This window comes from Wolbachia endosymbiont of Drosophila pseudotakahashii (genome assembly GCF_026015925.1).
Classification (GTDB): Bacteria; Pseudomonadota; Alphaproteobacteria; order Rickettsiales; family Anaplasmataceae; genus Wolbachia; species Wolbachia pipientis.
In genome coordinates this window covers 574,703-690,045 of record NZ_CP110359.1, presented here as the reverse complement: position 1 = coordinate 690,045, position 115,343 = coordinate 574,703, and the positions used below count along the sequence as shown (strand labels likewise).

92 protein-coding genes and 20 pseudogenes (1 of these 112 cut by a window edge) are annotated in these 115,343 nt (G+C 34.7%); 52 read left to right on the top strand and 60 right to left on the bottom strand.

Annotation, left to right across the window (positions count from 1 at the left end):
- Positions 1-1,479, top strand: partial view of a hydantoinase/oxoprolinase family protein gene (locus ONI09_RS03610; RefSeq protein WP_265013701.1) — the 3' portion only. 66 nt of this gene lie to the left of the window's left edge; the window shows 1,479 of its 1,545 coding nt (coding positions 67-1,545); its start codon lies off the left edge, out of view; it ends in the stop codon at positions 1,477-1,479.
- 14 nt (positions 1,480-1,493) lie between these two features.
- Here the strand turns inward: ONI09_RS03610 and ONI09_RS03605 are convergent, their stop codons facing one another.
- Both ONI09_RS03605 and ONI09_RS03600 read right to left on the bottom strand, forming a co-directional pair.
- Entirely contained in the window at positions 1,494-2,039 is a 546-nt protein-coding gene (locus ONI09_RS03605; protein ID WP_007549769.1) for a pyrimidine dimer DNA glycosylase/endonuclease V, read from the bottom strand.
- Positions 2,040-2,059: 20 nt separating this feature from the next.
- Positions 2,060-3,004, bottom strand: a complete 945-nt coding sequence (locus ONI09_RS03600) for an Rpn family recombination-promoting nuclease/putative transposase (protein WP_265013700.1) — start codon at positions 3,002-3,004, stop codon at positions 2,060-2,062.
- 449 nt (positions 3,005-3,453) lie between these two features.
- Here ONI09_RS03600 and ONI09_RS03595 point away from each other — a divergent pair, with 449 nt between their 5' ends.
- Entirely contained in the window at positions 3,454-3,927 is a 474-nt protein-coding gene (locus ONI09_RS03595) for a JAB domain-containing protein (protein ID WP_007549019.1), read from the top strand.
- Positions 3,867-4,112, top strand: coding sequence for a JAB domain-containing protein (locus tag ONI09_RS03590; protein WP_265013699.1), 246 nt, complete (start codon positions 3,867-3,869; stop codon positions 4,110-4,112). The genes ONI09_RS03595 and ONI09_RS03590 overlap by 61 nt, the downstream gene beginning before the upstream one ends.
- 154 nt (positions 4,113-4,266) lie before the next feature.
- On the opposite strand, the pseudogene ONI09_RS03585 reads toward ONI09_RS03590, so the two are convergent.
- The 4 genes and pseudogenes from ONI09_RS03585 to ligA form a co-directional block, all read right to left on the bottom strand.
- Positions 4,267-4,404 (bottom strand): annotated as a pseudogene (locus ONI09_RS03585) (BRCT domain-containing protein); the annotation flags it as partial.
- A gap of 16 nt (positions 4,405-4,420) precedes the next feature.
- Positions 4,421-6,250, bottom strand: coding sequence for a group II intron reverse transcriptase/maturase (ltrA, locus tag ONI09_RS03580; RefSeq protein WP_265013697.1), 1,830 nt, complete (start codon positions 6,248-6,250; stop codon positions 4,421-4,423).
- Positions 6,251-6,672: 422 nt separating this feature from the next.
- The gene (locus tag ONI09_RS03575; RefSeq protein WP_265014422.1) at positions 6,673-6,753 is read right to left on the bottom strand and encodes a hypothetical protein; all 81 of its coding nucleotides are present in this window, start codon (positions 6,751-6,753) and stop codon (positions 6,673-6,675) included.
- Positions 6,754-6,790: 37 nt separating this feature from the next.
- Positions 6,791-8,485, bottom strand: coding sequence for an NAD-dependent DNA ligase LigA (ligA, locus tag ONI09_RS03570; RefSeq protein WP_265013696.1), 1,695 nt, complete (start codon positions 8,483-8,485; stop codon positions 6,791-6,793).
- A gap of 250 nt (positions 8,486-8,735) precedes the next feature.
- Between ligA and ONI09_RS03565 the strand changes: the two genes are divergently transcribed.
- The gene (locus ONI09_RS03565; RefSeq protein WP_265013695.1) at positions 8,736-9,479 is read left to right on the top strand and encodes a helix-turn-helix domain-containing protein; all 744 of its coding nucleotides are present in this window, start codon (positions 8,736-8,738) and stop codon (positions 9,477-9,479) included.
- A gap of 81 nt (positions 9,480-9,560) precedes the next feature.
- Positions 9,561-9,935, top strand: a complete 375-nt coding sequence (locus ONI09_RS03560) for an ankyrin repeat domain-containing protein (protein WP_265013694.1) — start codon at positions 9,561-9,563, stop codon at positions 9,933-9,935.
- A gap of 57 nt (positions 9,936-9,992) precedes the next feature.
- On the opposite strand, the gene ONI09_RS03555 is transcribed toward ONI09_RS03560, so the two are convergent.
- From ONI09_RS03555 to ONI09_RS03545, 3 genes are all read right to left on the bottom strand, one after another.
- A complete protein-coding gene (locus tag ONI09_RS03555) occupies positions 9,993-10,799 on the bottom strand; it encodes an ankyrin repeat domain-containing protein (protein WP_265013693.1) in 807 nt (268 codons plus the stop codon).
- Positions 10,800-10,987: 188 nt separating this feature from the next.
- Positions 10,988-11,464 carry a hypothetical protein gene (locus ONI09_RS03550; RefSeq protein WP_265013692.1) on the bottom strand — a complete coding sequence of 159 codons (477 nt, stop codon included), beginning with the start codon at positions 11,462-11,464 and terminating at the stop codon, positions 10,988-10,990.
- A gap of 145 nt (positions 11,465-11,609) precedes the next feature.
- Positions 11,610-11,759, bottom strand: coding sequence for a hypothetical protein (locus ONI09_RS03545; RefSeq protein WP_405197731.1), 150 nt, complete (start codon positions 11,757-11,759; stop codon positions 11,610-11,612).
- 243 nt (positions 11,760-12,002) lie between these two features.
- On the opposite strand from ONI09_RS03545, the gene ONI09_RS03540 reads away from it, so the two are divergent.
- Positions 12,003-12,917, top strand: coding sequence for a DMT family transporter (locus ONI09_RS03540; RefSeq protein WP_265013691.1), 915 nt, complete (start codon positions 12,003-12,005; stop codon positions 12,915-12,917).
- 64 nt (positions 12,918-12,981) lie between these two features.
- The gene (locus ONI09_RS03535) at positions 12,982-14,295 is read left to right on the top strand and encodes a UDP-glucose dehydrogenase family protein (protein ID WP_264373971.1); all 1,314 of its coding nucleotides are present in this window, start codon (positions 12,982-12,984) and stop codon (positions 14,293-14,295) included.
- 10 nt (positions 14,296-14,305) lie between these two features.
- On the opposite strand, the gene ONI09_RS03530 is transcribed toward ONI09_RS03535, so the two are convergent.
- From ONI09_RS03530 to ONI09_RS03490, 9 genes are all read right to left on the bottom strand, one after another.
- Positions 14,306-15,406, bottom strand: a complete 1,101-nt coding sequence (locus ONI09_RS03530; RefSeq protein ID WP_265013690.1) for an MFS transporter — start codon at positions 15,404-15,406, stop codon at positions 14,306-14,308.
- Between the two features lie 202 nt (positions 15,407-15,608).
- Positions 15,609-16,652 carry a threonine aldolase family protein gene (locus tag ONI09_RS03525; protein WP_174516730.1) on the bottom strand — a complete coding sequence of 348 codons (1,044 nt, stop codon included), beginning with the start codon at positions 16,650-16,652 and terminating at the stop codon, positions 15,609-15,611.
- Positions 16,649-17,698: a threonine aldolase family protein gene (locus tag ONI09_RS03520; protein WP_174516731.1), complete on the bottom strand. Its 1,050-nt coding sequence runs from the start codon at positions 17,696-17,698 to the stop codon at positions 16,649-16,651. Before ONI09_RS03520 ends, ONI09_RS03525 begins: the two co-directional genes overlap by 4 nt.
- Positions 17,670-19,475, bottom strand: a complete 1,806-nt coding sequence (locus tag ONI09_RS03515; RefSeq protein ID WP_265013689.1) for an ABC transporter ATP-binding protein — start codon at positions 19,473-19,475, stop codon at positions 17,670-17,672. Before ONI09_RS03515 ends, ONI09_RS03520 begins: the two co-directional genes overlap by 29 nt.
- Positions 19,476-20,465: a phytanoyl-CoA dioxygenase family protein gene (locus tag ONI09_RS03510; RefSeq protein ID WP_006280067.1), complete on the bottom strand. Its 990-nt coding sequence runs from the start codon at positions 20,463-20,465 to the stop codon at positions 19,476-19,478.
- 3 nt (positions 20,466-20,468) lie between these two features.
- Positions 20,469-22,163, bottom strand: a complete 1,695-nt coding sequence (locus ONI09_RS03505) for a WG repeat-containing protein (protein ID WP_265013688.1) — start codon at positions 22,161-22,163, stop codon at positions 20,469-20,471.
- Positions 22,124-24,460, bottom strand: a complete 2,337-nt coding sequence (locus ONI09_RS03500; protein WP_265013687.1) for a glycosyltransferase — start codon at positions 24,458-24,460, stop codon at positions 22,124-22,126. Before ONI09_RS03500 ends, ONI09_RS03505 begins: the two co-directional genes overlap by 40 nt.
- Entirely contained in the window at positions 24,417-25,376 is a 960-nt protein-coding gene (locus ONI09_RS03495) for an NAD-dependent epimerase/dehydratase family protein (RefSeq protein ID WP_265013686.1), read from the bottom strand. The genes ONI09_RS03500 and ONI09_RS03495 overlap by 44 nt, the downstream gene beginning before the upstream one ends.
- A 131-nt stretch (positions 25,377-25,507) precedes the next feature.
- The gene (locus ONI09_RS03490; protein WP_265013685.1) at positions 25,508-26,269 is read right to left on the bottom strand and encodes an NTP transferase domain-containing protein; all 762 of its coding nucleotides are present in this window, start codon (positions 26,267-26,269) and stop codon (positions 25,508-25,510) included.
- 693 nt (positions 26,270-26,962) lie between these two features.
- Between ONI09_RS03490 and ONI09_RS03485 the strand changes: the two genes are divergently transcribed.
- Both ONI09_RS03485 and ONI09_RS03480 read left to right on the top strand, forming a co-directional pair.
- Positions 26,963-30,484, top strand: coding sequence for a DEAD/DEAH box helicase (locus ONI09_RS03485; RefSeq protein WP_265013684.1), 3,522 nt, complete (start codon positions 26,963-26,965; stop codon positions 30,482-30,484).
- Between the two features lie 875 nt (positions 30,485-31,359).
- Positions 31,360-31,500: pseudogene (locus ONI09_RS03480) on the top strand (hypothetical protein); the annotation flags it as partial.
- Positions 31,501-31,581: 81 nt separating this feature from the next.
- Here the strand turns inward: ONI09_RS03480 and ONI09_RS03475 are convergent.
- The 16 genes and pseudogenes from ONI09_RS03475 to ONI09_RS03400 all read right to left on the bottom strand — a co-directional run.
- Positions 31,582-31,683: pseudogene (locus ONI09_RS03475) on the bottom strand (phage baseplate assembly protein V); the annotation flags it as partial.
- Positions 31,670-32,143: pseudogene (locus ONI09_RS03470) on the bottom strand (hypothetical protein). The pseudogenes ONI09_RS03475 and ONI09_RS03470, both read right to left, overlap by 14 nt.
- 10 nt (positions 32,144-32,153) lie before the next feature.
- Positions 32,154-32,639 carry a phage tail protein gene (locus ONI09_RS03465; protein WP_265013683.1) on the bottom strand — a complete coding sequence of 162 codons (486 nt, stop codon included), beginning with the start codon at positions 32,637-32,639 and terminating at the stop codon, positions 32,154-32,156.
- A 1-nt stretch (position 32,640) separates the two neighbouring features.
- The gene (locus tag ONI09_RS03460) at positions 32,641-32,946 is read right to left on the bottom strand and encodes a head-tail joining protein (protein ID WP_264328535.1); all 306 of its coding nucleotides are present in this window, start codon (positions 32,944-32,946) and stop codon (positions 32,641-32,643) included.
- Between the two features lie 96 nt (positions 32,947-33,042).
- Positions 33,043-34,047 (bottom strand): major capsid protein, encoded by a 1,005-nt coding sequence (locus ONI09_RS03455; protein ID WP_265013682.1) that lies wholly within the window; start codon positions 34,045-34,047, stop codon positions 33,043-33,045.
- Positions 34,048-34,090: 43 nt separating this feature from the next.
- Positions 34,091-34,465, bottom strand: a complete 375-nt coding sequence (locus tag ONI09_RS03450; protein ID WP_265013681.1) for a head decoration protein — start codon at positions 34,463-34,465, stop codon at positions 34,091-34,093.
- Between the two features lie 67 nt (positions 34,466-34,532).
- Positions 34,533-35,566 (bottom strand): annotated as a pseudogene (locus tag ONI09_RS03445) (S49 family peptidase).
- The gene (locus tag ONI09_RS03440; RefSeq protein ID WP_265014408.1) at positions 35,566-36,972 is read right to left on the bottom strand and encodes a phage portal protein; all 1,407 of its coding nucleotides are present in this window, start codon (positions 36,970-36,972) and stop codon (positions 35,566-35,568) included. Before ONI09_RS03440 ends, ONI09_RS03445 begins: the two are co-directional and overlap by 1 nt.
- Positions 36,972-38,003 carry a PDDEXK nuclease domain-containing protein gene (locus ONI09_RS03435; RefSeq protein ID WP_265014407.1) on the bottom strand — a complete coding sequence of 344 codons (1,032 nt, stop codon included), beginning with the start codon at positions 38,001-38,003 and terminating at the stop codon, positions 36,972-36,974. Before ONI09_RS03435 ends, ONI09_RS03440 begins: the two co-directional genes overlap by 1 nt.
- Positions 38,004-38,029: 26 nt before the next feature.
- Positions 38,030-38,254, bottom strand: a complete 225-nt coding sequence (locus ONI09_RS03430; protein ID WP_264328530.1) for a gpW family protein — start codon at positions 38,252-38,254, stop codon at positions 38,030-38,032.
- Positions 38,247-40,076 carry a phage terminase large subunit family protein gene (locus ONI09_RS03425; RefSeq protein WP_265014421.1) on the bottom strand — a complete coding sequence of 610 codons (1,830 nt, stop codon included), beginning with the start codon at positions 40,074-40,076 and terminating at the stop codon, positions 38,247-38,249. The genes ONI09_RS03430 and ONI09_RS03425 overlap by 8 nt, the downstream gene beginning before the upstream one ends.
- Positions 40,073-41,554 (bottom strand): ankyrin repeat domain-containing protein, encoded by a 1,482-nt coding sequence (locus ONI09_RS03420; protein WP_265014406.1) that lies wholly within the window; start codon positions 41,552-41,554, stop codon positions 40,073-40,075. The genes ONI09_RS03425 and ONI09_RS03420 overlap by 4 nt, the downstream gene beginning before the upstream one ends.
- A gap of 7 nt (positions 41,555-41,561) precedes the next feature.
- Positions 41,562-42,044 carry a hypothetical protein gene (locus ONI09_RS03415; RefSeq protein WP_265014405.1) on the bottom strand — a complete coding sequence of 161 codons (483 nt, stop codon included), beginning with the start codon at positions 42,042-42,044 and terminating at the stop codon, positions 41,562-41,564.
- 183 nt (positions 42,045-42,227) lie between these two features.
- On the bottom strand, positions 42,228-44,120 hold the full coding sequence (locus ONI09_RS03410) for a hypothetical protein (RefSeq protein WP_265014404.1): 1,893 nt from the start codon (positions 44,118-44,120) through the stop codon (positions 42,228-42,230).
- A gap of 133 nt (positions 44,121-44,253) precedes the next feature.
- Positions 44,254-45,465, bottom strand: coding sequence for a DNA modification methylase (locus ONI09_RS03405; RefSeq protein WP_265014403.1), 1,212 nt, complete (start codon positions 45,463-45,465; stop codon positions 44,254-44,256).
- A 108-nt stretch (positions 45,466-45,573) separates the two neighbouring features.
- Entirely contained in the window at positions 45,574-46,032 is a 459-nt protein-coding gene (locus ONI09_RS03400) for a RuvC family protein (protein ID WP_265014420.1), read from the bottom strand.
- 582 nt (positions 46,033-46,614) lie between these two features.
- On the opposite strand from ONI09_RS03400, the gene ONI09_RS03395 reads away from it, so the two are divergent.
- From ONI09_RS03395 to ONI09_RS03305, 19 genes and pseudogenes are all read left to right on the top strand, one after another.
- Positions 46,615-47,103, top strand: coding sequence for an RNA polymerase sigma factor (locus ONI09_RS03395; protein WP_265014402.1), 489 nt, complete (start codon positions 46,615-46,617; stop codon positions 47,101-47,103).
- Between the two features lie 100 nt (positions 47,104-47,203).
- Positions 47,204-48,025 (top strand): ATP-binding protein, encoded by an 822-nt coding sequence (locus tag ONI09_RS03390; RefSeq protein WP_265014401.1) that lies wholly within the window; start codon positions 47,204-47,206, stop codon positions 48,023-48,025.
- An 11-nt stretch (positions 48,026-48,036) separates the two neighbouring features.
- A complete protein-coding gene (locus tag ONI09_RS03385; protein WP_226079816.1) occupies positions 48,037-48,825 on the top strand; it encodes an AAA family ATPase in 789 nt (262 codons plus the stop codon).
- Positions 48,826-48,862: 37 nt separating this feature from the next.
- On the top strand, positions 48,863-49,363 hold the full coding sequence (locus ONI09_RS03380) for a hypothetical protein (protein ID WP_265014400.1): 501 nt from the start codon (positions 48,863-48,865) through the stop codon (positions 49,361-49,363).
- On the top strand, positions 49,360-50,598 hold the full coding sequence (locus ONI09_RS03375) for an AAA family ATPase (RefSeq protein ID WP_265014399.1): 1,239 nt from the start codon (positions 49,360-49,362) through the stop codon (positions 50,596-50,598). The genes ONI09_RS03380 and ONI09_RS03375 overlap by 4 nt, the downstream gene beginning before the upstream one ends.
- A gap of 101 nt (positions 50,599-50,699) precedes the next feature.
- Positions 50,700-52,674: pseudogene (locus ONI09_RS03370) on the top strand (AAA family ATPase).
- Positions 52,675-52,764: 90 nt separating this feature from the next.
- Positions 52,765-53,448 carry a hypothetical protein gene (locus ONI09_RS03365; RefSeq protein WP_265014398.1) on the top strand — a complete coding sequence of 228 codons (684 nt, stop codon included), beginning with the start codon at positions 52,765-52,767 and terminating at the stop codon, positions 53,446-53,448.
- 15 nt (positions 53,449-53,463) lie between these two features.
- Positions 53,464-55,392 (top strand): DUF4815 domain-containing protein, encoded by a 1,929-nt coding sequence (locus tag ONI09_RS03360; protein ID WP_265014397.1) that lies wholly within the window; start codon positions 53,464-53,466, stop codon positions 55,390-55,392.
- A 6-nt stretch (positions 55,393-55,398) separates the two neighbouring features.
- Positions 55,399-56,583: a hypothetical protein gene (locus ONI09_RS03355; protein ID WP_265014396.1), complete on the top strand. Its 1,185-nt coding sequence runs from the start codon at positions 55,399-55,401 to the stop codon at positions 56,581-56,583.
- 4 nt (positions 56,584-56,587) lie between these two features.
- Complete coding sequence (locus tag ONI09_RS03350) at positions 56,588-56,782, top strand: hypothetical protein (protein WP_065094988.1); 195 nt, start codon at positions 56,588-56,590, stop codon at positions 56,780-56,782.
- Positions 56,779-58,198 (top strand): annotated as a pseudogene (locus ONI09_RS03345) (hypothetical protein). Before ONI09_RS03350 ends, ONI09_RS03345 begins: the two are co-directional and overlap by 4 nt.
- Before the next feature lie 283 nt (positions 58,199-58,481).
- Entirely contained in the window at positions 58,482-59,495 is a 1,014-nt protein-coding gene (locus tag ONI09_RS03340) for an IS110 family RNA-guided transposase (protein WP_265014395.1), read from the top strand.
- Between the two features lie 22 nt (positions 59,496-59,517).
- Positions 59,518-60,078 (top strand): hypothetical protein, encoded by a 561-nt coding sequence (locus ONI09_RS03335; RefSeq protein ID WP_265014419.1) that lies wholly within the window; start codon positions 59,518-59,520, stop codon positions 60,076-60,078.
- A pseudogene (locus ONI09_RS03330) lies at positions 60,071-61,248 on the top strand (phage tail sheath subtilisin-like domain-containing protein). Before ONI09_RS03335 ends, ONI09_RS03330 begins: the two are co-directional and overlap by 8 nt.
- 11 nt (positions 61,249-61,259) lie before the next feature.
- Positions 61,260-61,766 (top strand): phage major tail tube protein, encoded by a 507-nt coding sequence (locus ONI09_RS03325; protein WP_265014394.1) that lies wholly within the window; start codon positions 61,260-61,262, stop codon positions 61,764-61,766.
- A gap of 36 nt (positions 61,767-61,802) precedes the next feature.
- Positions 61,803-62,057 (top strand): phage tail assembly protein, encoded by a 255-nt coding sequence (locus tag ONI09_RS03320; protein WP_264374861.1) that lies wholly within the window; start codon positions 61,803-61,805, stop codon positions 62,055-62,057.
- A 115-nt stretch (positions 62,058-62,172) separates the two neighbouring features.
- The gene (locus tag ONI09_RS03315; protein WP_265014393.1) at positions 62,173-64,443 is read left to right on the top strand and encodes a phage tail tape measure protein; all 2,271 of its coding nucleotides are present in this window, start codon (positions 62,173-62,175) and stop codon (positions 64,441-64,443) included.
- The gene (locus ONI09_RS03310) at positions 64,443-64,709 is read left to right on the top strand and encodes a phage tail protein (RefSeq protein WP_265014392.1); all 267 of its coding nucleotides are present in this window, start codon (positions 64,443-64,445) and stop codon (positions 64,707-64,709) included. Before ONI09_RS03315 ends, ONI09_RS03310 begins: the two co-directional genes overlap by 1 nt.
- 21 nt (positions 64,710-64,730) lie before the next feature.
- Positions 64,731-65,102, top strand: a complete 372-nt coding sequence (locus tag ONI09_RS03305; RefSeq protein WP_065095214.1) for a phage tail protein — start codon at positions 64,731-64,733, stop codon at positions 65,100-65,102.
- A 23-nt stretch (positions 65,103-65,125) separates the two neighbouring features.
- Here ONI09_RS03305 and ONI09_RS03300 read toward each other — a convergent pair.
- A pseudogene (locus tag ONI09_RS03300) lies at positions 65,126-66,129 on the bottom strand (IS110 family RNA-guided transposase).
- 181 nt (positions 66,130-66,310) lie between these two features.
- Here ONI09_RS03300 and ONI09_RS06940 point away from each other — a divergent pair.
- The 6 genes and pseudogenes from ONI09_RS06940 (at position 66,311) to ONI09_RS03270 (ending at position 69,400) form a co-directional block, all read left to right on the top strand.
- Positions 66,311-66,457, top strand: a complete 147-nt coding sequence (locus tag ONI09_RS06940) for a phage tail protein (protein WP_406848660.1) — start codon at positions 66,311-66,313, stop codon at positions 66,455-66,457.
- Entirely contained in the window at positions 66,454-66,663 is a 210-nt protein-coding gene (locus tag ONI09_RS03295) for a tail protein X (RefSeq protein WP_265014384.1), read from the top strand. Before ONI09_RS06940 ends, ONI09_RS03295 begins: the two co-directional genes overlap by 4 nt.
- Positions 66,664-67,599, top strand: a pseudogene (locus tag ONI09_RS06835) (phage tail protein).
- 56 nt (positions 67,600-67,655) lie between these two features.
- The gene (locus tag ONI09_RS03280) at positions 67,656-68,177 is read left to right on the top strand and encodes an ankyrin repeat domain-containing protein (RefSeq protein WP_265014418.1); all 522 of its coding nucleotides are present in this window, start codon (positions 67,656-67,658) and stop codon (positions 68,175-68,177) included.
- A gap of 54 nt (positions 68,178-68,231) precedes the next feature.
- Entirely contained in the window at positions 68,232-68,459 is a 228-nt protein-coding gene (locus ONI09_RS03275) for a hypothetical protein (RefSeq protein ID WP_007302999.1), read from the top strand.
- Positions 68,460-68,479: 20 nt separating this feature from the next.
- Positions 68,480-69,400 (top strand): patatin-like phospholipase family protein, encoded by a 921-nt coding sequence (locus ONI09_RS03270; RefSeq protein ID WP_265014387.1) that lies wholly within the window; start codon positions 68,480-68,482, stop codon positions 69,398-69,400.
- 54 nt (positions 69,401-69,454) lie between these two features.
- Here the strand turns inward: ONI09_RS03270 and wmk (ONI09_RS03265) are convergent, their stop codons facing one another.
- The 4 genes and pseudogenes from wmk (ONI09_RS03265) to rnhA (ONI09_RS03250) form a co-directional block, all read right to left on the bottom strand.
- The gene (wmk, locus tag ONI09_RS03265; RefSeq protein ID WP_265014388.1) at positions 69,455-70,357 is read right to left on the bottom strand and encodes a WO male-killing family protein Wmk; all 903 of its coding nucleotides are present in this window, start codon (positions 70,355-70,357) and stop codon (positions 69,455-69,457) included.
- 49 nt (positions 70,358-70,406) lie between these two features.
- Positions 70,407-71,342: pseudogene (wmk, locus tag ONI09_RS03260) on the bottom strand (WO male-killing family protein Wmk).
- 68 nt (positions 71,343-71,410) lie between these two features.
- Positions 71,411-73,210, bottom strand: coding sequence for a DNA mismatch repair endonuclease MutL (gene mutL, locus ONI09_RS03255; protein WP_265014389.1), 1,800 nt, complete (start codon positions 73,208-73,210; stop codon positions 71,411-71,413).
- A complete protein-coding gene (gene rnhA, locus ONI09_RS03250; protein WP_266408201.1) occupies positions 73,201-73,737 on the bottom strand; it encodes a ribonuclease HI in 537 nt (178 codons plus the stop codon). Before rnhA (ONI09_RS03250) ends, mutL (ONI09_RS03255) begins: the two co-directional genes overlap by 10 nt.
- Positions 73,738-74,155: 418 nt before the next feature.
- Between rnhA (ONI09_RS03250) and ONI09_RS03245 the strand changes: the two are divergent.
- Positions 74,156-74,416: pseudogene (locus ONI09_RS03245) on the top strand (Rpn family recombination-promoting nuclease/putative transposase); the annotation flags it as partial.
- A gap of 6 nt (positions 74,417-74,422) precedes the next feature.
- Here the strand turns inward: ONI09_RS03245 and ONI09_RS03240 are convergent.
- The 5 genes and pseudogenes from ONI09_RS03240 to ONI09_RS03220 form a co-directional block, all read right to left on the bottom strand.
- Positions 74,423-74,809: a transposase gene (locus ONI09_RS03240; RefSeq protein WP_406848661.1), complete on the bottom strand. Its 387-nt coding sequence runs from the start codon at positions 74,807-74,809 to the stop codon at positions 74,423-74,425.
- Between the two features lie 20 nt (positions 74,810-74,829).
- Positions 74,830-75,195, bottom strand: a complete 366-nt coding sequence (locus ONI09_RS03235) for a transposase (protein WP_265013742.1) — start codon at positions 75,193-75,195, stop codon at positions 74,830-74,832.
- Positions 75,196-75,679: 484 nt separating this feature from the next.
- Positions 75,680-77,851 carry a hypothetical protein gene (locus ONI09_RS03230; protein ID WP_265014391.1) on the bottom strand — a complete coding sequence of 724 codons (2,172 nt, stop codon included), beginning with the start codon at positions 77,849-77,851 and terminating at the stop codon, positions 75,680-75,682.
- A gap of 10 nt (positions 77,852-77,861) precedes the next feature.
- Entirely contained in the window at positions 77,862-79,250 is a 1,389-nt protein-coding gene (locus ONI09_RS03225; protein ID WP_265014390.1) for a hypothetical protein, read from the bottom strand.
- Between the two features lie 411 nt (positions 79,251-79,661).
- Positions 79,662-80,315, bottom strand: a pseudogene (locus ONI09_RS03220) (Rpn family recombination-promoting nuclease/putative transposase); the annotation flags it as partial.
- Between the two features lie 58 nt (positions 80,316-80,373).
- On the opposite strand from ONI09_RS03220, the gene ONI09_RS03215 reads away from it, so the two are divergent.
- Entirely contained in the window at positions 80,374-80,739 is a 366-nt protein-coding gene (locus tag ONI09_RS03215; RefSeq protein ID WP_265013742.1) for a transposase, read from the top strand.
- Positions 80,658-81,146 carry a transposase gene (locus tag ONI09_RS03210; protein WP_323132836.1) on the top strand — a complete coding sequence of 163 codons (489 nt, stop codon included), beginning with the start codon at positions 80,658-80,660 and terminating at the stop codon, positions 81,144-81,146. The genes ONI09_RS03215 and ONI09_RS03210 overlap by 82 nt, the downstream gene beginning before the upstream one ends.
- Before the next feature lie 6 nt (positions 81,147-81,152).
- On the opposite strand, the pseudogene ONI09_RS03205 reads toward ONI09_RS03210, so the two are convergent.
- Positions 81,153-81,413: pseudogene (locus ONI09_RS03205) on the bottom strand (Rpn family recombination-promoting nuclease/putative transposase); the annotation flags it as partial.
- A gap of 418 nt (positions 81,414-81,831) precedes the next feature.
- Here ONI09_RS03205 and rnhA (ONI09_RS03200) point away from each other — a divergent pair.
- The 4 genes and pseudogenes from rnhA (ONI09_RS03200) (at position 81,832) to wmk (ONI09_RS03185) (ending at position 86,114) form a co-directional block, all read left to right on the top strand.
- Positions 81,832-82,368: a ribonuclease HI gene (rnhA, locus tag ONI09_RS03200; RefSeq protein WP_266408201.1), complete on the top strand. Its 537-nt coding sequence runs from the start codon at positions 81,832-81,834 to the stop codon at positions 82,366-82,368.
- A complete protein-coding gene (mutL, locus tag ONI09_RS03195) occupies positions 82,359-84,158 on the top strand; it encodes a DNA mismatch repair endonuclease MutL (protein WP_265014389.1) in 1,800 nt (599 codons plus the stop codon). Before rnhA (ONI09_RS03200) ends, mutL (ONI09_RS03195) begins: the two co-directional genes overlap by 10 nt.
- A gap of 68 nt (positions 84,159-84,226) precedes the next feature.
- Positions 84,227-85,162: pseudogene (gene wmk, locus ONI09_RS03190) on the top strand (WO male-killing family protein Wmk).
- A gap of 49 nt (positions 85,163-85,211) precedes the next feature.
- Positions 85,212-86,114 carry a WO male-killing family protein Wmk gene (gene wmk, locus ONI09_RS03185; RefSeq protein ID WP_265014388.1) on the top strand — a complete coding sequence of 301 codons (903 nt, stop codon included), beginning with the start codon at positions 85,212-85,214 and terminating at the stop codon, positions 86,112-86,114.
- Positions 86,115-86,168: 54 nt separating this feature from the next.
- Here wmk (ONI09_RS03185) and ONI09_RS03180 read toward each other — a convergent pair whose 3' ends face one another.
- The 5 genes and pseudogenes from ONI09_RS03180 to ONI09_RS03155 form a co-directional block, all read right to left on the bottom strand.
- A complete protein-coding gene (locus tag ONI09_RS03180; RefSeq protein ID WP_265014387.1) occupies positions 86,169-87,089 on the bottom strand; it encodes a patatin-like phospholipase family protein in 921 nt (306 codons plus the stop codon).
- Positions 87,090-87,109: 20 nt separating this feature from the next.
- Entirely contained in the window at positions 87,110-87,337 is a 228-nt protein-coding gene (locus ONI09_RS03175; RefSeq protein ID WP_007302999.1) for a hypothetical protein, read from the bottom strand.
- Positions 87,338-87,391: 54 nt separating this feature from the next.
- Complete coding sequence (locus tag ONI09_RS03170; RefSeq protein WP_265014418.1) at positions 87,392-87,913, bottom strand: ankyrin repeat domain-containing protein; 522 nt, start codon at positions 87,911-87,913, stop codon at positions 87,392-87,394.
- A 56-nt stretch (positions 87,914-87,969) separates the two neighbouring features.
- A pseudogene (locus ONI09_RS06830) lies at positions 87,970-88,905 on the bottom strand (phage tail protein).
- Positions 88,906-89,115 (bottom strand): tail protein X, encoded by a 210-nt coding sequence (locus ONI09_RS03155; RefSeq protein ID WP_265014384.1) that lies wholly within the window; start codon positions 89,113-89,115, stop codon positions 88,906-88,908.
- A 73-nt stretch (positions 89,116-89,188) separates the two neighbouring features.
- On the opposite strand from ONI09_RS03155, the gene ONI09_RS03150 reads away from it, so the two are divergent.
- From ONI09_RS03150 to ONI09_RS03130, 5 genes and pseudogenes are all read left to right on the top strand, one after another.
- Positions 89,189-90,463 carry a reverse transcriptase domain-containing protein gene (locus ONI09_RS03150; RefSeq protein WP_265013706.1) on the top strand — a complete coding sequence of 425 codons (1,275 nt, stop codon included), beginning with the start codon at positions 89,189-89,191 and terminating at the stop codon, positions 90,461-90,463.
- A gap of 90 nt (positions 90,464-90,553) precedes the next feature.
- Positions 90,554-90,721 (top strand): annotated as a pseudogene (locus tag ONI09_RS03145) (ankyrin repeat domain-containing protein); the annotation flags it as partial.
- 4 nt (positions 90,722-90,725) lie between these two features.
- Positions 90,726-91,172 carry a DUF2924 domain-containing protein gene (locus tag ONI09_RS03140; protein WP_265013705.1) on the top strand — a complete coding sequence of 149 codons (447 nt, stop codon included), beginning with the start codon at positions 90,726-90,728 and terminating at the stop codon, positions 91,170-91,172.
- Positions 91,166-92,666, top strand: a pseudogene (locus tag ONI09_RS03135) (recombinase family protein). Before ONI09_RS03140 ends, ONI09_RS03135 begins: the two are co-directional and overlap by 7 nt.
- Positions 92,667-92,777: 111 nt before the next feature.
- On the top strand, positions 92,778-92,909 hold the full coding sequence (locus ONI09_RS03130; protein ID WP_010401858.1) for a hypothetical protein: 132 nt from the start codon (positions 92,778-92,780) through the stop codon (positions 92,907-92,909).
- An 18-nt stretch (positions 92,910-92,927) separates the two neighbouring features.
- Here ONI09_RS03130 and ONI09_RS03125 read toward each other — a convergent pair whose 3' ends face one another.
- Positions 92,928-94,934, bottom strand: a complete 2,007-nt coding sequence (locus tag ONI09_RS03125) for an ankyrin repeat domain-containing protein (protein ID WP_265013704.1) — start codon at positions 94,932-94,934, stop codon at positions 92,928-92,930.
- 836 nt (positions 94,935-95,770) lie between these two features.
- On the opposite strand from ONI09_RS03125, the gene ONI09_RS03120 reads away from it, so the two are divergent.
- From ONI09_RS03120 to ONI09_RS03095, 6 genes and pseudogenes are all read left to right on the top strand, one after another.
- The gene (locus tag ONI09_RS03120; protein WP_265014383.1) at positions 95,771-97,627 is read left to right on the top strand and encodes a hypothetical protein; all 1,857 of its coding nucleotides are present in this window, start codon (positions 95,771-95,773) and stop codon (positions 97,625-97,627) included.
- 240 nt (positions 97,628-97,867) lie between these two features.
- Positions 97,868-100,456 carry an ankyrin repeat domain-containing protein gene (locus ONI09_RS03115; RefSeq protein ID WP_265014382.1) on the top strand — a complete coding sequence of 863 codons (2,589 nt, stop codon included), beginning with the start codon at positions 97,868-97,870 and terminating at the stop codon, positions 100,454-100,456.
- A gap of 189 nt (positions 100,457-100,645) precedes the next feature.
- Positions 100,646-100,847, top strand: a pseudogene (locus ONI09_RS03110) (IS256 family transposase); the annotation flags it as partial.
- Between the two features lie 423 nt (positions 100,848-101,270).
- Entirely contained in the window at positions 101,271-102,224 is a 954-nt protein-coding gene (locus tag ONI09_RS03105) for an ankyrin repeat domain-containing protein (protein ID WP_265014381.1), read from the top strand.
- Between the two features lie 439 nt (positions 102,225-102,663).
- Positions 102,664-103,443, top strand: coding sequence for a hypothetical protein (locus tag ONI09_RS03100; RefSeq protein ID WP_265014380.1), 780 nt, complete (start codon positions 102,664-102,666; stop codon positions 103,441-103,443).
- Positions 103,444-103,446: 3 nt separating this feature from the next.
- Positions 103,447-103,590 (top strand): hypothetical protein, encoded by a 144-nt coding sequence (locus ONI09_RS03095; RefSeq protein WP_259365958.1) that lies wholly within the window; start codon positions 103,447-103,449, stop codon positions 103,588-103,590.
- On the opposite strand, the gene ONI09_RS03090 is transcribed toward ONI09_RS03095, so the two are convergent.
- The 9 genes and pseudogenes from ONI09_RS03090 to ONI09_RS06825 all read right to left on the bottom strand — a co-directional run.
- On the bottom strand, positions 103,579-104,520 hold the full coding sequence (locus ONI09_RS03090) for an Rpn family recombination-promoting nuclease/putative transposase (RefSeq protein ID WP_265013825.1): 942 nt from the start codon (positions 104,518-104,520) through the stop codon (positions 103,579-103,581). The two genes, ONI09_RS03095 and ONI09_RS03090, sit on opposite strands and share 12 nt — an antisense overlap.
- Before the next feature lie 145 nt (positions 104,521-104,665).
- Positions 104,666-106,141, bottom strand: a complete 1,476-nt coding sequence (ltrA, locus tag ONI09_RS03085) for a group II intron reverse transcriptase/maturase (protein ID WP_265013824.1) — start codon at positions 106,139-106,141, stop codon at positions 104,666-104,668.
- A gap of 836 nt (positions 106,142-106,977) precedes the next feature.
- Positions 106,978-110,409, bottom strand: a complete 3,432-nt coding sequence (locus ONI09_RS03080) for a cytoplasmic incompatibility factor CifB (RefSeq protein WP_320109952.1) — start codon at positions 110,407-110,409, stop codon at positions 106,978-106,980.
- Positions 110,410-110,462: 53 nt separating this feature from the next.
- Complete coding sequence (locus ONI09_RS03075) at positions 110,463-111,845, bottom strand: cytoplasmic incompatibility factor CifA (RefSeq protein WP_265014379.1); 1,383 nt, start codon at positions 111,843-111,845, stop codon at positions 110,463-110,465.
- A 109-nt stretch (positions 111,846-111,954) separates the two neighbouring features.
- Positions 111,955-112,728, bottom strand: a complete 774-nt coding sequence (locus ONI09_RS03070) for an Rpn family recombination-promoting nuclease/putative transposase (protein WP_265014378.1) — start codon at positions 112,726-112,728, stop codon at positions 111,955-111,957.
- Positions 112,725-113,990 (bottom strand): group II intron reverse transcriptase/maturase, encoded by a 1,266-nt coding sequence (gene ltrA, locus ONI09_RS03065; protein ID WP_265014414.1) that lies wholly within the window; start codon positions 113,988-113,990, stop codon positions 112,725-112,727. Before ltrA (ONI09_RS03065) ends, ONI09_RS03070 begins: the two co-directional genes overlap by 4 nt.
- Before the next feature lie 41 nt (positions 113,991-114,031).
- Positions 114,032-114,271, bottom strand: a complete 240-nt coding sequence (locus ONI09_RS03060) for a reverse transcriptase N-terminal domain-containing protein (RefSeq protein WP_265014352.1) — start codon at positions 114,269-114,271, stop codon at positions 114,032-114,034.
- Positions 114,272-114,308: 37 nt separating this feature from the next.
- Positions 114,309-114,452: a hypothetical protein gene (locus tag ONI09_RS03055; protein WP_173862902.1), complete on the bottom strand. Its 144-nt coding sequence runs from the start codon at positions 114,450-114,452 to the stop codon at positions 114,309-114,311.
- 438 nt (positions 114,453-114,890) lie between these two features.
- Positions 114,891-115,136 (bottom strand): annotated as a pseudogene (locus ONI09_RS06825) (PD-(D/E)XK nuclease family transposase); the annotation flags it as partial.
- Positions 115,137-115,343: the final 207 nt, after the last annotated feature.

The following is a 115,343-nucleotide window of genomic DNA, read 5'->3' as shown; positions in this document are numbered from 1 at the left end:
GGTACAATAGTTACTTCTTGTAAAGTGATTGCTACGAAAAATATTTCTGAAGGGGTTTTACGTGTATTATCCACATTGTATGAGCTTCATCCTTTTGATAAACAGAGAATTTTAGCTGTATCTATAGGAACCACGCACGCAACTAATGCGGTTTTGCAAGGATCTGAACTATACAAGGTAGGTGTGATTCGCATTGCAGGTCATAAACCTTCACTTCCACCTGCATACTCGTGGAACGCACAGACACGTAGTACATTGTATATTGGAGAAAAAGTTATTAATGGAGGGTATGATTGTGATGGTAGTTGTATAACTAAGCTTTCTATTTCTGAAGTACGCTCTGCCATATACGAGTTGCACAATAAAGGAGCAGAAGGATTTGCAGTAGTGGGAGTGTTTTCTCTTCTATATTGTGAACAAGAGAACATAGTAGGAAATGAGATCAAAGAAATTTTAGGAAAAGCTTTTCCATTTACGTTATCACATAAGATTGGTGGAGTTGGTTATATCGAAAGAGAGAATTCAGCTATACTTAATACTGCTCTTATAAAAGCGATGAATGCAGGGTTTAAAGATTTGCAAAATATATTAAGCATTTTCGGGTTAACATGTCCTTTGTTTATTACTCAGAATAACGGTACTATTATTACTTTAGAAGAAGCACTGCAGTACCCTATATTGACTATTTCATCAGGCCCTACTAATTCTTTTGTGGGGGCAGCACGTCTTGCTTGTAAAAATGAATGTGTAGTTGCAGATATTGGAGGAACATCAACAGACGTAGGTATAGTACTAAACAATTTTCCGCGGCGTTCGCTTTATAATTCTTCTATTGGTGGTATTACACTCAATTGTGCTATGCCTGATATTTTGTCTATTGCATTAGGAGGTGGCAGTTATATAGAAGCAAAAGATGATAAAGTTAATATAGGACCTGAAAGTGCAGGATATCTAATAAAGCAACATGCAAAACTATGGGGAGGCAGCAAGATAACTCTCACTGATATGGCACAAGCTTTAGGGCATGTTAATTTTTCTTCTGTTAAGTTTACTAAACAGGAAGCTATGTGTGCAAAGCGTATTATGAGCGAAATAGTATTGAAGCTTGAAAAACTTTATCAGAAAATTTCTGGACCGCATGCTGACCTTCCTTTTATCATTGTAGGTGGTGGCGCTATGTTGCTTGCATCACCGTTTTTACCAAAATATGCGTTCATTCCTGAATATGCTGAAGTTGCAAATGCTTATGGAGCTGCTTTTGCAGAGGTTTCGGTAACAAAGGATACTGTAGTTTCTTTAACTGATAGAGAAAATGTGTTGAAAAATATAAGAAACGAAGCTAAGGGTGAAATATCACTGCTATATAAAGTGAATCCTAGTTCAATTCGCATTGTATATGAAGAAATTATTCCCTATCATTATATACCCAATAATCTTGCACGTGTGCGTATTACTGCTGCTAGCCCTTGGATATCGTAAACCTTGTGTCCTTATCAAGAAAAGATGTGGAAAAAATGTGTAGCAGGATTTCCTACTATCCAACCTGGTGCTTCTCTTCCATTTTCCCACTTAGCGAATCTCATCTTTTCCTGTAGGTAATACTCCCTATAAGCTTTGACAGGATTAGTACATTTATACCGATCGGGCAGTGCTTGTATAAAAGCTTGCATATCAGTTGATCGAAAAATGAGTAAATCCTTATTACTATCACACCAATCTATTACTTCTTCTGATTTATGCTTTCTTTTGTATCGCCAAGTGTACTCTTTACATAATTCTTTTCCGTACTCTATCAACCAACAAAAGTTCCCTTTCGATTGCCTAGCCCACAAAGAACAAGGATGATTGCTGTGAGTGAGTTTATATGGAACTGCTATATTCTGATCTGTGGTACTGACAAAAGGATTTGGCGCTTTTAATGCTATTGAAAAAACATTACTTAATAACTGAGCAGTTTCTAATGGCATTTTTACTATATGCTTATCACACAACATTTGTGCTGCAATTACTGGGTTTTCATCTAGTACAAAGATGTTCATCTAGGTGTCAAAAGATAGAATCAGCTTAAGTCTTTAACTTCATCAACTGTAAGACCAGTAGTTTGAGCTATAATATCAATAGAAACACCTGCTTTTAGTAGATTCTTTGCAACTGTTATCTTAGCTTGTTTTTCACCCTTCTCCGCGCCAATTTGAATACCTTCGGCTCTGCCTTTTTCATGTCCGATTTGGATGCCTTCTTCTTTACCTTCTTCTCTACCTTTTCCAGTAGCATCATCAAGTTTTTGAGCGAGGACAGCCTGTTCATCAAGAATACGTTTTATTTCCTGTTCATAGGCAATAAATTCTTTTTCTGACCAGTTAAATCTATTTAGCTCTTCATAGGCCTTTTTAATTATTACATCACTACCTATTATTTTTTCCAGCTCTTCTTCACTAGTTTCGTCTGCATATCGAAAAAAATAAACCCATTTTTCAACTATATTTTCCAACTGATCTTCCTTATTATTTGGAAATTTTGGCAACTCAATAAATATAAAATAGAAATCTTTTAGATCATGCTCATTAGTGTCTTCATCTCGAATAGTATGCTTTGATTTGTACTCAGATTTATTAGGAAACAGTACACAATCTGCTATAGCAATAAAGATAATTTCCTTAAGGTTATGATACTGGTCACCTTTATCAGCTTGTCTTGAGTAAGCTTTAGCAGCATAGTATTGGGCACGTTTTTCAAATCCTTTAGTTTTAGCGACCTGCATCTCGACGATCACTTGCACCCCATTTTCATCTCTACAGAGAACGTCAACAATACTTTGCTTTTTAGCGGCAATATCAGGGTCTTGAATAGTACTTAGAAACTCTATATCCTTTATTTGGTTTTTACCAGTGAAGCCAATGATGTCATTGAGGAAGTGAATAAGTATATCCTTATTTTTTTCAGTACCAAATATTTTTTTGAACGCGACATCATTTCGTACGTCAAGGAACTTAGAAAGAGCCATAGCAAGAGTACCTAAAAAGCATTAACAATTATACACAATTCTGAAGGAATATACAACTTCTTTATTTTTAGTTTATTTTTTAAGTTTTGAATGTGTTGATGAAAAAAATGTCTCCCATAGATGGCTTTAGAATGCTACTACGCACCTTAGACGTCCTTTTGTACATCTTTTATTAACCCTGCTGTAAAGCAGCTTATAAGCCCAGGAGATGGATGTCATAAATTTGGAGCTGTAGGAGACATCAAAGATACGCTTTTTGGTGTATAAAAATACGAATCTACAACGACATCGTTTAAAGAAATTAACAGCTATTAATATCTTCTACTTTTTCATAAAAAAGTAAACAATTGATTTGACTTCACCCGTAAGCTATGGCTTCATGCCAATACTGCTAAGAAAATAACAGTAAACATTTAAAAAAAATTTATTATTAGTGAAGGGTATATTATATGAATAATCAGAATAAAAGTAAAGAAGAAAATAAACGTAAAAAAGAAATAGAGTTCAGAATATTGGCAAGCAAAGGAAATGCTTTACTAGATCATGAAATAATTGAAACGTTTCTAAGTGCAGTGCATGATAGGGCTCAGGCTCGAGCTATTGCTAAAAATCTAGTAACCACTTGTACAGGAATAGGAAGGATTTTAGGTCGCGAAATAGATGAGCTGAAGAGTGTAGAAGGTGTCACAGACTCTACAGTTTCAATGATTTTTTGTGTTAAGGAAACTTTGACTAGAGTATTCAAGGAGGGGCTAAAAAAAGGGCCGATACTAGATAACCTAGATAAGCTTATAGAATACTTAAGGGTGAGCATCGGCTATTCAGACAAGGAGAATATTACAATAATGTATTTGAATCAAGGGTGCCATTTGATAGGGGAAGAAGTATTTGCTGGCAGGCGCCTGTCTATACAAGGGAAATAATAAAAAAAGCATTATTAAAAAATACAATATCAATCGTAATTTCACATAACCATCCCGGCGGAAGTGAAAAACCATCTGAAGCTGATAAAACCATGACTAAGAGTTTAGCTTTAGCGTGTCATAGTGTAGGTATCAAATTTCTTGATCATATTATCATTACAGGCGACGATTATTTTAGTTTTTGACAAAACGGATTGTTGTAGAGTTTTGGGCATCTGCTGTAAGCCTCTTTTTTATGTACATTTTTCTCGCAGTTGAGCTGCAATCTAACGAAAAGAAAATTGCTACTTGTTGATTTGAGGCTTTCAGTGATGAAGAAGGTATAGGAAATAATAGCGTTTATTTTTCTCTCATGATTAGTTTATTAAATTCCTCCTCACTTAAAATTTCAACACCTAGCTCCAAAGCTTTGTGATACTTTGACCCTGGATCTTTACCTATAACCACAAAATCCGTATTTTTGGACATACTAGAGTTATCTAAGTGAGGAAAGTCACCTCTCCCCACTCGACTTCGAAACCGGACTTGTGACTTTCACCACATCCGGCTTCTCTCTAACTTGGTGTTTGTCATACACACTCCTATGTAAATAATCATGGCAATGCCCGTGCAATAAAGACAAATTTCCTATGGTATTATTGTTCCTATTTTTGTCTTGATGATGCACTTCAATTATGTCCTCTGACCTAAAATATAGCTGACAATAATTACATTTACCCTGTTGCATCTTCAGTAATTTTATCACTCTTAGTGACTTATCTGGTACTCTACGACTGCTCCAATATATCCAGTCTCCATCATATGGAGATTTTGCTCCTCTCACTTTGATATGCCGCTTAATAGCATGGTCTCCATGTTTGATAAGATATTTTCCATTACTTGTCATAAACCTCCAATTATCATTCTTATACCTTTTAAAGTATTTCCTCTTTATCCAGTATTTGCCTTTATTTGTATGTTTACGTACTGCCCATTTCCATAGTTTTCTAAACATAACGCTATCTAGTAACTCGAAGACTTTCCTTGAAATCACTGAAGTATAATATTGACACCATCCTCTAATAAGTGGATTTAGGTTTTTTATAATAGCTTCTTGTGGTGCTCCACACATTTCTTTAAGTTTGTACTTAGCGGTTAATGTATATCGTTTTATAAAGTTGCGGCTCGATTTTATTAGTAACTTGTATGTTTTCTTACCTTGTTTTACTGTATGCTGTCGTATTGTAAATCCAAGAAAATCAAAGCCTGGTTTTTTTTCCTTTAGAGGATTCAATGAATGAGAAATTTTTGTCTTTGATGACTTTAATTCTAATCCAATGGTTTTTAACCATTCCTTAATTAAAATCTCTGCCTTAAGCACAATTTGCTTACTTTCATGAAATACCACAAAGTCATCGGCATAAGTAATTATGCTGAGTGATCTTTTTGCCTTTTCTCTACATGATCTACCAAGTTTTTCTTTTCTATAGCTTCTTATCTGACCTGCCATTGTTTCTTTTAAATAGCTTTCTAAACCATTTAGAGCGATACAGGCGAGCAATGGAGAAATTGTTCCTCCTTGGATAGTACCACTTTCAGTTGGTTTATATATTCTATTTTCCATAACACCTGCTTTCAACCATCCTCTTAATATTTTCTTTAACGTTGGTGTGGTATTGAGCTTTTCAAGTAGTTTATTATGGTTAATATTGTCAAAGCACCCAGATATATCAGCATCTAAGATGAATGCTGTCTTTCGACTCAACGCTTGAAATATTGCTTCAATGGCGTCATGACATGATCTACCAGGTCTAAAACCATAAGTGTTTGGCTCAAATTTTGCCTCCCACTCAGGTTCTAAAGCCATTTTTACAAGTGTTTGTTTTGCTCGACACGATATAGTGGGTATCCCCAATGGGCGTTTCTCATTCTTTCCAGGTTTTGAAATCCAAATGCGTCTTGATGGCTTTGCTTTCTCCCTTATATCTAAGGAGTTTGCCAATTGCAATCTTTCTTTTTGACTAAGGTTAGCTTTTCCATCAATACCTGCAGTTTTTTTCCCTCTGTTGTCCTGAGTTACCCTTCTAACTGCTATCGTTCTTGCACTTGTTGATTTGAGTAATAATCTCTGAAGATTGTGCATCTTTTTGATATCATTACATTGTGAAGCTCGGTAAATTCGTTTTTGTAGCTTAAACGAAAATTTCTCTAGCTTGCGCCAAGGAATTTCATTCCATTCATACCTAACATTTTGTTGGCTCATAACATATTCACTACTATTTACAACTTTACCTTCCAAATTACAGTGTCCACGTCTGCATATCCTAGACATTACCCTAGGCATTAGCTTCTTAAACAATCCCTCCACACAGAGACTTGCGGTTGGCTACCTGCTTGTTACTCTTATAAAGATTAACAAGAGCTTCCATGTGGTTACTCCGTTCCATGAAACCATTTCGTGTTGGATTTAGGTTCTTACTTTTTGCCGAGAGATCGGAAACATCTTGATTAAACGTGAGCATTTTAATCATCCATTCTCTGTACCTTTTGGTTTATGCGTATCAACCTTTTTTTTCGCATATTTGCAATGACGACAATTCAAACATAAGTTTCTTTCGTAACCATATCTAACTCTTCTCGAGAGGATTTATTATAAGGTTTAATATTACTCCCTTTTAGTTCATGCTTGCACCCTAGAAAATTGCCAATTTCCTAAAATGTGAACTATGATTTCAACCAGATGTTATGGTGGATGGAATTTAACCATCATGATTTCATGACATCGGATCGCACGCTAACTTTTACACCTAAAGATTCGGCTTTTGCTTGCGCTTCCTTTCTTTTCATTCCTGATAATTCTCCTGTGATGACCACTGTTTTGCTGCTAAGAGGGGAATTTAGCACTTACAGGCTCAATCTTTAGTTGAGAGGCGAGATTCTTTACCATTTCAACATTATCCTCATCAGAGAAAAATTCCTCCAAGGAAGTTATGGTCTCTTCGCCTACGCCTATTATCATTAATTTATCAGGAGCTTCTCTATCATAAGGTAATTGAGCCATCCAATTTTCATAAGATTGATAATCTTTTGCTAGTAATTTTGCTACGTGTGGTCCGACCAATTTAATTCCCAAAGAAGTTATAAACTTTTCAAGCGTTACAGTTCTTTTGCTGTTGATAGAGTGCAATAAATTAAATATGGATTGTTTATCCCATCCCCTTTGTTCACTTAAGTTGAAATTTTTGAGTTTTTCTTCGAGAGCAAAAATATCAGATATTTTCCTTATCAAACCAAGGTCATAAAGGAACTCCACTTGTTTACCGCCAAAACCTTTAATGTCAAGAACTTCCACAAAATGTTTTAACTTTCCTATTCGCTGTGCTGGGCAAACGTTTTCTCCGGTACATCTAATCGTAGCTTCCCAGTCATCAACTCTACTTCCACATTCCGGGCAAATATCAGGAAAAACAAACTTTGGTGCTTTTTGAGAACGAGCACTTTTATCTACATCTATAATTTTAGGAATCACATCTCCTGCCCTTTTGATTGTTACAATATCTCCTTCCCTTATGTCCTTACGCTTAATTTCACCCTTATTATGCAAATTTACCCTTGTAATGAGAACCCCTCCTATATTTATTGGAATTACTTTTGCACCCGGATTCAATTTACCCGTTTTGCCTACTTGTATTAATATTTTAACTATCTTAGTTTTTCCTTGAGCTGCAGGAAATTTATGAGCTATAGCTCCTCTTGGTGCTTTATTGGTACTACCTAGACGATCTTGCAACTCTAAGTTGTTGATTTTATAGACTATTCCATCAATATCATAACCTAATTCATGGCGATTATCATAGATTCTGTTGTAGAATTCCAGCATTTCGTCCACATTTTTTGCTAAGCATTGATGTTCATTTACACAGAATCCAAGTTCCTTCAGCCTATCTAATACTTCAAGCTGGGTCTTTTCTGTTCCACCACTAATCAAAGAATAGGCAAAGTACCTGAGCGATCTACTGGCGGTGACTTCTGGGTCCAATTGTCTTAGTGAACCGGATGCCGTATTGCGCGGATTTGAAAATTGGTTATCCTTATTTAATTTTAAAAAATCATCATTTCTTAGATATACCTCGCTCCTAACTTCCAATCTGCCCTTTACATCAGGTAAAACTTTAGGTAATCCTTCTATAGTTGCGGCATTTTTTGTAACGTCTTCACCGTAATGGCCATCACCTCGAGTTAAACCTTTAATCAACATACCATCCTCATAAATTGCAGTGAAACTTAAGCCATCAATTTTCAGCTCGCACATTATCTCCAGCTCATCTGTATTTAGGAGTTCTCTGGACTTAGCAATAAATTCTTCAATGTCTTCTTGGCTGTAAACTTTGTTTAACGAGAGCATAGGCACAATATGCTGTACCTTGGAAAACCTATCATCAGGTGCAGCACCTACAATTTGTACATCTACTTTTTTCACCAGCTCATCGTATTCTGCATCGGTTATTTCTGATATATTTTCCCGATAGTACAACTCATTGTGGCGTTTTATTTCTTCTTGTAATGCATTTTTATTCATAACTCTTACCTCTCTATTACTATCTCAGTATACAGCGTCAATGGTAAATCAATTATTAACTTATGCACTCACTTTCGTGTTATTTTGCAAATAAAATTCCCGCTTTGCTAGTGTTTTTTATTAAAGATATAACATTTAAATAAAAATAGAAAAGTATTTAACTTTGCCGCTTGGCTAGCTAAAAAACGTTTTATCTTTAATAAAATTTTATAAAAGAGTATATATATTTGTACTGCAATTGAATAAAAACATGAGTACCGAAAAGAAGATAGATACTGATTCTTTATGTTACTACATAACTCAAAAGGTTAAAAATGTTAGATTTGAGCTAAACTCCACTCAAGCAGAGTTCGCAGAAAAAACTGGTGTAGCAAAGTCACTAATAGGAAAGTATGAGCGAGGGATACACAGCATTCTACCTGAAACGCTCGAGAGGATGGCAAAAAAATTATCGAAAGATATTGAAAATTTCTTCCCTGAATCAACAAATTGTATTAGTAGCGAAGACAAGAAGGCTTTTGATTTAGTGCAAAACCTAAAAAGAATTAAGGACCAAAAAGTTCGTGATGCGGTGTGCGCATTAACCAGATGTGTGTCAGAGGGGATTCAAATTAGAAAGGTTACAACAGAGATAAGACCTATAAGCTACCAAATGGCGCATAAGGCAAAAGATTGGCGGGTTGCAAGAGGGTCTACACAGATGGAATTAGCGGATAAAACCGGATTACCCTATAAGCAAATAGGCAGATATGAGCAAGGAGAGGTATCGTTCAAAAAGGCACCTCAATTGGCAGACGGATTATCATTACCTCATAGAGCTCTACTACCTACACCAAAAGAGGAAATCTATTGTGAAGATGAGGATGGTCAAGGAGAAAACAAGATATTGAGTATAATGCAAGAATATCAAAAAATTGGTGATCAAAGATTAAAGGATTCATTGTGCACATTTGTGTCTGAGATAGTAAAAATCAGCGAGGAAAACCTAAGATAAAAAGATATACTTTTATAGATATTTATATATAATATTCTTAACACAAACTCTACGCATAGCTTTTATGCTTAGGAGCTAAGGGTGGAAAAACTACAGAAAATAATGAGAGCTATAAAAGGCGTATCTATAGCCAGATTCAGTGATACATTATTTTGTGAACCTCAGTTATACAAAGAAGTTTCAAGCAAGGACTGTGATTTAGATAAAATAAAGTCATTGATAGAAAGTGGCGTTGATCTTAACGAATGCAGCAGTAACGGCAACACACCTTTGCACAAAGCTATCATATTAGAAAATATACCTATTGTGAGATTATTACTAACCAACTGTGCAAAGCTTTTTATAAAGAATAAAAAAGACGAAACAGCATATGACATATCTCAAAATAAACCTTTGGTCAGGATTTATTTGCAAGCGATAAAGAAATTAGGCGACAGGTTGGGGTACAGGAATTAACCAATAGAGTAAATGCTATGGCAGAAAGATATAAAAAATCACTCTAGTTGTTTAAAGCTATCTATTTATTGCATAGAAAAGCAACAACTCTATAATTTCTTTATTTTGATATGCTTCAGCAATATCCAATGCCGTATAGCCTTCATAGGAACCACAAGAACACACTAGATGAACATTTGCCTTTTTCTTCAGCAATAACTCAACAATTTCTGTATTGGCATTTATAACAGCAAGATGAAGCGGAGTACAACCATCTTGTCCTATCGCGTTAACATCTGCCCGATGTTGTAACAAAATCTCCACAGAATCTTTGCAATTGGATAGAACGGCAAGATGCAGAGGAGTACTTCCTTCTACATCTTCAATTTCAAGAAAAGCCCCTCCTTTTATTAGCAATCCCAGCACTACCCTGTCAGTATATTTTACAGCCATATGGAGGGGAGATTCACCTAGACGATTTAGACAATTGATGTCTGCGCCAAATTTTAACAACATTTGCATAACATCCAAATGCTTATACTTTATTGAATAGTGTAAAGGAGTATCACCATAAATGTTGTGAACGTTAATACTGTTACTCCGTAGCAAGATAGTTTCGACTATTCCGGTAGAGCCAAACCGAGCAGCGATATGGAGAACTCTATTACCTTTTCTGTCCGCAGCATTAACATTAGCATCGTATTTAACGAAGAATTGAAATAAGCTGTAGAGGTTTCTTTTTGCAGAGAAGAGCAAGACTTTAGAACCAAGACTGGTATTAATGATAGTGCTGATCGTTCCGTAAACCATAAATGAAAGAACGCTAGGATGTCTGAACTTATAAATCTTCTTAGCAGCCTTTCGTAAAACCTTTTCTATTTTCATAGCAACCTCACAAAAAATGTGTTTGTATTCAAGTATGCAGCGACAAACATTTTTAAATTATTAACTCTTGCACTCACTTTTGGGTTATTTTGCGAATAAAATTCCCGCTTTGCTAGTGTTTTTTATTAAATATATAATATTTAAATAGAAATAGAAAGATATTTAAGTAAATGTATTAACATAGAAATCTATTCTCTGGAAACTTGCTTAGATTCTTCTTTTATTGATTCGACTGATACATCTTGAATTTCTTCTTCCGGCTTGTTTGGTTCAGCTAGAGTTGACTCTTCTTTAGATTCTGCTGCTAATTTGCGTTGTTTGATAACTTTCTTCAATGTTTTGACTGCGATGAAGTTGATACTGAAAACACATGCAGAAGTTATGGCTAATGCTGGAAGAGGAGCTAAACTGAATGTTGGTAAAATTGCCACAATTGTACCAGCGGTCAGTAAAAATGCTAACTTCTTGCTCCCGATTATCTTATTTTTCTTAACCTTTATGGGGTTTAATTTTTTTACTTTTCCTTTTAGCTTTTTGAAGCCTTTTTTGAATATGCTACCCTTTTTCTCTACAGGTTTTGCTTTCTTCGTTTTTAAGCTTTTTATTTTTTCTTTTATTCCTTTTTTGACATTTTCTACTTTAGAGGTCTTCTGCTCTAGTGCCATCAACTTTAGAGGTTGCTCTATGGAATGTAGCGGTTTTGGCTTATCGTTTAAAATTTTAGCTTCTTGCCCCTTAGTATGTTTTTTGGGCGAAACTATGTTTTTTAAACCTTTCTTTGCTTTATTTCTTTAGTTTGCTTGGCATCGTTTATAGTTCAATATTGCAGAATCTATCTATTACTTCCTGGTGGTCCTCTATCATCGCATTTGCCTCTTGCTGTAAGCACTTGATGTTTTTTGGTGTTATATTATCCATCTCAGCTAATGCTACTTTTAGTTGTGATTGAATGTCTATCATTCTTATCTTATATTACAAAAAAATCAGTCAGTAACTCCCTGCTCAGATAATCTCTATTCTAAATCTATTAAAATTATGCAATTAAAGACATATCTTGTATAATACTTCTAATGCTACTTTTAGCAAAAATTTGTGAATATGGTTAGAACAGTAAGTAGAAGAGAGCCTGTATGCTATCAACCTTTTTTGCAGCGAAGTTATATGAGCACATCATGGAAGTTTGTATATTAAATTAGGAGTTTTGTGGATTACAGACTAAGAGCTTATTTACTTGGAGTTATCTGGTTTATACTTAGTTTATTTAGTAGTGTAGCTAATGATACTATATCAAAATATCTAAGTTTACATCTCCAAAGTTTTGAAGTAATCTTTTTCCGCTTTTTATTTAGCACTATTACCCTTGTACCTTTTATGCTTTACTATGGAAGAGAAGCTTTTAAAACAAGTCAAATATCTATTCAGATAACTAGAGGAGTATTGTTATTTGTTGGAATAACCTTGTGGACCTATGGGTTAGCTATTTTTCCCATAGTAACTGCAACAATTATAAGTTTTTCTATACCATTATTTGTTATACTTCTTGCAATCCCTTTACTAAATGAAAATATAATTTGGCAAAGATGTTCAGTAACTGTTATTGGCTTTGTTGGTATTGCTATTACTACCAAAGCTTATGGTGAAGACTTTAATCCTAAAATTCTTATTTTTATTGTATCTACATTAATCTTTGCTATATTAGACATACTTAATAAGAAACTCGCAATAAAAGAGTCCGTAATAAGTATGTTATTTTATTCAGCTCTAACAACAACTATTTTTTCCACTGTGCCTTTGCTGTTTTATTGGCATTTGCCTTCCTTGTTAGAATTAGTATTACTACTGATTTTGGGAATTAATTCAAATCTAATTCTGTTCTTCACATTAAAAGCTTTTACTCTTGCAGATGCTACTGCACTTGCACCATATAGATACATAGAGCTAATAATTTCTGCAATAGTAACATATGTTATGTTTAATGAGTTGCCTGATAAAAGTGCTTTGTATGGTATTTTAATATTAATACCATCGACTTTGTTTATAGTTTATTCAGAAAGTAAAGTAATTAAGAAAAATAATGTATGCAACGCTAGAGTAAAAATTTATGACTCTAATTGTTAATGATGTTCTTTTTAAATGTTTAAGCAGTTGAGCTACATTAGGATATTTTTAAGGTGATGACAAGATGTATATAACCATTATAGGAATAGGGTATGTAGGTTTAGTATCTTGTGCAATGTTATCAGAGCAGGGTCATAACGTTGATTGCATTGACATAAATACTAAGAAGATTGAGTTATTGAAATTAGGAAAAATTCCTATATATGAGCCTGGATTAGCAGACTATTTAGAGAATAATATAAAGTTACAAAGGATAAGATTCTTCGATTCGTATTCTCAAATAAATCCCAACACAGAAGTAGTGTTTGTAACTGTAGATACTCCATCAGACTCCTTAGGAAATGCGGATTTAAAGAATGTATATAATTCAATAAGTAAAGTTTCTGAGAGAGTTAATCAAGATTGCTTAATAGTTATAAAATCAACTATTCCTCCTGGTGCTACAAAAAATATATATAATTATTTATCTAATAAGGGCTACAACTTTGATTTGGGAGTTAATCCGGAGTTTCTCAAGCAAGGCTCTGCAGTATCAGATTTTTTATATCCAGATAGAATAATAATAGGAGTAAAAACTAAGCGAGCTAGAGTAAAACTAGAAGCTATATATAGATCATTTACAGATAGGAATATTCCGTTAATAGTCACTGATACAGTTACAGCTGAAATGATTAAATATGCTTCTAATGCCTTTCTAGCAACAAAAATTGCTTTTATCAATGAAATGGCAGGTTTATGTGAGATGTTAGAAGCAGACATCGACCTTTTAGCTAATGGCATGGGGATGGACCATAGAATAGGTAAGGAATTTCTAAAAGCTGGCCCAGGATTTGGAGGATCCTGTTTTCCTAAAGATTTGTCAGCTTTGATAAGGATTGCTGAAGATCATAATGTCAAGCTACAAATTTTAAATTCAGTTAAGGAATCTAACTATAATCATATAACAAACATCGCTAAAAAGGTAGAATATGCTCTAAATGGAGCTCAAAATAAAAAAATAGCGATATGGGGGCTAACTTTTAAACCTGGTACTGATGATGTAAGAAATAGTCCAGCTATAGATGTCGCAAAATTGTTAGTGAATAACAACGCTAAAATTACTGCATATGACCCAGTGGGAATGAATAATGCTAGGCAAGTTCTAAAGGATATAGAGTACGCGGATAACGCTATAGAAGCTGCAAGGGGCGCAGAAGCCTTGTTATTGTTAACGGAGTGGAAGGAATTTAAAAATCAAGATTTTTTAATCTTAAAGGATGTGATGGCTACACCTAATATCTTTGACTTTCGTAACTTGTTAGATAATGAATTGTTACTAGGATATGGTTATAACGTTTACTCCCTGGGTAAAAATCTATCTACAAAGCTTAACTGTTGAGAAATGTTTTCTACACCGCTTTACTTAGTTTTTTAAGGTCTTTGCTTGATAGTATGGAAAAGCAAACGAGTGCAACAACAGAGCAAATGGAAAAAAATGAAAACATAATACTGTTACCAAAGTGCTTAACAAGTACTCCTAAAACCACACATGAAAATATTGAACTTGCAATATACCCAAATAATCCTGTCAAGCTTACAATTGCACATACATTATTTTGTGGAGCAATTTCTACAGCTATAACACCTGTCAGTACTTGCACTCCAAATATAAAAAATCCTGATAAGATTGCGCCAAGGTTCATAAGAATTATGTTTTGACAAAAGTTCATTGCAATAAAAGTGAGTGCTATACCCAACATGTAAAGTAATGCCAGCAAGCTTCTATTTTGAAAGAAATACATATCACTGATTCTTCCTGTGATTAAAGTTCCAAGGATTCCACCTAAATCATATACACCTGTTATTAGTGAGGATTGTACAAGAGAAATTTGTAATTTATCCTTTAAAATTATAGGAAACCAAAAGAAGATTCCCATTTTTATAATATAAGCACAAAAAGTAGCACAACATAGAAACCATATGGAACTTTTCACTTTGATACCTATCTGAGATTTCTGCACCTTATAATAGGTAGTAAAGTTGGCACTTTCTTCGTAATATGCTTTTAATATTATATAAATTCCAAAAAGTAAGCATAAGAGACCAGAGTACAAAAATGCACTTTTTGCATCATATATTTTGATTATACTTGGTAATACAATTAAAGTAATACAAGAACCAAGTTGCTGAGATGCGCTCATAACTCCCCATGATGATGCAATTGAAGAGATACTAGAGTTTGTAACCATAAACTTGGTAATAGCTGGCCAACCTAACCCTTGTGTCCAAGCTAATAATATTAATGTTAACAGTAATAAAGTTAGATTATTATATGATAAAGCTATACCAATGGTTAATAATCCAGTTGCAATATTGCATAGCCCAAACATAAATAATGGATTATTTTTGGAGTCCATGACTATTCCATTAACGAATTTTGATACTCCATAAAAAAAAGAAAAGCAGGCAAAAAAATAGCTTAATTTTATATGGTCAGTATCTATTAACATTGGTAGAGCAATTGGTATACTCTGCCTTGAGAAGTAAAGTAGCACATATCCAAAAAAGAATAGTAAATATTGAAAGAAAACAAAGTTCACACCTATTCCCCAAACAGTCCCATGCAAATACTAGCATAATACTATGTTGGTATAATATTGTTTTACAAGAAGTTTGCAAACCATTAATGTAGAAAATTGATAACAATCGAAATTACCTATTCAGTATCTTTCTTATAGTAGATATAGTAGTATTAATATCTTCACAGCTTATATCTCTATGTGTTATAACTCTGATTTTACCTCTTATGTTAGCCATCCTAATTCCATAATTTGTCATTAGTATATTTATTAATTCTTGAGCAGATATACAATCAGTACGTAATGAGAAATACGCTATATTAGTTTTGTATAGGTCAATATTGATTATAACTTGATCTATAGAGCTAAGACCTTTTATAAGGTGCTGCATTTTTTTATGATCTTCTATTAAAGAATTCATGTTGTTGTTGAGAGCATATAAACATGCAGCTGAAATAATGCCAGCTTGGTGCATACCTCCGCCAATTTGAAACTTATAGTACCAAGCTTTTTCAATAAACTCTTCACTTCCAGCCAATACTGCACCCATTGGAGCGCCTAATCCCTTACTAAAATCAATAAACACCGAATCAAAATAATTTGCATATTCTTTTGGAGATATTTTAGCATAAGCACAAGCATTGAACAGCCTTGCTCCATCTAAATGAGAGGATACGTCGTTCTTTTTGCAGAGACTTGAGATCTCTTGAATATACTCTAAAGGCCACACAGCTCCACCACCAAAATTCGTTGTTTGTTCGACAGAAACAAGCCCAACTTTTGGAACATTCCTTAAGCTAGGACGAGTAATAAACTCAACGATTTGCTCTCCAGTAAATATTCCTCTTGTTCCTTTAATAGGTAAAGGAGTGGCATGTGCCTGGGCTGCAATTAATCCAGATTGCACTATTAATGGATGCGAAGTTTCATCGAGTAACAAATAATCACCAGGTCTTTGAATGTGCACTTTATAAGCAATTACATTACACATCGTTCCCGAAATCAGAAATATTCCTGCTGGCTTACCTAATATTTTACATGTGGTTTCTATTAATTCGTTTACAGTTGGATCTTCACATGCAGCTTCATTTCCAACTTTTGCTTTAGCCATTACTTCCCTCATTTCAGATGAAGGATTAGTGTTTGAATCGCTAAAGAAATCTATTTTTACCCTCATACTAAATTTAATACAACCTCCTTTATAATTTCAGCAGCATTTATTATGTCTGCTTCCTCTATGCCAAGATGAACAACTGCTCTTATATGAGATTCGAGCCAAGGAAAGAGCAATAAACCATAAGCTTGGCATTTACTCAAAAAAAACTCATTAGTCACATTTAGTTCTTTTATACTAAAGCTTACTATGTTAGTTTCTGGATAAGGTAGTATCAGCTTTACATGTGGAATTTCTTTAATCTTGTCTGCAAACAATTTAGCAAGCTTATTATCTTCTTTAAGCCTAGAGATATTATTCTGTAGTACATATTTTGCTGCATTAGCGCAGTACCCAATTTGATGATAACCACTCCCCAACCAAACCTGTAACTTCTTAGCCTTTTCAATTATCTCTCTTTTACCCATAAGCATTGAACCAAAAGGAGCTCCAAGTCCTTTAGTAAAAGAAAAGCTCATTGTATCTACATATTTAGCATAGTCAGCTAAAGCAACATTTGTTTCAGCATGAGCATTAAATATTCTCGCACCATCTAAATGAAGACTTATATTGTGAGCTTTTAAGAAATTATATAACTCTACTTGTTTCTTAAAAGGATAAATTTTACCGTTAAACCCGTTTATACTATTTTCTATAGAAACTAGACTCACCTGAGCAAAAATTTTATATCTCGGTTTAGAGTTAATAGCATATTCTACTTCATCAATATCTAAGATTCCGGTATTATTCCTAATACAGTTAAACACTATACTATTTACTTTTGCATTGCCTGCACTATCGAAAAAATTAACATGATAATTATAATGAGTAATTAGTTCATCACCAGGACTTGTTTGACTGGCAATAGCTAACCTATTTGCAAGCATACCGCTGGTTACGAACAATGCTTCTTCTACTTTGAATAATTGTTTACAATATTCCGATAAGTTGTTACAGCTTTTGTCTTCACCGTAAGCAAAATCTCCAACGATTGCACTACTTATTGCGTGTATAACGTTGGAGCTTTGTAAAGTTGTAGTGTCACTTCTCAGGTCGATAGTTTTTTCCATTTTCTTTTTTGATATTTAGACAGCCAATTTGAGCATCCCAAAGTTCTTTATAAAGACCTTTCTTGCAAACTAGTTCAGAATGTTTACCATCTTGGACAATTTTTCCTTTGTCAAATACTAGAATTCGGTCCATATGTAAAAGTGTAGAAATACGGTGTGCTATAGTAATGGTGGTTTTATTTTCCATCAACTTAAATAAACTCATTTGAATTGTTTTCTCTGTTATAGAATCTAACTGACTAGTTGGCTCATCGAAAAATAATATCGGAGCGTTTTTTAGAAATGCTCTCGCTATGATTATTCTTTGTCTTTCCCCTCCAGATAGCTTTATGCCTTTTTCTCCGACTACAGTTTCATATTGATCGGGTAGAGTCATAATGAAATCGTGAATACCAGCCAGCTTTGCAGCTCTTATTATTTCTTCGATAGTAGATTGAAGTTTACCATATATAATATTTGCTAAAATAGTATCATGAAACAACAATGGTTCTTGAGGTATTACAGATATTTGTTGCCTCAAAGAACTCTGTGTAACTTCCGATACTACTTGATTATCAATCTGTATATTACCTTTTTTAACATCAAATAGCCTTATGATTAAGTTTATAAAAGTAGATTTACCACCTCCAGAATAACCAACTAGACCTACCTTTTCGCAAGGATTAATGGTAACTGAAAAATCTTGAAATAATGACTTCTGACCCTCATAAGAAAAAGAAACATTATTAAACGTTATTCTTCCACTTAATAAATTTAATTTTTTAGCATTTTCCTTATCTTGAATTTCTGGTACGGTAGTCAAGATTGGCAATGCATCTGAAACTTTGCCGAAATGAGTAGAAAATTGGGTAAGATTCCTAGTTAGATGGTTAAGAAACTCTATAATCGATATATTAATTCCAAGTACAAGAGCAATATCTCCTATTGCAATCTTGTTCAATTGATAATCATGAATTAAAAAATACAAGTTTACTGCTTGGAGTATATCAAATGAATAGCCATATATAAACCAAAGCCAAAAGTATGCCCATTGTAATTTTCTTTCTGCAATAGTTTTTTTCTTGCATACTTGAAAAAATTTATGCCTCTCATGCGCTTGCCGAGAAAATAACCTTACTGATATAACATTTAAAATACTGTCGGCTATACCCGCTATTACTTGTGAACTTTGTTTAGAATGATAATCGGCTAATCCGGTAAGCACCCGAAAACTGAAAACCGAAATCAAAATAAAAATGTTCACCCAAATGAATGTAGCTATTGCAAACTTTATATTTACTAGTGATAAAGTATAAATAGCCAAGATTAATGCTATACTATAACTAAAGAAACAGTCTATAAGCAGTCTTATTAGCTCTATCACACTATCCATTAAGTTACTGACCTTATATACTAAACTTCCGGATAGGTTGTTTTGATAATAGGAATGGTCTTGCTGAAGCAGCCTATAAAAAGACATATCAGCTATTTTTTGACGCATTGAGGTAAACATTCGAATGTCAACAAAATAGCCATAGAATCTAAAAGCAGTAGTAATAAGTAATGCCATACAAACATAAGCGCTTACAGGTAATAAAAGATTTTCAATTACATTACCTTCTTGATATTTTACAGCTGTATCTAAGATATTTTTTACTAAATACTTTCTAAAAGATAAATCAACAGCCACTACTAGGGCAACCAGGAACATTACAAGCACATTAAGCTTAAACTTGGATAAGATATTCAAAATGAACACCAATATATACTTGAAACTACCAACTCTACTTTTGTTCATTTATAATGCTAGCTCCACCACATTGACTTTTTTATTGAGAAATACAAGCAGTGAAAACCATAAATTTTTGTATATTTTTCCTGAAATGTCTCCAGCATCATGTAGTGCTGACGCTTGATTCAGAATAAGTAGCTTATATAAATCTCGCTTAGCTTCAGCAGTGTTGACCTCAGAAATATTTGTAGTTGTGTCTGTAATAAAGGCTAACCAGCTCTTAATAAGTTCTTCCATATTTTTTGTTTTTATACTTTCCTGGCGACGAAATAATGATAAGTATTCTCTCAGTATAAATTCTGTTAATGCACCACAGTTTAATATACCAAAAACTGAAGGCTGAGGTTTTGGCACACAAGGAAGACTTTTATCTTTTACAACCCATCTCGTAACATAAGCAAACCTATCTTTAGCATCTATATTCTTATCACTACCATGCCATAACCGTGAATCAAAAACTATCGCATCTCCTGCTGAAATAGGTAGTGACTTAATTTTATAATTTTCCCGGTTATCCGAGTATTGATCCAAAAAGTATGGATGCCAAAAATCAACTAGAGGCTGTATTTTCCAGTTGTGACTATCTTCTATAACTTGTAGTGCACCTGAAGTTTTATTGACATTATTCAAAGCTAGCCAAACAGAAAAATGATAAGGGTCATTAAAGCTATAAGAGATGTCCTGATGGAAGGGAACTGCATCTATTAAATCAGCAGTTTTACATATAACATTTGATTTTTTCTGCAGTATCTGGCATTGAAGTGACTTTTCAAGATAATTTTTAATAATTTTATCTAATACTTGAGATACAATTCTAGTTACCTGAGATGATGTACCCCATCTTCCAGTGCAGTTTAAATAGTCAGAAGTTGAAACACCTAATTCTTGAGATAACTTTGATATCTTGCTTATTATATCATTTAAAGACTGAGTTATTAACTCTAAAGGAACTAGATTTTTGATAATAAAAAAACCATTTTTTTGCAATGCTTTCATATATTAACACCTAATGTCAATAACTGATAAATAATCTGTTAAAGGTACAATACTAAAAATTTTAAGCCCTTTTACTTGTTTTAGTATTCTTTTCCAATCGCTCAATGTCCTTAGTTTACCCCCTGTTTCAACCATTACATTAATATCTACAGAACCTCCCACTGGGGAGTAGTAATCTAGGATAGTTTCTATCACTAAAACGCGTGGTATTCCTTTATTTTTTACCAATTTTAAATAAGACAATACCTTATTATCATCATAATGCTGCAGAAAGCGGCAAAAGACACCTAATTCATAATTTGTAGCTGATAATTCTTCTTGAGTTATGAGTTTAATTTTTAAATCTTCTACTGCCTGCCTAGGCACTTTATGTTCGTTGTAATAATATAAGCCTATAGAACCTTTATTGTGTATATCAGAATAAGCAAGAAATAAAGAGTGTACGCCAAATAGCAATATATTTTTAGCACCATCTATATTAACCCTAGAATTAAACTCTTTAGTGTCAAACCTGGAATATCCTAGCAATGCTTGGTAAAACGCTATTTTCCTGTCTTCTGATGTTTCTTTCTCCTTAAAAGATTCAAATGAAGATATTGACTCCTGCCTTAATATATCGGCAATTTTTAACCAATTCTTTTCAGCGGCAACCCTTGCCCACATTGCTGCTGCTTTAGGCAAAAATGGTATTTCCTTAAAACACTTACCTTTTGATGATAGTTGCCATAAGTCCTTGTTCTTATCGTAATCAATAAACCCTATTTCCCACAACGCCCTTAACAGCCTTTCTAGATTTGGAACGATAATATTTAACTTTTGAGATAAAACTGGCATAGTTGCAGGTAAGATATTTAACAAATCAAGTTCAATAGCAACATTTGCGAGGTAAGTTTTCCAAAAGGCTGAAAGTTCCGCAGAAATCTTATGCACTTGAGATTCTTTATCTAAATCAAAAATACTAAACTTTACGTTTCCGGTAATATCGATCTGTCCTAATACACCTTCAAAAGTTTCAACTTTTGCCATGCCATTATAGAATGCTTCTACCATTTTAAATCTTTGCCGGTAAACAGGATTGCCATTAATATCTATATGAAACCAGCCATGCTTACCTTCTGCAATAGCAAATCCTTTATGAAAAACATTAAGCTTTTTATACCATTTATTATGTACTAACTTTCCATGATTATTAATATGTGTAGCTTTACCATCTTTATGGACTACAGCGATACCATCCTTAAAATCCCCAACATAATTGTATTCTTGCTCATAAACTCTATTGCCGTTCAAATCAATATGAAAAAACTTATCATGCTTTCTAATCACACAAATATCTTCTTGGTAATTTCCAATCCATTGATACGAATGTTTGTATACTCTACATCCAGATGGATCAATATGGTAATACCCTGTGTCATCTTCTACGGCTGCTCTATTGCAGTAAAATCCAAAAGTTTTTAAAAATCTGTCGCGATAAATTGCTTCTCCCATTGCATCGATGTGATAAGCGCCTGTCTCATCATAAACTGGTGCAAGGCCAGGCTCGTGAAATTTATCAACTCTAATAAATCTATTTTTGTACAAAGGATTTTCTGACAATTGGTGAAACCTTTCACAGGGGGAAACCCTAATAGATTTAAGGTACTCACTATCTTTCATTAATTGACTAATGGTTTTCTCATGTTGCATGTTTTGCATAATTCATAGTTTAAATAATTCTTTTGTAAGTTTAGGTACTCGCTACTTTGCCATATTTCCTCCAGTTTAACTTCATTAACATTGCCAAAATCTCCTAATGTTTTGCGTAGTTCATCTGGAGCACAGCAGGGACTAAACTTGCCTTCATTGTTTATCCATGCTTCTTTACCTAAAAATGGGCACTGACCACCTGGAGCCAAATCCTTGATACCCTCTTGAGAAAGGATCGTAAAATTTTCTAATTTTATCTTTTTACCATCTGGCAATAGCATATTATCCCTAAGTTCATATAACCTTCCCACCTCCGTATTCCATCTACTAATTGCTAATTCATCTCTCCTCATAGATAGATCCTTAATTTCCTTAAAATGTGCCCAAAGATGATGTCCTTTAACTCTATCTATGCCATTTTTTATAGCCATCTCAACTATGTCGTAAAGTTCATGTAAATTACTTTCTAAAAATGTTAATTGTAAAGTAACGGTACACCTTTCACCTGTATCGCTAAAGTATTTATCTCTAACTTCAAGGAAAGTTTTTAAATTTTCTGTCACTACTTCCCATTTTGAACCTTTCATGATTCTTTCATGAGTTTCTTTAGTTGCCCCATTCCAGGAAATCTTAACATCAGATAAAATTGGTACCAATAGTTCAGCCCATTTTCTAGCTCCTTTAATAGGAAAAGAACCATTGGTCGTGAGGTTAAGCTTCAGGCCGAACTCATGGCACAAATTGATCATTTCATCAAAGCTTTTATACATTAAAGGCTCACCCATAGTAGAAGGAATGATTTCCCTTAAAGGTGTTCCATCTGCTTCCTTAATTACCTTCCTGATAGTTTCTATTGACATTATCTTGGGTTTTATCCCTTTAGCTTTCTTCTCCTCTTTAACTTTACTATATGGTGAAAAGCATTCACACATTACACAAGCAAAGTTGCAGTAATCTGGATTAGTATCAAAAGTAGTTCTCCAAGGACCAGGTTTTGTAGCCACTGATTTGCCTTTATTTTCAATAACATTACGGTAAATTTTGTTAAGTTTCTCAGTATGCTCACTTATAGAAGGTACATTACCATTTTTAGTATAAAGATAGCCTCTTTGGGTCAGTTCACTGTATAATTCCTGGTCTGTAGATAGGACTTGCATTTTTTCTGACAAACTATTTGTATCTCTATGCTTAAATAATAGTCCGTTTATTCCATCTCTTACATATTCTGCCATGCCACCATAATCAGCTGTTATTACTGGTACACTCAGTTGCTGTGCTTCATGTATTACTAATGGTGAATTTTCACCCCAAATTGAAGGAACAACTATCGCATCAACTTTATTAAATACATCAGTAACTATATTTTTATTGTTATAACTTCCCATCCATTCTATCCTTTCTTTAACAGCATGTGGAAACTGATCGGCAATCGCTTTTAAAGTTTTAGTTTCTTCCCTTGCCGCTCCCCAAATTCTAAGTTTTGCTTTAGATGATAAGCGAGAAAAAGCCTTCAATAATAGGTCAACACCTTTCTCGGGAGTATGAGTACCTATATAACCGAAAATAAACCCTTTTTCTTGCACCCTATTTCTATTCTTAAGACGATTTAGATCAAAACCATAATCAAGATAAGAAATTTTGTTTATCGGAACATTAAAGTCTTGAGTAAATTTATCCATTAAGAATTTTGACGGAGCAATGAAGTAATCTATATAGTCCACTACTTTCTTTGTTTGCTTCATTCTAGTTGCAACCCATTGTTCCCAATAATTTAAGTCTGAATTCAAGAATTCTTCATCTCCTGTAAAATACCCCTTGTAACATTGGGTTGCACATTTTTGATCCTTCTGTCCATCACAAAGCCGTAACAAATCTTCAGAATTACGTTGAATAAATCTTCCTCTTGGACACATTAACCAAAAATCATGTAGCGTAAAAATTGTAGGTATATTTTCTTTAAAAGCAACTTCTGGTAAAGTAATTGATAGATGATTAAGATGACCAAAATGTATAAGATCTGGTTGAAAGTTATCTATTATTCTTTTAAATTTTATATTTACTTCTTCATTGATAAATTTGTAACGATATTTAGTTGTAGGTATATTAATTAAATTCAGTAAGATCCGGGAATCACTACAGTCCAGAGCTATAGTATAATGGAAATCAGGTAAGAAGCTGTTTTCATGCCTAGTAAATATTTGTACCTCATTATTATTGGCTAGTTCATGGGCAAGAGTTTGGCTGTAAACCTCCGAACCAGCGCTATAATAAGGAGGGTAACCATGAATAACTTTTAATATTTTCATATATTACCATATCTATATTGTTAGGATATTCTTGTGTATTGTTTTGTAGACTTTTTATAAATTTACCTAATCCTACTTTTAATGAATGCTTTGGAGACCAACCAAGTAGCTCTTTAGCTCTAGTAAAATCACCATGGAACTTAGTTACGTCAAAATTTCTTGGAGGATAAAAATCAATTCTAGAATCACTTTCCGTGACTTTTAATATTGTTTTTGCTAAGTTTTCTAAAGTACATGGGCTATTAGTAGTAAGATGAATAGCAGGAAGAGAAGATTTCTCGTTTTGTAAATATTTAACAGTTAAGTATATACCCTCTATAACATCATCCAAATAGGTAAAATCAAAAACACATTCTTTACCTTCTATCCTAATTGGATCGCCTTTCAATGCATTGATACAGAGTGCAGGAATTACTCTACTACTATGATCTAGTAAACCACCATATACATTTGAGAAGCGTAATATTGCTACATTAAAGTCAGAACCTTTTAAATTTATTACTTGTTCTTCAATAAATGCTTTACCTTTGGCGTAATTATTTATTGGGTTGATACTAGCAGACTCTGCAACTGGTAGTTCCTTTTGTTCTCCATATACTTCTCTACTGCTTGCATATATAAACCATGGTTTATTCGGAAGCAACTTGCAGAATTCTAAGAATTGGATTGTACCATCGACATTAACTTTCTGGCACAATTCAGGATAAAGCTCACCATGTATAACTCTAGAAATTGCAGCCAGATGAATAACCCCCGTACACTTAGCGAGTAGCGGCATTATATCTTCTGAAAAAAAACTGAGTGGGTTGTCGCGAAACCTAATATCGCAGCTTATTACTTCATAACCCTGCTTTTCTAACTTTTCTACTAAAGCCGATCCTATCAAACCTGCAGCACCCGTTATTAATATTCCCATGTGTCCCTCTCACTACAACCAGGAAAATCTTTCACACCTATCATCTTACAAATAAGACTTAAAAGGCATTATAAAACTAGTGTAAAACAAATGTCAACTTAAATTAAGGATCAATGAATAAAAAAATATAGTTATGAAAGAAGGGTTGGTTGTCTTCTTCTATTTGCCTGAAAATAACGTTCTGCTTTGACCAAATCCTCTTTGTTATTTACCCCCATTGCTTCCTTTTCGTCAGCGACTACATAACCTGCACGTAAGTTATTGCTTGCTGCAATGGGTATTATATCATTAAGACAACATTCGTTGGTCGAATCATTAAATTTTACTTCTTTTATTAGGGTATAAAGATCTTTAGCGTATGAAACCATTATTCCAGAGTTTGCAAGAAGAATTTCATTTTCACTTTTCAAGACTTTTTGAACATTGTCATTATCATCAATTACTAATCTTCCATATTGCTTATCTTGACTATTAAATCCAAGAAGAACTAAATTTTTATTATTACACTTTAAACAATCAGTCATTCTCATAACTGTATCACTAGATATAAACGGGGTGTCTCCGTACTGTATTAAAACTATGTCTTGGTCAGATAACCGCTCCAGGCTTTCTAGGGCAATTTTAACTGCAGTGCCAGTACCTGTAATATTTTCTTGAATTATCAATTTTATATTATATTTATCAATTATATCTTTTAAGGTACTAAATCTTTCTAACTCCTTTAGAAAAGGCTTGTTAATGACAATTGATAGACTTTTTAAACTCAGCGGTTTTGCATTGTGAATTATATGCTCTAAAAGAGTAAAATTTCCTACTAGGTGTAGTGTTTTTGAGTACTGTGAATTCATTCTACTGCTTTTTCCTGCTGCTAATATTATCAACGTGTTATCCATACATAACTCAAGAACTTACTAGGAGGTAAGTTAAGTGATAATTAATGAGTTGTAAAGTCTACTATAGTTTCCTAAATGATCCAGAAAAAATAATTAACATGCTTGAAATATATAAATCCTCTATGACGCTAATATAGATTAGCCGATAAAGTAAGCTTCCCAGAACTACTCATTTATATTGACCCATCAGTACTTATACAAAAGCTATTTGATCGAGAAAATAGGCAAATCCTTATCAACGGCCTACTACTTTTCCTAACTTATGCTTCCTTGTTATATTGTTGAGTATACTTTTTAAATAGTTTTTTTCTGTTTTCTATCAACCAATAGAAGTTTCTTTTAGCCCATAAGGATATTTATATAGGAACTGATATTTTCTATGCTGGCAAGAGTCTTGACGCCGTAAAAAAAACTACTCAATAATTGGGTAACTTCTGATGACATTTTCACTGTACATTTATCGCACAACATTAGTGCTACAATCACAGGTGTAAAGGTATTAAACAACCTTTAAAAAGTTTCACTTTTCCCTTAATCAATTTTTCCTTTGATATAAGTGTTTATTGCTTTTGCCCTCTCTGTTGTTATAATTAACATTTTGTAGTAGTTCAAGATAAGTTTTGCATATTCAGAGAAAATCGTCCATAGAATCAGCATCTAGCTTATCTAGGTTAAAATATATAGTTTTACAAGATGACTATTTATGGAAGAACATGGTGGGGTAAGAAGTGGCTCCAGTCTTTTGACGGAATAGATTATGATAACCGTCTTCCACGTGGCAGAACTTGTGCTAATACTGGTCGAGCTTTTGGTATTAAAATTAATGGTCACATAGTTACAGCTAAAGTTCATAGCTCAGGATCTTACCCATATCGTGGTTCAAAACCTCAACCATATAAAGTCAAAATTATACTCAATGAATTAAGCTCATCAGAACAACAGACCATTCGTCAAATTATTGAAACTTCACCAGCTATATTAGCTAAATTGATAAATAGACAATTATCAGCCAGCTTGTTTGATAAGCTTAATGATCTTGGGATTAAATTATTTCCTTCAAATTGGCAGGAGATGAATGCAAGTTGTAGTTGTCCTGATTGGGCTATGCCTTGTAAACACATTGCTGCTGTAATTTATCTTATTGCTGCAGAAATTGATAAAACCCCCTTCATGATTTTTAATATTCATAATTGTAATTTGTCAGCACTTATCGATGATTTTGGGAATGGAAAATTAGAAAATGCTCAAAACATTTTAAAGATAGATGATATATTTAAGGCATGTTCTAAAATTAGAATACATAACCAAGCAATTTTAAATGATATTGATTTATCAACTATTCCTAACCTTTTTGATTGTATCAGTAGTATTTTAACAGATAATCCACTTTTTTTTGAAAAAAACTTCCATAATATTTTACAGATAGCTTATAAGCACTGGCAAAAGTATCCTGCAGGAAAGTTAGTGTACTATCCAGCTTCTAAGAAGGAACTATCAGAAGAGGAGCTATGTATTAAAAGATGGGGAAATATTGAGAATTGGCAAACATTTCAACTATTCATTGATGATCAGCATTACCTTACTCAAGTGAGCAATGGTACAACTAATGTATTTATGCTAAGTAGAAATGTATTGAAAGATATAGCGCGATTTTTAAACGACATTCCTAATTCGTTACTTCACAGGCTTAATCCTGAACTTCGCTTCATGCATATGATTTCACAGTTCGCACATATGCTGATGGAAAAGTCAGCACTAATACCACAAGTATTACAAAACAAAAGAGGAGAAATTATAATTAGGTGGATTACGGCGTTGTTTAATGAGTCAGTTAAGGAAATTCATAGCAAGATATCATCTATTTGTCCGCCTCTATTGATTAAATATCAAGAAATCGCTATGGAACCAGAGGAACAAGTAAATGTTGCTATCTCTTTCATCCTTTTAGGGTATATAGAAGATAACTTTCCTGCATCTCTGGATAAGTATGGAGATAAAGACATCTTTGGATTATTCTTTACTGGAAGACCATACAAGTTTACTGAGTTTAGCAACAAGGAAATACCGCAAGCGATTAATCTCTGGCTTTCACGTCTTTATTTAGCAGATAAACCTTACAAACTCTATTTAATGATAAAAGATCACCATGAAAAATTTGAACTTGAGGTACAGTTATCACTAGATGATGAGAAGTCATTCATAAAGCTGGAAAAAGCACTTTCTAACCAAAACGTAAAGCTTAGTATTTTATCTGATCTTGCACTCTTATCTGAATACATACCTGAATTAGAAAGATCGATTGATAGCAAGTTATCATTTAATTTAGATGATTTTGCACCTTTATTCCTGGGTATTGTACCAGTACTAAGAGCAATAGGTATAACGGTTATCTTGCCGAAATCTTTGCAAAAAATCTTCAAACCACAATTAAGTCTTAGTTTGTCTGCCAAGGATAAAATAAAAGAAGATCGCGAAAGCTTCTTAACGCTGGAAAATTTATTGAAATTTGATTGGAAAGTAGCAATAGGAGATAAAAAATTAAGCGTTACAGAATTTAAAAAATTGCTAAAAGATTCCCGAAGGCTTGTGCGAATAGTCGATCAGTATGTGCTTTTGGATGATAAGGAGGTAGAAGCTCTACTGAAGAAACTTGGTAAGTTACCCGAACACTTAAATCAAGTAGAGCTGATGCAAGCCGCTTTAGCAGGTGAGTTAGATGAAGCTAAAGTAGTACTTGACCAGCAAATTAAAAACTTATTTGATAAGTTCAACACTTATGCATCTGTTGATGTACCAAGTAATCTAACTGCACAGTTACGTCCATATCAAGAGCGTGGATTTAGTTGGCTTATACAGAACATAGAAACAGGGTTTGGTAGTATAATTGCTGATGATATGGGTCTTGGTAAGACTATACAGGTTATTGCAGCCATTCTATACTGTAAAAATGCAGGGTTTTTAGATCAAGGTAGAGTCTTGGTAGTAGCTCCCACAAGCATATTAAGTAATTGGCAACGAGAGATGGAACGTTTTGCACCAGAATTAAATCTTTTCGTCTATCACGGACAAAATCGAGAATTGGCAAGTGATTATGATGTAGCTCTAACATCCTATGGTCTTGCACGTCGTGATAAAAAAGAACTTAATAAAATTCGCTGGTTTTTGCTCGTGATTGATGAAGCACAAAATATAAAAAATCCTAATACCGAACAAACCAAGGCAATTAAAGCTATTGAGGCAACGCATAGAATAGCAATGAGCGGTACTCCTGTTGAGAATAGGTTACTTGAGTATTGGAGCATTTTTGATTTTATCAATAAATCTTATCTTGGTACCCCTAAGCAGTTTAAAAGCAGCTTTGCAACACCGATTGAAAAAGCGAGAGATAAAATTTGTCTAGAAAGGTTTATGAAAATCACTAGCCCTTTTATGTTACGTAGGCTTAAGAGTGATAAAAGCATTATTCAGGATTTGCCAGATAAAATTGAGAATAATCGTTATTGTTCCCTCACTTCAGAACAAACAGCTCTTTATCAAAAGATTGTTGATACAACTATGGAGAAGATAGAAAAAAGTGAAGGGATTGAACGTAAGGGACTAATCTTTAAACTTATCAATGCTTTAAAGCAAATTTGTAACCATCCATCACAGTTTGGCAAGAAAAAGCGTGCGAGTATTGAACAATTCGGTAAAATGCAGATGCTTGAGGAAATATTGATTAGTATTGGTGAAGTTGCAGAAAAATCATTGATATTTACTCAATACACTGAAATGGGTGAGATTATAGCTAGGCTACTTGAAGAAAGGTTTGAATCAAAAGTGCCATTTTTACATGGAGGACTGTCCCGTAAAGCACGAGACGAAATGGTTAATGACTTTCAAAACTTATTCCAGTCCAACATTCTTATAGTGTCTTTAAAAGCTGGAGGAACAGGACTTAATTTAACAGCAGCAAATCATGTAATACATTATGACTTATGGTGGAATCCAGCAGTAGAAGCACAAGCAACAGATCGGGCCTATCGTATCGGGCAAGAACGTAATGTTATGGTGTACAGGCTACTTTCAACAGGTACATTTGAAGAGCGTATTGATGAGATGATTCAAAGCAAGAAGGAATTAGCAAACCTAACTATAAGTAGTGGCGAGAGTTGGATTACAGAATTTAACAACGATCAATTAAGAGATTTAGTTAATATAAAAAATGCACTATAGAACTTATAAAGTTTATATGTTGCTGTATTCAAAAAAAAATCAAAAATTTTCTGTTTTTTCTACTTACAACAGGTTATACAAAACTTAAGTAGAGAAATTTTTTTATGATGTACGAGATGATTTTTTGACTGATTTCAATACTGTAAAACCATAGCAGTTAGATGTATACACCCTATTATTGCGGCCTGTTTGTATGAGCTTATACCATATATTTATGCCTTTTCCTCTATCGAAGCGGTCTTGAATAGCAATGATTAGGATATTCTGTAGTATTAATTGACTTTTTATACTATTTGCATATAATTGTACATAAATAATGTTGTTAATTATATAAAATCTATTATGAGTATTGAAAAGCAGAAGCTAGACATTGAAAATATTGTTAAAGCGGGAAAAAAAGTATATCTAGGATACCTTTTGCTAGATATAATTAATGATAAAAAAACAGTTATTTTACTATAAATAACAAGAGGGGCTTATCATTAAATGAATACGTAACAGAGTCAATTAAGGAAGAAAAGGCAGATAAATTTTCTAAGCAAGTAAAGATAGGAAAAAAGAATTGCAAAATTCATATAGAAAAAAACTCTGATGATAAATATGATGTAAAGATTACTGGTACTATAGTATCTGACCGTGAAGATTCAGGTTATGAAAGTGATAGCAGTCAAGGAACTCAGACTCAAAACATTGAGTTTAAACCGAAAAATAAGTATAATGACGATGATTTCCTTGATTTATGTAGTTCACATGAATTGACGTTTAGTTGTGATAATAACGGTAATTATGCTTTTAATACTAAAATAGATGAGCATATTATCGGTGGACCAGACAAAATTGATCTCTATCCAATACATATATCCAACCTTTATCAAATGATAAATTATGTAAATGGTGATACAAAAAATCCTGATGTATTAATTGCTATGGCAACAGGATCTGGAAAATCATTTACACAAGCACTATGGACTTTTGTATTAGATTTAGCAGGTTATCATGGAGTCTGTGCAGTTCATCAGGATGCTTTAGCACATCAACTAAGAGAAGATTTTTGTAGGCTATTACCAAAAAGTATCACTGATAAAGTCAAATTAGGTGATATTTGCTTTTTCATAATCTATTTCTTTTACAACTTCTATACGAATGATATTCGCTACTTTTCTATTTAGCTCTGAAATTGCAAAACTATGGTCTAACATGCACTTCACCTATATCAATAACATGTGGCATTATGCCAGTTGACCATACTGATTTACCCGCATGCACTTCATGAGTCCACTCTACTAACCACACTAAATATGCATCAAGCTCTGGCCTAAAATCATCTCCTCCTCCTGATATAAATTCTCCTGGCGAAACATTTTCCACATTCCAAGTATTTTTATTTACTACTTTTGCAACTTCGCTAGCTAAAGATCTGACAATAATAGCGGCATTTTATATTGTGCTATCAATCACAATTCGTGCCTCAAATCTTGCTTTCAGCGCTAATTCTTCTGTTCCTGGATCATGTCCTTTTTCAAAGCCACTAAGTTCCACAAATACTGCCGGTGCTACTAATTCTTTCCTTATTGCTGGATATACTTCGCATGTTTGTATCGCAGAAATTTCTTTCTTCAGCGTGGTACAAATTTTATCATGTAAATCTTTCAAATTCATCCTTTATAGCTCAATTGACGTTCAAAAATTTTGTAAAGACTTTCTCAACCTCATAATTAACAAGACTCCCTATTATCCTTGAAGCCTCTGGTTTCAGTGACAATTTAACTTCCTTTATTGGCAATGCTGCTCTTCCTTCACGTTTAAAAATACCGCTATTTCCTTTTGGCATAACTGCTGCAAATCCTCCTATAAATTGGTGCTTTCCTACTTTCGATCCCCTTCTTGTTTTTTGTATTTTACCAATTGTCGATGCTCTAATGTCATAGAGATTTGCTCTAATTAACACGTCTAATCTGCTAGTTTTCGCCTTAAAAATTCTTAATCTCTTTCTTATCAAACTTAATTTTATCTTCTTTTCCTCACTGATTTCCTTAGCTGCTTGCGCTTTTAACCATAGTGCCGTTTTGTTTAATGCCTTTACCGTTGCTAATTCTACTTTTCTTCTTTTAGCATTTACACTTTCTATTACCTCAACTTCTATATGAACAGACATTTTACACCCCAGACGCTTTTATTTTCCACGTTATTCCAGACTTGTCTCTAAGTGGCGGTGAGTGTACTTTATATCTTCGATCACCTATAACAAAAACATCTCCTACTATTGGCTTTAACACATCAAACGCACTTACTTCTAACGCTAAAGTTTCTTCCACAAATTGTCCTTCACCAATCTCGTATAATTTATCTGGCTGTTGCTTTAATACTTGTACCATGTACGCCTTATTTTTCGACTCATACAAAGCTACTTCTCCTAAATGGGCAAAACAATCTTCTAATAATCGCTTAATATTCTCTTGCATATTTCTTTTTGATATACTAACCTTTACATGCTAAGAAAGCGCATACCGGTAGAGTCTTTCTGTGCCTCACCAACTTGTAATTACTCTACCAGTATGTTAAGCTATAGCGACTTTTACTAATACGCCAGGTCTATGGCACATTGGCAATGGATTTGACTGCGTATGTAAATCTGTTCCTCTATCAAACCTCCTTGGTTCTTGTTTTGCATATAGTGGCTGTCCAAGAGTATTTACTGTCTCATTAAAATCTGCTGGTGCAAAATATGTTGTAAATGTACTTGCTGTTCCTAGTGGAAAACAGTGCCCTGTATCTTTCTCAATAAATCTTCTCACCGTTCCTTCAGGATCAGTTGCTTGTCCTCTGTATTCCTCAAATGTTATTCCACAAAACGTAAATCCTGATCTCATATCGTTCCTTAGCGCTGCTCCTTCTTGCCATCTTTCATATGCTTCTTTTACTTTAGCATGAGAAGTTAGTGCATCAAAAAACTCAGGGCTTACCAAGGCATGAACTCCTGTCATATATTCACCACTTAGATTATCTTCTATATGCCGGAGTACTTCCAGACACTTACGTTTTACATCTGTTGTTGCTGTTCCTAGTGCAAAATTTACTACTTTTGGTGTGATTTCAAATTCGTTGTACAGATTTAATAATTCACTGCCATCAGCATCTAAAATTATTCCTTTCAGCGCTCCCATCCGCAAATGTTCTAATGTTATCGCATGTTTGTTTCTCATTAGCTGCAAATGATCAGTTATTACATCTGCCAGCGCTTTAAGTTCACTCTCTGATCCAAATGCCCTTATTTCCTGTACTTCCTCTGGTAACACTACATCATCATGTGGAATATGTGGAATCGTAAATGTTCTTACCTTTCTTTTGCCACGTTTTCCTACTGTTGCTGGTGCTCCTGGAATTTGCGTTGGCAATAGGCTTAAAACTCCATTATGTTCTTCTATGGTAATATGTCTAAATCTTACTGACCTACTTGGAAATAAATTTAAATTTTCAACTCGTCCATAATTTATCGGCAATATATTCATCGCATTTGTTAGTGCCGTCATACTAAATGCTGAATTTGTAAATGGATTTTGCATTTTTTCTTTTCCCCCTTTGTGTTTTTTATTGTTTAATATAGCTTTAGGCCGCTTTACGGATAATGATTCCTCGTTCTTCAAGTTGCTTTATTGCTTCAGCTTTCTGTTCTTCAGTGATATTTGCTGGCCATACAACTGCATGATCCGCAAGAAGGGCAATACGAGTAATTATTATTGCTTTAGTATCTCCATCTTTGTTATTTACATCGCTTGTTATCACACCTATCGCTATTTGTGTGCCATCTGTTCCAGCTGGATTAAGTACCCTAATAAAACCATCGTCCGTCTTTTTGGCAACTACTGCACCAAGTTTGATATTTTGACCTTTAGCTACCGTTATTTGGTCTCTTGAATATAGACTTGATGCCTCATACTTTAATAAGTCACCTAGATTATTTTGTTCGATTATACAACTCATAAATTTCTCTCCTTAACTACTTACCGCCGCTTTTATCAATGCTATATACGGCGGTTATAAAAATACTTTAACTCCTACGACTTCTTGCTACCTGTATCATTAAATCTTCTCCTGAATTCTGTGGTATTGCACTTAGTATTTCTGTCTTCTTCGTTCGCTCTGCTAGCAGTTCCATTAAAACTTCCCTGGCTTGCTCAACACTTACGCTTTGCTCAATCAATTCTCCTATCTTTTCTGGCATCTTCGATAAATTACATAAACGTATTAATTCAAGAACTTCAGTACGATACTTGGTTAAATTATCAGTTTCTAGGTCATTTGTAGTTTGTTCATTCATAGTAATACTCCTGTTTTATTAATAGATGAAAGAATTGTCATTCCGTCTGCAAGGCCTATTTCTACTGCTTTCTCCCCAAAATATAGCCCTGCCTCTGTTGATCGAATCTTTTCAATTGAAAGACCTCTGTTCCTTGCTATCAGCTGCACAAACATTTCATATAGTCGGTCTACTTCTTTTTGTAAGCTTCCCAGACTTTCAGACGTCATTGGCTCATGTGGGTTTAAATCATTCTTTCGACTACCAGCAAAGATTGTGGTGTACTTAATACCTTGCTTTTCATCAAATCTACTTTGATCTATATGACTTGCTATTACTCCAATACTGCCAACACCAGAAGTTCTGCTCACAAATACCTTCTCAGCGCTTGAAGCTATAGCATATGCAGCAGAGTATGCATCATCATTTGCTATCGCTATTATCCTCTTTTTTCCTCTTGATTCATAAATAAAGTCAGCTAGGTCAAATATACCGTTTACCTCTCCTCCGGGGCTATCTATTTCCAGCATAATTGTCTCTATGCTACTATCTGCTAATGCTTGTTTAATTTGTTCTTCTATTTGCTCATATGATGTCATCCCGAGCATTTCATCAAACGCACCTGGTTTTTTAGTCAAGATTCCATGTATTGCTATAATTGCAGTTCTTTCTACGCTACTTTTGATGGAGTGCTTTATGTTTTTAAACGTGGGATGTTTTTGATTGTTTAATGACAATAGCTCAAAACTCCTTGGTTCAAGCATTAATGGTTTTCCTAAGAGCATCATAATCCTTTACAATCAGAGTCAAACATTAAGTTGAGACTATTTGCACGCTTTTGATCTTCTGCTATTTCTTGATCAATTTCTTCTACATCATAACCCATTTCTGATACTACCTCTGATCGACTTTTGAAGCCATTTCTTACTGCCATTTGCTGTGCTTGCTGATCTTGCAGTGGATCCACCCAATCAAATCCCTGTGGTATCCATTTTACTTCTTCTTTCGCTGCTTTTACTACTTTTTCATCTATACGGAGTTCTCCACACAGTACTGCTAATTCCAGCCATCTATTCCAAATAGGTCTACAAAACTGGAACACTATCACGTTATGCTGTAACATTGCACACCTTCTGCGAAACTCTATCAGCCCTGCTCGAATGGATGAATAATTAACACCTGTTAAATCTCCTGTTAGCTGCTCATATGTTATTCCTGTACCTATTGCTATTGCCCTCAGTTGCTGTCTCATGAATGCTTCATAACTTCCTCCAACATCTGATGGCTCTGAAAATTTTATGTCCTCTCCTGGGTCTAAAAGCTGCATTTTTCCAGGCTCTAAACCTGATAGTGCTACTCCTTGCTCATTACTTTCACCTTCTCCTAAAATATTTGCTTCAGGATCGAGCCTTGTAATAAACCCTGCAAACATCGCTGCTGTCTTTTTTCTCACCAGCTCCGCATCATCGTATTGATCAAGCTCATAGAGCTTTAGTAGTATATTAGAAAGCCATGGCTCTCCTCTAATTTGCCCAGGTCTTAGTGGTTTATAGATATGTAAAACATCGTTTGCTGGTACTCTCACTGATTCTCCAAATGAACCTTCGCCTGGATGTTCTCTAAATAAGTAATATGCCTCTCTTTGCCCAAGCTTGTTAAACTCAATCCCGTTTCTTATTACATTACCATTTGCTAAAGTTTGATTTGTTTTATTGTCTAAATGTTCAGACTCAAGTACTTGCAATTGCAGAGGTACAGAAAATCTATCCTCTAGCTTTCTTGTTCTTAAACGTACAAAACATTCTCCTCCCTCTATCATACTTCTGCATACTAGAGCTTGTAATCCATAAAAATCACTTATTCCGTTACTGTCTGCTTCATCTGTCCATCTTAGCCATAATTCTTGCACCTTCTTTCGAAATTCTCCATCTCTTGCTTTTGATTGTGGTTTTATTCCTGTTCCAATAGAGTTACTTACTATCGTATCAATGATATTTGCTGCATATGGATTTTTTCTCACCATATCACGTGATCTACTACGCAAGTGCTCAAGGCTTTGAGAAAGTAGGCTATTTATACTTCCTAACTCTGGTTGAAAGTGAAAAAATCTTCTTCCTGAACCTGCTCCATCCCAGGCTGAACTTTTGATTTTTGGCTTACTAAATAGTTGTTTGAACGATTTTAATAGCATTACTTTTCCTTATCTGAAATTTTCAATAATTCAGCCTCTAGCTCTTCTATTGTTGGTAGCGCTGTTTTTATCTCTTCTGGTAGGTTTTCAGTTATTCGATATTCAGCAAGGCCTATCGGTTTATTTATATCACGTAATGCGTACTCGGCTATAACACCAACTTTAGAGCGGTAGAGAATAAGACCAATTGATGGATTATCACCTGATTGTCTTAATAAATCGTCAACTGCTGAGAGATAAAAATTCATCTTTCCAGTATACTCTGGCCTAAATTTACCTGCCTTTAACTCAATTACAATATAGCAGCGAAGCTTAATATGATAAAAGAGCAAGTCCAAATAGAAATCTCTGTCTCCAACCCTTAAATGGTACTGCCTTCCTAAAAATGCAAACCCTTCACCAAGCTCTAAAAGAAAACGTTCTATGTGAGCTACAAGAGCTTTTTCTACCTCCCGTTCATGAGCTTTCTTACCAAGACTCAAAAAATCAAATACATAAGGATTCTTCAGTGTTTGCTGCGCTAAATCTGATTGAGGTGACGGAAGCTTATCACCAAAATTTGTGATTGCTTTTCCTTCGCGTTTATACAAGTTTGTTTCAATTTGCATGGATAAGACATTCCGAGACCATCCGCATTCACATGATTTTTTAATATACCAAAATCTTTCCTCTTTATTTTTTATTTCGTACATTATTACGATATTGTGTCCCCAAGGTAATTGGTCAACAGCTTGTTGACGAATTTCGTTTTCTCTATATTCTTCTGCAAATCTCCTCATATATTTTAGATTTTGAATGCTAAATCCCTTCATGTCAGGAAAAGCATCTCTTAAATCACGACTGAGTTGATCAATGATCTTTGCACCCCAGCCATGTTCTTTTTGCCGCTTTAAGATCTCTGTACCAATATGGTGGTAAAGCACAATAAGCTTGCTATTTACTGCTAGTGCTGCTTTATAACGACTAGTAGCAATCTGTTCTTTGAGCTGCTCTAAAAATTCTGTATATTCTTTTGCTATAATTTTTGTCATACGGTTCCTTTCAACGATTTTTATCATTATATGATCCCTTTACTCGTTGAAAAAACAATCTTTCTCTTCGGTTTCATGCCTGCAATTTTCAATTCAGCCTTAATACGTTGTCTTAAACTTAGTAAATCATTTATATCTACTTCTGCATAACGGACAACATGATCACCATATGCAATTGATACTACTCGCTCTCCATTTTGCAGTTTCTTTATCGCTTCTTCGACTTGAAACAAATACTCTTCGTTATACATTTTTCATCCATTTACTTTTCACTATCTTCTTCGACTTTTTACTTTCTGGTTTTTCATTTAGACTACTCCATTTACTCTCTGGCCAACGATCAATCCCAAGTGCAATAGATGCTGCTCTCGCATAAATTCGGCAATCTAGTACTTCATTTCTTTCTCTTACCTTTTGCCACTCTTGTTTAGTGTATCCTTTCACTACCTTGCTGACTAATTGCTCTGCCGTTAGCTGCTTAAAATATTCAGGTGCATACTCCGGAAAATGACAGTATCCAGGTAGAGCTTTTCCCTCTTCTTCTTTTAAAACATTAAGTAATTGAAAAAGCTCTGACTTTAATATCGATACTCCTACTGGCCATAGCTTTATTCCTCTCTTTAGCTTTTGACCACCAACTGTTATATCTACTCTGCTTGGGCTACTCAGCGGCACTAGTGCTTTATTTGCACCTTTTACTGCCATTACTCTTCCACAGCTCTGATGACTTCTCACCCAGTTATATACTTCCTGCGTTGCATATCCAGCATCAACTGCTATCATGCTTATCATGTATTCAAGCCCATTTTCACCGATAAAATGATGATTGAGGAGCTCCGAAAGCTTTTTCCATACTTCTCCTCTTCCTGTATCTCCTTCAAATACTCGGTAGTCTATTGACCAATTTTCACGACTTTTTCCCCATGCTACAACTTCTACCTCTAGACGATCTTTTTGGACATCTACTCCTGCAGTAAGTACCACTTCTCTCCTAGGTACTGTGCCTACGGGAAAAATTTCTCTCCTGTTAAATAATTGCTTCCAGTCTGGTACTTCTCCTTTGTCTACCCAAGTTTCTCCTAAAGTGGTATTTATCCATACTTTTAGTAATTGTTCACTTTCTTTTGCATGCAAAAAATCTTCTACTGCTTGTTGCCAACTATACCAGCCAACTGGACTATAAAGACTTGAAAGATGAAATCCTTTTTTCTCACCTTTTATTGGGTTAGTAGGTCTCCATTCTCCACGGTCCAGCATCTCTGTCTTTTGATGATTTTCTATTTTGCCGCTACATTCAATGCAGACATAATGTGCTGTTCTTGAGTCGTTATTTTCCCATTTTATTTGTGACCATTTTAATATTTGGTAATAATTACAATGCGGACATGGTACAAAAAAATATCTCTTATCTGTTGCTTCAAACTCCTTCTCAATTCTGCTGATTCCATGAATAGTTGGTGTTGATACTAAAAAAATCTTTCGCCTTGCAAATGTATTAGTTCGAGCAATACTGAGCAGTACTGGATCTCCTTCTCCTCCTGAATCTCCTGGATACGCATCAATCTCATCAAGAAAGAGATACTTTACTGGCATAGATCTCAGTCCTACACTGCTGTTTGCTCCAGTTATTACTACTATTCCACCTGGAAATTCCTTACTTTGTACAGTATTCCCTGAATCTCTTGACCTTGGGTCTTTTACTTTACTCTTTAAACATGGCGTACTCTCTATTAACGGCGCAAATCTTCCTTTTGACCAACGCTTTCCCATTTCAACTGTTGGCTGCACAACTAACATTGGACCAGGAGTCTGATCTATAATATAGCCTATCCAATTGTTACCAGCTTCTGTTCCCCCAATCTGCGCTCCTTTCATGAATACTACTTTTTCTGCTGGTGAGGACGGAGATAGTGAATCCATGATTTCTTTTAAATAAGGAGTTCTTTCCGTTCTCCATTTACCTGGTTCTGATGCTGCAGTTGCTGCTAAAACTCGATACTCATTTGCCCACTCTGATACTTTAAGCTGGGGATCTGGTCTTAAACCTTCAGAAAAAGCTCTAGCGTATATCATTGTCTGCATCTACTCATAATTGGTTCTATCTCAATATTGTTAACAGTAGAGTTTATTCCTCCACACTCCTCCAATTCCATAAATACCTTTTTCTGAAATTCGTTTTCTATATATCTTTTGCTCATCTCACTTATCATTAGTGCTATAATAAGCGCAAATATCCCTGTTGTTGTTGCAAAAATGATTGCACTGCTTATTGTTGTTGCTGTTAACCCTATACATACCGCTATTGCTACTGCACTTACTGAGGTAAAAACACAGATCACATTGTTGTATTTTCTTACTTTTGCATCTCTATGTTCTATACACCTATAATAAACTGGTACAGACTTGCCTATCTCGTCTGGTAATTTGATGCTCTTTTCTTTAAATAAAGTTTTTAGCAATTCTAAATTATTTGACTTGATTGCTAAGTGCAGAACAGGTGTATAATTTGCTCCTTTTTTCAGCAATAACTTTACTACATGTAAATGCCCTTTTTCCGCAGCAAGGTAAATCGGTGATAGACCTTTATTATTTACAATATCAATATTGATTTCTTCTTTTAAAATTGCATCTACAATCTCAATTTCTCCTCTTTGTGCAGCTAAATGGAGTAGACTATTCTTTTCAGAACCGTATTTATTACTCATCAAAGCCTTCTTTATCTCAGGTTTAGCGTAATCAAATGGTGTTTTACCGCTATCGTCTTTTACCAGAGGGTCTATATCTTCTCGCGTTAGTAAAACTTCTATTGTTTTAAGTCTTTCAGCGTAATGTAGTGGTGTTTTATTTTCATAGTCTTGCAAATTGACTTGAGCATTAGGCTCCTTTATTAAGGATTTGAGGATATCAAGACATAAGTCTCTTTCATCGTAATTAGTATTACTTACAGCTATATGCACAGGTGACAATTTCATTGAGTTTTGTCCCATGCGTGCACTATTCACATCTGCTCCAAGCTTCAGCAGTAACTTTACTATCTCCAACTTTTTATTATTAACTGCATAGTGCATTGGTGTCTGATTTCGTGCATCAAAGACATCTATTTCAGCTTTTCCTTCTCTTATCAAAATCTTTACAACTTCTGCATGTCCTATCCCTGCTGCTAGATGTAATGGCGTATGATGCAAAGCATTTCGTACATTAACGTCAATACCTTTTCTGATCAAATATCTCACTGCATTAATTTCACCTATCATTGCAGCTAAATGAAGTAAGCTATCTTGTTCTGACCCGTACTTGTTATTAATTAGTGCTTGTAATATTTCTGCTTTTTTCCCTTCTTTGGCGTAATCAAGAGATGTTTTACCTTCATTATCTTCCACAAAAGGATTAATGTTCTTCTTCGTGAGTAACAAATCTACCATGCTTAATTCATCAAACTCTATAGCGCAATGCAGTGGAGTTTTTCCGTTTAACCCTCTGACATTAACATCTAATCCAGGTTGATTGATTAAACACTTTATTAACTCTAAACTTAGCCATTTTGTATTCAAAATCTTTTTATATTTTAAATTTAGCGTTAGATAATTCTTCAAGTGAGTTTGTAATCTCTTCAGTTAGCGTCTCGTGAATTTTTTCAGTGTCACTCAGTGATGCAAGCAGTGCTGAAACTCTATTTGGAATATTAAGCAAATTATTACGTACAACTCTTGCTACGTTAAATGCCTCACTTTTTACTTCCTCTACTGCTACAAGTTCTCCTATTTCAGCTTTTGCCTTTGCTTCTAGCAACCTTCCTCGCTCCATTTCATTTTTTATTCGCGTTTTTAGCAACATTGTAGAAAGGTTATTTGTATTTTCGTTTTCTGGATTTTTCCTCCTAAGTGGATGACTTGGATCTCTTATTGCTGCCACCGCTTCATTTGCTTGTTCTCTATTGATCAAACCATCCTCCAACTCAACTATTCCTTTTTTTACTAAATAACAGACATATTGCTTTGATACTCCTATCTCTCTTGCCCATTCTGTTTGTGTGATTTTCACTTTTTTTTCTCCTCTCTCTTGTTTCTACGAATTTTCTTCTTGAATCTCTGAAAAGGTTTTGCCAGTATCAGCAATTTCCTACCTGTTTATACTTGCCGGCGTCTTAGAGATATTTTACTAATATAGAGCGAAGTACTCCGGTTTATAGCTGCTTTCTTTTTACATAGTGAAATTTGGCTATTTTCAACTAATACTATAAATTGCATCTTTGTAGTTATGAGATTCAACCACTACTTGCTCTAGCGTTAAACTGCTGCATTTGGCATCTTTACTATGGTTTTCTTCAAGCACTTTTGTCCTTGCTTCCTTTATTTCCTCAATGAACTTTCCATTAACTTTTTCTGGTTCAATTCTTTCCTCACAATATACAAGATTTGTGCAATTTGTTTTTCTGTAGTAATGTCCTCCAAGGAATATCACTGATAGTGCAAGTATACTCGAGCCTATAAGTAGTGATAACCCTACGTTATTAATCAAAGCGTTCTGGTAAAACTTCTGTACACTATTAATACCACCTTCTACATACAGTAATAAAGGCAATACTATATTTGCAGCAACCAAACTGCTTAATAATGCTGTAAATAATGGCCTATCTTTGATTACTGATTCTACTTTATTTCTTCTACTAATGACTTTGTCGTCAATATTAATGAAGTTGTTCTTACCCTCCCAAGCGTTAAGTGTAAAATGCGAATGAGTACCATTGCCGTATTCCAGTTTGACTGATTTTATTACTTTATCTTTTGGTTGATACTTTAGCACCTGATTCAAAGTTTCATTCGCATTCTTTCCCCCTATTTGACACTCTTCAGTATCTCTAAATTGCTTTATTCCACAAAATATCGGACTAATTGCAACCAATAATGCAACAGCTAGAATTGGTATAGTTACATAGATGACACTGTTTGCAAAAAATGCAATAAATTGTGCTTTATCCTGTAAATATACCAAAGCTGCAGAAACGCTAAGTGCAACAGCAGCTATACCGAAAATTATAAATTCCTTCTGCTGCACTGCATATTTTACTCTTGGCAAAATTCTATTTGTTTTCTTTTCTTTTTTAATTAACGGGGTTTCTTCATTATCACTTTTTTCTGATGAGCTAGTTGAAAGTGTAACTGGACTATCATGATTTAATGACATATTCTCCCATCCTTGATTGCCACAAGACTCACTCATTTCTGTTACTTGAGAATTTGATCTTGTCATCTCTGCACTTCTATTGTCTATTCCACTATCACTTCCTTCCAAACTCTTTTTTAAAAATTTTGTATTCAGATCTACAGGTTCACCAATTATATCTTCTGATCCTTTCTTAATTGATGTTTCTTCAGAATTTGACTTTTCCATCTCCGGACTTTGATCGTTTATTTCACCATCTAAACCTCTTTTCGAGAATTTTTTATTTTTGTCTATAGTTGCATACATAGGTTCTCCTATAGCTTCTTGCTCATCACATTTTTCTCCATTTAATTGGAAAGAAGAATGTGGTAGCTTTGGTGGTGCAATATCCTGAATAATACTCAACCGATGATTTTCTGCTGTTCTAGGTGAAGGTGGAGCTACATTTCTAATATTGTCCTTCTCCAACATTCCATTCCTAGGTAACGGCTTTGGTTTATCTCCTAATTCTTTATCCTCTTCCTCTTTTTGCATTTCTTTTGTATTGTCTATTTTGGGGTTGGAAGATGTGTTGGATGCTGCCTCAAACTGATCAAGAGAATACGGACGGTTATATTCTATTCCATTTGCCTCACAAACTGCATTAAATTCGTCCTCTATGTCTTTACCATCATCCAATACTAAAGAAGAACAACTCACTGAAAAATCAGCACCTGCTTCGTCTATTTTTACTGTAATACTGCTATCGCTACTATTGCTAATCACATTTAAAGAAGCTAGTTTGCATTCAGTGTTCAGGTCAGGTTCTTGCTTCGTACCTTTTTCAAACAATTCAATTCTCTCCTTAACAGATAGTGTAGAATTTGAAACATTATTTTCTACTTCTTCAGAAAACGATGCTTCATTATTTGTTTGCGACGTTACTACTCCAGCTAACGTCTTTTCTTGATTCATTGAGTACACCACATTTAATCCAAAGTTATTTGTTACGCTAAACTCATTAAAATACGGTATATACCAGTAAATTAATATTACAACTACCAAGGCTTACTAAATTTCTGTTTGCGTTATCTTTTCCACTTTTTTCTTACTGTTTTTCTTCTTGAATCTCTGAAAAAGTTTTATCAGTACCAGAAAGAATTGCTTCCCTACCTGTGTACACTTGCCAACGTTTTATGGTTACATCTACAAATTTTGAATCTAGCTCTATTGTCCTACAAATTCTTCCTGTTCTCTCACATGCAATCAGTGTACTTCCAGAACCGCTAAATGGATCAAGTACTATGTCTCCTGATCTGCTGCTGTTTACTATTGCTCTCTCCATTAGCTCTACTGGCTTCATTGTTGGATGTAGTGTATTATGTGTTGGCTTATCATAAAACCACAGATCACTTTGATTTCTTCCTCCATGCCACTCACGTTTATTGCCGCTTTTCCATCCATAGAGCATTGCTTCGTATTGTCTTTGATAATCAGACCTGCCTAGCGTAAAATGATTCTTTGCCCAAATGATAAATGTTGACCATTTTCCTCCTGCCTCCTCAAATGCTTTTTGCAACGTTGAAAACTCTGATGATGATATGCAGATGTAAATTGCACCTTTCGTATATGCTAAAATATGGGAACAGATGTCATAGAGAAAAAGTTCGTACTTTTCACCTTGATTATCATTTAATATCTTTTTGTCTTGGCTATTACCATAATCAACGTTATATGGAGGATCACAAACAGTAATGTCTGCCATTTTATCATCTAACAGCGCTTTATATGATTCAACTACAGAGCTATCACCACAATAGATTCGATGATCATCTAAAATCCAAAGATCACCTGGCTTTGTTATTTCTACCTTTTTGTCATCAACAACTAAGTCAGAAAGATCTTCTTTTTCACCATCTAAATCATCAAGAAAGTTTTGAACTTTTTCCAATTCAAATCCAGTCATTTTAAGATCAAACTGCAAATCTTCTAACTCTTGAATTTCCACTCTCAAAAGATCATCGTCCCACTTTGCCCAATTAGCTGATTGATTTGCCAGTAATCGAAAAGCTTTGGTTTGTGGTTCATTTAGATTATCACTTAAGACCACTGGAATACTCTCCATACCAAGTTTTCTTGCTGCTTTAAGTCTTAAATGACCATCAACCACAGTTCCATCGCTTTTTGCAACTATTGGAATACGAAAGCCAAATTCCCGAATAGAAGCACACATTCTGTTGACTACATCGTCATTTTTACGTGGATTACGATCATATTCAACTAGGTTTTCAACAGGATAGTAGTGGATTGCTAAATTCATATAATTGCTATACTAATTAAAAAGTTAATATTGAAAATATCTCTGACGCTAAAGAAGGCCTGGAGTTGAACCCACCAAATCAGCCATTATGGCCGAAAGGACCCACTTTTATGGTGTTTTTAATGTGTTAAAATCTTTACTAAAATTCATAACGTAAAACATTAATGCCAAATCATCCCCCTCATTATCATCTCTAGGTAAAAATCCTTTTCTCTTTACAGCTTCAATAACTTCACTCTTACTTGCATTACCTTTGCCTGCTATAAAGCGTTTGATAGTCTTTACATTAACACCTTTGTACGGCACATGATGTTCTTCACACCAAGCAGAGAGAGCAGCCAAAAACCCACCATAACAATGCGCTGCATCAGTTCCTAGATGTCTTCTTACTTCTTCAAAATACACTGCAGAAATGTCTTTCAAAGAATTGAGCCAATTGCAAAAGTTTAAGAAACACATTCCACCTCCGCTGAAACGACTACCATGAAAGCTTTTGCTCCCACTTTCAATTATTCCATCTGTTAGAATTGCCCAGCCTGTTTGCTTGCCGAGATCTAGCGTTAAGATTGACGTACAAAAACTCCTTTGTGTAATTAAAGTTCAATGCCCTGTATAATATATATGTACGATGACTCGCAAATTCGTCCGCAATTTTGAAAAAAAATTAAAAAAAATTTCATATCCTGCCATTTGAGTTTTTTCATCTTTACTTATCTTAATAACTATTTTACATAACTTATATTACGCTAATATTTATATTATCATATATTATATTTTACCTGTATTTAAATATATATATAATATATATAAGACTTCAGTAATCCGTAAATCCTCTTCACTGGACGATTTTAGCCAATTAAGTTTAGAAACAGCTTTTAGGAATAGAACATAAAAAAGACAATATTATCAATAATTTAACGATTACTGCTTTCTGAAATACTAATTAGTAATTCAGAAATTAGGTACGAAATTGGTAGTTTTTTACCTATGAAAAAGTAGCTTCAGCAGTGTATCAAAACATTTAAATCTTATTTTAACTTTTAAAGATTTTATTCTTTTAGATAAAAAAATTATTACTACTTTTTTATAATAAATTAGTCATACAAGATCTTGGTAAAAATCTCTATTCATGAAACTTTTGGAGTTTTTATGAAGAATTCTTATCAAGAAATCGATTCTACAATTGTTAAACATGTGAGATTTCAAGCTTCGCGCCTTAAATCCAAAAGCTGTTTTATTAACGAAAGTCTCGAAGATATAGAGCAAGAGCTTTTTTGTCAGGTTTGGCAATATCTTAACCAGCACGATGAGAAAAGAAGTAGTTTTAGTACTTTCGTTGCTAGATTAGCTAATTATTGTGCTCGCAATATGTTACGCAATCAGTTGTGTCTAAAACGTAATATAACTTTTGATTATATAAACGACGATATTCCAGATCATAGGAACTCGGAAATCGAAGCGATAATTCACACTGATATAAATAATATAATTTCAACTTTGTCTGAAAAAGATAGTAATGTATGTCAATTACTTAAGGTATTTACTATTACTGAAGTTTCTGTAATAACCAAAATACCAAAGACAACTATCTATCGCACACTAAAACGAATACGCGATAAATTCTCAATTTTAGAGTAAGTTATAAGCTCTCGATTATATTTGCTCAAAATTTTTTTTTGTAAATTGCGGACGAATTGCCTAGGTCATCGTACATATATATTTAGGTACTGGGAGAAAAATGAAAATAATGAACAGCAATGAACGGCTAAAAGTTCAAACAGGTATAAAAATGGTCATCTTTGGTCCTTATGGTATAGGTAAAACTAGTCTCTTAAAGACCATAAATGAACCAACACTTTGTCTTGATTTTGAGGCAGGTTTACTTGCTGTTCAAGATTGGCAAGGGGATTCTGTAAGTATTTGTACTTGGAATGAGGCAAGAGATATTGCATGTCTCATAGGTGGTCCTAATCCTGCGTTAAAATCTGACTCAGCATATAGCCAAAGACACTATGAGCATGTATCCAGTAAATACAAAGAGCTTTCTTCAGAGTTTCTCAAGTATCGATGTATTTTTATCGATAGTATTACAGTAGCCTCGCGTTTATGTCTATTATGGGCAAAAATGCAACCTGAAGCTTTTTCTGAGAGATCAGGAAAACAGGATATGAGAGCTGCCTATGGGTTACTTGCTCAAGAGATGATGGCTTGGCTCAATCAGTTTCAACATATTCCAAATAAAGACATCATTACAGTTGGAACTCTTGGACAATACCTCGATGATTTCAATCGCTCAGCTTGGCTACCTCAATGTGAAGGAGCTAAAACTGCAAGTGAAATTCCTGGGATAGTTGACGAAGTAATCAGTATGGTTGGAATCAAGAAAGATGATGGTACAGAGGTTCGTTCATTTGTCTGTCAGACGATTAATTCTTGGGGATATCCTGCTAAAGATCGAAGTGGTTGCCTTAATATGGTTGAAGAACCGCATCTAGGAAAACTTCTTACAAAAATTAAAACTAAAGCTTTTGCAATTCAACCTGTCACGCCCAACATATAGGAGGTTATTATATGCTACAAAACTTTTTAACTATTGGTCAAAAAATTCCTTTTTTCAGTGTGAAAGAATACTTGGACGATCGATCGCCAATACCAGAGGATATAATCTCACCAAGAATTCTAACTAAAAGAGGTTTGTTAGTATTTGGTGGCCCTCCTAAGATTGGCAAAAGCGACTTTTTGATCTCTTGGCTTGTTTACATGGCTGCTGGTAGATCATTTCTCGGTATGACACCAAATAGACCTTTGAAAATCTTCTACATGCAAACTGAAATTGAATATGAATATATGAAAGAACGTTTGCAACAACTTGATAATGAACTTTTGAATGTAGCTGCTAACAACTTAATCATTACGCCAAAAGTGCACTTATCATTTAATCATGATGAAATAAGTGAAATTAAGGAGATTGTAAATGAACGCTTTAAACCTGATGTTTTGGCCATAGATCCATTACGTAACATCTTTAGCAGTGAATATGGAAATGAAAATGACAATAGTGCTATGCTGTTTTTTCTGCAAAAGACTCTTGAAAAGCTACGCAGTGCTGTCAATCCAGATGCTTGTATTGTACTTACTCATCATACAAAAAAATTATCAAAAAAGATGCTCGAAGAAGATCCATTCCAAGGCCTAAGTGGTGCTGGATCTTTACGTGGATTTTACAGTACTGGTATGGTGATGTTTGCTCATGATGAAGAAAGTAGTGTACGCCAGATAGTATTTGAGCTTCGTAATGGTGAACGCGTGCAAAATAAACTTGTCGATAAGATAAATGGTCATTGGCAGCTAATGGAATAGCTAATTTTCACTTTAAAGTCAACTTATAGGAGAGCGTATGCTACAAGATTTTTTAACTGATTTTAATAACGCGAAACCGCAAAGCAGTTTAATACCAAAAGGTACAATAGTCAAGGTAAAAATGGCAATAAAGCCTGGAGGTTATGAAAATTGGTTCACTAAAAACTACACTACTGGCAGTATCTATTTAAATGTAGAATTTACCGTCACTGAAGGCCCATATGCAAAACGCAAGATTTTTCAGATTATAGGTATCAAAAATGGCAAAGCAGAAGGTGAAGAAGACATCTGGGGAGAATCTGGACGTTCTATGCTGCGTAGTATTTTGGAATCATCCAGAAATATTCATGCAAATGACACTTCAGAGAAAGCAGTTACTGCTAGAAGAATAAACTCTATAGCTGATTTCAACGATTTAGAGTTTACAGCAAAAGTAGGCGTTGAAACTAATAATACATACGGAGATAGAAATAGGATTACTACAGTTATTACTCCAGAATTACAAAAAAGTTTTCAAGATGATTGGTTGCCATTTTGAAGTATGACGAAGGAAAGTTGTGGGCTGCTGTTATTACTAGAGCTATTCAGGATGCAGCAGGAAAAAACCCTAAACTTAAAAAAGAGGCTTGTCAATGGATTCGCTCACGATCTTTTGAAACTGTTTGTGAGCTGGCTAATCTTGACTTTAAACGTCTAAAAAATATGTTGAACAAATTTGGAATAAACAAGGAGAATTTTATGGATTTTTCATCTAAAAATGCTTTGAAAAGAAAATCATTATTAATTAATAATATCAAAGATTATTTATCTTATTTGTTACCTGAAGGCAAATCTTACCAAAATAAATTCTATATTGGCGGTAGAAATGGAAATAAGATAATAGTTGAAATGGAAGGAGAAAATGCAGGAAATTGGTACAACCTGATCGAAGAAAAGAAAGGAAATATAATAGACCTTTGGACTTTAGTTAAAGGTAATATAGATTCTGCTGAAACATGGTTGAACAGTAAAGATGAAAGAAGTTCCATATTACAAGAAAAACAAAACGAAGGAAAAGCATTTTCTGTAAACCATTACTTAAATGACAAATCACCAATGCCACAAGATATAATAGGCCCAAGAATTTTGACACCAGGTGGTCTTTTGGTCATAGGTGGTACTCCAAAGATTGGCAAAAGTCATTTTCTTCTTTCTCTATTAGTACATCTGGCAGCAGGAAGATCATTTCTTGGCATGGAACCTACAAGACCGCTAAAAATATTCTATCTACAAAATGAAATGGAATATGATTACATTAGAGAACGTATACAACAACTCAACAAACTTCCTCATTTAGCAACAGAAAACTTAATTGTGACGAACAAGATGAATTTGACCTTAAATGAAGAAGGTATAGAAAAAATAAAAAATATGGTAGAGGAAAAGTTTGATTTAGTTGTGATTGATTCTCCTTATAATTCCGTTAACTATGGTCTGCAGCATGCAATAGAAAAACTACGTTCCAAGATTAATCCTATGGCTGGAATAATCATCACAAATCGCACCAAAAAAGTATCTACCTCTATATTGGAAAAGAATCCATTTCAAGCTCTCGTTGGTGCTAACGCTTTAAGAAGTTTTTATACATCTGGAATAGTAATATTTCAACCCAATAAACGTACAAATATCTTGCAAGTAGTATATGAACTTAGAAACGGTAGATCTATACCAACAAAATTCATCAACAAGGTTAATGGATGTTGGAAAACTGCTAACGTTATAGCTAGAACATAAAAATTCTTCAGGTAGGTATGGATATTTATTGTTCACAAAGAAATGGACATTATAAATTATTAGGGAAGAAAGAACAGTTAAGAACTTAACTCCTATCAAATATAAGGTCATGTCTTTCTTATTTACTGCCAAGAGGAACTTTTCGTGGTGATAAGTTCTATGTAGGTGATCTACAAGGCAATAAAGGACAAAGTATGATAGTAGAGTTAACTGGCAGTAAAGCAGGATTATGGCACGATTTTTCTACCGAAGAAGGAGGAGATATTTTTGATCTTTGGGCTGCTGTTACTGGAAAAAATCAATTTACTGACACGATAGAAGATATTGCTAAGTGGATTGGTTATTCGGAAAAAAATAACACTCTAGGTCAACCAACGGCATCATGGAACTATTACGATGAAAGTGATCAAGTGATTGCTACAGTTTATCGTTATAACACTGATTCAGGAAAAAGATATCTTCCTTTTGATGTAAAAAGGTCTAGTTTTACTCCACCACAGATCAGGCCTTTATATAATATTTCAGGTATTATGAAATCTGATAAGGTGATTTTAGTTGAAGGCGAAAAGTGTGCAGATGCTCTAATAGAACAAGGTATGACTGCCACAACTGCAATGTTAGGAGCAAATGCACCAATAGAGAAAACAGACTGGTCACCACTTAAGGGTAAGCATGTTATTATTTGGCCAGACAATGATGAACCAGGCAAACAATATGCTGAGAAAGTTGTGAAAAAGCTTACTTTTCTTGGTGTTTTATCACTTACTCTTCTTGAAATACCGGAGAATAAACCAAAGGGATGGGATGCAGCAGATAGTGTACAAGCAAATATAGACATTTCTGAATTCATTGAAAGTAACTCGAGAAAAGTAATTGTTAAGCAATTGCTTAATATTCAAGAATGGAGCGTAGAACGTTTTATAGGTCCAGTACCAGAGCAAAAGTTTCTTGTTGAAGGGTTATTTCCTTTAGGAGTGACATCTATTCTAGCTGCAATGGGAGATACTGGTAAAGGTATGCTTCTGCTTGATTTAGCACTGAAAGTTGCGAGTAGAAAAGATCAGCCATGTGGTTTTGGTCCTTTAGTTACTGAACACGGATCTGTGGTAATTTTCTCAGCAGAAGATGATATGAGTGAAATACATCGCCGTTTAGAGCGTCTTGACTCACAATGCGAGAGATTAAAATATAAGGATAGGCTCTTTATTGTACCATTACCAAATGTTAGTGGATCACTTACAATCATAAAGAGTGTTTCAGGTAAAGTTATAGAGACTTCTCCTGAATTTGAATCGATAACAAAACAACTTAATAAAATAAAAGACTTAAAATTAATCGTATTTGATCCACTTGCATCATTTTGCATCATTTGTGCATGCTGATTTAAATACTGACCCAGCCGTAGGCGATTATTTGATGTCTTTATTATCTGATTTAGCAGGTAGCACTGGAGCATCAATAATTACTGCCCATCATATGAGAAAGCCAAAAAGTGAAAAACCTATATCGACTGTTGAGCAAGCACGTGATGCCATTAGAGGTACATCTGCTCTTGTTAATGGTGTTAGGTGTTCATACGCTTTTTGGTCTGTGGAAGATGCAGCTAAACCGACAATTTTTAAATCAATAGGAGAATCTGTAAGACAGAACGCATTATTTTATGGAGCAATTGTTAAATCAAACGGTTTGGCTGATCGCACTTTACGCACTTATTTAAGAAATGAAGAAACAGGATTGTTAGAGGACATAACTGAAAGATTAAGAATAAAAAATATGAACGAAAAAGATTCAAAGCAGCATCTTATAACTGCAATTACACTAGCAGCAATTTCTGGACATCCATTTACCCATACAGGAAGTACAGGAGTGTATAAACAGCGGCATAGACTACCTGAGGAGTTTCACAGTATAGGAAGAGATAGAATGGAGCGTATAGTTCAAGAGCTGTTACAAACACGGAAGCTGGTTAAGGGAATGGCTACTGGTTCAAAAGAAGATAAATGGCTTGACATTCCTAGCGGACCATTTGCTCGCGGCGTTGGAAAGTTTAGCTGTGGAGCTGAGCTATTCTCCTAAAAAATTTTTCTGATATAAAAAAATATTTTGATTTTTGCGGACGAATTTTGAACTCACCGTACATATATAATATAGGGGGCTTAATTAAAAATGTCAATACTCACACAGTCAGGAAGAGCAGCAATAGCAGCCAGCATCAAAAAGCAATCTATCCATCTTGCTTGGGGAACAGGTGATTCAAGTTGGGAAAGTAGCCACAAAGTAGAAAAAACTTTCGTTAAGGGTGAAATAAAATTTGATCATCAACCTATTAAAGATGTGAAGGTTGTTACAGGGCAAACAGCTTATCAGCCAAGTATTGACTATACAGTTAATGGCAGTACTGGTGTGATAAAACGTACGGAAAATAGCTCTATTCCAGTAAGTGATAAAGTTACTGTAGAGTATAGTGAAAGCACACCACCAGAGCTGATAACTTCTGAAAAACTGCTCAATGAACTTGGCAGACGTACTGCAGACGAAGTGCTATTCTGCACAGGTGATGAAAACGGTGAACTTATAACTCCATCTGGAAGGTTTAGGCCCTCAAATGTACCAACCAATAATTTGTACCTTAAATTTACTTTCGATTTCACGGATGCAGCAAATCAAGTGATAAGGGAACTAGGAGTTATGGTTGGTACAAGGGTAAAAGAAAAATTGCCTCCTGGACAAAGGTATTTTGAACCACAAGATATAGAAGACCCAGGGATCTTATTAGTTTTAGAGCATACAGTACCGCTCATTAGGACTTCAGCAACCAGGGAAACTTTTTCGTTTGTAGTGACATTTTAGAAAAAGAGAAAAAAGATGACCTTAAATAGCTATTATAACCGCTTTAATCCTGACAAAGAATACGAAAAAAGCTTGTTTCTAGCAGGAAGAGGTCTACAGTCAGCAGAATTAAACGAGACTCAGGAGTATGCTCTCTCTAAGCTCAAAGGCATAGGTGATGCAATATTTCGCGATGGTGATGTTATAACAGGAAGCAATTGTATTATAGATAGAGAAACTGGTAAAGCTACACTTGAGGGAGGAAAAATCTATCTTCGTGGAGCAGTGAGAAAGGTAGAGGCAAAAGATTTTGTTATTCCACTGAGTACCACAGTTCGCATAGGTGTTTATTATGTAGAATCTACGATTACAGAACTTGAGGATGAAAATCTTCGTGATCCTGCAGTTGGTACAAGAAACTATCAGGAAGTAGGGGCAGCAAGGCTTAAAGTTTCCACCATTTGGGGTCATCAATTTGAAGGTCTTTCTCCACGTTTTTCTGAAGGAGAGTTTTATCCAATTTACAATATTGAAAATGGAGTATTGATAGAACATTCACCGCCACCACAAGCAAATATAGTAACTACTGCGCTTGCTCGTTATGACAAAGAAGCAAATGGTTCCTACGTTGTAAATGGTCTTGAAGTAATGTTTTTGCAAAAGGACGAAAAAGGTGGAGAAATATTTGTGATTAATGAGGGAAAAGCTCATGTTGATGGTTATGAAATTGAGTTACCTCATAGTATTCGTGTTTCCTTTGATGAAGATCCTGATATAAAATTAGTTGAATCAGAACCACATACTTTTCAGCCAAATAGCCAAAGAGTAATGGAACTAAAAGTTAATGATTTTCCAATAAGTGAAATCAAAAAAGTAGATATAATTGTTCAAAAAACTATTACCATTACTCATGGTTCATACTCTGGAGCTGTTGATCCGATACCTGACTCTGCAGTACTTGAGATTATTCAAACTAAACAAGGCAATGTTATTTATGAAAATAGTGTAGATTATAAACTAAACGCAGGAAACGTCGATTGGTTATTACCAGGCAAAGAACCAGCTCCTGGAAGTAGTTATCAAATAACTTATCGTTGCCGTACCCACGTAAGCCCTGAAGATATAAGTGAGCAGGGGTGTAAAGTAAAAGGAGCAGTTGATAACAGCTTGGTTTTGATTGATTACACCTGGAAAATGCCCCGCTTTGATTTAATTACTATCGATAGCAAAGGAGTGGTAAGAAGAATAAAAGGAATTTCCCACTCTTGGAGACCATCGATGCCTCAAGCACCTTCTGGACAACTTTTGCTCTGCTACATTCATCAGACGTGGAAAAAAGGCGAAAAAGGAGGGATAAAAATAGTGAATAATGCTATTCATGCTGTACCGATGAATGAGCTTGAAGCAATGAAAAAAGGAATAAATGATCTTTATGCTCTTGTTGCACAGGAGCGTTTATGCAGTGATGCAAATTCAAGAGAACCTACCACCAAAAAAGGGGTATTTGTAGATCCGTTCTTTGATGATGATATGCGTGATCAAGGAATTTCACAATCTGCAGCAATAGTAAATAGGGAGCTGATATTGCCGATAAACGTAGAAATCATTGATATTGAAAGAGGTAGAGAACCTTATCTTTTACCTTATAAACTTGAACCGGTACTGGAGCAGCTTTTACAGACTAAAGGAGAAAAGATTAATCCATATCAAGCTTTTGATCCAGTCCCGGGACAAATTACTCTAAATAAAAACATTGACCACTGGACAGAGGTTACCACTAATTGGAAAAGTCCAGTAACCAGAGTATTTAATGTTAAAGAAACAACAGAATTGCTGTCAAGTACTTCATACGAAGCTGAATTTATGAGAGAAGCAGTACAGAATTTTGAAATTGAAGGTTTTGAGCCAAGTGAGAAGCTTAAAGAGATAAAATTTGACGGAATAATTATTCAACCTACAGCGTAAAAAAAGATGTTAACAGCTAACAACCAAGGAAAATTAAAGGGAAAAATAAAAATCCCAGCAAACATTCCAGCAGGTACTAAATTAGTACAGTTTTATGGGGGTAAGGGAAGTTATGGAGAAACAACGTATACTGGTAAAAAAACAATTACCATAGAAGAGAGAAGAAGAGTTATCGCAGCAAGAAGAGTTGATCCTTTAGCCCAAACATTTACTTTAAATGAGAGTAGGCACATAGGAGGTGTGGAGCTATGGTTCACAAATAGCGGCAAAAAACGTGTTGTTGTGCAGATTAGAGAAACAGCAGTGGGAATGCCCTCGCAGACTGTCATTGCTGAAAGTTATATTGAGCCGAAAGATATAAAAGTAGATGGCACAGCAACACGTATAGAATGGTCGCCAGTGTTTTGCCATGCAGGAGAGGAGTATGCAATAGTGCTACTCACTGATGATGCAGATACTGCAGTAAAAATAGCAGAACTTGGCAAATATGATGCAGTAAATAGCCGTTGGGTAACAAGCCAGCCATATCAAGTAGGAGTATTACTGTCGTCTAGCAATGGAAGTACGTGGACTCCACATCAAAATTTAGATTTAACGTTGCGATTACTAGCTGCAAAATTTAGCGAAAGTTCTCACGTTATTGATCTGGGCAAAGTTACTGCAAATAACGTATCAGATTTAATTGTTTTGACGAACGTCGAAAAAGTAGCATTTGATACCAATGTAGAATTTATCTTAACAGATGAAGAGGGAAAAGAGAACTTTTTGTCTGATAATTTGCCACTTGCACTGCGTGAAAGATTATCTGGAGAGCTAACGGTAAAAGCAAGCCTAAAAGGAGGGCAAGAAAAAAGTCCAGTGCTATATCCTGGGTTACAGCTAGTTATGGGTAATCTTTTAGAGTCTGGAGATTATGTTACAAGAAGCATTACAGCAGGAGCTAACACCAAGATCACCATAACATATGATGCGCTAATACCTGGCACTGCAGATGTTAAAGCATATGTGCAAAAAAATGTGGATTGGCAATTAGTAAATTTAACATCAGGAAAACCAATTGGAGAAAATTGGGTAGAGAGAGTCCACATACTGACAAACTTTAATGGCAATGAGACAAGGATAAAATTGGTTTTAAGTGGAACAGTTGTCTATCGTCCTAAAGTCAAAAATTTGCGAGTGATTATTACTTGAATCAATGCCAAATGACCAAAGCAAACGAGGATATACACTACCACATCCAGAAAATATTGCTGTGCAGGATGTTGTTCGTATCCGTACCACAATTGAGAAAATAGATGAAGATATTACCGAAAGAGAAGATGAGCATAATCAACTTAAGAGTAATTTTGAGCGGTTTAATTTTGAGACTTTTTTAAATTTTTGGAAATGAAAGAAGCAATATACCAAAGGATAAAGGATTTAGCAGCAAATAGCACACCTGATCAACTGGCATATCTTGCAAAATCGCTGGAATTGATAGCAGATAAAAAAGCTATTGCTGACATTGTGCAGATGACTGAGGTAAAAGAGATAATTGATGCACTACAAAAAAGGCTTAAGGATTTAGCAGAAAACAGTACACCAGATCAATTAGCATATCTTGCTAAAGCATTGGAATCAATAGTCGACAAAAGTGCAGTTTCTGAAATTGTACAGATGACTGATGGTAAGCTAAAAGAACTTCTTGATAGTGCAAAAAAACACTTAACTGATCTGGATAATAAAAAAGCTAGTTCTTTAGCAGTGATCTCTGAATCAGAGAAGCAGTTATTAAAGAGAATTGATGAAAAAGGAACAACAAATTTATCGCTACTTGATACGAGAAAGAATGCCAATATTGCAGCAATAAATAGCATTAGTAACAGTCATAAAGATGGTCTTAAAGGTTTAGTGAATAACTTCCGTACTGTTAATGATGTGCCAAGTGGCTCATCAATTATTAGGGAAATAGAAACTCGAATTGAAAACATCCTTAATGAGGTAAAAACTCGGGATGAACAGTTAAAAGCGTCTCTTATAAATGAAATAAGAAAGCGCAACATGGTTGAATCAGGGTCATTACCTTTCTTATTTGGTGTACTTGGCAGAAAAAATAATTATTTTGGCCACGGAACTTTTACGACAGAGCTTGGAAAGTGGAGTAGTGATATAACAAAAACTGACTATATGTTACAACTACTAGCAGGTAGCCATACGTACAATACAGACTACGTTAGTTTTTATCGGCCAAGACAACTAAGTTTTATAGAGGGAAGCAAGGGAACATTTATTTACGGAGAGTTATGCACAAAAAGCTTTTCGGGTAGTTATGATGAGATATACTATTACCCATATGCTGCACTTGGAGTAGTATTTGTAAAAAATACAACCAATGTGAACATAAATAAAGCAATAGAATTTGTTGGATCATCGTATTCGAGTACGGAGTATGGGGGAGCAGGATTATTTGTGGGAACTCCTGATAATACTAATTCTAATAAATCAAGTATTTCAAAAACAGTATGGAAAAATGTTTACCAATACACAAGCTCTGATAGCAAGTTAGCCGGATCTGGGAATGTAGAAATTCCAGCAGGAAAAACAGTTGCAATATTACTTTACACATCATCTTATTTATATTCCAGAACAAAAGTTAGTGAAGGTGTGCTCTCAGGTAATGTATATACCTATGGTCAATTTATTCAGTGGGGGGATTTATAACATACGTAGCAATGTTCTAACTACAGGACTTGAAGTAGATGTGGAGAGAACGCTAAAAGCTTGGCAATGTCCAGGGTTATCTAGCACATGTGAGATTTGGCAGTAAATTAAATAGGGAGGGAGATGATATGAATTGTTATTGCTTGGTTGGAAGCATGAGAAGGTATAATAACTTCTCAGAGTGGATAGGTGGCAGGTTGAAAGTTTTTGTGAGGCCCTTTCTGCTTTTTGCAGTATACAGGAAAAAGACCTCGTGAGGGAGATTAATCGCCCCTGCCAACGAAAACCATCGTGCGGCCTATAAAATTTAGTGACCGCGTATAGGAGAATGGACCAACCGGTAATATTCTACTCTGATATATTGGAGTATTCAATAAGAGGGAAAATTTATGCGTTATATAGGTGTTGATTTACATACTAATAGTTTTACTGTTTGTTATTTAGAACAGGAAAAACCAGAGCATATTAAAACATTTCGCTTACAGGATTTAGATAAATTTATTAAAGATCTTCGAGAAACAGATGAAGTAGCTTTTGAAGCAACAGGGAATAGCTGTTTCTTTTATGATGAAGTGTCACCCTGCGTTAAGCCTGTTGTTGTGGTTGCTCCCTTGCAATTTGAAGTTATTCGTCGTTCTGTAAACAAAACAGATAAACATGATGCAAGAGCTATTGCTTTTTTTCTCAGCAAAGATATGTTGCCTGAAGCAAAATGCAAGAGCAAACAATGCCAACAGTTAGTTTCTCTTCTTAAAACAAGAGATCAGTTAGTAAAATCACGGGTATCTTTAATCAATAAAATGCATGGACTTTTCAATTACCACGGAATAAAGATTAAAAAGGAAGTACTGACAACCAAAGCGGGATTTGAACGCTCTCTAGGTAAACGTGATTGGAGTTACTTGGAAAAGGTTGAGATTGAAGTGATTAGCAGTAACCTGGAAGTTATTCGAGAAAGTCTCAAAAAACTTGAAAAGGAAATTATAGCTTTTGCCAAACAGCTCCCTGGATTTAATAATCTCATCAGTATTAAAGGCATTGGTGCAATTTCTGCAGCTGTCTTTGTTGCAACAATTGGTGATATTAATAATTTTAGTAATCCAGAAAAACTGACAGCTTATTTTGGAATTGTACCACGAGTTTCTCAATCTAATCAACAATGTACAATTGGAAAGATTACCAAACTTGGACCGAAAATAGGTCGTACTTCTTTAGTACAGTGTACTTGGATTGCTATACGTTATAGCCCTTATTTGAGAAGCTTTTATGAACATGTGAAAAAAAAGCGTGGTGCTGCTAAGGCTATTACTGCAACTGCTAGGAAGTTTCTAACAACCATTTTCTATACTCTTAAAAACAACTGGGTTTTTAAAGATTTTACAAAATATGAAATTTATAGTTGACAACAATCATAGGAGAAAAACTGTGAGCATTTACATACGTTTTGAAAACCATAAACAAGTAGAAACAACAACACTTGAAAGCAAGCCAACTGGAAATGATTGGTATGAAGCACCAGAAGATTTTGATTGGCAAAAAAGTTATTGTTTAACAGAGGGAGGAGAAATTGCTCAGCGTACTAAAGAAGATATACAAAAGGAGTTACTGGATAATGCGAAGCTTTGTGCATTTGATAGTATGCGTTTCTATTATGATAATCATACTCACCAATATGCAGGTCATTCTTACCAAAAAGCTAAATCTTATGAGATTCAAGCGGAAGCCGCAAAAAGCATTCTAGCAGCACCAGAATCTATAGATGAAAAGGATAAAGAAATTATAGAACCTTTAGCAAAAGTCCGTGGTATTACGGTTATTGAAATGGCAAAAATAATTGAGGAAAAAGTGAAAAAAGCAGTAAAAGAAATAATGAAATGTGAAGAGCTTGAAGATTTAGCCAAGAGAAAGATTGAAGAAGCCAAGAGTGAAAATGAGCTAAAGACTTTGCTCGATGATTTCAGGAAAAAAATACAAAGAAATGGCTGAAGAATTTTTACATGGTGTAAATGTTATTGAGGTAACCTCAGGAGCCAAAACAGTACGTACGCTAAATCATCAGTGATAGGTGTAATTGGTACTGCACCTGAAGCTGATGAGCAAAAATTTCCGCTAAATAAACCAGTGTTAGTTGCAGGAAGCTTAAAGGAAGCAGCAAAACTCGGAAAGAGTGGCAGTTTACCTTCTGCAGTAAATGGAATATTTTCCTAGATTGGTGCAACAGTAGTAGTTATTAGAGTTAAAGAAAGTGATCCAAAATTAAAAGAAGAAGAGACGCTGAAAAATATAATTGGCGGTGTTGATAAAGAGACTGGAGAGTATCAAGGGATAGAGGCATTTCTCAGCAGTGAAAGTATAGTTCATGTTGTTCCAAGAATATTAATTGCACCTCAGTTTACTCATCAGTTACCTGAAATAGATGGAGTAAATTCAGTAGTGAGTGCTTTAATTTCTATAGCAGAAAAATTAAGAGCAATTATTGTTGCAGATGGACCAAATACCAATGATGAAGAAGCAATAAAATGGAGAAAAAGTGTAGGCAGCTCAAGAGTTTATGTTGTTGATCCGTGGGTTAAGGTGTTTACTGAAGGAAAAGAAGGAACCTTGCCAGCAAGCCCATTTGTAGCTGGTTTAATAGCAAAAGTAGATAGCAAACAAAGATTTTGGCACTCACCTTCAAATAAAGAGATAAATGGTATTGTTGGAACAAGCAGGCCTATTGATTTTACGCTCGGTAATACAAATTGTAGAGCAAACCATTTAAGTGAAAATGAAGTAACAACGATAATTCATCAAAATGGCTATAGGCTTTGGGGCAATAGAACATGTTCAAATGACTTGAAATGGGCTTTTTTGTCAGTGAGAAGGACTGCAGATTTAATCAATGATAGTTTACTTAGATCTCATCTATGGGCAGTTGATCGCAATATTACCAAAACTTATATAGATGATGTGATTGAGGGGGTGAATTCCTATTTGGCCAATTTAAAAACGCAAGGAGCGATTATCAGTGGAAAATGTTATGCAACTCCAGAACTCAATACACCGGCAAATATTGCAAGCGGAAAAGTGTCTTTTGATTTTGAGTTTACACCGCCATATCCAGCTGAGCAAATAATATTCAGATCCCATCTTGTAAATAATAGTGTAATAAGTTAGGAGAAAGCGAAGTGTTACCCAAAATACTGAGAAATTTTAACGTATTTGTAGATGGTCGTGGTTATGCAGGAAAAATAGATGAAATAACGCTACCAAAGCTTACCATAAAAACAGAGGAGTACCGTGCTGGTGGTATGGATATTCCAATAAATATTGATATGGGCATGGAGAAGCTTGAAGCAGATTTCACTTTTTCTGAATACGATACAGAACTCTTTCGGCTATTTGGCTTGATAAATGGAAACTCTGTATCTTTAACTCTTCGTGGTGGAATGCAAGGAAGTGGAAGTAATGAAGTTGAAGGAGTTATTATCAACCTTAGGGGCATATTGAAAGAATTTGATTTTGGTAGCTGGAAACCTGCTGAAAAAGCCACTCTAAAATGCACTGTAGCTGCTCATTATTATAAACTTACGATAGGTGGCAATGAGCTGATAGAGATCGATGCTGAAAATATGATTAGAAAGATAAATGGTGTTGATCAGATGGCCTTGCTACAAACGGTTTTAGGAATATGAAAACTTATTTGAAATTTTATTTTTTTAGAGGAAAATATGAAAACAATTACACTTAGTGAATCAATAACAGTTGATAGTATCTCTGTCTCAGAGTTATCGATGCGTGAACCTAAAGTAAGAGATTTACTTGCTATAGAACGCATAGAAGGCGAAGCTTTGAAAGAGGTAGCTTTAATTGCTAATCTAGCATCTGTGCCAAAAGAAGCAGTTGAAGATTTATGTATTAAAGATTATGTAGAAATACAAAAGGTGCTAAAAGATTTTTTGTCGCCTTTAGAACAGAGGACTTAAGATTCAATACTTTAAAACTTAGTTCAATAACAGGAAGTGGAATTGAGCAGATTACTAATATGGATGTAAATGAATTTTTATCCTGGATAGAAATAAGTAAAGGAGTAGCAAAAAAATGTCAATGCTTTCAATAAAGATCGGTGCAACATTAGATGGCAGTTTTAATAGTGCAATGAAAGGTAGTGCAGCAAAGCTTTCTAAGTTGGGTGATAGTATAAAGCAGCTTGATTCGTCAATGAAATCTGTTTCCAAATTTAAGCAACTAAATCATGATGCCCTTGAAGCTATGAAGAATTGGAAGGAAGCGGAGAAGAAAGCAAAAGAATCAGCTGCAGCAATTACTAAAGAAAAAAAGGAAAAAAACGAACCAAGCAAAGCACTGAAAAATGAATTTGAAAAATTGAAAGCATCGGCATCAAAGGCAAAAGAGGCTTATATTAAAAAGAGAGATGCACTTTACACATTAAATGAAGAAATCAGGAAAAGTGGAAAGGATGTCAAATCTTTAGTGAGAGATCAAACTAAACTTGGTTCATCTATTGAAGTACTAAAAGGAAAATACAGTAAATTAGGATCTGTAATACAAAAACAGCAAAATGCTTTGGCAAAAAAAGCGCATTATAGATCACAAGTAATGGAAACTATAGGACTAGGACTTTCGCTTGCAACGCCAATTAAAGTTGCGATTGACTTTGAAAGTGCTATGGCTGACGTTAGGAAAGTAGTAGAATTTAATGGTGATAATGAAGCTAATATATTTACTCGAGAATTGAAGAAATTATCCCGTGAAATACCATTATCAGCCGCAGAGTTAGCACAAATAGCTGCAAGTGGTGGACAGCTTGGTATCAACAAAGGTAAGCTGCTTGAATTTACCACAACAGTAGCTAAAATGGCCACAGCATTTGATATGTCTGCTGAACAAGCTGGTGATTCCATAGCTAAACTCGCTAACATTTATGGAATTGCAGTAGAGAAGATGGAAGGAGTTGGTGATGTTATAAATTACCTATCAGATAATACTGCAGCTAAGGCAAACGATATGATTGAAGCACTTGCTAGAGTGGGTGGTAATGCAAAACAATTTGGTTTAGATATTAATCAGACAAGTAGTTTAGTAAATGCCTTCATTAGTTTAGGTAAACAACCTGAAAAAGCAGCAACTGCTGTCAATGCTCTGCTTTCTAAACTTCAAACTGCTGAAGGGCAAGGAAAAGAGTTCAAAGCAGCATTGGAATCGATAGGTATCACTGCAGAGGAAATGTCACAAAAGGTTGCTGAAAACGGGCAAAACGCTCTACTTCATTTTTTTGAAACTTTAGAAAAAGTAGATAGACAGGAACGTTCACAAATCCTTCTCAATCTCTTTGGTCAAGAATATCAAGATGATATTGCATTGATAGTTGGGAGTTTGGAAGAATATAAAAAAGCAATAGATTTTGTGGCTGATAAAGAAAAGTATAACAAATCTATGCAAAAGGAATTTAATAACCGTGCAAGCACTACAGCAAATAACTTGCAGCTACTTAAAAATACAATAGCAGAGCTAGGAATGAACTTAGGGTCAGTTATGCTACCTCCTTTAAATTGGATAAGTAAGATTTTGAGGTCTATATCTACAGGTATAGCTTGGTTCGCAGAGAAGTGTCCAATTTTGACTACAGGAGTTATGAGCATAATTTCAGCTCTTATTATTGGCAAGATTGCAGTGGTAGGTTTTGGTTATGCATTTGCATTGGCTGGAGGTGGACTATTAACTTTTAATGCTATTTTGCATGGAACACTTTTGCCAGTATTAACTTCGTTGTCAGCACGAGTAATTCCAGCAGTAATCATGGGACTGAAAGCTTTAACGCTAATCAATCCTATAGGAGCTGCTATTGTTGGACTATCAGTTGGTGCAGCACTTGTAATCGCTAATTGGCAAAAGGTAAAGGACTTTTTCTCAAGTATCTGGAAATCAATTACAAAACCTATAGAAAATTGGATTAGTATAGGAAAATTGTTTAATGATAATCCAATAAAAGCATTAGAGAAAACAGTAGAAGCAAAAATAGGCAGTGCAACTAGTGAAAATAGAAATGTTTTTAGTAAAGGAAATCCTTTATTAAATAATAATGCTTTTAGTGGAATTTCGAATAGTAGAACGAATATTGAAAGTGCTAGCGTGATTACAGAAAAAGGTTCTGTAGCAGATAATTCAGAGAAAGTTTTAAAAGACTGTGAAAAGTGTGAACAAAAAATTTTCAATCAAACTTTTACATTTAATATAAGTATTAAAGCAGAACCTAACCAAGATGTACGTAGTCTTGCTGATACAGTAATAAAAAGAATAAGAGAAAAATCGCGAGATGTTTTATTTGATCCAATAGAACCTATTTACTAATGTTTTCACTTGGTCCATATAAAATTTCTCCAACAGGGTTAAGGTGCAGTAAAGAGAATCGTTGGAATACCATAGAGTGTATTCACAAAGCTCCATTGTTGCAAAATATTGGCCAGGGAGTAGAAAATATAGATTTAGAAGGAGTCATTTATCTTAATAACTCTAATGGCTTAAACCAACTAAAAAATTTAAAGGAATCAATAGAAAATCAAGTATCCTATCCTTTAGTGGATAATACGGGCAATGTTTTAGATACCGTCTTGTAAGTCAACGAGAAAAATATAAAAATGTTATCTTTTGGTCCATATAAGTTTGTTCCAACAAGTTTAAAGTATAACAAAAAGAATCGCTGGAGCGTAATTGAATGTATTGATGTAATGCCGTCACTTCAAAACATAGGACAAGGAGTAGAAAATATAGAGCTAGAAATAACCATTTACCTTAATAGTCTTAAGGGGCTAAATCAACTAAAGAATATGAAAGAAGCTGAAAAAGATCAGATCCCACACACTTTAGTAGATAGTTTAGGTAATTTTTTAGGACAGTTTGTGATTACACAATTAGAGGAAAGACAGATATCTTTTTTTCCTGGTGGGCTGCCGAAAAAAGTTGAATTTAGTTTAAGTTTAAAGAGTTATAGTGGTACACATATTCACTAACCAACTACATTCAATTTTTGATTTTAAACTTCAGTCAACCTCCTAGTTCTATAGTTCTTGATATGATCTGGATCAAAGGCCTTTTTTGAACTTAAAACACCAAAAACTACATGAAGTAACCTACGCATTGCAGCTCCCACAATTGCCATATTATGCTTGCCTTTCTCTTTTAACCTCTCGCAATAAATCACAATAATAGGGTTGTGATTTTTAGCTACTATAGCGGGAAAATATATTGCTTTACGCAATGTTCGTGAACCTGATTTACTTAATCTGGGCTTGGCATATACAGATGATCCTGATGTTATATTTCGTGGTATAGTTCCAGCATATGCTGCCAATTGTCTGGCATTTATAAAAGCTTTTATGTCAGGAATTTCAGCTAAAATAGCTATTGCTGATTCCTCTCCTATTCCTGGAATAGTCAATAAGAGTTGAAAGTTTTCCAACAACTCTTTGTGCTGTTTTAATAGTTCACGTATGGAGTTTTTTATTGTTTCTATTGATTGTTCTATGTTCACTGCAAGGTTTTCCCAAGCATTTGCAACTTCTTCAGGCAGTCTCTCCTTCTTTTCTAAATGATTATTTACGAATGTTAATCCATCTTTTAATGCAGCTGAGCAACGATAAAGATGCTTTAATTTTTTCTTTTCAGAAGAAGGTGGTGTCCAGCGAGTTGGTTCCTGTCTTTGGCAATAATCTCTGCATCAATCTGGTCATTCTTTTGTCGTACAAGCTTACTCCTTGCATAAGACTTAATACAATAAGGATTTACAACACTAACAAAATGTCCAGCATTGTGTAGAAATTCAGCCAGAGCTTCACTATAACAACCAGTAGCTTCCATGCAGGCTTTTGCTTGTTCTATATTATGTTTTTGTAGAAAGCTCAGCAGACCTTGAAACCCATGATCATCGTTCTTAAAGCTCCTTTTCCTAGTTTCACGTTTTCCTTTTTTACTTATAAATGAGAGAAAAATATCAAAGCGATCTTTTGATATGTCTATACCTAAAAAGTTGTTGATCATATATAACCTCATACGTTACCATTTAAAATGAAAAGTAAGGCTAACCTTGTGAATACAGAATTAGAACCATTTAGGTCTTTCTACGATACCGTCCAGCCTCTACTTTTGAGAAGGGAGCTCTTTTCTAAAACACAGATTTTGTATCTAGGGCAATTTACAAAGTTCTTCCCTTCTCCATCTAATGCATAAGCTTAAAACATTAGATGCTTTTGACAAGATACAAGGGCAGTTTGTAATTACACGATTAGAAGAAAAGCAAACGTCGTATTTTCCCTGTGGATTAGCAAAAAAGGTTGAATTTAGATTAAGTTTAAGGCGTTATGTATGACAGCATATTATGTAGCCGGAGAAAATGAAATGTTGGATTACATATGTTTTAAACACTATGGATATAGCTCTGGAGCAGTAGAAATAGTATTGGAGGAAAACCCTGGACTTGCAGATTATGGAAGTTTTTTGCCTGCAGGATTAAAGATCAGGTTACCTAGAATACAAGAGCAATTAAAAAAATCGAAGTTAAAAGTGTGGGAATAAATGGAACCTGAATTTAGCATTGAAGGAATAAAAGATCATGTAATATCGGTGCATATTACTGATGAATCTAGTACTATAGATGATATCGCAGAGGTATGTGTTGATTATGGCAATGAAAATGTAGAAGTTCCAAATGAATTGAACATAGCACTAGGTTATAAGGAAACGGGAATCTTTCCAATGGGTGTATATACAGTCAATGAAGTTACGATACAAGGCCCACCTAAGACCCTACTAATAAAAGCTCATGCAACAAATTTAAGAATATCTTTGAAGGCAAAAGTATCAAAAGAATGGCACCAAATTACCATAGAAAACTTAGTAAAAGAAATAGCTCAAAAACATGGATATGGATACAAAGTCGCTGAGGAATTTAAGGATATATTGATACCCCACATCAACCAAATAGATGAAAGTGATATCAGCTTGTTAACTAAAATAGCAATATAAAACGAAGCAATGGCAAAATTAGCTGGTGGGTATATATTATTTATTTCAAAAAACATGGCAAAATCAGCCACAGGAAAAGCTTTAGGAACAACGAATATTAGACCTCAAGACACAATTAATTGGAAAGTGCATTTTACCGTACGTGATAAGTATAATTCAGTAGTGGCAAAGTGGCATAGCTATGAAAAGGGCGAAACTATTAAAGAAACAGTTGGTAGCGGTGAGCCAAGTTATATTATGCTGGAACTTTACTCAAATGCAGAGTCAGCACTAAGTGCAGCAAATGCCAAGTTGAAACAATTGAAGCGTAACAATGAAACTTTAGATGTAACTATGCCTGGTAATCCTCAAATTTTTGCAGAAGCTAAACTTAATCTTCTAGGTTTTAATCAAGCGTTAGATGGTGAATGGATAATTAATAGAGCGGAGCATACTTTAAATAGCTCGGGTTACCTTACTATGTTGTCAGCATCTTTGAGTAAGTAATGTTAAGAAAAAAATGAGTAATGATCTATTTAATATGAAGAAACTGTGTGCCAAATATGAAAAAAATAAAGTATAATGAAAGAGATAAACTACATTTCGTATGGTTCATACTATTAATAGTATGCGTTGTTATTACTTATTGCTATCAAAAATCTAAAGCTACAGATAATTATAACAAAACATTACAAGTGGCTGCTAGTAATTGCAACTTAGAAATAGTAAAACTTTTAGTAAAGGATATGGCTCCAAACTTGAGTGGAACAACGTTACATTATGCAGCAAGAAAAGGATGTTTAGACATTATCAGATTTTTAATAGAAGAGGAAAAAGTAAATATAAACGCACTTGATAGAAATGCATTTAAAAGAATAGCTTTACATCACGCTGCAGGTGAAGGACACCTAGAAGTTATTAAGTTTTTATTGGAGAAAGGCGCAAATCCTAATATTAGAGATATAGATGGAAAAAACCCAAGAGATGTAGCTGTGCTAAGATCACGGCACAATAAAGATAAACCATACGATGAAATTATACACTTGCTCTATAATGCTGAAAAAGAACACGAATCTGAGCAGTAATATTTCGTAACCGGAAACAAGAAGTAGTTGAAAGATTACACAGTTAGGAGAAACATGCAAAATCAAAAAATCCCAATTACAGTAATTATCACGTTATTAATACAAACAGTAGCATTTATATGGTGGTTATCCAAGCTAGACTCAAGGGTACAATTTCACGATAAACTTATTGAATATGGTTTAATGGAAAAAGTGTTAGTACTTGAGGAAAGGGTAAAAAATCTTTCTGAGGAATTGGATGAGTTTAAATTACACGTTCTAAGCGGAAAAATTAAATCTTAATACCTTTACCCAAATTCACAATGATTAAATATATTTTATCCGTTGATGGAGGTGGCATTAGAGGCATCATACCAGCCATTATTCTAGCAGAAATAGAGCAAAGGACAAGAAAACCGATAGCTGAAATCTTTGATCTTATGGCAGGGACCTCAACCGGTGGAATTGTTGTAGCTGGATTATGTAAAAAAGATAAACCTCAATATTCTGCTAATGATTTAGTCGAGTTCTATCGGGAATATGGACCATATATTTTCAAGTCTTCATTTTTTAGGCGATCAATATTATCTTGGTTTAACTGTGCACAATACCCATATAAAAATATTGAATTTGTATTGGACAAATATTTTGGTGATGATACTCTACAAAACACTTTAAATAATGTACTGCTTACCAGTTACAACATTCAGAATAATTACCCATTTTTCTTCAAAAGCTGGAAAGAAGGTAATATTAAGCTGAAAGATGCACTCAGAGCTGCAACGGCTGCACCTACTTACTTTGCACCTAAATATCTTAAAATCAACCACAAGGAAATGGTATTAGTGGATGGCGGGGTATTTGCAAATAATCCAGCGGCTTGTGCATATGCAAGTGGTAAGAGGTTATTTCCAAATGATGATATTCTACTGTTATCGATAGGTACTGGAAGAACAGATAGAAGCATAGAGTATGCCAATTCAAAGAGATTTGGAAAAATAGGCTGGATAAAACCACTATTACATGTGATGTTTGCCTCAAGCTTAGATTCAGTAAATTACCAACTTGATCAAGTTATAGGTGATAAATATATACGCATACAATCGCAATTAAAAATAGCATCACCTGACATGGATAATATTACATCAAAAAATATCAAATCTCTTCAGCAAGAGGCAAGTAAAATGATAGAGGACAATCAAAAAGTGATAGAGAAATTCTGCATAGAAGTGTTAAATATATAACTATCTTTACTTATATCTTAATATAATATTTCTCAGTACCGTCTTTAACACAATTCAATTTTCACACTCATCAGCAGTTAGGCCACTTGCTCGCAAAATAACATCAGTAGAAACACCTGCCTTTGCTAGATTTTTCGCAACTTTGATTTTTTCTATTTTTTTAACCTTTTCTTTACTATCCTTCATACTCCTAGATAAAAATTTTACTAATCCATTTACTAATTCCTGCTCTTCAGTTTTTCTTAGTAAAGTGAGTAGTTCACTATCTTCATTTGTTTTAGGTAGCAGAACTTTAATATTCACTGATAAGTGTTCTGCTATTTGATATAATTTGTCAAATGATATGGCAGTGTATCCTCTTTCATAATCGTGTATTTCCTTGAGCGTTAAATCAACTTTATTCGCCAAATCTTTTTGAGTATATCTCCTTATCAACCTCCATTCTCTTATTCTTTGTCCTATTCTGTAATATATAGAGTCAGTGCAGACTTCTTTTCTTGTATCATTATATTCGTAAGTAGATAAGCCGGTTGCTTGGGAAATAATATCAGTAGAAACTCCTTCTTTAACTAGATTTTTTGCTACCTCTAATCTTGCCTCCTCTTGATTGATTTTCTCGCTAATATGAACAAACCTGACTAATGAAGGTACTATTTTACCTAACTTTTGATCCTCGTATATTTTCGTTAGATAGAGTATTTCTTCGTCTTCATCTTTATACTCTCTTACTACTACTGATTCAGGTAGCAGATCTATAACAGTAGATGATAATGCTTTTGCTATTATATATAATACTTCAACAGGAATAGCGCTATAGCCACTTTCATAGCTGTTTACTTCTTGGTATGTTAAACCTATTTGACTTGCTAATCCTATTTGAGTATGACCTCGCATTAACCTACAATTTTCTATTTTTTGCCCTATTCTATAACTAACATTGCTTGCAGAAACAAACACATATACCTCCATTTAAGAAAAAACTTTATTGCTATAATTTTTTTACGAGCTATCCATCTAAAACCATATCAATGGATAAACCTACTGCTTGCAAAATAATATCAATAGAAATTCCCCCTTTTACTAGATCCTTTGCAACTTTAATCCTTTCTATCTCTCTCACTTTCTCCTCACAAATACGTATTCCCTCAAACAGAGATTTTATTAGTGCATGACGTAGTTTTTGGCTCTCAATTTCTTTGTATTCTTTAATCAAATCAAGCAGCTCATTTTCCACTGTACTACCTTCATCTTTCTCTATTAGTAGATCTGTAATATTAATCGATAACGCCTCTGCCATTTCATATAATTTATCAAGTGGAACAGCAGTCCTTCCTTGCTCATAGTTGCTTATTTCGTCACGTGTTGTACTCATTTTTTCTGCTAAATCTTTTTGAGTATACTCTCTCACTAGCCTCCATTCTTTTATCTTCTTTCCTATTTAGCAGTAAATAGAACCTCCTTTTTCTTCAACGCATTCATCAGCAGAGAGGCCAATTGTTTTTGCAACAATATCAACAGAAACTCCTGCTTTAACCAAACCTTTTGCAATCTTTATTTTCTCTGCTTTTTTACTACTTTTCTCACCAACTCGGGTAAATTTTGTTAGCAAGTAAAACACCTTGCGCAACTCTTGATCATTAATCGTTTTATATTTTCTTACTAGATTTAATATTTCCTCTTCTTCGTTTTTAAGGCAAATTTTTTCACTTGATACAGGAATAAGATCTATGATGCCAACTGATAACACTTCTGCTATAGCATACAATTTCTCAATCGAAATTTTACGTATTCCTTTTTCATATTGTAGTACTATTTGATACGTTACGCCGATTTTTCCCGCTAAATCTTTTTGAGTATACCCCTTTGCTAACCTACGATTTCTTACTTCCTGTCCTATTACTTTGTAATCTAAAAAATTAGAGCATTTATTCTCTTTTCTCACATCTTATACCTCATAATCAGAAGAACTATTACGTATACTTAATTGGCAACCTTTTTGACAAACTGAACTCATCTCCTTTCAAATAATTTTTCTATATCACTTAGTTTCATTTCTATATACGTTGGTCTTCCGTGATTAGAATATGGAGTTTTCTCAATTTGTCTTAGTATCTCATTCATCTCTTCCAATTTCATTTTTCTTCCTGCTCCATGGCAAGCGATTGTGGCTGATATTTTATTCACCTTATCCTCTATTGGTAGCGTATCTTCTATTTCCGTTAATTTATCTACTATATCAATAGTTATCTCCTTTACATCTATTGTTCCCAAGATTGCAGGAATTTCTTTTACCTTCACTTTATCTTCTGATTCTATTTCAATACCAAAACCCATTTCAAAAAGCTTATCTTTATACATTTTAACCATCTCCATTCCAGCTTGGTTTTCGATTTTAACTGTTTCAGGAAGAAGAAGTTTTTGTCTTCTTATGCTTGATTTTTGCTTTAAGCGCTCGTAGATCAACCTCTCATAGGCTGCATGTTGATCTACTATAATCAGCCTATCTCCAGCCTCAGCAATAATGTAAGTATTGTGGACCTGACAGCGTGCATATCCTAAAGGATGATCCTTTACCAAATCAATTTGCTTCCTTTCTAAAACCATCGTTCCCTTTTGGGATGGAGATTCTCCATATTTAAACGTTCCTGGTAAGCTTTGCCTTCTTTCATCTGGTGCATTGAATTCTTTCATTAGACGATTTTCTAAAAGACTTGGCCTCTTTTCATAAAACTCTTTTTGATTTTTTTTCTCTTTACTATCAACCTGCTCTTGGCTTTTACTATCATTGAAAATTAGCTCCTCTTCAATACCTTGACCACTCGCTGCAAACCTCGTTGATAGTGTTTTTATTATCCCTCTTCTCACTATTTCATATATTAGCCTTTTATTCTGAAATCTTACTTCTGATTTATTTGGATGCACATTTACATCTACTTGATCGTATGGTATCTCCAAGTGCAGCGCTGCAAAAGGATACCTCCCAACTGGAATAAAATCTTGATACGCATATCGAATTGCACCTATAAGTAGATTGTCTTTTATTGGCCTTCCATTAACAAACGTATAGATCTGAGTTGAATTGCCACGACTAATAGTTGGTTTACGGATGTATCCCGTAAGTTTGATGCCGTCTTCTTCCTCTTTAACTTCCAGCGAATTGCTCTGAAATTCTTCTTCTATTTCACATAGTCTGTTAAATAATGAAGTTTGCTTAATATATTTTAAGAGCTTTTTATTACCGGAAGTAAGAGTAAATCCAATACTATAGTTAATCATTGCTATGTTATTTACAATATCAACTATAGCTTGTGTTTCTGCCCTTTCGGTTTTTAGAAATTTTAGTCTATTTGGAGTCGCAAAAAATAAGTCACGAACTTCAATATATGTACCCTGCAGTAAAGAATAAGGGGTAATCTCTCTTATTTTTTCTCCCCCCTCATAACTTATAGACCATGCTTCATTTACTCTTTTTGCTTTCGATGATAGCCTAATTCTACTCACTGCTGCAATTGAAGGCAAAGCTTCTCCTCTAAACCCAAGGTGTTTGATTTCTATTAACTCACTATCGCTTAATTTTGAAGTAGCGTGGCGCATAAACGCAAGTTGCAAATCTTCCTTTTCTATTCCATTTCCATCATCTGTCACAGTTATAAGATTGCGCCCACCACTTTCTATTTTGATCTCTATTTCTGAACTTCCAGCATCTATTGCATTTTCTACTAATTCCTTTACTACACTTGCTGGCCTTTCGATTACTTCACCCGCTGCTATACGGTTTATTGTTTTTGTATCTAAAAGAATTATTGCCATAATACCCCACCCAATCTATGAAACTTAGAGTTCCCTCTATTTTTTGGTGATTTCTTGACCTCACAATCTCTATATTTTAGCTTTTTAGATTCCTTTCTAGCAAGTCTATCTGTCTCCTCATTGTACATATTACCGTTGTGAGCTCTAACCCACTTCCAATTAATATCATGCTGCAAAGCAACTTCTTCTAGTTTCTGCCATAATTCCCTGTTCTTCACTGGCTTTTTATTGGCTGTCTTCCAACCATTTACCTTCCATTTATTGATCCACTCTGTTATACCTTGCTTAATATACCGACTATCAGTGTGTAAAATAACTTTGCAAGAAACTTTCAACATCTTTAGCCCGTTAATCACAGCCTTTAACTCCATTTTGTTATTCGTTGTGTTTTCTTCACCTCCAGAGATGCGTTTTTTGATAAAGACACTTTTATTTTCATACATCACCACGGCTGCCCATCCACCAGGCCCCGGATTTCCAGAACATGCTCCATCTGTATATATTATAACCTTCTTTTTTTTGCCCATACTTACAGGATATAGATTCAACGTAAATTTGCTACCGAAATATGTTGATATTATTTTTTGAATATTTTAAAATGTAAGGTGTGAGAGATTGACAAACCTGTCCTCACGATGTTAGGTAAATCGTAATTGAGCTTTTAGGCTCGTATTTTTATTAGGAGGTTAGTCTCTCATACCCAAAATAATTGTTTTTAAAGCTCTTTATAACTCATGAATTCATTTGCTGGGGTTTATAGAGGGAGTTGTAAAAGATGATAGAAATATAACATTAAGGTGCGTGGTAGCATTCTAGGGTCATTTATGAAGGTAGTTTTTTGCCAACTCTTGAAATTTAGCTAACTTTAATAGACTTTAGCACAAAAACGTTGAATATTTCTTCACAATTGTGTATAATTACCAATACTTTTTAAGTGGATTCCTTATGGCTATTTCTAAGTTTCTTGATCCTAAAAAGGATATATCGTTCAAGCGCATCTTTGGCACTGAAAAAAATAAGGACATTCTTATTCACTTCCTTAATGATATCCTTGGCTTCACTGGCAAAAGTACAATAAAGGATATAGAGTTCTTAAGTACTATTCAAGACCCTGATATTGCTTCTAAAAAACAAAGCATTGTTGATGTTCTTTGTAAGGACTCTCAAGGCTCCAGGTATATAATAGAAATGCAGTTCACTAAGAGCATGTCTTCAAACTGAAGAATGAGCTAATTTGTGAAGCATAATAGTGATCATATTAAAGAAGATATTGTTTTTTGAGATAAGAGGAGAATGCTCGTAATCTTTACTCATGCGCCTGAAATTGGAAAGCCAGGCAAAAGTTCTCTCAACAATCCAACGTTTGGGAATAACTTGAAATCCTGTATCAACTATTTTCTTGGCAATCGTTAATAAACATCCCGTTTCCAATAAGCATCTGTTTTGTAATTTACCTATGTACCCTTGATCAGCAAAAAACTTACGTAAAGTTGGAACTTTGCATTTAGCTTGGGCAAAAAGATTTAGAGCACTATCACGATCTTGAATACTTGCACTGTGTACTTCAGCAGCAATTACAAGACCCACAGTATCCACAATAATATGGCGTTTTCTGCCCTTTATTTTCTTTCCAGCATCGTATCCTCTAGATCCCCTTTTTGAGTCGTTTTTACTGACTGGCTGTCTATTATTCCAACTGATGGAGTTTCATTCTTACCAATTATCTCTCTTACTTTTTTAACTAGAAAATCATGAATTTCTTGCCATATTCCACTTTTTTTCAAGCGCGAATTACAGCTATACACAGTTTTCCATGGTGGAAAATCTTTAGGTAGTTGTCTCCATTGACAGCCTGTTTTCATCACATAGCGGATTGCATTAATAATTGTTCTAATATTATATTTTCTTGGTCTGCCGGTCTTTTTGGCTTCAAAATATGGCTCTATTATTTTCCATTCTTTGTCACTTATGTCGCTTAGGTACATTTAAAATTTATCTTATACCACACTTCTTACCTCTTTTCTACTTATTTTGAAGACATGCTCTTAGGTATCTTTTTTTGAACTTCTTGTACCAACTATAGAAGAAAGTGGAGGTTACCATACAATTCGAACTCGCTCTCTGTTTCGTTATGGTAGATTGGAAAAATTGGCTGTTTTAGATAATTTCTTAGCGATTTTTGTTTATGTAAAGGTCCATATATGATTGAGAAAGAGAGAACATTGAATCACATGTATAGTAAAGTAAGCAATAAAAAAATTTTTATCAACACTTGCAGAAAATTTTGCAAAGCAAATCACACACAAACTTTTTAGAAAATAACGTACATTCTAAGTTTTCCACCTTCAAGCTCAAGAATCCATTTAGTTGCTTGCAACCTCTAGTAAAAACTCAAGAAAAGAAAATTTTGCCCTGCAACTAACTCACTATCAACAAAAGACTTAACCATATCACGCACATCCTGATATATTAAGGAAATTCACGTATAGAGCTATGCTCTAGAGGATTTTTCACACGAAGAACATGTGGGTTCGATATAAGAGTGTTTGGCACTCGCGCGTAATCATTAAATATGGCATATGATAGAACTACCGTATCACCATCAGTAACACGCTTAAATCCCCTACAATGCATGTAACGATCTAACTGTTCATCTGCATTAGCAATTTTCTGCCGTAACTCATGTGCTGCTGTAGCAAATTTTAGCTCTATTCCAGTTGGGTGAGTACCTCCAACGCTTCCTGCAGATCGCAACAATACCAGATCCAGCTTTCTTCCTCCCAACTGAAACTCAATAACTAACCTAGCAGGATTATCACAAGCATAAAATAATCCGTGCAATATAGAGTGAAACCCAACTTCCTGAGCATCATTTCTATTCACTATCCACCTTAGTGGAAATAGCACACGGGAAATGGCTTGAAATAGTTCCTGATGCCTATTTATATCTTGCCAACCAGTATTCATCATTATACTTGCAATCCTTCGTACATCGCCGACACCGCCTACCTGAAAAAAATTACCTTGAAAAGATACATTATTCCTATTCTGCAAATAAACATTAGGGGATTGAAAACTTGATACAGTAACAGCAAGACCAAGATCATCTTCGTCTCTCCTAGTTGGATCCAATGTACATACTATCTCATTCACTCTAGCACTTGGCCAATTTAATAGACTGATAGCACCAGGTGGAAACTGATGAGTTAACATATTGCATATATTAAACACAACAACCATATTTCTACTTGGTGCATAAAGAATCATAGTTAATATACGCTCTCCAATATTTACATTAGCAATACCTCCATGTGGACCTAGCATTCTGTTATTATCATGATTACTATACTGAAATAAGTGCTTAGTTACTCTTACGCGATTTCCTCTTATTGTCACAGTTCCTCTGGCAAATGCAGTACTTCCAAAAACAAATCCCGTTGTATAGGAAAATAACCTACTATTTCTACCTCTAACATCAGGTACAGCAGGCAAACCAAATAATGGGTATAATAGAAAGTCTCTCACACTCTCATCAACTCCAATAGGTTGAAATAACCTCTCTAGTAAAGAAGGTTCTCTCTCTAAAAAGTTTTCTACGCTAAGTTGAAAACGCATGCGGTTAAGATCAAAATTTAACCCTACGCAAACAGCATTCTCCGACGAAGTATGAATAGATACAGATGAAACAGGACATGTGTTAACGTAATTTTCTGCTTGCTCTAATGCATCTGCAGCACTTCTTCTTCCTGCCTTAAGCTCAATTATGATAGGCACAGAATCACCCAATCTTTGCACACCACGCACAAGAAAAGTAATATCTGTATATCCTCCTCCTACAAACAATTCAAGATAAATACCAACTGCATGGCGGTACCTAAAATTCATCAAAAAGCCCGACAGAAAGCCATGATAATCAGATTCTCTACCATCAAAACCTAGCACAGCACCATATCTATCATAAATACCAACAACGTACTGCAAAATTCTCCTAGTAACACCCATTACATTATCTGCATCATTACTTGCTAGCTCTGCTATAAGATCTGATAAGAAGCCCTGTTGTTCAGTTCTGGCAACTTCCATGAAACCATTACATGGAGATACTGATTCTCCGGTAAATGCTTCGATATCAACAAATTGCCTGCACCTTACTGCTTCCTCTTCTTCATCTTCCCCTAGATTTTCTGCCCATACAAATGTCTTATACTCTTCCCATTCTAATTCTAGTTTTTTTCTCTTAGCAGGACCATTTTGCAGTTCATGTCGCTCTATCCACTCTCTCTCCTCTAGACTAAATCTTGAACCAACGCTGTTCCCCCTATCAGCAATAGTATAACACCGTACTATCCGTCTGTTATTACTATCTCTAGTTAGAACAGCAATTTTTAAATTTCCTCTTCTAGGATTATCTGGATTATTATCAAAGCGAAAGAAAATTCTTTCATTATTGTTTGTGATACCAGCATCATGCGCAGTAGCAAACATGCCAAAAAAGAACGCCGGAAAGAAGCGATCTTTGCTAACTGAATGTAAAAAAGACGGACTCTGATCTAAAAAAGATTCAAATCTATCCATAAAACCCTGACAATCTCCATTCAATAAGCTTCTAATTAATCCAATATTTTCACCATTACCATGCATATAAATACCTCTATTTTCTGTGATAAGAAAATCCACTAACTCCAGCACCACCTAATACAGACTTTGGGCTGCCAGAGCTACAAGAATCACCACCTTGAGAATAAGGGGAAACTTTTTTTTCTAACTCAGAAAAAAGTTTTTCTGCAAATTTATCATAATTCATGTCATCTTTCATGCCGTGTCTGCTAACCATATTTAGATTGTTAACTATAGATTTCTTAAAATTTCCAAAGTCTGTATCTGAACAAAACTTTTTAGCAAATTGTAGTATTTCTAATATTTCATCCTTTTTTACATCTCTAGTACTATCTGTTTCGTTATCATTTACCCAATCAATAATCAATCCTGAAAGTGCATGGTCAATTGGAACAATCCCACCGCAAAAAAAGACAGCAGCCTTTTCTTCTTTTCCTTCCTGGATACTAAAATTACCACATTTTATAAGATTCATCATAATCTTTCTAGCTTGAGAACCTAAGGTAGGGCTTTCAATAACTTTATCCGAAAGTAAGGAAAGAAGGAGAGCATAATCTTGTGGTGATAGCATTTTACCCTCTAGCATTTTATCTTTAAATATTGGAATTATATCTTGAATTGTATCAAAAAAACTCCAACGCACCAATATTCTAAAAAGAGAATATACCCCCCTATCTTTCCTTGATAGTTCATCTAATAAAGGATTTTTATTACCTATATTACGCAGACAAAAATCTAATATGGCAGCAATACTTTCCTTGGTTTGCGCACCTGATAGCTCAGTAATTGTCTTAATCAGAAGATTTGTACTATCTTTTCCTTGTTGTCTTAAGCGGTGACTGAAATAATCTAATCCCTCGCTCCATTCGAGTTCTAAAGCTCTTTGAAAACATTCCTCATTGTTCTGTGGATTTTGAAATTTCCCTGAGTCTTTATTAATCCAAAAGCTTAATACAGGATCTTGACTTCCCATGTAATCTAGAAGCTCCTTTCTTATATATTCATCTGTCACAGGCTTACTATCATCATCTAATCCAGACGAAAATCCTTGCTTGTAAGAGTCAAATTGCTCATCAAAGAATTTCTGAATTTCATCTACTATGCAGTACCTGCATGCCATATCATATCTGGAAAACGGATTCTCTATTTCACTTACTTTTTCTTCAGTGAGTTTTTGCCCTAGCATTGTATTATTTAATCTTGCACCTAACCAACAATTCTCGTCACGAAACACATTGTATAAGAATTGCAACTCACCATCCTCTAGATATTCTACATGTCTGATATAGGTTCTTACCCATCTTTCAACAGCTAAGCGCCTTCCAGCAGTAATGCTTGGATTCCTATCTTCATAGATATTACTTTGTAAATTTTTGACTATAGCAGCATGACGCTCTGCCTTTCGCGAAACTTTTTTTGGCACTTAACCCTCCATATATTACTAAACCTATTTAGCATTATGCTAAACTGGAATGGGATTGCAACACTTAATTTGTAAAAATAGGAGAATGATTTCGTTAAACTTCTTTTGAGACTTGATTTTTGATGTTAATTTTATCGTTAAAATTTGTATATGTTCCTCAAATATATTAGAATATTCTGCTGTGCACTTTTCCTAGAAATTTTCATCATAAACTGATTGTTAAAGAAGTCTACTAGCAGCATACAAAGAGAAAAAATAATTCTGTGATATTCAAGAAAGCAGGATCAGAGTATGCATATGAAATCCATATAAACTTTGTGCATTTCTCTACTCTTAATTATGTATTAAACGAAGCGTAGAAATTTTCTATTTTTCATTCCTCTTTCTTCATAATTGAAATCTGATGTGAAGTTACTCCTGTGATGCAAGTTCCTTAATTTTATCAATAGGAAGTCCTGTGGTTCGATAGATAACATCAATAGGAACATTGTCCTCAAGTAGGTTCTTTGCTACTTCGATCTTAGCTTGTTTTCCACCTTCAGCTATTCCCTCAGCTTTGTCTCTCTCCTCGCCGATTTTGATGCCTTCATTGAATTTTTGAGAAAGAGTAGAGTGATAATCATCAGTGCGTTTTTTAGATTGATCGTAAGCTAAACGCCTATCTTCAGTCCAATTAAACTGATCTAACTCATTGTAAGCTCTACCAATAATTACATCACTACCTATTATTTTCTGCAAATCTTCCTCACTGGTTTCATTTGCATATTTAAAAAAGTATATCCATTTTTCGACTATGTTTTCTAGCTGATCTTCTTTGGTCTTTTTAAATTTAGGCAGCTCTACAAATGTAAAACTAAAGTCTTTAAGATCGTTCTCATAAGTAATTTTATCAAGAGTAACATGATCTGACTTATAAGCTTGTTTATTAGGAAACAAAATAAAATCAGCAATAGCAATGAAGATAACTTCCTTAAGATTATGATACTCTTCACCCTTGTTTGCCTGCTTTATATAGGCTTTAGCAGCATAATATTGAGCACGCTTTTCGAAACCTTTGGTCTTAGAGCATGTCTTCAAAATAAGTAGAAAAGAGGTAAGAAGTGTGGTATAAGATAAATTTTAAATGTACCTAAGCGACATAAGTGACAAAGAATGGAAAATAATAGAGCCATATTTTGAAGCCAAAAAGACCGGCAGACCAAGAAAATATAATATTAGAACAATTATTAATGCAATCCGCTATGTGATGAAAACAGGCTGTCAATGGAGACAACTACCTAAAGATTTTCCACCATGGAAAACTGTGTATAGCTGTAATTCGCGCTTGAAAAAAAGTGGAATATGGCAAGAAATTCATGATTTTCTAGTTAAAAAAGTAAGAGAGATAATTGGTAAGAATGAAACTCCATCAGTTGGAATAATAGACAGCCAGTCAGTAAAAACGACTCAAAAAGGGGATCTAGAGGATACGATGCTGGAAAGAAAATAAAGGGCAGAAAACGCCATATTATTGTGGATACTGTGGGTCTTGTAATTGCTGCTGAAGTACACAGTGCAAGTATTCAAGATCGTGATAGTGCTCTAAATCTTTTTGCCCAAGCTAAATGCAAAGTTCCAACTTTACGTAAGTTTTTTGCTGATCAAGGGTACATAGGTAAATTACAAAACAGATGCTTATTGGAAACGGGATGTTTATTAACGATTGCCAAGAAAATAGTTGATACAGGATTTCAAGTTATTCCCAAACGTTGGATTGTTGAGAGAACTTTTGCCTGGCTTTCCAATTTCAGGCGCATGAGTAAAGATTACGAGCATTCTCCTCTTATCTCAAAAAACAATATCTTCTTTAATATGATCACTATTATGCTTCACAAATTAGCTCATTCTTCAGTTTGAAGACATGCTCTTAGTGAACTGCATTTCTATTATATACCTGGAGCCTTGAGAGTCCTTACAAAGAACATCAACAATGCTTTGTTTTTTAGAAGCAATATCAGGGTCTTGAATAGTACTTAAGAACTCTATATCCTTTATTGTACTTTTGCCAGTGAAGCCAAGGATATCATTAAGGAAGTGAATAAGAATGTCCTTATTTTTTTCAGTGCCAAAGATGCGCTTGAACGATATATCCTTTTTAGGATCAAGAAACTTAGAAATAGCCATAAGGAATCCACTTAAAAAGTATTGGTAATTATACACAATTGTGAAGAAATATTCAACGTTTTTGTGCTAAAGTCTATTAAAGTTAGCTAAATTTCAAGAGTTGGCAAAAAACTACCTTCATAAATGACCCTAGAATGCTACCACGCACCTTAATGTTATATTTCTATCATCTTTTACAACTCCCTCTATAAACCCCAGCAAATGAATTCATGAGTTATAAAGAGCTTTAAAAACAATTATTTTGGGTATGAGAGACTAACCTCCTAATAAAAATACGAGCCTAAAAGCTCAATTACGATTTACCTAACATCGTGAGGACAGGTTTGTCAATCTCTCACACCTTACATTTTAAAATATTCAAAAAATAATATCAACATATTTCGGTAGCAAATTTACGTTGAATCTATATCCTGTAAGTATGGGCAAAAAAAAGAAGGTTATAATATATACAGATGGAGCATGTTCTGGAAATCCGGGGCCTGGTGGATGGGCAGCCGTGGTGATGTATGAAAATAAAAGTGTCTTTATCAAAAAACGCATCTCTGGAGGTGAAGAAAACACAACGAATAACAAAATGGAGTTAAAGGCTGTGATTAACGGGCTAAAGATGTTGAAAGTTTCTTGCAAAGTTATTTTACACACTGATAGTCGGTATATTAAGCAAGGTATAACAGAGTGGATCAATAAATGGAAGGTAAATGGTTGGAAGACAGCCAATAAAAAGCCAGTGAAGAACAGGGAATTATGGCAGAAACTAGAAGAAGTTGCTTTGCAGCATGATATTAATTGGAAGTGGGTTAGAGCTCACAACGGTAATATGTACAATGAGGAGACAGATAGACTTGCTAGAAAGGAATCTAAAAAGCTAAAATATAGAGATTGTGAGGTCAAGAAATCACCAAAAAATAGAGGGAACTCTAAGTTTCATAGATTGGGTGGGGTATTATGGCAATAATTCTTTTAGATACAAAAACAATAAACCGTATAGCAGCGGGTGAAGTAATCGAAAGGCCAGCAAGTGTAGTAAAGGAATTAGTAGAAAATGCAATAGATGCTGGAAGTTCAGAAATAGAGATCAAAATAGAAAGTGGTGGGCGCAATCTTATAACTGTGACAGATGATGGAAATGGAATAGAAAAGGAAGATTTGCAACTTGCGTTTATGCGCCACGCTACTTCAAAATTAAGCGATAGTGAGTTAATAGAAATCAAACACCTTGGGTTTAGAGGAGAAGCTTTGCCTTCAATTGCAGCAGTGAGTAGAATTAGGCTATCATCGAAAGCAAAAAGAGTAAATGAAGCATGGTCTATAAGTTATGAGGGGGGAGAAAAAATAAGAGAGATTACCCCTTATTCTTTACTGCAGGGTACATATATTGAAGTTCGTGACTTATTTTTTGCGACTCCAAATAGACTAAAATTTCTAAAAACCGAAAGGGCAGAAACACAAGCTATAGTTGATATTGTAAATAACATAGCAATGATTAACTATAGTATTGGATTTACTCTTACTTCCGGTAATAAAAAGCTCTTAAAATATATTAAGCAAACTTCATTATTTAACAGACTATGTGAAATAGAAGAAGAATTTCAGAGCAATTCGCTGGAAGTTAAAGAGGAAGAAGACGGCATCAAACTTACGGGATACATCCGTAAACCAACTATTAGTCGTGGCAATTCAACTCAGATCTATACGTTTGTTAATGGAAGGCCAATAAAAGACAATCTACTTATAGGTGCAATTCGATATGCGTATCAAGATTTTATTCCAGTTGGGAGGTATCCTTTTGCAGCGCTGCACTTGGAGATACCATACGATCAAGTAGATGTAAATGTGCATCCAAATAAATCAGAAGTAAGATTTCAGAATAAAAGGCTAATATATGAAATAGTGAGAAGAGGGATAATAAAAACACTATCAACGAGGTTTGCAGCGAGTGGTCAAGGTATTGAAGAGGAGCTAATTTTCAATGATAGTAAAAGCCAAGAGCAGGTTGATAGTAAAGAGAAAAAAAATCAAAAAGAGTTTTATGAAAAGAGGCCAAGTCTTTTAGAAAATCGTCTAATGAAAGAATTCAATGCACCAGATGAAAGAAGGCAAAGCTTACCAGGAACGTTTAAATATGGAGAATCTCCATCCCAAAAGGGAACGATGGTTTTAGAAAGGAAGCAAATTGATTTGGTAAAGGATCATCCTTTAGGATATGCACGCTGTCAGGTCCACAATACTTACATTATTGCTGAGGCTGGAGATAGGCTGATTATAGTAGATCAACATGCAGCCTATGAGAGGTTGATCTACGAGCGCTTAAAGCAAAAATCAAGCATAAGAAGACAAAAACTTCTTCTTCCTGAAACAGTTAAAATCGAAAACCAAGCTGGAATGGAGATGGTTAAAATGTATAAAGATAAGCTTTTTGAAATGGGTTTTGGTATTGAAATAGAATCAGAAGATAAAGTGAAGGTAAAAGAAATTCCTGCAATCTTGGGAACAATAGATGTAAAGGAGATAACTATTGATATAGTAGATAAATTAACGGAAATAGAAGATACGCTACCAATAGAGGATAAGGTGAATAAAATATCAGCCACAATCGCTTGCCATGGAGCAGGAAGAAAAATGAAATTGGAAGAGATGAATGAGATACTAAGACAAATTGAGAAAACTCCATATTCTAATCACGGAAGACCAACGTATATAGAAATGAAACTAAGTGATATAGAAAAATTATTTGAAAGGAGATGAGTTCAGTTTGTCAAAAAGGTTGCCAATTAAGTATACGTAATAGTTCTTCTGATTATGAGGTATAAGATGTGAGAAAAGAGAATAAATGCTCTAATTTTTTAGATTACAAAGTAATAGGACAGGAAGTAAGAAATCGTAGGTTAGCAAAGGGGTATACTCAAAAAGATTTAGCGGGAAAAATCGGCGTAACGTATCAAATAGTACTACAATATGAAAAAGGAATACGTAAAATTTCGATTGAGAAATTGTATGCTATAGCAGAAGTGTTATCAGTTGGCATCATAGATCTTATTCCTGTATCAAGTGAAAAAATTTGCCTTAAAAACGAAGAAGAGGAAATATTAAATCTAGTAAGAAAATATAAAACGATTAATGATCAAGAGTTGCGCAAGGTGTTTTACTTGCTAACAAAATTTACCCGAGTTGGTGAGAAAAGTAGTAAAAAAGCAGAGAAAATAAAGATTGCAAAAGGTTTGGTTAAAGCAGGAGTTTCTGTTGATATTGTTGCAAAAACAATTGGCCTCTCTGCTGATGAATGCGTTGAAGAAAAAGGAGGTTCTATTTACTGCTAAATAGGAAAGAAGATAAAAGAATGGAGGCTAGTGAGAGAGTATACTCAAAAAGATTTAGCAGAAAAAATGAGTACAACACGTGACGAAATAAGCAACTATGAGCAAGGAAGGACTGCTGTTCCACTTGATAAATTATATGAAATGGCAGAGGCGTTATCGATTAATATTACAGATCTACTAATAGAGAAAGATGAAGGTAGTACAGTGGAAAATGAGCTGCTTGATTTGATTAAAGAATACAAAGAAATTGAGAGCCAAAAACTACGTCATGCACTAATAAAATCTCTGTTTGAGGGAATACGTATTTGTGAGGAGAAAGTGAGAGAGATAGAAAGGATTAAAGTTGCAAAGGATCTAGTAAAAGGGGGAATTTCTATTGATATTATTTTGCAAGCAGTAGGTTTATCCATTGATATGGTTTTAGATGGATAGCTCGTAAAAAAATTATAGCAATAAAGTTTTTTCTTAAATGGAGGTATATGTGTTTGTTTCTGCAAGCAATGTTAGTTATAGAATAGGGCAAAAAATAGAAAATTGTAGGTTAATGCGAGGTCATACTCAAATAGGATTAGCAAGTCAAATAGGTTTAACATACCAAGAAGTAAACAGCTATGAAAGTGGCTATAGCGCTATTCCTGTTGAAGTATTATATATAATAGCAAAAGCATTATCATCTACTGTTATAGATCTGCTACCTGAATCAGTAGTAGTAAGAGAGTATAAAGATGAAGACGAAGAAATACTCTATCTAACGAAAATATACGAGGATCAAAAGTTAGGTAAAATAGTACCTTCATTAGTCAGGTTTGTTCATATTAGCGAGAAAATCAATCAAGAGGAGGCAAGATTAGAGGTAGCAAAAAATCTAGTTAAAGAAGGAGTTTCTACTGATATTATTTCCCAAGCAACCGGCTTATCTACTTACGAATATAATGATACAAGAAAAGAAGTCTGCACTGACTCTATATATTACAGAATAGGACAAAGAATAAGAGAATGGAGGTTGATAAGGAGATATACTCAAAAAGATTTGGCGAATAAAGTTGATTTAACGCTCAAGGAAATACACGATTATGAAAGAGGATACACTGCCATATCATTTGACAAATTATATCAAATAGCAGAACACTTATCAGTGAATATTAAAGTTCTGCTACCTAAAACAAATGAAGATAGTGAACTACTCACTTTACTAAGAAAAACTGAAGAGCAGGAATTAGTAAATGGATTAGTAAAATTTTTATCTAGGAGTATGAAGGATAGTAAAGAAAAGGTTAAAAAAATAGAAAAAATCAAAGTTGCGAAAAATCTAGCAAAGGCAGGTGTTTCTACTGATGTTATTTTGCGAGCAAGTGGCCTAACTGCTGATGAGTGTGAAAATTGAATTGTGTTAAAGACGGTACTGAGAAATATTATATTAAGATATAAGTAAAGATAGTTATATATTTAACACTTCTATGCAGAATTTCTCTATCACTTTTTGATTGTCCTCTATCATTTTACTTGCCTCTTGCTGAAGAGATTTGATATTTTTTGATGTAATATTATCCATGTCAGGTGATGCTATTTTTAATTGCGATTGTATGCGTATATATTTATCACCTATAACTTGATCAAGTTGGTAATTTACTGAATCTAAGCTTGAGGCAAACATCACATGTAATAGTGGTTTTATCCAGCCTATTTTTCCAAATCTCTTTGAATTGGCATACTCTATGCTTCTATCTGTTCTTCCAGTACCTATCGATAACAGTAGAATATCATCATTTGGAAATAACCTCTTACCACTTGCATATGCACAAGCCGCTGGATTATTTGCAAATACCCCGCCATCCACTAATACCATTTCCTTGTGGTTGATTTTAAGATATTTAGGTGCAAAGTAAGTAGGTGCAGCCGTTGCAGCTCTGAGTGCATCTTTCAGCTTAATATTACCTTCTTTCCAGCTTTTGAAGAAAAATGGGTAATTATTCTGAATGTTGTAACTGGTAAGCAGTACATTATTTAAAGTGTTTTGTAGAGTATCATCACCAAAATATTTGTCCAATACAAATTCAATATTTTTATATGGGTATTGTGCACAGTTAAACCAAGATAATATTGATCGCCTAAAAAATGAAGACTTGAAAATATATGGTCCATATTCCCGATAGAACTCGACTAAATCATTAGCAGAATATTGAGGTTTATCTTTTTTACATAATCCAGCTACAACAATTCCACCGGTTGAGGTCCCTGCCATAAGATCAAAGATTTCAGCTATCGGTTTTCTTGTCCTTTGCTCTATTTCTGCTAGAATAATGGCTGGTATGATGCCTCTAATGCCACCTCCATCAACGGATAAAATATATTTAATCATTGTGAATTTGGGTAAAGGTATTAAGATTTAATTTTTCCGCTTAGAACGTGTAATTTAAACTCATCCAATTCCTCAGAAAGATTTTTTACCCTTTCCTCAAGTACTAACACTTTTTCCATTAAACCATATTCAATAAGTTTATCGTGAAATTGTACCCTTGAGTCTAGCTTGGATAACCACCATATAAATGCTACTGTTTGTATTAATAACGTGATAATTACTGTAATTGGGATTTTTTGATTTTGCATGTTTCTCCTAACTGTGTAATCTTTCAACTACTTCTTGTTTCCGGTTACGAAATATTACTGCTCAGATTCGTGTTCTTTTTCAGCATTATAGAGCAAGTGTATAATTTCATCGTATGGTTTATCTTTATTGTGCCGTGATCTTAGCACAGCTACATCTCTTGGGTTTTTTCCATCTATATCTCTAATATTAGGATTTGCGCCTTTCTCCAATAAAAACTTAATAACTTCTAGGTGTCCTTCACCTGCAGCGTGATGTAAAGCTATTCTTTTAAATGCATTTCTATCAAGTGCGTTTATATTTACTTTTTCCTCTTCTATTAAAAATCTGATAATGTCTAAACATCCTTTTCTTGCTGCATAATGTAACGTTGTTCCACTCAAGTTTGGAGCCATATCCTTTACTAAAAGTTTTACTATTTCTAAGTTGCAATTACTAGCAGCCACTTGTAATGTTTTGTTATAATTATCTGTAGCTTTAGATTTTTGATAGCAATAAGTAATAACAACGCATACTATTAATAGTATGAACCATACGAAATGTAGTTTATCTCTTTCATTATACTTTATTTTTTTCATATTTGGCACACAGTTTCTTCATATTAAATAGATCATTACTCATTTTTTTCTTAACATTACTTACTCAAAGATGCTGACAACATAGTAAGGTAACCCGAGCTATTTAAAGTATGCTCCGCTCTATTAATTATCCATTCACCATCTAACGCTTGATTAAAACCTAGAAGATTAAGTTTAGCTTCTGCAAAAATTTGAGGATTACCAGGCATAGTTACATCTAAAGTTTCATTGTTACGCTTCAATTGTTTCAACTTGGCATTTGCTGCACTTAGTGCTGACTCTGCATTTGAGTAAAGTTCCAGCATAATATAACTTGGCTCACCGCTACCAACTGTTTCTTTAATAGTTTCGCCCTTTTCATAGCTATGCCACTTTGCCACTACTGAATTATACTTATCACGTACGGTAAAATGCACTTTCCAATTAATTGTGTCTTGAGGTCTAATATTCGTTGTTCCTAAAGCTTTTCCTGTGGCTGATTTTGCCATGTTTTTTGAAATAAATAATATATACCCACCAGCTAATTTTGCCATTGCTTCGTTTTATATTGCTATTTTAGTTAACAAGCTGATATCACTTTCATCTATTTGGTTGATGTGGGGTATCAATATATCCTTAAATTCCTCAGCGACTTTGTATCCATATCCATGTTTTTGAGCTATTTCTTTTACTAAGTTTTCTATGGTAATTTGGTGCCATTCTTTTGATACTTTTGCCTTCAAAGATATTCTTAAATTTGTTGCATGAGCTTTTATTAGTAGGGTCTTAGGTGGGCCTTGTATCGTAACTTCATTGACTGTATATACACCCATTGGAAAGATTCCCGTTTCCTTATAACCTAGTGCTATGTTCAATTCATTTGGAACTTCTACATTTTCATTGCCATAATCAACACATACCTCTGCGATATCATCTATAGTACTAGATTCATCAGTAATATGCACCGATATTACATGATCTTTTATTCCTTCAATGCTAAATTCAGGTTCCATTTATTCCCACACTTTTAACTTCGATTTTTTTAATTGCTCTTGTATTCTAGGTAACCTGATCTTTAATCCTGCAGGCAAAAAACTTCCATAATCTGCAAGTCCAGGGTTTTCCTCCAATACTATTTCTACTGCTCCAGAGCTATATCCATAGTGTTTAAAACATATGTAATCCAACATTTCATTTTCTCCGGCTACATAATATGCTGTCATACATAACGCCTTAAACTTAATCTAAATTCAACCTTTTTTGCTATCGTGTTGAGCAAAACAAACACTTGTAAAAATGGCGTTGGAACCTGAATGGGAAGCAAAATTTGAGCCGAACACTTATGGTTTTAGACCTGGTAGATCTTGTCACGATGCTATGAAGGCCATATTCAATGCACTAAGTCAGAAAACAGCATATTGTTTAGATGCTGATATTTCAGGGTGTTTCGATAATATTAAACACTATGCATTGCTTGAAAAACTCAATACCACACCAACATTAAGAAAAACAATAAAAGGATGGTTGAGAGCAGGAGTAATAGAAAATAGAATTTTCCAGCCAACTAAGAGTGGTACAATTCAAGGAGGAACTATCTCTCCATTATTGGCTTGTATAGCATTACACGGTATGGAACAATATATTAAAGAAGCATTAAAAAGTGAACTTTTTCTATATAGAAGAAGAAAGTATGGTACAGCATCGCAGCAACGGGCACAACAAGCTCTTAGTATAATTTTTTATGCTGATGATTTTGTTGTTATACATGAGAGTGAGGAGATCCTTATTAAGGCAAAGGTACTAATCGAAGAATGGTTAAAAATCATTGGATTAGAACTAAAACCTTCAAAAACAAGGATTTCCCATACTTTAGAAGGGGATAAACCAGGATTTGATTTTCTTGGATTTTCAATAAGACACTACCTAACAAGAAATAATAAGAAAGGTTACAAGTTATTAATCAAACCAAGTCGTGAATCTATAAAACAGCATAATTTCATTATCAAACATAAGATTAGAAAATTGAGGGGAGCAACACAAGAAATAGTAATTAAAGTACTTAATCCAATTATTAGAGGATGGAGTCAATATTACTCTTGTGTAGTTTCAAGTGAAACATTTAATCTTATCGACAGTGTAATGTTCAGAAAACTTTGGAAGTGGGCGTTATATAAACACCCAAACAAAGGAAAATGCTGGATCAAAAGAAAGTACTTCAAGAAGTATGGTAATGATAATTGGCGATTTATGACAAGTAACGAAGTGAATCTTATAAGACACGGAGATCATGTTATTAAGCGACATATCAAAGTGAAAGGAACCAAATCTCCATACGATGGTGATTGGGTTTACTGGGGGAATCGTCTTAATAGAATACTAGATAAATCACCGAGAGTAATAAAGCTGTTGAAGTTACAACAAGGCAAATGTGATCAATGTCAACTTTGGTTCAAGAGTGATGATATTCTAGAAATACACCATAAAGACCAAAATAGGAAAAATAATATGATCAAAAATTTATTATTATTACATGGACATTGTCACGATATTTTACACAGGAAGTGTGCATGACAAGCACCAAATTGCAGAGGAGCCGTATGACGGTAACCTGTCACGTACGGTTCTGCAGTCGAGTGGGGAGAGGTGACTTTCTCCACTTAGATACCTGAAAAAGAAATAGTGGAAGAGCTAGTAAAAGCTGGAGGAGAAATAGAACAAGCGGATAAATTTGAAATGATAGCAGCGGATTATGCAAAAAATAGTGAGGAAATAGCCGAGATATTAAAGAAAGAAACGGAAAGAATTGAAAAGTTATTTATGAGAGGCTGAAAACATGGAGGAAGAAACAGAAAAGAAAGTAATAAATTTAGAGAAAAAAACGTTAGAAGAGCTAAGGAGAATGTGGAAGAAGGTATTTGTGGAAGAGGCACCTAAACATTCAAAGAAATATCTGATACCAAGATTAGCTTATAGAATGCAGGAAAAAGTATATGGAGAAATGTCAAGAAAGGGGACAAAAAGACTAGAGTATCTGGCAGATCGGCTAGAGAAGGGAAAAAGAATAAGTAGCGATAAATTACCAGTAGAAGGGACAGAATTAATACTAGAGAGAGGGGAAGAGACTCATGCAGTGATGGTAACAGATAAGGGTTTAATCTACAAAGAAGAGTTTTATACATCATTGTCAGCAGTGGCAGGAAAAATAATGGGAATGAGCTACAACGGACCTTTATTATTCGGATGCGTGATAAAAGTGGAAATTGAGGAGAGAGAATGCTAAAAGAGGTGAGATGCGCAACATATACAAGAAAATCAAATGAAGACGGTCTAGAACAAAAGTTTAACAGTTTAGATGCGCAGCGAGTAGCATGTGAAAAATATATAAAGAGCAAAGAAGGCTGGGTAGCATTGGCCAAAAGGTACGATGATGGAGGATATTCAGGGAAAAATTTAGAAAGACCAGCGATAAAGGAGTTGTTTGAAGATGTAAAGACAGGAGAAGTTGACTGTGTAGTAGTATATACATTAGATAGGCTATCAAGAGAAACAAAAGACAGCATTGAAGTAACGTCATTTTTTAGAAGGCATAGAGTAAATTTTGTAGCAGTAACGCAGATATTTGACAATAATACGCCCAATGGGAAAGTTTGTACAAACGGTATTATCAGGAGCAGCACAGCTAGAAAGAGAAATGATAGTAGAGAGAGTAAAAAATAAAATAGCAACATCAAAGGAACAGGGGTTATGGATGGGTGGAGCTTTACCGCTTGGATATGATGTAAAGGATAAAGAATTAATAATAAATGAGAAAGAAGCAAAGTTGGTAAAACATATATTTGAGAGGTATATAGAGCTGAAGTCAATGGCAGAATTGGCAAGGGAGTTAAATAGCCAAGGTTACAGAACAAAATCAGATATCTTTAAAAAGGCCCCGGTGAGAAGAATAATAACAAATCCAATATATATGGGAAAAATACGGCATTATGAGAAAGAGTATGAGGGAAAGCATGAAGCAATAATAAAAGAGGAAAAATGGCAAAAAGCGCAGGAATTGATAAAGAATCAACCATGTAGAAAGGCGAAATACGAGGAAGCGTTGCTAAAGGGAATAATTAAGTGCAAGGGCTGTGATGTAAACATGACTCTGACATACTCAAAAAAAGAGAATAAAAGGTATCGATATTATGTGTGCAACAATCATTTAAGGGGAAAGAATTGTGAATCAGTAAATCGAACAATAGTTGCTGGAGAAGTGGAAAAAGAAGTGATGAAGAAAGCTGAACAGCTATATGAAAAATGGGGAGAAAAAGCAGAAGAATGGAAAAATTTAAGTTTTGGAAAGCAGAAAGAAATAGTGAAAAATTTAATAAAGGGAGTGATAGTGAGAGAGGATGGAATAGAGGTGCATTCTGAATCAGAGGAAAAATTTATACCAATAAAAAAGAAAGGAAATAAATGTACAGTAGTAGAGCCAGAAGGAAAAACAAATAATGCGCTACTGAAAGCAGTGGTGAGAGCCCATTCCTGGAAACGTCAACTAGAGGAAGGAAAATATGGGAGTGTGAAGGAGCTGAGCATTAAAATTAATATAGGTACAAGACGAATACAACAAATTTTAAGATTAAATTATTTAGCACCAAAAATTAAAGAAGATATAGTAAATGGGAGGCAGCCAAGGAGTTTGAGGTTAGTGGATTTAAAAGAAATACTGATGTTATGGAGTGAGCAAATAGAAAAATTTTATGGATTAACGTTTATAAAAGTAACAATATGAAAAAACGTCGAAAAAAGTATGTGCCAGAAAATTAAAAAAGGTTATTACAAAAGGAGCTACTACAAAGGGCCACACAAAAAGATGCTGAAATTGATATAGAAAAGTAAGTCAATGTTACAGAATCAATTATGTGAAAATATCAATATAAATAATGAAGATTTTAGCATACTGGACGCAACAGTGGTAGAAAATGATCCAAAATCTATAAATTATAGTAGTTTATATTTAAATAATAATCTTTAACCTTTATGACAAATTAATCTACCTAGAAACTTCTCTCCTAGGATCAGAAGTCCTTCTTAATTCTTCACGTCCTGTCCATTTGTTGTTAGACTCGCTTATTACTTCAGGACGCATTAATCCACCAGATCTAGCAAAAACACCTTGATCTATAGCTTCAATAACCGATAAACCTCCCAATAAGCAGTTTTGCCCTATTTCTTCATGACTTGCTATTTCTTCAAATAGATCTTCATCGATCACTTCTACTCTTATCAATTTTTTATTGTTCTCATCAGGATATAATCTAACTTCTAATTCTCCTAAACTAGTATAAAAAGTTAATACTATACTGCTGCCTTCTGCAAGGTCTATGTAATTCCTTTTGCCATCTTCAGTTTTAATTTCTACTTCACTATTGCCGATCTTTACTATATTTCTTTCACACTTTACATTTCCATGGATTAGTCCTAAATCCCTTGTTCTATTTGTGATTTTTGCAACATCTATTATACTATCCTCTGAGTATTCTAAGTAAGATACACTGTTATCGATTTTTCCATCACACAGTTGACCACTGGTAGCATCCTTTGCAACTCTAAAAAATTCTTCAGCATAATTAATGTACTCTACATGAGCCTTGATTACATTAGCTTTATGATCTTTAAACTCTCGTTCTATTGTATCAATGACTTTTAAACTATCTGAGTTTTTTAACTTTGCTCCTCTCGATATTAATGCACATACTATATCACTGGCAATTCCATAGCTTCTTTCTAGCTGAGCAATTTTTTCTAGTACGTGATCTGCAAAGTAATAATCTTTGTCTTTAGCAAAATTTAATCTCATTCCAGAAGCTATAATCTCATTTACAACTTCCTGTAGTTCAATCATGCTTTTAGCTTTTACTACCTTACTCAAAAACTTATTTAGCTTAGCAAGTTGATTTGTTTGATACATCTCTGATAAGAGACTATCACATTTTTCACAATTATCTTGCTTATTACCTACAAAGTCAGTTGCTCCTGCTTTTAAGAGTAAAGCTTTTACATCAGGAAATTGATAAAACGGCCAAATTGAACTATCACCTTTAACATTTAAAACTATCTTTAAATCTTGGTTATTTTTATGTTTATCTAAAAATTTTTTCAGATCTTCAACACCTGGACCATAAGGATTATCCCAATCTTCATCAGAATCTGTAGCTTTAACCATTTTACGTAGTTGGTCTCTTAACTTTTTTTGGTTGTCAGTTAAAAAACACTCTATAATATTGTTGCTATCAATTGCAATTTGCAGTGGGGTTTTTCCATTGTTATTTTTTATGTTTAAATCAGCTCCTTTGCTTATGAGTAAATCCATAACCTCTCTGCTATAATCATTACAATTAGCAGCATAATAGTGTAAAGGTGTATTACCTTTTTTATCTTGTATATTTAGATCAGTTTTTGCATCTAAGAGATACTTTAGACCTTCATACGTACTGGAATAAATAGCAGTATCATGCAAAAGTGTTTTACCTTTATTATCCTGCATATTTAAATCAGCACCAGCTTTGATAAGAGGATGAATGGCTTCATCGTGTGCGACAAACACATTCAATACTGTTGTTCCTAGATGCCCTCTTTTTAGATTAAGAACGTACTTCAGGTCTTTATTTTTCTCGTTACTTTCTAAAAACTGCTTAAGATTTGAAAATGAGTCATAATTTCCCATATTAAAATCTTTTATAATACTATTGAGTAATTTTTGATTTAACTTTTTTTGACTTTCTTCCAGCTTTAAGTTAAGTGCATGAATAAGCCACTCATCTATTAAATTCTCTAAGCATTTTTTATCATCTATCAGACTTCTATCAGCCCAAAATAAATCTTGCTTAATGAATTCATAATAACTATCTACTGGTAATTCAGTTGCTTCTGTTTTTGGACTACCTATTTCTGAACACTCTTGTCCAGCACTTGGATCCGACTTCAGTTTTTGCTCATCAGTGTGTTTACTTTGTTCACTGATAGGTTCTGCAATATATTTTGTTGACTCTATACTCATATTACCTGCTAGCTTTAGATATAGAATATATTATATAGAATGTGTAGTATATGTCAAGCTAATTTCAACATAATCTTTTTACTACTCATATTTTTGTTAAGTTTTTATGGTGAGTACTGCTAGGTTAAAAGTTGTTTATTACTGAAAGTTTTAGCCAATTTTACTATAGATCAACAAAATTGAGAACACCAGCTATATTTAATATATAGGAATATGATGCTTTAAAGGAGTACGGAAACTGCTGAAGTTTTTACAGCAAACCTGTATGGAGCAACTTTAGCAGAATAAACAAATACATGCCAGTATTAGTAAAGAATTATTTATAAGTCAATTAACTTTTTCAAAAAATATTTTAGTGAAGATACCATGCTAGCTAGTGTTATAAAGAATTCAATTGTTTACTCCTTCAAAAAAGATCGTATATTTTTGAGAACAAGTTGCGTAAAAATGGAGTTACGAAAATAGAATTTTGAAATCTTTGCAACAAAGTTAGGCAAAATAGTTCATATGTAGATGTGGGTGAAATGGGCTAATGTGGTTAGTTTTAGCGTATAATAAAATTACCGTATAAAAAAGTTCGTACGGTATACATGGTAGACCATGCCATCCCAAAACAAACTCTTCTCACGACCCTTGGTTTTGAATGCTGGAAATGGTTGTGTTATTTGAGTTAGTGGTAATTAATGTTAAAGAGTGAAAATTAGTTTATTTGGAAATAAAAGGAAAATTCATTGCAATTCTATATTTAAAATAGAATAAAGCTCTTTTTGCATCATGTATTAATAAAAAAATATATTTTTTTGCGTATCCTTTCGTTTTAATTAATATGAAGTGATATGACACCTAATGTAGAGTTTAAAGATAATCACGGCACATCAATATCAAATTTGGAAAATGTTAAAATTATAACCTTGAGCGATGAGAAAGGTAATAAGTATACTTTAGATGCAAGCAATGGTAGTCTGGAATTAAAATATAAACAAGATGGTCAAGGTGAAATAAGCTATAAAGTAGGAGGTTTAGCGGCAGCTTTTAAAAGTCTACTTGATATGAAAAGTACTAACAATGATGAACATACAGTACTTGAAGAGAAGTTAGCAGAAAAGTCCATAGTGGAGGCGATATTTTATGCAAAAGATTTTGATAAGGGTGATAGAATCTCTAACTTGATACTAGATAGTACATTTTCTAGGCGAGATGTTCTGCCTGCTTACCTAAATAAAAAGGCTGATGTTGAAAATGTATATACTAAGGAAGAAGTAGATGAAGGATTAAATAAAAAGGTTGATGTTGAAAATGTATATACTAAGGAAGATACAGATAGAGGATTTATTTCTCGTGACAGTGACAGAATCAATAGATTAGCAAGGGAATTATTTTATAAGCATGATCCCAATGCAACTTCAATTTTAGTTAATACATTAGGGAAGCTTCTTGATGAAAAATATGAAATATATGGTGATAATAAAACAGCAAAAGATTTTTTGGCAGAAAAGGGTAATTTTGCTAAAGCTGATGGCTCTAATATAAAAATTTTAGAATTCACGAAAAAAATACTTGATGCAACAGAGGATATAGGAGATGGGAAAAAGAAATCAATTTTAGTGGAGAAATTAGGCAGATTTCTTGATCAAACTGCTGATAACGAAAATGCTTATGATGGTAAGATAGCAAAAGCTTTTTTAGGAGACAAGGGGGTGCAGGGATCAAAAGGTGCAGATGGTCCTCAAGGTCCGGCAGGTAGAGATGGAAAAAGCCCATCAATTGAGGAAGTCGCTGTACAGCTACTTACTGATGAAAATAAAGATATATTGGGAAAAACAGTACTTGATATAACTGATAGCACTGGTCAAAATCTTGCTACTCATGTTGCTAATAAAATAAATCTTAATTCGCAGGATTTTATAAATAAAGCTGATCCAATAAAACTCGCTGAGTTGCTTTTTAATAAAAGTAACTTAGATCAACTTGCAGCCAAAAAGATTGCCGAAGATAAAGTTAGCTCGTATAAGACTTCTGAACTAGTATTTAACGATGCTAAGAATGCACTAGCAGAGAATTATCAGTGGGATCAAAAGAGCTTTATTGAAGATATAATAAAAAATGTCGGCACTTCTAGGTTAGCTGAGTTGTTATTTAATGCTGGCAGTATAGAGAAAGGTGAAGCAAAAAGAATTACTGAAGGGAAGGCTAGCCCTGAAAAATTAGCTGAATATTTGTTTAATGCAAGTGGCTTAGGCGATAATATAGATGAGTCGAAGACGTTAGTCAATAACGTAACTCAGCACCTTTTGAATACCAAGGTAGATGAAATAGGGAAAGCGGTTGTGAAGGATAATGAAAATAGAGAGATCTTAGCAGGTAGTCGTATTTTGCAGGAAGGAGTGGCAGAAAAATTAATTAGTAGCAACACAAATAAATTGGGACAAGCTATTCTGAATGTGAAAAACAAATTTGGTAATGACGCAAAACCTGTGCTGGAAACTCATCTTGCCAATAACAGCAGCTTTCAGGAAGCTGTGGCAGGAAATCAAGATTTAAGGACTGCAGTAACAGCTAATTTTGGGAGCAATAGAGATTTTTGCAATATTGTAACAAGAGATCTTAGTAAAGATGAAGAAAGTCTGTTAATTGATAGGCTGCCTTTTTATGAAATTCCAGATGATCCAAATGCTCCGCTTTCTTGGAATTAGTAATGTAATTTTTGCTAGACCAACCGATTCCAAGAAAAATTGTTCTCACGCTTGCTGGTTTTGGGTGCTGGAAATGGTTATATTGTTTAGGTTTTTAACAGTATATATTGCTAAATTAGTAGCAATATATTAAAGACTTTCATCAAAAATTATTCCATAAAAAATTTCTAAATAGGGGTTGATAAGTTTTAAAAATGGAGTATTGTACTGAGTAGGAAAATAGTTTTTTTTATATAGTTTATGAAAGATCAAACGAGCCTTACAACGGATTTTACGCATGCTATAGAAAATGACGACTTTAAACGGTTGGAGGAATATATTGATCAACATATTGATAAATATAATGTTAATCGTGAACTTTTAGATAAGTTGCCTTTGCTGTCCTGGGCTGCCTGTAAAAATAGTGTAAATGTAGCTCAACTTCTTCTTAGTATTGGTGCTGATATTGACATTAGATGTGACCAAAATTGGACACCTCTACACTATGCTGTTAGTGCAGGTCAATACGATATGGTTAGATTTCTTGTTGATCAAGGTGCCAGCATTTTAGCTAAGGATAATAATGTTAAGACACCTTTACGCATAGTAAATGAGCTTGGTAACACAGAAGTAGCAAACTTTTTGAGAGCAAAGCTAGATAAATATTTATTTTCTGCTATAGAAAGAAAAGATATTAGAAAGGTTAGTGATTTTCTTGATGGAGGTGCTAATATTGAGGCTAAAGGTATAAACAATCAAACGCCTTTGTGTGTAGCTTCTTGTAAGGGTAATTTGTATGTCCTTAAACTTCTTCTCAGTAGAAATGCTAAGGTTAACGTTCAAGATGATAGTAGAAAAACACCTTTACATTATGCTGCTAGGGAAGGTCATTCAGATGTAGCTGAACTTCTTCTTGGCCGTGGTACTATGATTGATGCTGAAGACTGTTTTAGTATGGCTCCTCTACACTATGCTGCTTACCACAATAGAAAAAATATGGTTAGCTTTCTTATAAAACAAGATGCCAAAATTGAGGCCGTGGATAAAGAAGCTAAAACACCTTTACATTATGCTGCTGGGAAAGGTCATTTAGATGTAGCTGAACTTCTTCTTGACCGTGGTGCTATAATTGATGCTGAAGACCGTTTTGGTATGGCTCCTCTACACTATGCTGCTTGCTACAATAGAGAGGATGTGGTTAGCTTTCTTATAAGCCGAGATGCTAAAGTTGAGGCCATGGATGAAGAAGATAAAACACCTTTACATTATGCTGCTGGGGAAGGTCATTTAGATGCAGCTAAACTTCTTCTTGACCATGATTCTATAATTAATGCTAAAGACCGTTTGGGTATAGCTCCTCTACACTATGCTGCTTACTACAATAGAGAGGGTATGGTTAGCTTTCTTATAAGCCAAGGTGCTAAAGTTGAGGCCATGGATGAAAAAGCTAGAACACCTTTACATTATGCTGCTAGGGAAGGTCATTTAGGTGTAGCTAAACTTCTTCTTGAATGTGATGCTATAATTGATGCTAAGGACTGTTATGATCGGGATCCTTTATATTATGCTGATTCGTATAATAAATTAGATGTAGTTAGACTGCTTGAAGGTAGGAATGGTGTGAACACTTGTAACCCTCTTACTAATTTTTTAAGTGCATGTATCCATTCCCCTATTGCTCGTTACTTCGGAAGTGTTTGCGTAGAAGGAGCGCCAATTTTATACAGAAGGCAACGTGCCTCTGCGATTGATCACAATGCTTTGGAAGGTAGTTTGCGACTCTTCAGTATCTGTAAAGGAGGAAGAGAAGGTATAGATAAAACACGTTTCAATAAAGAGATTAGTTATCTACATGAAAATGCTTATTTGTATGATGTTTTACTGTTACAAGATGAGGAAAATCAAAACACACTTTTGCATGTGGTTATTAAAGAAAATCAGGTTGATCTTGTAAAAGAACTTTTGTGTATTCTTAAGGAGCCATATCGTTCGAATAAGGTGTATGAGTGCAAGTATTTTGAAGGTAAGCAAGAAAATGAAAAGCCGCTTTCTAAAGTTATTAATTCTAAGGATAGAGATGGAAAAGATGCAATTACTCTGGCTATTGAAGGTAATGACCCAGAATGTATTTCGGCTCTTTTCAAGTATTTAATTTATGAAAATATTAACAGAAGGAAAGATGTTAAAAGCGATTACACACCTCTACATGAAGCTGTGCGTTCTAGAAGTAGTAACGCAATTAGTGCGCTTCTAAAATCAGAGCATGTAAACGTTGAGCTCATAGATGGAAGATCTTATAGAGCATGGAAATATGTTAATAATGAAGAAACAAAACAATTGTTTATTAGGTACTATAGTGATAGAATTGATAATTTGCGTAAAGAATTAGCACATTGCAATAAAAAATTAGCGCAAGTTGAGTATTTCCTGTGCAGAACAAAACTTGCTTTTGTATGCTCTGCAGCTTTTGGCTCTTGTCTTAATATGTATAAAAATTTTCATGATGCAGGAAGTGGAGATATGCCAGGTGTTACCATTCGTCCTCTCTTGTTGTTATTTCCTAGTGCTACAGGTCTAATAGTGTTTTGTAATCATTTTATCGATTTAATACTTTCAAAGTATAAAGAAGAAAGTGTTAGCTTGCAAAAAAAATTGGACAGTTTTAGAGAAGCAAGAGATAAGTTGGAAAATAAATTACTTCATTTTCAAGAAGGTACATCTCAGGGTATTAGAACGAATTCAATTCCTACGCAACTATCTGATTATGATGACGTACCTGGAACATTAGAATCACCTACTTCTATAAAGAGCTTTGAAAGCTCAGCAAAGGTATGTTCAGAACCTGTCTAAGGGATTAAGTAGCTAATTTAGTAAGCATAGAAATCATGTTAAAGAAGATATTGGTTTTTGAAGTAAGAGGAGAAAGCTCATAATCTTTGCTCATATGTCTAAATTGGAGAGCCAAGCAAAAGTTTGTTCCACAATAGAGATGTTCAAAAAAGTGTGTCAAATCAAAAAGAAAGTAATAAATTGATATAAAAAGGTGAAATAGAAAACCACTTATTGGCTGAAAGTGAAGAAAATAATAGAAAAAATGGGAGAAATGCAAAGGCTTTACGTACAAGTGCAGATTTATTTGAACTTTTAACACCAAGAGATAGAGAAGGAACCCCAAATAGTCAAAAAAAGGCAAACAAACTTACATCCAGGGCTTGAAACGAAGATTTTAAGCACATTTGCAATACCAATCGATTTCCAAAAAAATCTTCTCATGCTAGCTAGTTTTTATTGCTGAAAGTGGTTGTATTATTTAGGTTCTTAGTAATATTTAATATTAAATTAATAGTAATTCATTAAAAATTTTCATCAAAAATTATTTCAAAAAAATTTTAAATTAGGGGTTGACAAGTTTTAAAAGTGGAGTACTATTCCTGAAATACATTAGATTACTAATTTTTTATGGTATGTAAGTGTGTGATGGCTAAGGTAATTTTACGTTTGTGAGTGGGCTATGTTATGTGAAGGCATTCCAGAATTCTTGTTTGAGGGAAGATGGTCCTTTCTGTGTTGCTTGAGGAAAAAAAAAAGCTCAGGGTAAGAGTGGCTTGTTATAGTGTGATTGCTTAGTTAAGTTAGGTAAGTTTTTATAAATGTGGAGGGACAAATGACTTTAAACAATGATGATTTATTAGTTAGTGCTGCAGGAGTAGGACGCCTTAGTGACGTTAGAGAACTTCTTGAGAAAGGGGCTAATATTGAAGCTAGAGATAGTGATGGTTACACATCTTTGCATAGGGCTGCTGAAGGAGGTCATTTAGAGATAATTAGATTTCTTATAGATAAGGGGGCCAACATTGGAGCTAAAAATAAGGATGGTAAAAACCCTTTAGATGTAGCAAATGACCTTGGTAAAACAGAAGTAGTAAACTTTTTAGGACCAAAGCAAAGTGAGTATGATAGACTTTTATTTGCTGCTGTAGAAAGTGGGAATGTTAGTGAAGTTACAAATCTTCTCAATATTGGAGCTAACATCGAAGCTAGAGGTGCAAAAAATGAAACGCCTTTATGTGCAGCTTCTCGTATAAACAAATTGGATGTACTTGAACTTCTCCTCAGTAGAAATGCTAATGTTAACGTTCAAGACGATGATCGAAGAACACCTTTACATCACGCTGCTTACCTTGGTAAGGGAGTTGAACTCATCCTTGATAAAGGTGCTAATATTGAAGCCAAGGACATAAACGATTGGACGCCTTTGCACTATGCTGCTTGGGGAGGTCAATCAGATACAGTTAAAACGCTTGTAAATAAGTGGGCTAACATTGGAGCTAAAAATAAGGATGGTGGAAAACCTTTAGATGTAGCAAATACCTCTCGTCAGTCAGAAGTAGTAAACTTTTTAGGACCAAAGCAAAGTGAGTATGATAGACTTTTATTTGCTGCTGTAGAAAGTGGGAATGTTAGTGAAGTTACAAATCTTCTCAATATTGGAGCTAGTATTGAAGTTAAAGGTGTAGAAAATGCGGAGTTTAGGTTAGCCCGTTATGTAAAAAGAATTATGGAGATGAGTAATTACCATAATGTTCATTCGGAAAAAAATCTGAGCTTGAAAGGATAAAAGGAGAATTACCAGAGTCAGTAAAGAATGCAGTATTTTCATCGGAGGTATGTATTAAAAGTGTTTACTATAGTAATGAGTATTTATATCCTGCTAGTGATTAGCTTAGCCATGATAGGGATAGAAGGAGAGTATTTACTTGGAGGCCAGGGGGCAAAGATAGTTCATGTCAATGGAAATTTGAACCTGAAGGTAACAACATATATATAAAAAGCACTTATTTTAATGAGTATTTATATCCTGCTGGTAATGGTCTTAGCCATGATAGGGATAGAAGGAGAGTATTTACTTGGAGGCCAGGGGGCAAAGATAGTTCATGTCAATGGAAATTTGAACCTGAAGGTAACAACATATATATAAAAAGCACTTATTTTAATGAGTATTTATATCCTGCTAGTGATTATCTTAGCCATGATAGGGATAGAAGGAGAGTATTTACTTGGAGGCCAGGGGCAAAGATAGTCCATGTCAATGGAAAATTGAGGATTGTGGATCTACTCGCAAGAAGCGTGATGTACAATATAGTATTACAAAAGAAGCTAAGTGTGATCTATCTTATGATAATGCATCAGACAATTCATCGCAAAGTGACGAAATAGGCTATAACAAAATAGGAGCTACAAGCGGAGCAAGTAAGCCGTCTTCATGGATAGATGCTGTTAAAGGTGTTTTTCAGTTTATCTCTTCCCCTTTAAGGGCTGCGTTGCCTTCATTTTCAGAAAATAGCTCTAGCCGTTCTGGTACAGCAGGAAGTAGCTCCAATCATTCTGATACAGTAAGAAACCCAAATATCCAATATACTAGCCAATTTAGTCGTGAAGTTTGTGCGAGTAATAATGCTAGCTTGATGTTTTTCTTGTTACAAGCTTTTCTAGATAAAAAGTGTCCTCTTCCTAAGTTTTCTGATGTTAATCCTGTAAAGGCTCTTTTTTACACATCGGATATTATAAAGTCGTTCAAGGAAGTATTAGAGAAGCAAGCTGAATCGAAAGGTGGTATAAAAATGCACCGCTTAGATATTAATTTTGAGAAATTATTTGAGAAGATTAATGAAAAAATTAGGAGTGGTGAATTTAATGAAATTTCAGGGATTTTAAAATCATACGCAGAGGAAGCATTGCCTGGTAGAGAACCAGGAGATCCCGGTAGATTAAGTCCGAAAAAGTTTGATAAGTTTATGGCTGAATTTAATAGAAGAATAGACCCAGTAATAAATTAATTAATGCAACAAATGTTAAGCAGATTAGAAGTGAGTGACGTAAAAGAACAACAAATAAGCTTGGAGCCTAAAAGTTATCTAAATAATACTTCTGTTCAATGTCATTTAACTCAAGCTAGAGGTCAAGGTAAAGTATTAATTCCTTAATTTTTGAATTTCATCTATCGAAAGGCCGGTAATTTCAGCGATAACATCAATAGAGACACCGGCCTTAAGTGAATTTTTAGCCACTGCTATTTTAGCCTGTTTTTCGCCCTTTTCTTCGCCAATTTGAATACCTTCCTCTCTGCCTTTTTCATGTCCAATTAGGATGCCTTCCTCTCTACCTTCTTCTTTACCTTCCTCTCTAGCATCATCAAGTTTTTGAGCGAGGACAGCCTGTTCATCAAGAATACGTTTTATTTCCTGTTCATAGGCAATAAATTCTTTTTCTGACCAGTTAAATCTATTTAGCTCTTCATAGGCCTTTTTAATTATTACATCACTACCTATTATTTTTTCCAGCTCTTCTTCACTAGTTTCGTCTGCATATCGAAAAAAATAAACCCATTTTTCAACTATATTTTCCAACTGATCTTCCTTATTATTTGGAAATTTTGGCAACTCAATAAATATAAAATAGAAATCTTTTAGATCATGCTCATTAGTGTCTTCATCTCGAATAGTATGCTTTGATTTGTACTCAGATTTATTAGGAAACAGTACACAATCTGCTATAGCAATGAAGATAATTTCCTTAAGGTTATGATACTGGTCACCTTTATCAGCTTGCCTTGAGTAAGCTTTAGCAGCATAGTATTGGGCACGTTTTTCAAATCCTTTTGTTTTAGCGACCTGCATCTCGCAAATGTATTGAGCACCTGTAGAATCCCTACAGAGAACATCAACAATACTTTGCTTTTTAGCGGCGATATCAGGGTCTTGAATAGTACTTAAAAACTCTATATCCTTTATTTCATTTTTACCAGTAAAGCCAAGAATATCATTGAGGAAGTGAATAAGGATATCTTTATTTTTTTCAGTACCGAAGATACGCTTGAAAGAGTAAGAGTTCAATGGACTAAGATATTTACCCATCGAACCCTCCTCTAGGAACCGTACGTGAAAGTTTCCCTTCATACGGCTCGAGCCACCTTAAGTCCTTTTCTTTAGAAACGGCAACAGTTTTTATCGAATATTTGGACATATCAAATTCCTTCTTAGAACTAACATTAATCATACCTTACCATTTTTGCAAAGAGAAGAGTTTTTTTGATTGACGTTCTTTAAAGTAAGCATACCACTCTTTATCATAGGGGTTAGCTACTGCTCTAATTTTCTTATGGCGGCGAATTGGTACACTTGTCGCTTGGAAGAGTTCTTTCCATTCAATTATGTTTTTATTCTTAGCCAGTACTGCAAAACACCATTTTCGAGACTCCTTGACTTTAAAGTATTTACCTTTAATCCAACGTAATCCTTTATTAGGATGTCTGCGTTTTGACCAGTGCCATAAGGCTTTGAAGATCTCATGGTCCACTTTTTCGTAAGCTTTTCTCGCACATATTCCTTGATGGTAATTGGCCCATCCTCGAATTTGAGGTGTAAGCATATCAATTACTTTTTCTTGGGTTTCTGCGTTCTTCTTGCGAATTAGGTACCGGATGCGCTTCAGAAGTCTGTTTACACTTTTTTCTGAAGGTTTGATGATTAGTTTTGTTTTGTACTTGCGTACTGTCTGACCGAGAAAATCGAATCCCTGTTCTATGTGTGTGATCTTTGTCTTTCCTGCCGATAAAGATAGCCCTCTTTGGCTCAGGAAGTCCTCTACAAGCCGTTTGACTTTAGTCTCTAGAGTTTCTTTCGATTTTCCAGTTACTATAAAATCATCCGCATAGCGGATCATGTGTACACCATATTTCTTGCGTTTTTTGGTTCCCTTTTTTCCGAAATGTTTATTGAAAACATCATCAAGACCGTCGAGAGTTAAATTAGCAAGTACAGGAGATATAATTCCACCTTGTGGAGTTCCTGCTATTGTGGGATGTAGCATTCGTCTTTCTACGAATCCAGACCTTAACCATTTATTTAGGATACTCTTTTCCATTGGAATTGAGTTTTTCAACCAGTGGTGGTCTATTTCATCGAAACACTTCTTAATATCCTCCTCTAAAATCCATTGCGGAGCATCACGTCTTGCCAATGTTATGAAAATTTGACTTACCGCATCTGCTGCTGAACGATGCACCCTGAATCCATATGAGTGAGTGTCTCCTATTGTTTCTGCAACAGGGTCCAAGCCCATAAGGTATAAGGCTTGTATCGCACGATCTTTTATAGTTGGAATACTAATCGGCCGCTTGCCGCCCTCAGGCTTGATTAGATAAATGCGTCTCATAGGTTGAGAGCGATATCCACGTCGCTTTAGGCTAGCAATTCCTTGAGATTTAGCTGAAGGACTTTGCCACAACTGATTATCAACACCAGCCGTGTATTTTCCTTTGTTCGAAGTTACGCGTTTCACTGCTAATGCTTTAGCACTAAAACTACGTGTGAGAAGATGTTGTAAAGTTTTCACTTTATTCCATCTCCCATCTTTTGTTGCCTGAACAATACGAGCTTGTAGCTTCCTGGTTTTTTTCTTACATTGAGACCAATTAATTTGGTTCCAGTGCTCGGCAGTACCGAAAGGTGCACTTACAATTTTACCTGTAACCATCTGCTTTCCTCTCTTTAAAAGTTTTACAAACAATCTTGTCCAAGATGACCATTGTGGACGTCAGTTCTCTTTCGAGCCAGGTAACGTTAAACCTGTATCACATCCATTACAGATGAGCGTTCACTTTTTCCACACTCCCAATCCCACATACCCATAAGCCTTTCTCACGATCGACCTTACTGAATATCCAATATTGGTACTCAGAGATATATGGGGTTTCCTTGTTCCACCTATTAAACAACAACGGGTTAGGATTGATCTCTACACCGGTGACCTTGATGTTTGCGTATCAAATGCGTTCAGTTTGATAACCAGTCTACTTACCTTTTGGTTCAAGCCTATCAGTGTCTTTGGCTTGTTCGACGTAACGATGCTTAGGATCATTTGCTTGCGCTATCCATACCATTAACCCTAGCCCCCGTGCCAACTCGACACTTATAGCATTGTTCTTTCTTCGCAGACCGAACTTCTCCTTTTCAGGCGGGTTCATTGTCCTAAACGCTTTGCACAAAGCATTACTGCTTTTGTACAGTCTAGTAGGGTACGAGCGGCAAAACACTCGGTTTAGTCAGGGTGACCTGCGAAACAATTTAATAAGCGACTTTTCACGTCGCACAAACGATACATCATTTTTGGGATCAAGAAACTTAGAAAAAGTCATAAGAAATCAACCTAAAAAGCATTAATAATTATACACAATTCTGAAGAAATATTCAACGTTTTTATATTGGGTTTTGTTTTTTTAAGCTTCGAGAAAAAAATGACCTTCAGAGGTGGGCTTAGAATGGCATTCTTTGCTTTAGATGTCCTACACTCCTTTCATCTACCGATTACCTCTACCTACCGCCTTTACCTTTGCTAAGGTCAGAAACACGACTAGCTTCAGGACCTTCTAAACTCGACTGTGGCAGGTCACCAAAATTACTGGAATCACTAACACCAAGCGATATAGGTGCTTCTACTAATCCATACCCTCCTCCTACTCTGTGATATCCTAATTCTAGATAAGTACGTAGTAATGGATCAATTTGTTCTCTATTTTGAATGTATGCTTGCAATTGCACATCTTGAAATCCCGGATCATTCCTGAATAATTGTGAAATGCCCACTCTCATGTTCTGAAAGTAATTTCTATCTCTGTTTGGGTGGCCTCTTCCAAGAAAATCACGCATAATATTTACAACATTCTGAACTTGTTCTCCAGGATTTTCGTTTAGAACTCGATTAATCTCACTAGCATTTTCTAATGCCCATAAACCACAATTCCAACCATCTGTTTGCTGACTAACAGAAACATTATTAATCCTGATATTATTTCCTAAGTTATTTTGAATGATATCAGTAATACCACCTGGAACAGCAGTAGCAGTTGAATCAGCATAGTACCCAACATAGTTCCCATTTTGACGTTCAATCACTAGTGTAACCCAATGAGTATTATTTAAAGTAATGATTAAAGTTAAACGCTGTTGTTCTTCATTTTCCTTAAATTGATTTAATACTCTAACAATGTGCTCGTTACCGTCATTCCTTGCCAAATTAGCTACTTCAAAAGTGTGATTACCTTCAGTACGAAGCTGATATCGCAATCTTCCAGCGTGAGCTATATCAATTTGTTGAAGCCAGTAATCATAATGTCCATTTCTCGTCGCAAATTCTAGCGTAAGTAGATCATTTACTTCTATCCCTTGATTTCTAAGAATATCTCTTATTTGTCTTCTTATCTCTTGTGCTGTAGGAATGGAATTATCACCTCTCCTTATTCTTGACTTTAATGTTTCTATTACCTGTGCTCTAGTACCTTGCAAGTAACTAAATGGAACGTGCAGATTATCATCTATATCAAGCAAAAAAATCGAGTTCTGTCCTGGTTTTCTTTCCGTGTAAAAGCGCCTGAAATTTTCACGAGTCTGATCTGATAATAGACCCTCTGGTGGATTTTCATCAATAACACTTTCAGGTCCCACTAATACTCCTGGTCTTGAGTCACGACCACCACGATCAAGTCTATGTACATATTCTTCTCTTCCTATTCCTTCTGGAATAGATATAAGACCTTCTACTCTCCCTGCACCTGCATTAAATATAAGAGGAAATAAAACCACCTCATTTCCAGAAGTAATAAGCAAATATCCTCTTTGCTTGTTCATAAGTTCTTTTATTCGATCTTTTGCGTTATTCTCCTTTTGTGCTACTTCTTCTGCATTATTAGCAAATCCTAATACATATACAATCGGATGAGTATCTGGAGCATTCTCCGTAGATTGTCTTAATAATAAAAGGTCTAATCTCTGTTCTGTAATTCTTGTGAGTATTGCCCTTTCTCCTTCTTCTTCCTGACCCCTTTTCAAACTATATGTTTGACCAACTTTATACATAGCAAGCACTTTATAAGGATTATCACTAGCATAAAATGTACCATGTAGTATAGAACGAAACTTATCCTCATTATTAACATTTATTGCGTCCCTAAGTGGCATCAATGCTCCAGAGATCTCTTGAAATAGTTCTCTATGCTGACCTACATTTTTCCAGCCATCATTCATAACCCTTTCTGAAATACCATGTACATTTTCAGCATTAGGTACTTGTACAAGATCACCATCAAGAAAATTATTTGCATTATTATTTTGGTAATCGTGATATAAACCAAGGTCATTTGGTTGATCAATATCTAGCTCAAATTGGTCATTAAGTGTGCATGAAACTTCCCATACATGAACATTATTTCCATTAATATTAAGATTTTCTAAATTGATTGCTCCTTGTTGTTGTGCATCGTGAGCTCTAATATGCAGTATAACTATATCAGAACCTTCAGCATGAAAGACCATAGTTAAACATCTTAAACCCTCATCACCATGTCTAAATATGTATTTTGTTATAGGTGCTTCGTCTTCTTCTTCTAGTTCTAAAGGGTGCCTATCAAAAGCACTACTTCCAAAAGTAAAACCAGTTATACAATCAAATACTCTGTTATAATTATCTGCATTTCTTGGTATTTCACCAGGAAGATGTTGAAGCAAGAAATCTCTAATATTCTCTCCAACCTCTTCATCTTCTATATACTCAAACAATCTTTGTACTAAAGGAAATCTATCCTGTTGAAGCCCTACTGTATCAACACTAAAAGGATCTAGATTTAAATTAAAATTTAATCCAACACAGACAGTATTTCTTGATTCAGTATGGATAGGTATAAATGAAAAAACATGCAATCTTTCAGCGTGACTTCTGGCGCGGTTTAATGCGATATTGGACGGTGCCCTTGTAGCAAAATTGACAACAATAGGAACATTTTCTCTTTCTGCTTGATGACGTACAAGAAATGCAACATGTGAGTTTCTAGGAGATAAGTCAAGATCGATGCCTATTGTGTAGCGATGACTAAAATTTGCTAAAAACCCTAGTAAAAACCCGTGACTCTCAAACTTTTGATAGCGATTTTCAATATTATCTCCCAGCACTTGTCTGTAATTATTATAGATGCGAGTTATATATCTAAAAATTACTGTGCTATTGTCTCGTAAAGTTCGTACAACTCCACTTCTTAACATTTCCGCAAAGTTATCAATTCTTTGTTGACCTGGTACAACTTGCACAAAATTGACAAGCCTATCAAGTTCGTCTTGCCGGTATTGGCTAAGTTGTCTTCTCTCTATTTCCTTAATTGTTAATAACCCGTGATTTCTGAAGAGTTGCCTTAAGAAATGAATCTCAGATGCTGAATATCTGGCAAATTTATCTCTACCCCTAAAATCCTTTTCACGAATCACCTCGAATACTGTTGCAATTGCCTCTCCCTGACTCTTGCCCTTTCCATGCATGCATACTTTGTATTGCTCAAAATTTAGGTCTTCTTCCCTTAAATTTGGATTTTGCCGTCTAATCTCTTGCACTAGAGCATTTCTCTCCCTTGTACTGAACCTTAACCCATCACTATTAGGACGATCAGAAATACTGTAACATCTGACAACTTGCTGTCCGTCACGATAAACAGCGACTTTTAGGTTCCCTGTATTTCTATTTCTACCACCTGTATCAATACCATGATTATCAAAACGAAAATAGACTCTCTCATTTGCTTTTAAGATATTAGCATCATGTGCAGTAGCAAACATACTAAAAAAGAATACAGGAAGGAAACGACCTGCACTTACATGATACAAAAAAGATGGACATTGATCTAAAAAAGATTCAAATCCTTGTCTGAATCCTTCAAGATCTCCATCCACCAAACTCCTAATAAATCCATCACCATTACTCATACAAAATACCCCTTATTTACTACGACCAGAAACACCAAGAGTTCATAAGTGGATTACTTATTACCACTAAGCGTAAAGACGCTTTTTTTCTTATAAGAAGAAACACCACTTACACTAGGAGTTCCAAGCTCAGACTGTGGACCATCACCTACAGGTGGTAAAATTGTTTTCTCTAACTCAGAGAATAATTCTTCCGCAAACAGACCGTAATCTATATTTACTCTTTTACCTTCTCTACCACATAATCTAAGGTCTTCTATCATCACTTCTTTGAAGGACTCAAACTTTTCAGGAAAGCGATCCTTAGCAAATAACATTATCTCTAATATTTCTTTTTTTTCATCAGACTTACGACCAGATCGTTCCCAATTAACCACTAACCCTGCAAGTGCATTTTCTATAGGAACTTGGAAGTTAGAAGTATCGACAGCAGCCTCCTTGTGTTTATAAAAGCGACCACATCTCCACATTTCCATAATAAGAGATCTTGCTTGAGCATTTAACTCAGGATTGTCTAACATCACATTTGAAAGTGAGGAAAGAAGAAGTTTATATTCTTCATATGAGAATATTTTCTCTGAATGATCTCCACGTTCTGAAACTCCTTTATAACACCAGCACTGTACTAAATCATGAACCGTATCAAAAAAACATGACTCTATTAATTCAGCAAGAAGAGCATATACTCCCTGATCTTTCTGCGATAATTTCTGTAAAAGAGTATCTTTATCGACTATCTTATTTACACAAAAATCTAAAATAGGGGCGTCTTTCTCAAAAGATTGAGGACGAGAAAGAGCAAGAATAGCTTCTGTGAGCTTCTTTTCCTTATCTTCTTCTTTTAAATGATTATAAAAATACTCTACCCCTTCACTCCACTTAAGTTTTACAGCACTATCAAAACCTTCTGACGCGTTACTTGGTTGCTTTAATCCCCCAGATTCTCTATCGATCCAGAAATCAAACACAGGACCTTTCCTCTTTATGCTATCTAGTAACGAGTTTCGTACGTATTTGCCAATTTCAGTTTCAGTTTTACCATCAAATGCACCAGGAGGAAAATTGTTCCTATAAGATTCAAATCTTTTTTGAAAGAGTGGATGAATTTTATCTACTACACAGTAACTACAAGCCATCTCATATTTGCGAAGTCGATTATCTATTCCACCTATTTTCTCTTCAGTAAACCTTTGACCTAAAGCAGCATTATCCAACCTTACACCTGACCAGCAACCTTCATCTTGGAATACATTGTGCAAAAACTTCAACTTATCACCCTTAAAGTATTTTATGTGCTCCATAAAGTTATCTTGAAGGACTCCCACCCATCTCTTGATAGCTGACTTCCTCCCGGCAGCAACTGTCGGATCTGGATGTTTAATAGCTTCCTGTAATTTTTTGGACATCGTAGCCCGAAGCTCTTTCTGTGTTGGCATTAACCCCTCCTATTAAGTATTTATATAAAAAAAGCATTGTACAGATATTAGAATGGATTGCAATATTAAAATTACTAGAATAGAGGGTTTAATAAAAAAAACGTTATGGCTAAAACTTCTTTTCTTGAATTTTCTCAATATAATCAACAGAAAACCCTGTTATTTCAGCAATAACATCAATAGAAACACCCGCCTTGAGTGAATTTTTAGCCACAGCTATTTTAGCCTGTTTTTTGCCCTCTGCCCTGCCTTCTTCTCTACCTTTTTCAGTAGCATCATCAAGTTTTTGAGCGAGGACAGCCTGTTCATCAAGAATACGTTTTATTTCCTGTTCATAGGCAATAAATTTTTTTTCTGACCAGTTGAATCTATTTAGCTCTTCATAGGCCTTTTTAATTATTACATCACTACCTATTATTTTTTCCAGCTCTTCCTCACTAGTCTCATCTGCATATTTAAAGAAGTAGATCCATTTTTCAACTATATTTGAAAGCTGATCCTCTTTAGTTTTTGGAAATTTTGGCAATTCAATAAATATGAAGTAAAAATCTTTTAGATCGTGTTCATTAGTATCTTCATCCCGAATAGTATGCTTTGATTTATACTCAGACTTGTCCGGAAACAGGATACAATCTGCTATAGCAATAAAGATAATTTCCTTAAGGTTATGATACTGGTCACCTTTATCAGCTTGCCTTGAGTAAGCTTTAGCAGCATAGTATTGGGCACGTTTTTCAAATCCTTTTGTTTTAGCGACCTGGTCAGGTAAGGAAGCAGTATTACTACTACTCCCTCCCTTAGAAACGCAGCATGCAGGTTTCCCCACACTACGCTTGAGCCCCTTATCTAAGTTCTTCTTTTCTCGAACCGGCTTGTCTTTCATAAATCCTCAGAATACATCAACTTTAGTGGTGACACTAACAGTAGAGAACCTTCTCTTGAAAAGGAGCTTGCTAACATTCTTGTTCGTTTCACTCTCTCATCAAAATACTTTTTCCATTTTAAGTCAAGTGGATTTGCATCCGCCCTGATTTTAACATGACGTCTAATAGGAATGTCGCTTAGTTTGAGTAAGCTCATAAACCTTATTTCCTTTGGTTTGTTCTTGCATACAGAAGTAGCAAAGACCCATTGACGATGATTCATTACTTTAAAGTAACGATTTTTTATCCAACGTAATCCTTTACGGGGATGTCTTGTCTTTGCCCATTTCCATAAACTATGCCAAATTTCATTGTCTATCTTGCTGAACGCTTTTTTAGCACACACATGACGGTAGTAGTTTTCCCATCCTCTTAATAAAGGGTTGAGTGATTTAATTACTACAGCTTGTGAACTGCCTATATTTGCTTTTATTAATGCACGCACTTTTTTAAGAAATCTCTTAATACTTTCCTTCGAAGGCGTAATAAATAATTTCTTACTATATCTACGCACATTACAGCCAAGAAAGTCGAACCCTTTTGTAATAAATGTAATCTTTGTCTTTTTTTCTGACAGAGCTAGACCTCTTTCACGAAGAAAGGATGATACCATAGGCTTGACTTCATCTTCCAGTAACTCATGTGTGAAACCTGAAATAATAAAGTCGTCTGCGTACCTGATTAAATTTACTCCACTTCTGATTTTGTCTCTTCTTTTGCTACCTAATTTACCAAAGCGACTTTCTAATAACCGTTCAAGACCATCTAAGGTAAAATTAGCTAGTATTGGAGAAATTATACCTCCTTGCGGAGTGCCAGCAGTTGTGGGATACAAGGTTTTTGACTCTAGGAAACCAGCCTTTAACCAACTGTGGAGAATTTTTTTCTCCATAGGAATATGCTTCATAAGCCATTCATGGTTAATGTTGTTAAAGCACCCTTTGATATCGCCTTCTAATATCCATTGTGGTCGATTGCGCCTTGCCAATAATAAGTGACAAGCCTTAATAGCATCTGCGCAGGATCTTTTGGGCCTAAAGCCGTAGGAGTGACGATCACTGATTGTTTCAGATATCGGTTCCAGAGCAAACAAATACAATGCTTGCATAGCTCTATCTTTTATCGTGGGTATTCCAAGAGGTCTTCTTTTGCCATTAGATTTATTGATATAAATTCGTTTTAGCGGGGAAGGTTTATATCCTCTTTGCTTTAACTGCTTTATTCCTTGAATTTTAGCATTGCAAGTTAACCACAGTTGACGATCTACACCTGCCGTGTTTTTCCGTGGTTTTCATTTACTCTTTTAACAGCTAAAGCTTTGCTACTAAAGGAGCGTGTGAGAAGATGTTGTAAAGCTTTCACCTTACCCCATCTTCCTTGTTGGACAGCCTTAACAATACGTCTTTGTAGCCTCATAACAACTTTTTGGCATTTCTTCCGGAGTAACTGGTTCCATGCTTCGGAGTTGTTGGTAGGTGCACTTACAGTTGTACTTGTAATCATCTGCTTTCCTACCTTAAGTGGTTAACAAAGTTTCTTGTCATGAGGGACCAAATGGAAGTCTGCTCGTTTTCACGCGAATTAATGTTACAAATTCTATCCATTTCGTTACAAAATGGCATTCGCTTTCTCCATTATCCTTTACCTGCACATCCATCAGCATTCCTTGCGGGTTGCCTGCCATATAGGCGAAAATACAGGCTTACCCTGTTCCTTCTATCATACAACAGTGGGTTAGGTGGCTTCTCTATACCGGTGATTTGCGTACATCCAGAAATGAAAAATGTCACATTACCTTTTGGTCGGAGCTTATCAGCATCTTTAGCTCTTTAATCGTTACGATACTTATGAAGCTTCACTTACGTTCACCATACCACTAAGCCTAGCCCTCCAACCACATGATGCTTGTAGTTTATGCTTTCTCTCACGATTGAGCATCTTCTTTATCAAGAGGAGGTTCATTGTCCGCATCGCTCGGCACCAACCGGTTACCCGATTCGCACTGATGCGTAGACTCAGATGGCAAAACATCTGGTTTAATAAGTTTTAGGATTCTTTCAGTTTCTTTCTGAAGGAATTCCTCTCCTTTTAAACAATATGACCGAAGACTTTCAGGTCGCACCATTTCGACTATTACTTGCACCCCATCTTCATCTCTACAGAGAACGTCAACAATACCTTGCTTTTTAGCGGCGATATCAGGGTCTTGAATAGTACTTAAAAACTCTATATCCTTTATTTGGTTTTTACCAGTGAAGCCAATGATGTCATTGAGGAAGTGAATAAGTATATCCTTGTTTTTTTCAGTACCAAATATTTTTTTGAACGCAACATCATTTCGTACGTCAAGGAACTTCGAAAGAGCCATAAGAAATCAACCTAAAAAGCATTAATAATTATACACAATTCTGAAGAAATATTCAACTCTTTTATGCCGAGGTCTATTAAAGTGGTAAATTTAGCTGAATTTTAAGAGTTAGCAAAAAAACTACCTTCATAGATGATCCTAGAATGCTACTACGCACCTTAGACGTCCTTTTGTACATCTTTTATCAACCCTTCTGTAAAGCACCTA

Bases quoted from the DNA above. Each gene is read 5' to 3' on its own strand.
- ONI09_RS03605 (WP_007549769.1), bottom strand. From the start codon at position 2,039: ATGAACATCTTTGTACTAGATGAAAACCCAGTAATTGCAGCACAAATG.
- ONI09_RS03600 (WP_265013700.1), bottom strand. From the start codon at position 3,004: ATGGCTCTTTCTAAGTTCCTTGACGTACGAAATGATGTCGCGTTCAAA.
- ONI09_RS03595 (WP_007549019.1), top strand. From the start codon at position 3,454: ATGAATAATCAGAATAAAAGTAAAGAAGAAAATAAACGTAAAAAAGAA.
- ltrA (WP_265013697.1), bottom strand. From the start codon at position 6,250: ATGCCTAGGGTAATGTCTAGGATATGCAGACGTGGACACTGTAATTTG.
- ONI09_RS03575 (WP_265014422.1), bottom strand. From the start codon at position 6,753: ATGAAAAGAAAGGAAGCGCAAGCAAAAGCCGAATCTTTAGGTGTAAAA.
- ligA (WP_265013696.1), bottom strand. From the start codon at position 8,485: ATGAATAAAAATGCATTACAAGAAGAAATAAAACGCCACAATGAGTTG.
- ONI09_RS03565 (WP_265013695.1), top strand. From the start codon at position 8,736: ATGAGTACCGAAAAGAAGATAGATACTGATTCTTTATGTTACTACATA.
- ONI09_RS03555 (WP_265013693.1), bottom strand. From the start codon at position 10,799: ATGAAAATAGAAAAGGTTTTACGAAAGGCTGCTAAGAAGATTTATAAG.
- ONI09_RS03550 (WP_265013692.1), bottom strand. From the start codon at position 11,464: ATGGCACTAGAGCAGAAGACCTCTAAAGTAGAAAATGTCAAAAAAGGA.
- ONI09_RS03545 (WP_405197731.1), bottom strand. From the start codon at position 11,759: ATGATAGACATTCAATCACAACTAAAAGTAGCATTAGCTGAGATGGAT.
- ONI09_RS03535 (WP_264373971.1), top strand. From the start codon at position 12,982: ATGTATATAACCATTATAGGAATAGGGTATGTAGGTTTAGTATCTTGT.
- ONI09_RS03530 (WP_265013690.1), bottom strand. From the start codon at position 15,406: ATGTTAATAGATACTGACCATATAAAATTAAGCTATTTTTTTGCCTGC.
- ONI09_RS03525 (WP_174516730.1), bottom strand. From the start codon at position 16,652: ATGAGGGTAAAAATAGATTTCTTTAGCGATTCAAACACTAATCCTTCA.
- ONI09_RS03520 (WP_174516731.1), bottom strand. From the start codon at position 17,698: ATGGAAAAAACTATCGACCTGAGAAGTGACACTACAACTTTACAAAGC.
- ONI09_RS03515 (WP_265013689.1), bottom strand. From the start codon at position 19,475: ATGAACAAAAGTAGAGTTGGTAGTTTCAAGTATATATTGGTGTTCATT.
- ONI09_RS03510 (WP_006280067.1), bottom strand. From the start codon at position 20,465: ATGAAAGCATTGCAAAAAAATGGTTTTTTTATTATCAAAAATCTAGTT.
- ONI09_RS03505 (WP_265013688.1), bottom strand. From the start codon at position 22,163: ATGCAAAACATGCAACATGAGAAAACCATTAGTCAATTAATGAAAGAT.
- ONI09_RS03500 (WP_265013687.1), bottom strand. From the start codon at position 24,460: ATGAAAATATTAAAAGTTATTCATGGTTACCCTCCTTATTATAGCGCT.
- ONI09_RS03495 (WP_265013686.1), bottom strand. From the start codon at position 25,376: ATGGGAATATTAATAACGGGTGCTGCAGGTTTGATAGGATCGGCTTTA.
- ONI09_RS03490 (WP_265013685.1), bottom strand. From the start codon at position 26,269: ATGGATAACACGTTGATAATATTAGCAGCAGGAAAAAGCAGTAGAATG.
- ONI09_RS03485 (WP_265013684.1), top strand. From the start codon at position 26,963: ATGACTATTTATGGAAGAACATGGTGGGGTAAGAAGTGGCTCCAGTCT.
- ONI09_RS03465 (WP_265013683.1), bottom strand. From the start codon at position 32,639: ATGTCTGTTCATATAGAAGTTGAGGTAATAGAAAGTGTAAATGCTAAA.
- ONI09_RS03460 (WP_264328535.1), bottom strand. From the start codon at position 32,946: ATGCAAGAGAATATTAAGCGATTATTAGAAGATTGTTTTGCCCATTTA.
- ONI09_RS03455 (WP_265013682.1), bottom strand. From the start codon at position 34,047: ATGCAAAATCCATTTACAAATTCAGCATTTAGTATGACGGCACTAACA.
- ONI09_RS03450 (WP_265013681.1), bottom strand. From the start codon at position 34,465: ATGAGTTGTATAATCGAACAAAATAATCTAGGTGACTTATTAAAGTAT.
- ONI09_RS03440 (WP_265014408.1), bottom strand. From the start codon at position 36,972: ATGCTATTAAAATCGTTCAAACAACTATTTAGTAAGCCAAAAATCAAA.
- ONI09_RS03435 (WP_265014407.1), bottom strand. From the start codon at position 38,003: ATGACAAAAATTATAGCAAAAGAATATACAGAATTTTTAGAGCAGCTC.
- ONI09_RS03430 (WP_264328530.1), bottom strand. From the start codon at position 38,254: ATGTATAACGAAGAGTATTTGTTTCAAGTCGAAGAAGCGATAAAGAAA.
- ONI09_RS03425 (WP_265014421.1), bottom strand. From the start codon at position 40,076: ATGATATACGCTAGAGCTTTTTCTGAAGGTTTAAGACCAGATCCCCAG.
- ONI09_RS03410 (WP_265014404.1), bottom strand. From the start codon at position 44,120: ATGAATCAAGAAAAGACGTTAGCTGGAGTAGTAACGTCGCAAACAAAT.
- ONI09_RS03405 (WP_265014403.1), bottom strand. From the start codon at position 45,465: ATGAATTTAGCAATCCACTACTATCCTGTTGAAAACCTAGTTGAATAT.
- ONI09_RS03395 (WP_265014402.1), top strand. From the start codon at position 46,615: ATGAAGAATTCTTATCAAGAAATCGATTCTACAATTGTTAAACATGTG.
- ONI09_RS03390 (WP_265014401.1), top strand. From the start codon at position 47,204: ATGAAAATAATGAACAGCAATGAACGGCTAAAAGTTCAAACAGGTATA.
- ONI09_RS03385 (WP_226079816.1), top strand. From the start codon at position 48,037: ATGCTACAAAACTTTTTAACTATTGGTCAAAAAATTCCTTTTTTCAGT.
- ONI09_RS03380 (WP_265014400.1), top strand. From the start codon at position 48,863: ATGCTACAAGATTTTTTAACTGATTTTAATAACGCGAAACCGCAAAGC.
- ONI09_RS03365 (WP_265014398.1), top strand. From the start codon at position 52,765: ATGTCAATACTCACACAGTCAGGAAGAGCAGCAATAGCAGCCAGCATC.
- ONI09_RS03360 (WP_265014397.1), top strand. From the start codon at position 53,464: ATGACCTTAAATAGCTATTATAACCGCTTTAATCCTGACAAAGAATAC.
- ONI09_RS03355 (WP_265014396.1), top strand. From the start codon at position 55,399: ATGTTAACAGCTAACAACCAAGGAAAATTAAAGGGAAAAATAAAAATC.
- ONI09_RS03350 (WP_065094988.1), top strand. From the start codon at position 56,588: ATGCCAAATGACCAAAGCAAACGAGGATATACACTACCACATCCAGAA.
- ONI09_RS03340 (WP_265014395.1), top strand. From the start codon at position 58,482: ATGCGTTATATAGGTGTTGATTTACATACTAATAGTTTTACTGTTTGT.
- ONI09_RS03320 (WP_264374861.1), top strand. From the start codon at position 61,803: ATGAAAACAATTACACTTAGTGAATCAATAACAGTTGATAGTATCTCT.
- ONI09_RS03315 (WP_265014393.1), top strand. From the start codon at position 62,173: ATGTCAATGCTTTCAATAAAGATCGGTGCAACATTAGATGGCAGTTTT.
- ONI09_RS03310 (WP_265014392.1), top strand. From the start codon at position 64,443: ATGTTTTCACTTGGTCCATATAAAATTTCTCCAACAGGGTTAAGGTGC.
- ONI09_RS03305 (WP_065095214.1), top strand. From the start codon at position 64,731: ATGTTATCTTTTGGTCCATATAAGTTTGTTCCAACAAGTTTAAAGTAT.
- ONI09_RS06940 (WP_406848660.1), top strand. From the start codon at position 66,311: ATGCATAAGCTTAAAACATTAGATGCTTTTGACAAGATACAAGGGCAG.
- ONI09_RS03295 (WP_265014384.1), top strand. From the start codon at position 66,454: ATGACAGCATATTATGTAGCCGGAGAAAATGAAATGTTGGATTACATA.
- ONI09_RS03280 (WP_265014418.1), top strand. From the start codon at position 67,656: ATGAAAAAAATAAAGTATAATGAAAGAGATAAACTACATTTCGTATGG.
- ONI09_RS03275 (WP_007302999.1), top strand. From the start codon at position 68,232: ATGCAAAATCAAAAAATCCCAATTACAGTAATTATCACGTTATTAATA.
- ONI09_RS03270 (WP_265014387.1), top strand. From the start codon at position 68,480: ATGATTAAATATATTTTATCCGTTGATGGAGGTGGCATTAGAGGCATC.
- mutL (WP_265014389.1), bottom strand. From the start codon at position 73,210: ATGGCAATAATTCTTTTAGATACAAAAACAATAAACCGTATAGCAGCG.
- rnhA (WP_266408201.1), bottom strand. From the start codon at position 73,737: ATGGGCAAAAAAAAGAAGGTTATAATATATACAGATGGAGCATGTTCT.
- ONI09_RS03235 (WP_265013742.1), bottom strand. From the start codon at position 75,195: ATGTACCTAAGCGACATAAGTGACAAAGAATGGAAAATAATAGAGCCA.
- ONI09_RS03230 (WP_265014391.1), bottom strand. From the start codon at position 77,851: ATGCATGGTAATGGTGAAAATATTGGATTAATTAGAAGCTTATTGAAT.
- ONI09_RS03215 (WP_265013742.1), top strand. From the start codon at position 80,374: ATGTACCTAAGCGACATAAGTGACAAAGAATGGAAAATAATAGAGCCA.
- rnhA (WP_266408201.1), top strand. From the start codon at position 81,832: ATGGGCAAAAAAAAGAAGGTTATAATATATACAGATGGAGCATGTTCT.
- mutL (WP_265014389.1), top strand. From the start codon at position 82,359: ATGGCAATAATTCTTTTAGATACAAAAACAATAAACCGTATAGCAGCG.
- ONI09_RS03180 (WP_265014387.1), bottom strand. From the start codon at position 87,089: ATGATTAAATATATTTTATCCGTTGATGGAGGTGGCATTAGAGGCATC.
- ONI09_RS03175 (WP_007302999.1), bottom strand. From the start codon at position 87,337: ATGCAAAATCAAAAAATCCCAATTACAGTAATTATCACGTTATTAATA.
- ONI09_RS03170 (WP_265014418.1), bottom strand. From the start codon at position 87,913: ATGAAAAAAATAAAGTATAATGAAAGAGATAAACTACATTTCGTATGG.
- ONI09_RS03155 (WP_265014384.1), bottom strand. From the start codon at position 89,115: ATGACAGCATATTATGTAGCCGGAGAAAATGAAATGTTGGATTACATA.
- ONI09_RS03150 (WP_265013706.1), top strand. From the start codon at position 89,189: ATGGCGTTGGAACCTGAATGGGAAGCAAAATTTGAGCCGAACACTTAT.
- ONI09_RS03140 (WP_265013705.1), top strand. From the start codon at position 90,726: ATGGAGGAAGAAACAGAAAAGAAAGTAATAAATTTAGAGAAAAAAACG.
- ONI09_RS03130 (WP_010401858.1), top strand. From the start codon at position 92,778: ATGTTACAGAATCAATTATGTGAAAATATCAATATAAATAATGAAGAT.
- ONI09_RS03125 (WP_265013704.1), bottom strand. From the start codon at position 94,934: ATGAGTATAGAGTCAACAAAATATATTGCAGAACCTATCAGTGAACAA.
- ONI09_RS03120 (WP_265014383.1), top strand. From the start codon at position 95,771: ATGACACCTAATGTAGAGTTTAAAGATAATCACGGCACATCAATATCA.
- ONI09_RS03115 (WP_265014382.1), top strand. From the start codon at position 97,868: ATGAAAGATCAAACGAGCCTTACAACGGATTTTACGCATGCTATAGAA.
- ONI09_RS03105 (WP_265014381.1), top strand. From the start codon at position 101,271: ATGACTTTAAACAATGATGATTTATTAGTTAGTGCTGCAGGAGTAGGA.
- ONI09_RS03095 (WP_259365958.1), top strand. From the start codon at position 103,447: ATGCAACAAATGTTAAGCAGATTAGAAGTGAGTGACGTAAAAGAACAA.
- ONI09_RS03090 (WP_265013825.1), bottom strand. From the start codon at position 104,520: ATGGGTAAATATCTTAGTCCATTGAACTCTTACTCTTTCAAGCGTATC.
- ltrA (WP_265013824.1), bottom strand. From the start codon at position 106,141: ATGGTTACAGGTAAAATTGTAAGTGCACCTTTCGGTACTGCCGAGCAC.
- ONI09_RS03080 (WP_320109952.1), bottom strand. From the start codon at position 110,409: ATGAGTAATGGTGATGGATTTATTAGGAGTTTGGTGGATGGAGATCTT.
- ONI09_RS03075 (WP_265014379.1), bottom strand. From the start codon at position 111,845: ATGCCAACACAGAAAGAGCTTCGGGCTACGATGTCCAAAAAATTACAG.
- ONI09_RS03070 (WP_265014378.1), bottom strand. From the start codon at position 112,728: ATGAAAGACAAGCCGGTTCGAGAAAAGAAGAACTTAGATAAGGGGCTC.
- ONI09_RS03060 (WP_265014352.1), bottom strand. From the start codon at position 114,271: ATGATTACAAGTACAACTGTAAGTGCACCTACCAACAACTCCGAAGCA.
- ONI09_RS03055 (WP_173862902.1), bottom strand. From the start codon at position 114,452: ATGGCAGGCAACCCGCAAGGAATGCTGATGGATGTGCAGGTAAAGGAT.